This window comes from Bradyrhizobium sp. SZCCHNS1022, assembly GCF_032484835.1.
Taxonomy (GTDB): Bacteria; Pseudomonadota; Alphaproteobacteria; order Rhizobiales; family Xanthobacteraceae; genus Bradyrhizobium.
On record NZ_JAUETT010000001.1, the window covers coordinates 2004555 to 2119897 of the forward strand.

Genomic DNA, 115343 nt, shown 5'->3' on the forward strand with positions numbered 1-115343 from the left:
ACGTGCTCGTAGAGCGGGACCGGCAGCCCTCCCGGACTGACCTCCGGCACCTCTGCCGCTTTGCTGACCACCGCCTGCCTCATTCCTGCAATTGACAATGCCATCGGCTGAACTCTATTTCTATATAGAATATAGTTTTGAGCCGATCCAGATGGTCTGTGCCTTGACATCCGATGGCCGAGCTTCGCCAACTCTGGCCGATGCTTTTGCCGTCATTGAAGAATCTGCTTCGGCGGCGGTCGATGATCTGGCCCGGATGGTCGCCGTCGATACGTCGTTTCCACCCGGCAGCGGCTATGACGCCTTCGCTGAGCTGATGCAGTCGCTGGTCGCGCCGCTCGGTCTCGATTCTGAGCGGGTGGTCGTGCCCGAGCAGCTCTGGCGCGCGCCGGGAGCGCCCGTGCATGGCACGCGAACCAATCTGATCGCGCGTCGCCGCTCCGGCAAACCGGTACTGGGGCTCTATTTCCATGTCGACACCGTGCCGGCCGCGCCGGGCTGGGGCAGCGACCCGTTTTGCCTGACCCGCGATGGCGATCGGCTGATCGGCCTTGGCGCAGCCGACATGAAAGGCACGATCGCGGCAGTGTTGTTGGCGTTGCGGGCGGCAGCCGCGACGAAGCTGCCGCTGGCCTACGATCCGATGCTGCTGTTGTGTACCGACGAGGAGGCCGGGCTTTATCCTGGGGTGCGCTATCTGGCCGAGCAGGGCCTGCTCGAAGGCCACATCCTCAATTTCAACGGCAGTGCCGCGCCGCGCATCTGGGCCGGCTGCTTTGGCCTGTTCACGCTTTTGGTACGCATTCACGGCAAGGCGGCGCATGCCGGCGAGCAGCGCAGCAATGGCGCCAATGCGATCGAGGCGGCGCTGCCGCTGCTCAATACGCTCAGCGCGCTGAAGCCGGCGATCGCGCGGCGTGTGTCGAGCCTGCCGCCGCCACCGCAGGCGAGCGGGCCGCTGACGGCGCAGCTCGATATTGTCGCGGCCCATGGCGGTCAGTGCGGCGGGCAGATTCCGTCGCTGTTCGAGATCCTGCTGTGCCGACGCTATGCGCCCGAGGAGGATTTCGTCGCCGCGCGTGCCGAGATCGAGACCGCGATCGCGCAGGCCACCGAAGGCCTCGACGTCGAAATTGTTCTGACCGGCCATCTGATGCCGACGTCCGATCCGACCGGGCCGCACTGGCCGCGCTGGCAGAGCGCGCTCTCGGCCGGCTTTGGCTATGCGGCAGAGGATTTCGCCACATGGGGCGCGTCGGGCTGCTCGGATTTCGGCTGGGTCCAGCGGACCGGCATGCAGGAGGTGCTGCTGACCGGTCTCGGCCGACCGACCAGCCGCATTCACGCGCCTGGGGAATCCACCACCGTGTCCGACATCGTGGCGCTGGCCAAATCGGTGCTGGCCTATCTCTGCGCTGAATTTCGTCCCGATCTTTCTCCCGAAGCCGTGAATCATCCTTGAGGACACGCAACATGCCGTCCCTGTCCCGTCGTCATTTTCTCGCAGGAACCGCGCTCACATTCGCCGCCTTGCCGCATGTCGCGGGCGCCGCCGAGGCGCCGGCGCGCGGCGGCGTCCTGCGCATCTCCGTCGATCAGGGCGTGGCCGTGATCCATCCGCTGCTGACGCGGGTGAATCCGGAATATCTCGTCACCGAGTTGCTGTACTCGAACCTCACCCGGCTGAAGCCCGACATGACGGTGGAGCCGGATCTTGCGTTGTCCTGGCACGCCGATGCCGGTCTGTTCGAATGGACCTTCAAACTGCGGCCCAACGTCACCTTCCACGACGGCACTGCGCTGACGGCCGACGATGTCGTCGCCACCTTCAAGGCGATTCTCGATCCCAAGACGGCCTCGCCGGGGCGCACCAATGTCGGCCCGATCAAGGAGATCGCAGCCCTCGATCCGCTCACGGTCAAGTTCACGCTTTCGAGCGCCTTTGCCGACCTGCCGGTTGCGCTCGCCTACACTAACGCGCGCATCGTGCCAGCGAAGGCCATCGCCGGCGACCTCGGCAGCCTTGCCACCAAGCCGAACGGCACCGGCCCGTTCAAGCTCGTCTCATACGAGCCAGACCGCAAGATCGTCGTCGAACGCAATGCCAGCTACTACGATCCCGCGCGGCCTTATCTCGACCGGGTCGAGATCCTGGTTTACCCGGATCGCACGGCGGAAGCATCGGCGCTGATCTCGGGCGACACCGATCTGATGCTGTCGACGACGCCCGGCGAATATGAGCGCCTTGCCAAAGCGGCGGGCGTCAAGGCGCTGCGCACGCCGTCCGGCCAGTTTCTCAACGTCAACATGGGCTGCGACCAGAAGCCGTTCAACGACGTCCGCGTACGCCAGGCGCTGGCGCTGACCGTCGATCGCGAGGCGATGGCGGGTTTCGTCGCAGGCGGCTACGGCACAGCGGGCAACGACACGCCGTTGAGCCCGGCCTATCGCTTCTACAAGGACATTCCGCTGAAGAAGCCGGACATCGCCAAGGCCAAGAAGCTTTTGGCCGATGCCGGCTATCCCGGTGGCCTCGACCTGACGCTGGTGGCCTCCGACAAACCGGAGACGCGAACGCAGCTCGGTGTCGCGATCCGCGAGATGGCCGCGCCTGCGGGATTCCGTATCAACGTCCAGACCATGCCGCATGCCACCTATCTCGACCAGGTCTGGAAGAAGGGCAACTTCTATGTCGGCTTCTACAACATGCAGCCGACGGCAGATGCGATCTTCAAGCTGCTCTACACCTCGGACGCGGCCTGGAACGAGACGCGCTGGAACAACCCCCGCTTCGACGAGGTCGTCAACGCGGCGCGCGCCGAAACCGCCGAAGCCAATCGCAGAGCGCTTTATGATCGGGCCCAGGCGATGATGAACGATGAGGTCCCGTCGGTGATCCCGGTGTTCTTCGACATCCTCGCAGCGCAGCGGTCCTATGTTTCCGGCTATGTGCTGCATCCGCGCGGCTCCGTGTTCCTGCTGGACAAGGTCTCGCTCGGGGCCGGTGCGCCGAAGCGCGCCTGACATCGGGACGTCCAATGTCGTTTGCCTGGCTGCTGCGGCGGCTGCTCCTGATGGCCTACACGGTCGTCATCGTCTGCGTGCTGGTGTTTGCCATCACCCAGGCGCTGCCGGCCGATGCGGCTCAGACCCTGCTCGGCGAGAACGCCTCACCGGAGGCTCTCGCCGCGGTTCGTGCCAGGCTCGGTCTCAATGACCCCGTCTGGCTGCAATTCGTTCATTGGGCGGCGCACGCTGCTCTGGGCGATTTCGGCGTCTCGATGCGCACCGGTTTGCCGGTCGCGCCGGAGATGCTGACCGCGCTGTTGCGCTCGCTGCTGCTTGCGCTCTGCGCGATCTTGGTCACCCTCGTTATTGCGGTGCCGCTCGGTATTTTCGCCGCTATCAGACAGGGCCGGCTGGCCGATACGATCACCAGCCTTGCTGCTTATGTCGGTGTCTCGCTGCCGGAGTTCGTCACGGCCACGATCCTCACGCTGGTGTTCACGGACAAGCTGCCCTGGCTGCCAGCCACCGGCTACGTGTCGCCGTTGGAGGACACGGCTGCGGCGATCGCCCATCTGGCGCTGCCCGTGCTCACCGTCTCGGTCATCCTGGTCGCTCACGTCATGCGGATGATGCGGTCCGAGACGCTCGACGTGCTGCAGTCCGACTACATCCGCGCCGCGCGGCTCAAGGGATTGCCGGAGCGGACCGTGCTGACGCGGCATGCGCTGCGCAACGCGCTGTTGCCGGTCATCACCATCATCGCGCTGGATGTCGGCTATCTCCTGGGCGGCATCATCGTCATCGAGGAAATCTTCGCCATTCCCGGCATCGGGCGCGCGCTGATGATCGCGATCACGACGCGCGACCTGCCGTCGATCCAGGCCGGCGCCATGATCATGGCCGTGACCTACGCGATCACCAACACGGCGGCCGACGTCGTCTATGCTCTGATCGACAGGCGCATCCGCTATGACTGAGTTGCTGCGCCGCCTGTTGCACAAGCCGCAAGGCGCGATCGGTGTCGCGCTGCTGGTGATGCTGACCTTGGCCTGCCTTTTCGGCCCGTGGATCGCGCCTTACGCGCCGGAGAAGATGGATTTCCTCGGCCGCTTCCGCGCGCCGGGCTGGCAGAACTGGCTCGGCGCCGACCAGTTCGGCCGCGATGTGCTGAGCCGCCTGCTGTTCGGCGCCCGCTCGACGCTTCCGATGGCGCTCGCGGCCACCCTGATCGGCAGTGTCGCCGGCGCGGTGATCGGCACCGCATCGGCCTATCTCGGCGGCAAGGCGGACGAGATCATCATGCGGACCAATGATGCGATCATGGCGATTCCCGGCCTTCTGATGGCGCTGCTGCTGGTCAGCACGCTCGGCAATGGTGCCGGCAACGCGGTGATCGCCATCGCAGCGGCGTTCGCACCGGGCATGGCGCGGGTGACGCGCGCGGTGGCGCTGGCCGTGCGCAATCAGGACTATGTCAAGGCGGCCAGCTCGCGGGGCGAGGGCGCGAGCTGGATCGTCTTCCGCGAGATGCTGCCCAACGTCATGGCGCCGATCGTGATCGAGTCCACCATCCGGGTCTCGTTCGCCGTGATGCTGTTCGCGACCTTGAGCTTCCTCGGTCTCGGCGCCCAGCCGCCCGCTTCCGAATGGGGACTGATGGTGGCGGATGCGCGTCAATACATGCATCAGGCGCCCTGGGTGCTGATCGCGCCCTCGGCTGCGATCGCACTCGCGGCGATCGCCTTCAATCTGGTCGGCGACGGGCTGCGCGATGCGCTCAATCCGAGGGCCGAGCGATGACGGCACGCCCTGCACTTGCGGTCGCGAACTACGCGCTGGACTATATCACCGCCGCTGGCCCCGTGCAGGTGCTCCGCGATGTCTCGCTCGAGATCGCGCCGGGTGAAGTGCTCGGCCTTGTCGGCGAATCCGGCTCGGGCAAGAGTTCGCTCGCTTGGGCCTTGATGCGTCATCTGCCGGCCAACGCCCGTGAGGTGGCTGGCTCGCTGACGCTCGGTGACATCGATTTGCAGCGTTTGACGGCCAAGCAGTTGACGCATGTTCGCGGCCGCAGGCTCGGCATGGTGTTCCAGGATCCGTCCACTGCGCTGAACCCAACGCTGACGGTCGGACGCCAAGTCACGGAAGCGCTGATCCGGCATCGCGGCTTGCGGGCGCGCGAGGCCGAGGCGCTCGCCATTGAGCTGCTCGGTCATGTCGAACTGCGCAATCCCGCGGCGATCATGCAGCGCTACCCGCACGAGATCTCGGGTGGCGAGAAGCAGCGCGTCATCATCGCCACGGCTTTCGGCTGCAGGCCGGACGTCATCCTGTTCGACGAGCCGACCACTGCGCTCGACGTCATCACCGGCGCCCGTATCCTCGACCTGTTTGCGCGGCTGCGTGCCGAGACCAAGGTCGCCGCGCTCTATATCTCGCATGATCTCGCGATGATGACGCGCGTCGCCGACCGCGTCGCGGTGATCAAACACGGTCGCGTGGTCGAGCAGGGGCGGGCGTCCGAGATTTTCCGCTTCCCCCGGCAGGCCGATACGCGTGCCTTGGTCGCGGCGGTGCCGCGACCCGAACGCCGTCTGGTGCACGACAGTCCGGAGCAACGTGTTCTTCTCGCCGCAAACCGCATCGGCGTGCACTATGGCCGCGGCGGACTGTTTCGGGCCGCGCCGCCGCCAGCGACGCATGCCGTCGACCTTTCGATCCGGGCTGGCGAAATCCTCGGCCTGGTCGGCGAGTCCGGTTCGGGCAAGTCGTCCATTGCGCGCGCGCTCACCGGCCTGGCGCGCTTTTCCGGTGAGATCGCATTCGCCAACCGCACGCTGCATGGCGGCCGCGACATGAACGCGGCGTATCGGCGTGACGTTCAGATCATATTCCAGCATCCGGATTCCTCGCTCAATCCGCGTCACCGGATCGGCGAGATCCTGTCGCGCCCGCTCAAGCTCTATGGCGGCGATGCGGCGGAGGTTCCCCGGCTGCTCGAGCAGGTCAAGCTGCCCCGGTCCTATGCCTCGCGCTGGCCGCATCAGCTCTCCGGCGGTGAGAAGCAGCGGGTGGCGATCGCGCGCGCCTTTGCAGCGCGTCCAAAGCTCGTGATCTGCGACGAGATCACCGCGCCCCTCGATGTTTCGGTGCAGGCCCAGATCATCGAGCTGCTGCTCACGCTACGCGCCGAGACCGGCGCAGCCTATCTCTTCATCACCCACGACCTCAACCTGATCAGGCAGATCGCGCACCGGATTGCCGTGATGCGGCACGGCCATTTGGTCGATTGTCTGCCTGTCGAGGACTTCGATACGGACCACGTTCATCCGTATACCCGCGAGCTGATGGCTGCCTCGCCGGCACCGGTCGGCTGATTTGCAAGGATTTGACTTCATGGACCACAACGCGCTTTTCGCTCGGATCGACGTCGCGGGCTCTCTGGAGCTGCTGTCGCGCATGGTTCAGCACAAGAGCTACTCCAAGACCGAAGGCGAGAAGCAGCTCGCGGCCTTCATGGCGGAGCGCATGCGCGAGATCGGTCTGGATTCCGAGCTCGCGCCGTTCGGCAACGAGGGCCGGGTCAACGCGGTCGGTCGCTGGAAGGGCTCCGGCGGTGGCAAGAGCCTGTTGTTCAACGGCCATGTCGACACCAACCCGGTAACGGAGGGGTGGACCGTCGATCCCTGGGCCGGCAAGGTCGACGACGACTTCATCTACGGCATCGGCGTCTCCAACATGAAGGCTGGCGATGCCGCCTATTTCTGCGCGGTCAAGACGCTGATCGATGCCGGCGTGAAGCTGAAGGGGGACGTCATCCTCACCTATGTGGTCGGCGAGCTGCAGGGCGGCGTCGGGACCTATTCGCTGCTCGAACAGGGGCTGCGCGCCGACTACTTCGTCAATTCCGAGCCGACCGACCTGAAGGCGATGACCATGCACGCGGCCGCGTTCATGTTCATCATCGAGCTCACGGGCAATACCCGCCATCTTTCCAAGCGCGAAGAGGCCGTCGATGCGATCGCGGCGGCTTGCGATCTCATTCCGCGTCTCAACGCGATGAAATTTTCCGGTGCGCGCTCGCCTGCGCACGAAGGGATCAATCGCGTTCATGTCGGTGTCGTCCACGGCGCCCTCGGCCGCGAGCTGCACGAATGGCGCACGCCGCAGGTCGCCGATTTTGTCCGCATCAAGGGCTCGGGACGCTATGCGCCGGGCCAGACCGAAGCCGGCGCCATCGCCGACATGCGCCGGGAACTCGATGCGCTGCAGGCGCGCTTTCCCGGCCTGAAGGCCGAGATCATGTCGGAGGACCGCGCCGGCGTACCGACCATGCCGCCTTTCGAGGTGGCTCCTGAAAGTCCGATCGTCCTTGCGATCAACCAGGCTTACCGCGCAGTGCGTGGCGAGCAGCAACCGACCGGACCGGTCGCACCGAGCTGCTTCTACGGGACGGATGCCGGCCATCTCTATACCTACGGCGGCATGGAGGGTATCGTGTGCGGACCGGGCGGCCGCTACAACACCATGCCGGACGAGCGGGTCGATATCGCAGATTTCCTGGATATGATCCGAATCTATATGCTGACGATCCTCGAAATCTGCAGCTGACGAAATTTGTCGCCGGGACCGGGCGGACAAAGCGCGCGATTCGTGACAAGATGGCTTCATTGTTTCGAACCGAATTGCTGGAACGCCATGGTCGTGTTCAATTCGAGCCGCATATCGAATGGGGTTCGGGCCGCTATGATGGCGGCGCTCGGCCTCGTCCTGATCTGCCCGGCAGCGAACGCTTGGGCCGCGGATAACGACGACGGCAGCGATACAAAGCCAGCTGCGCCGACGATGTATCTGGACCTCAGGACCTATTATTCGCAGCTGCCTGCTGGGACTCTGGCGTTCGGCTTCGGTCATCCCTCCTTGTTCAGCGCAGTGCAGACGCTTGGCGGGCCCAACGGCGCGGCATTGTCGGCCGGATTGCCGGCGGCGAAGTCCCTGAACGTCGATGTTCCATTTACGGTCGACGTCACCGACCACATCTCGCTCTACGCCGGTGTGTCCGGCAGCTCCACGCAATTCGCGGGAAGCGGCTGGTCCTCATTTGACATCACGAGCTGGAATGTCGGGTTCCAGGCCGACGTCTACGAGCAGAATGGTGGGACGTTTCCGACCGTAACTCTGCAATCGACAATCACCCAATCGATACCGAACGGCCCCCTGGCCGCAACGTCCTTCAACAATATTGTCGAGTTCGACTATGCCCTGGACAAGGACGAGACACGCGGTCTGCTCGCAGGCGTCCAGTACACGCGCGTCGAAATGGCCACCGCAGCGGTAAGGATCAACCCAAATACGATCGGCTATGTCGGCGGCTATTATCAATGGCCCAACAACTGGAAGTTCACGGGCCGCGTGGGCGTGCAGTCGTTCGACGGCGCCCAGCTTCTGAGCCTCACGCCGGTCCGGCCATTCACGCAGCCCATCGTGCGGCTCGATCTGGACCGTATGGATGACAACGACAACCGGCTGTTTGGCGTGACCGCCGAGATCATGTGGGTACCGAAACCGGCATTCCAGCTCACGCTCAGAACGCCGCTCTACGCGGTGCGGAACTAGCTCGGTCGCAGCCTCTTTCGTCGCACGCTATCGCTTCAGCTGCTTGATCAGGGCTTCAAGTTCGCTGTTGCCGGGCATCAAGCGCGAGAGCTGGGCTGCATAGTTCAGGGCAGATGCCGTATCGCCGCTTTCGCGGCTCAGTGCGAGCGCCGCAGCAAGGATGTCGCGATCATTGGGATGACTTTGCAAACCATTCCTCAAGACGGCAAGAGCCTCGTCGCGGCGGCCGGAGGAATTTAGCCCCACGGCATAGACATAGGCGTAGCGTGCCTGGCCGGGGTCGAGCGAGGCTGCTTGACGCAGCTCGTCGAGCGCCGCCTCGTTGCGCTTCAGGCGGACGAGCGTCAAGCCGAGCGCGTGGTGAAGCGAGGCGTCTTGCGCCGATGTGGAGAGAGCCTCGCGCAGGACCCGCTCGCCGTCACCGTCACGTCCGAGCTGCCGATACAGGTCGGCCAGATTGATGGCGGCGGCTGCAAACGAGGGATCGAGCTTCAGCGCAGCCTGGTACTCGGCTTCGGCGTCAGCGGCTCTCGCTTGGCGGACGAAGAAGTTGCCGAGTGCCGTTCGGGCGTCCGGACGGTCGGCGTTGAGATTCTGCGCCGCAACGAATTCGGCTGCGGCTTGTGCAAACTTGTCGCGCTCGGCGACAGGCTGACGTGCGGCGGGAACCGATGCGAGAAGCTCGGCGGCACGGATGCGCACGCCACGGATCGGGTCGGTCAATTGCGCGGAGGCGAGCGCCCAGAGCCGATCGGCCGGCACTCCTTCCAGCCCGTCGAGCGCCCCCAGCCTGACCAGTGGATCCGGGTCTGAGAGGCCGCGGCGGATCAGGTCGAGGTCCGGCGTGGGAAGCTCGGCCAGAGCGCTGGCGCGGACGATGCCAGGCAGTTCGCCTGCGCCAGCAACAGTCGCAAGCAGGGCTTGCGCATCAGCGGCTTCGGTCCAGGCGGCATGAAATGCCGATGCATAGCTCTGATAGCCGTGTCGCTCCGGCCCGAACCAGCTCTCGATCTGTTGTGCTGCCCAGGCCGCCGACTTGTCGCGGTGGCAGTCGTTGCAGGCATTGGGTGCGCCTGTCTGCATGGAGAGATCGGGGCGGGGAATCCGGAAGCCATGGTCATGGCGTCGGTCGACGACCATGTAGCGGCGTTCCGGCATGTGGCAGGAGGGGCAGCCCGGCGCCGGCGAGACATCGGCATGGTGCCGGTGCGCGGCCGTTTCATATGTCGCGGCAGCATGACACTGCGCACAGATGCCATCGCCGGGTGCCTTCAGGGCCGCACTGTGCGGGTCGTGGCAGTCGCTGCAGGTCACGCCCTTGGCGAACATCCTGCTCTGCTTGAACGGGGCGTAATTGTAGGTCTCCTCGTCGTCGCGCATCTGGCCGTCGGGATGGAAGCGCTGCTGATCGAGGAGCGAGACTCGATGGGTCTCCGAGAGTGGGCGTCCCGGAATCCAGTCTTCCGAAAGCTGGCCGCGGCGCGCGTGGCAGCGCCCGCAGGTTTCGACCTCCTTGCGCAAGGCCGGCGCCGGCGCGCTGCGGATCGGCCTCAACGTTCCGGCCTCGGTCGACCAGGTGATGCCCGTTCGTTCGTCGAATTTCACCAGCAAGCCGGGGTCGGAGCCGCGCGACGCCGGCTTCTGGCGAGCCCATTCGACGTGGCGCGAACCGGCACCGTGGCAGGCTTCGCAGCCTACACTGATCTCGGCGAAGGTCGTTGCGAACCGACCCTTGGCCGCGTCATAGTTCTTGTGAACGTCGGTCGAGTGGCACTCGGCGCACATGAAGTTCCAGTTCTGGTTCAGTTTGGTCCAGTGCAGGGGATCTTTGTTGGTGACCGCTGCATCCGGATACAGGTGAAACCAGCGCTGTCCGCCTTGATCCTTCGGCCGTGTATCCCAAGCAATGGACAGGGCCTGAATACGGCCATCGGCGAATTCGATCAGGTATTGTTGCAATGGCTCCACGCCGAACGCGTATTTGATTTCGAACGTCCCGAGTTTGCCGTCCGGGCCGTCGGTCTCGACAATGAATTTTTCTCCCTCGCGGAAGAAGCGGGAGCGCGTGCCGGCATATTCGAACGTTGCGTCATTGAAATCGCCGCGCACCGACCGTCCGGTCGCGTGATCCATCGCGTGCCGGTGTTGCGAGGTCTGCCAGAGCTTCGTCTCGGCTTGATGGCACCCAGCGCAGGCCTGGCTGCCGACAAAGCTCAACTCCGCGGTTTGATGCGGCGCAGGCGGGAGGTCGGACTTCGTGAGCCAGTAGAGTGCGCCGCCTATGACCAGGGCGAGAAGAAGCAGGCTCGGGCCAATCCCCAGCCAGAGAATGCGTTTGCTGGCGACCGCTTCGGGCTGTTGCGACGCGCCAGACAGCACCTGCGGTCGCGTATCGGCGTCGGTCCTTTTTCGTTTACGGTTCCTTCGAGAGCCCTTGGCCACGTCTCTTTACCGATCCGTGCGTCGTCTATCCGTTTGGATTACACGCCAAGATCGTCTGCGTGAAGCACGAGTCTCGCTTCCGTCGCGAAGGTCTTTCCGAGCAGAAGGGCTGGACCCGAGCCGGAACATCGGCAACGCACCTATTGAAGCTGCTGAACCTTCGCAGCCATGTCGGGGGCACGGCTCACCTGATAACTCGCATTGCTGCATTTGAGCACCCAAACCGCATGATCGGGTTTGGAGAGATTCGTATCTTGTGTGGCGCTCAGCGGCTTCTCGCAGACAAAGCCCTGCGCTCGGATTTGTGCGGCGAGCATGTTTTGCACGGTCTCGTCGGCGGTTTGCGCGGAAGCGCCGCCGGGAGCCAGCAGGTCGGCCAGCATCATGGTTGAGATGCACATTGCGTGACGACTTATCATGAAGCCCTCCAATTGCGGAATCGAGAGGATGTGTTGGTCCGATTCCGAAGTCGCGCCAGAGGGTGCCCTTCGTGGAAAGCACCCTCCATCCGTCGGGATCTATTTCGTCGGGGCTGCCGGATGGGACGGCGGCGACACGCCGGGAGCCGCCCGTTCCACATCGCGAGTCGAGATCGCCTTCATCCAGGCCGTCATCGACTCTTCCGACACCGGCCCCTCGCCGAGATCCACCGTGATCTTCTCAAGCTTGCCCGAGAAGACGAACGGGGTCTGATAGTCCTTGTCGTCGACGGCGGTGCCGGTATCCATTCCGACGTCGAAGGTCTCGTCCCAGGCGAAGGTGAAGGGCGTCGTGTGGGGAAGCGTGATGCGCGCGGCTTCCTGACCGTCCACGGACATCACGCCCGTGCCGCCATGTCCGAACGGGACTTCCCCCTTCTGCTCCAGTGCAAAGTCGAAAACGATCGTATGTCGGCCCGGCTTCAACGCCTCTCGTGCTTGCCACTTGGGCCGTTCGACGTTCAGGAGGTTCATGGTGAAGGTCGGCCTGCCGTCCTTCAGGTAGAATCCCCATCCGCCGAACCGGCCGCCCTGCAGGAGCGCCGAGCGGGTTGGCGAGCACAATGCGGTGGTGTGGAAGCTGGTGTAACGCAGGCCGTCCGCTGCGACCCGGTCAAGCGTCGGAGTTGGGATCACGCCGCCAAACGTCGAAGGCGCTCCGAAGCCGACGTCGTCGGTCAGAATGAGGAGGACGTTCGGCGCATTGACTGGAGGCATGATCTGCGGCGGCCAAGCGGGTGTACTATCAACCGCATTAGGCTGGATCGCTCCCGAAAACTGCGGCGTGGGTGCCGGCAATTGCAGGCCCGGCAATGTCATCACGGTGCTTGGCGCTCCCGGAGTGCCACGTATCTGCTGCGCCTCACTCGATGCGGACATCGATAGCGCGCCAACAAACAATGCGCATGCGGCAACTAAATGTCGACGACAATGCACTGCAATGCCTCCTCGAAAACGGCCAATCCTCACTTTGTTTCCGCTCTCTGAACTTGACGCAGATCAACCGATCTTAGGTGCGCCCTGCTGCCGGACCGGCCGCTTTAAGTCGGGATCACTGTGCCAGCGCCTATGCAGACGTCGAAATCTAATCAGGAGAAACGCGCGGCAGCCAGGTGCAAGGCATTGCCTTTCGGTCTCTCAATTCATTGAATCTACTATAGATTGTAAGATTGGGTCGACGTAATGCTGTCATCGGCGGAGCTGATCAGCAAGATAGATCGCTCTAACAGTTTTGATCTGCATCAACGCTTGGCATCCGCTCGCGTGGCTCGTTTCGTACATTTTAGCGAACGGAGAGATGCATGAAGATTGTTCTGATTTCAGCTGCCATGCTTGCAGGCCAATCGTTGATAGCGGTGTCCGATCGCGTTCCCGAACTGAAAGTCGAAGCGCTTTGCCAGGCGACCTCCGACACGGACAAGGCGATGGGATTGGCGTTGGCGCAGAGTGTCTCCGATTGCATGCGCGATGAGACAGCGGCGCGGCAGCAGCTCGAGGTTGCATGGTCGGCGACCAAACCGGCCGTCCGCAATGAATGCGAAAGTGAGGCCATGTCGGACGGGACTCAAAGCTATGTCGATCTGCTCACCTGCATTCAGATGACGGACACGGCAAGCGCGATGACGTCGGCGGCGCCACTCAGGGGCGCCAGCAAGAATCGAAACAAGCGATAGTGAATCAAATTATCGATGGAGCAAATCTATGAGCATCAAGCGTTTCGCACTCGTCGCCGGCATCATTGCCGCGACCGTGATTCCGGCTTCTGGCGCGTCGGCCCAGTCGATCAATCTCACCGGCATCTTCAGGTGCATTCAGATGTGCCGCGGCGGCTTGCCGGCCTACGTCACCCAGAATGGCCCCGAGCTCAACATTCTGACCGAGGCGGGGGTGCCTTCGCGCGCGTGGCCGGACTGGTATTCGCCGGCCAACCGGATCTGGATCGATGCCTTCAACGAGAGCGCGGTCTACTCGCCGGATGGCATGCTGATCCAGTTCGATAACGGGACCATCTGGCAACGGGAGCTTCCGCCGGTCGTGCCGCCCGTCCGTCGGCGACGGTAGGGCTGCACTCGTTGGAAAGACCTGCCGCGTAGCGCGGGGACGAAGATCGCGGGCCAGGCGGCGTTCGGCTAGTCGCGCGATCACCCGTGATTCAGTGGTGGGCCCGGCAGGACTCGAACCTGCAACCAGACCGTTATGAGCGGGAGGACAACGGTCGGCGTGGTTGAATTTGCTGAGCCTTCGATTGAGATCGACTGCGTTTGGGGGCGCGGCGCTTGGATCCGCCGCACGCAGTTAGAAAGCTCGGGCAGTGCGGGCCGGCTGCGCCGCCGGTAGCGCGTCAAGCCGCAGGTCCTTTCGAATCCCGGCGTCCACCAGGGCGGCGGGAGCAAATCGGTGGAGCAACCGCAGGCGGTTTGCGAGTTTGCCGGCCGCGTATCGGATTTTTGGGTGCGCCGCGCTGGCCGCCTTCAGGACGGTGTCGGCAACGACGCCGGGCTGTTCGGCGGTTGCCATCACCTCGTGCATTCTCTTGGTCACGCCCTCGCGTGCCTCGCGATACGCATCGAGCTTGGCATCCGGCTCCATGAAGTTCGCGTCAAACGGCGTCTTCGTGTACGCGGGTTCGATGACCGAGACCCGGATGCCTTTCGTGCGCAGCTCATGGTCGAGCGATTCCGAATAGCCTTCCACTGCGTGCTTGGTTGCGGCATAGAGCGCGCCATAAGGCATCGGCAGAAAGCCGAGCACGGAGCCGATATTGATGATGCGGCCCTTCCCCTGGCGTCGCATGTGAGGCACGACGGCGCGCGTCATCCGGATCAGTCCGAAAAAGTTCGTCTCGAAAATCGATCGGGCCTGACTGATCGAGCTCTCCTCCGCCCCAGCAGGGGCAACACCGAATCCGGCGTTGTTCACGAGCAGATCAATGCGGCCATCGCGCCGTATCACTTCGGCAACTGCGGCTTCGACGGACTCATCGCTGGTTACATCAAGCGACAGCATCTCGAACGATTGCTTGTTTGCCCGGGCTGCCCGTCTGCTCGTGCCGTAGACCTTGTAGCCGCCTTTCGCGAGCCGCTCCGCCGTGGCTTGGCCGATGCCTGACGAAGCGCCGGTAACGAGCGCTATCTTTGTTTGGGTGCTGTTCATAAGAGTCTCCTGACGGCAGGGGGCCGATTCTGAACCAGTTTGATTGCGATCGTAATTATTGATATAGATGACGGTCGCCACTATATTTGTCAAGTCCCGAGACTGAGGACCAGCGAACATGCGCGTTTCAAAAGAACAGGCAGCCAAGAACCGCGAGCGCATTCTCAATGCCGCCTCCCGCCTCATGCGAGAGCGCGGCATCTCCGGCGTCGGTGTCGACGCGCTGGCGGAGGCGGCCGGGATGACCCATGGCAGCCTGTACAGTCAGTTCGGTTCCAAGGAACGGCTCGTCGAAGAAGCGGTGGCCCACGCAATCGCCACCAACGGGCAGGACGTGCCCAAGGTCTTTGCGCTCGGCGACTACGTTTCAGAATATCTCTCGGCGGCGCATCGCGACGAGCCGGGAAGCGGCTGCCCATTAGCAGCGCTGTGTTGTGAAATGCCGCGTCAAAGTGGTGGCGTGAGAGAGCGCTTCACGGCCGGAGTGCGGGGCGTGGTCGCGCTCCTGAGCGGCCGAATGGAGTCCCAGCTGAAGCCACGGCAGCGCGAGGAAAAAGCGCTGGCGACTCTGGCCTCGCTGGTCGGAGCGCTCGTGCTCGCCCGGGCCGTGAACGATCCCAAGCTATCGGACGACATTCTTCGCGCAACCAGGAGCCGCTTGAGCGACTGACTGTCATCGTGGCGCGACAATTTGGTGGGCGTTGAAGTAGAGCAATGAACGACAAAACCAGGTGTTTCTGGTGCGGTATTCAACTGCGAGAAGACGAGACCCGATAAGCTCTTGGTTCATTGGTGGGCCCGGCAGGACTCGAACCTGCAACCAGACCGTTATGAGCGGCCGGCTCTAACCATTGAGCTACAGGCCCCGCGGCGCTGGCGCTACCCACAACGACATCTGTGGTATCGAACCGGCACGGCTGGTTCGACCAATGCCGGTGGGAGGCCGGGCGACGGTGCGGGCCCCGTTTACCGCGTGGCGTCCGATCCGGCAATGCCGCCTGCCGGATCTCTCGCCGAACCCTGATGATGCCGGCGAAGCTCGCGGAATGGCGGGTAGGGGGTAACGAACAGGAAAAATTCCCATTCGCTACTCGCCAATCGCTATTCGCGCCGCTTCACCAGCGGACAGGCCGGATCGGGCGGGCCGAAGGCGTCCTCGCCGGAAATCGTCGCCAGGATCTTGTAATAGTCCCACGGATATTTGCTTTCCTCCGGCGACTTGACCTGCGCCAGCACGAGATCGTGCACCATCAGATTGTCGGCGCGCAGCTTGCCGTGGCGGGCGAAGAAATCCTCCACAGGCGTCTCGCGCATCTTCGCCGCGACGACAAGCGGATCGTCGCTGCCTGCGGCCTTGATGGCGTTCAGGTAATGCGTCACGGCGGAATAGACGCCGGCCTGCCACATCGTCGGCATCCGGTTCATCTTGGCGAAATAGCGCTTCGACCATTCGCGGGTCTTGTCGTCCATGTCCCAGTAGAACGAGGTGGTCAGGAGCAGGCCCTGTGCCGCCTGCAGGCCGAGCGAGTGGATGTCGGTGATCAGCGCCAGCAAGGCCGCCATCTGCTGGCCGCCCTTGAGCACGCCGAATTCGGCCGCCGTCTTGATCTCGTTGATGTTGTTCGGCGGCCCGGCGGCGATGCCGATGATCTTCGCCTTGGAGGCCTGGGCCTGCAGGACGAAGGAGGAGAGATCAGGCGTCGCGAAGGGGGGGCGTACCGCGCCGACCACCTTGCCGCCATTGGCGGTCACGACGCTGGAGGCATCTCGCTCCAGCGAATGGCCGAAGGCATAATCGTCGGTGATGAAGAACCAGCTGTCGCCGCCGCGCTTCACCACCTCTTTCGCCGTCCCGGTCGCGAGCGCGCGGGTGTCGAACACCCATTGCATGGCGTAAGGCGAGCAGAACTTGCCATGGAAATCGGCCGCGCCGGTCGAATGCGTGATGAACAGCCGGTGCTTCTCGTTGGCGATGGTCTGCACCGCGAGGCCGACCGCCGAGACCGGCACGTCGACGATCAGGTCGACCTGTTCGGTGTCATACCAGCGCCGCGCGATCGCAGCGCCGATATCCGGCTTGTCCTGATGGTCGCCGACGATGACGCTGATCGGCTTGTCCAGCACTTTGCCGCCGAAATCGTCGACCGCCATCTGCGCGGCCGTCACCGAGCCCTGGCCGGTCGGCGTCGATGCCGGGCCGTTCATGTCCGAGAGCACGCCGATCTTGACGACGCCGTCTGAAATCTCGGCGCGGGCTGTGGGCGCAACGCAAAGCAGGGCCGCGCCCATGATCGCGGCCTTGGTCGCGCGTTTGGCGTCGATAAAAGGCAATCCGTCCTCCCCCGATATCTCCGGCTCTCTCGGCCGGTCGCCCTTTGTGCAATCAACCGGCGGTTCCAGTCAATCAGGCGGCAAAACGGATCTGCCCGGCGGGAGAGGTATCATAGCCGGTCAGTTCGGCGGCGCGCTGCTGCGTGCGCTTGTCGGCGAGGAAGCGGATCAGGGCCTGCATCGCGGGGCGGAAATAGCTGCGCTGCCGCGTCAGGAGGTCGAAATTTTCCCAGGTGAGCGGCACGAAATCGAGCCCGGCCGCCTTGGCCGCCGCGCGCGTGGCGATGCCGCAATCGGCACTGCCGTTGCGGATTGCGGCAGCCAGATCTGGTCCGGTCAAGCAGGCGGGCTCGCGGCGCTTCAAATCTCTCAATCTGGCGCCGGTGCGTGCGAGCAGGCTTTCCAGCAGAAGCTGCGCACCCGCGCCGGGCTGCCGCACGGCAACCAGCGCGCCAGAGGCCAGCACGTCGGCCAGGCTCAAGAGATGCCGCGGATTGCCGAGCGGCACCAACAGTCCCTGTTCCCGCCTGACAACCCCGACCAGCACGGCGTCGTAAAGGCCCGGCATCGCCTGCACCGCCGCGACGTTGGCGTCGCTCTGCTCAGGTCCGCTGCCGTGAAAGTGAAGCGCGGTGGCGATCACCTCGCCGCGCTGCAACCGCTCGACGCCGCGCAGCGTGCCTTCTGTCAGCGAGGCCAGAGCCGAGCCGGATTCGCGCAGGCACCATTCGAGCAGATCGTCCTGACTGCCGCCGACGATCGGCGGCGGGTCGGCTGCCGGCATGCCGGGCGGCCGTGCCATGCCTGCCAGCACCCACAGATCTAGCTCATGCCGCGGGAATAGCCACTTACCGGTGACCTTGCTGCAGGGAATCGCTCCCGAGGTCACGAGCTCATAGAGCTTGCGCTCGCCCAACCGAAGGTAGTCGGCCGCTTCGCTGGTAGTGAGGAATTCCATCCTGCATCTATATGCATATTTTGGGTCCTGCTCAATTGTTTGACAGCACCGGGAAATTATGCCGAACAGGGCAGGCGGAGCGGCAGATGGTAGATCACGGCAGCGCTTGGGAGTTGATCGCGAGCGGCGATGCGACCTTGTTCGCAATCGTCCGCTTGTCGCTGATCGTCAGCCTCGCCGCAGTTGCGCTCTCGACCCTGATCGGGTTGCCGCTCGGCGCCTGGCTGGCGCTGGCCCGTTTTCCGGGCCGCGAAGCGATCGTGGTCGGACTGAATGCGATGATGGGGCTGCCGCCGGTCGTGGTCGGGCTTGCGATCTATTTGTTGCTGTCGCGCTCGGGCCCGCTTGGCGAACTTGGCATCCTGTTTACGCCGAGCGCGATGGTGATTGCGCAGACCGTGCTGATCGTGCCGATCCTTGCGGCATTGACACGTCAGACCATCGCCGATCTTTGGGTCGAATATCGTGATGAGCTCGCGGCGATGGCGGTCGGCCCGGTCGGGCGGCTGACGACCGTCTTATGGGATGCGCGCTTCAGTCTGCTCACGGCGCTGCTGGCGGGCTTCGGCCGCGCGGCGGCCGAGGTCGGCGCGGTGATGATCGTCGGCGGCAATATCGATGGCTTCACCCGCACCATGACGACGGCAGTGGCCTTGGAGACCTCCAAGGGCGACCTGCCGCTCGCGATGGGGCTCGGGCTCATTCTTCTCGCCATCGTGGCGGCGATCAACGCCGCTGCCTGGGCCATGCGCGCCTGGTCGGAACGGCAGGCAGGTTAGAGATGCGCGCGCCCCTTAGCGACCTGCCGCTGCTGCTTGAGGATGTCTCGCTGCGCGCCGGGCGCACGCCTCTCCTCGAGGGTGTGAGCCTCAGGATCACGCAAGGACCGCCGACCATGATCGTCGGCCCCAATGGCTCGGGCAAGACCAGCCTGTTGCGGCTGTGCATGGGCCTGGCGCGCGCGAGCGAAGGCCGTATGACCTGGGGCGGCCGGGAGGAGAGCGCGCCGGCGCGGCGCGCCTTCGTGTTCCAGCGTCCGGTGATGCTGCGGCGAAGTGCTGCGGCCAATGTGGATTACGCGCTGGCGCATGCGGGTGTGGCGCGTGCCGAGCGCCCCGCGCGCATTGCGGAACTGCTCGATCGCGTCGGCTTGTCCGAGCTTTCGGAGCGTCCGGCGCGAAGATTGTCCGGCGGTGAGCAGCAGCGTCTGGCGCTGGCGCGTGCGCTGGCGCGCGAGCCTGAGATCCTGTTCTTGGACGAGCCGACCGCGAGCCTCGACCCTGCCGCGACCCGCGCGGTGGAAGACATCGTACTGAGGGCGGCGCAATCGGGCATCAAGGTCGTGATGAGTACGCACGATCTCGGCCAGGTGCGCAGGCTTGCCGGCGACGTGATCTTTCTGGTGCGCGGCGCGCTGCGCGAACGCAGCCTCGTGATCGATTTCCTCGACAATCCGGCAACGCCGGACGCTGCGGCGTTCATCCGCGGCGATCTCGTGCTCTGAACGCTCACAACGACAAGCTCACAATAACAAGAAGGACATCGTGATGCGCGCTCGCCTCGGCTCCTTGCTCGTCATCGGCTTCGTCGCGGCGGTCGCGGCGCTTGCGCCTGCGCGCGCCGCGGACCACTCGATCGTGGTCGCCTCGACGACATCGACGCAGGATTCCGGCCTGTTCGGCTATCTGCTGCCGCTGTTCAAGGCCAAGACCGGCATCGACGTGAAGGTGGTCGCGCAAGGCACGGGCCAGGCGCTCGATACTGCGCGGCGCGGCGATGCCGACGTCGTGTTCGTCCACGCCAAGGCGCAGGAGGAGAAATTCCTGGCCGAAGGCTACGGCGTGAAGCGTTATGACGTCATGTACAATGATTTCGTGCTGATCGGTCCGAGCAGCGACCCGGCGCATGTCAAGGGCAACGACATCCTCGCCGCGTTCAAGGCGATCGCCGCCAAGGCTGCGCCCTTCGTCTCGCGCGGCGACCGCTCCGGTACCCATCAGGCCGAGCTTGCGCTGTGGAAGGACGCCGGCATCGACATAACAGCGCAAAAAGGGCCCTGGTATCGCGAGATCGGGCAGGGCATGGGAGCGGCGCTGAACACCGCAAGTGCGATGAACGCCTATGTGCTCTCGGACCGCGGCACCTGGATTTCATTCAAGAACCGCGGCGATCTTGCCATCCTGGTCCAAGGCGACACGCATCTGTTTAACCAGTACGGCGTGATGCTGGTGAACCCGGAGAAATTTCCCCATGTGAAGAAGGCGGACGGCCAGGCCTTCGTCGACTGGCTGATCTCCCCGGAAGGTCAGGCCGCGATCGCCAACTACAAGATCGACGGCCAGCAGCTGTTCTTCCCGAATGCGAAGCCCTGATCGGTGTTTGGCAGCGGTTGCCGCAAGCTCTGTACTCACCAGTCCGCCTTGCGAGGGACATATTTAACAAAAGCGCGATAGCGGGCGTACGTTTCTGCCGCTTAGATTCCAAGATGGCTCTCCGGATCGTCGCAGGTTGAGAGCGTGGCTCTCCCCTAGGGGGGAATAGTGCATACATTTTCAAAAGAATTGCTCTCGGAAGATATCGATGAGGCGGTGCACGAAATAGACGAATTGCTTGAGCGTTATGGCGACCGGCTTTGCCACGACGAACGGAGGTTCATTGAACGCTATCTCAAGCTGGAAATGTACGCTGGAGTTGTAATTCGGCTCAGAGAATGCCACGCGGCAAATTTCGTCGCCATCTTTGAGCGGAAATGGCGGCTCATACTTCGGCCGGCTGATGGGATTCCCGTTCACTGGCTGCATCACGTAAAATGTAATGTGGCTGACGTTAAGCAGCCCGGGAATTATTTGCCGATGTTTGTCGGTAATGTCGAGATGTTCCAGCTGCCAGAGAACGTGGCCCTTGCCTCCTCGGTACGGCTGCACTCGGCGAATAAGTTTTTCGACGGGCGCTCCCACCCGATTGAAGAACCTGGTACGCCTTTCATTGGACAGGCCTGACTCATCCCAGGCGATTGGGAAATAGGTGTCACGCAGCACATCATCGCCGACTGTAGGATCGACTCGTTTAATGAGGGCGACCGCAAGACAGTCCAGCGCGCTCCGAAGGTTGTGAACAACATCTCCGATGTACCCGCTTAAATTGGCTGGGATATCTTCCAAGATGCGAACGCGGTAGATTTTTATCGTGGGTTCCGACTCCTCATCAGCAACGAAATCTTGCGTATATCTATGCTGGAACGCCTCCATCGCCTTTATGAGGTCGTTAAGGTGTTTGTTGGCTCGATCGATCTTTATCCAACAACTGAGCAGTGGATCATTGTTCATGAGCAAGTCAGATGATTTGGAGGGCACAAAGGCTTTGAAGGGAGCGCTCGTGCGGATTGAAGCCGCACGAGTAAATGGAGGCGCAAAAGAAAAAGTCTAAGGTCACTTTTGTAAAGTATATAGTTTCCCTTGCGGGGCGGGGGTGGGGGCCACAACGGCAGCGTCGCTTGGGGCACCCCCTCCCCAACCCTCTCAGCGCGAGCGAGGCTAGTCGCGGCCCCCAAGGGGGGAGGGACCACACCTTCGCCGCGGTCGCAGTTTTCCTTCCGCAACGCCGCTACGCCTTCGCCGCCTTGCGTTCGGCATGCGCGGCTTCCCACACCTCGTGCGCGGCGTCCGCATTGAGGCAGGCGATGCCGACGCCGACGATCAGGTCGGGCCAGATCGAGTGCCACAGAAAGGCGCTGATCAGCCCTGCGGCGATGATCGCGAGGTTGGCAAACGCGTCGTTGCGCGCCGACAGGAACGCCGCTCTCGTCAGGCTGCCATGGTGATGCCGGACCCGCGCGAGCATGATCGCGCAGGAGAGATTCACGATGAGCGCACCTAAGCCGGTGATGGTCAGTGGCAGCGGCTCGGGGACGGCGGGCGTGAAGAACTTCTCGCCCGCGGTCCACAGCCCGGCGAGTGCCGGCACCAGCAGGACGACCGCGAGCACCATGCCGAGCCACGCGCGGGCCGGCGCGCTCCAGCGCAGCGCAAACAGGATGAGGAGATTGACCGAAGCATCTTCGAGGAAGTCGACGCTGTCGGCGAACAGCGACACCGATCCGATCGCGAGCGCCACCGCGAATTCGATGCCGAAATAGCCGAGATTGAGCAGCGCAACGGCGATCACCGCGCGCCGCACCGCGGTCGTTCGCGGATCGTCAGTGATGTCGTCAACCGCCATTGGATGCCGCCAGTCGCTCAGCTTCCGCCAGATCCTCGGCGGTGTTGGCATTGAAGAAGGGATCGAGCGGTGTCGTCGGCCAGGTCACGGTCGCGAGCCTATAGCGCGCGGTGAAGCGGTCGATCTTCCTGATGTCCTCGACCACCAGCGCGTGACGCAGCTGATCGCGCAAGGATACTTTCCACAGCCCGATCACCGGATGCGACTGGCCGTCCGATGCCGCCACGGCGAGCTCGGTGCCGTCGGCGCATACCGCGGCGTGCAGCCGCGTCACCAGATCCCGCGGCAGGAATGGGCAGTCGCCGGCTGCGCTCAGCATCCATGGTGCGGACGGCAGGTTGGCTGCGACCCAGTCCAGCCCGGCGAGGATTCCTGCCAACGGTCCGGGAAAGTCGGTGACGCTGTCCGCCACGACCGGCAGGCCGAACGCTGCAAAGCGGGCGGGATCGCCATTGGCATTGAGGATCAGGCGGCTGCATTGCGGCGCAAGCCGCGCGATCACGCGCTCCAGGATGGTGCGGCCGGCGATGACGCGCATCGGCTTGTCGCCGCCGCCCATCCGCCGCGCCAGCCCGCCGGCCAGCACCACGCCCGGAATGTCCATCGCGGTCATGGATTCAGTCATCGCCGCCTTCGCCCTTGCGCCGGTGTTTGGCCGATTCTTCTTCGACATAGGCCAGATCCTGGTCGTAGACGATCCGCTCCGCGCCCGAAAGCGCGATGAAGCGTTTGCCCCTGGTACGACCGACCAGGGTCAGCCCGACCTGGCGCGCGAGGTCGACGCCCCACGCCGTGAATCCGGAGCGCGACACCAGGATTGGAATGCCCATCCGCACCGTCTTGATCACCATCTCGGAGGTCAGCCGGCCCGTGGTGTAGAGGATCTTGTCGGCGGGATCGACGCCGTGGCGGAAGAGCCAGCCTGCGATCTTGTCCACGGCGTTGTGACGTCCGACATCCTCGGTGTAGCAGATCGGCGTGCCTTGCTCGCACAGCACGCAGCCATGGATCGCGCCGGCCTCGAGATAGAGCGAAGGCATCGTGTTGATGGTCTGCGTCATCTGATAGAGCCACGAGGTACGCAGCTCGGCCTTGGGCAGCACGATGCTCTCGATCGCCTCCATCAGGTCGCCGAAGGCGGTGCCTTGCGCGCAGCCGGACGTCTGCGTGCGCTTCTTCAGCTTCGCTTCGAAATTGGTGTGATGTTCGGTGCGCACGACCACGACCTGCAGATCGTCGTCATACTCGACCTCGGTGACGACGTCGTCGTATTTCAGCATGTTCTGATTGAGCAGATAGCCGAGCGCCAGATAGTCCGGATAATCGCCGATGGTCATCATCGTGACGATCTCCTGGGCGTTCAGGTAGAGCGTCAGCGGCCGCTCCACCGGCACCTTGATTTCGACCCGCGCGCCGGTCTGGTCGATGCCGCTGACGCGCTCGGTCAGCCGCGGATCGCTTGGGTCAGGCAGGATGCGCGGGGCGGGGGATCTTTCGAGTTTCACCATAGTCTCAGCTTAGCATGACAAGGCGATCCCGCCGATATAATGATGGCTCCGGGCGCGAAGCAGCGCTTGCTCGTCATTGCGAGGAGCGCCAGCGCCGAAGCAATCCAGATCTTCTCCGCGGAACCATTCTGGATTGCTTCGGCGCTGATGCGCCTCGCAATGACGGGAAGCTTCGGAGCGAACCGGTTGCGGAGTAGACAAGACATGAACGTGATTGGCCTCGCCGGCTGGAGTGGTGCCGGCAAGACCACCCTGCTGACCCGCGCGATTCCGTATCTGAAAGCGCAGGGCCTGCGCGTGTCCGTGATCAAGCATGCCCACCACAGATTCGATGTCGACGTGCCCGGCAAGGATTCCTGGCGGCATCGGGAGGCAGGGGCGGAGGAGGTCCTGGTGTCTTCAGCCGCGCGCTGGGCCTTGATGCATGAGTTGCGCGGTGACGCGGAGCCCGCGCTCGCCGACCTGCTGGCCAAATTGTCCCCGGTCGATCTCGTGGTGGTCGAGGGCTACAAGGCCGATCCGCATCGCAAGATCGAGGTGCATCGCGCAGCCAACGACAAACCGCTGCTGTTCCCGAACGACCCCGCCATCATCGGGATCGCCAGCGATGCCGCGATCAAAACGTCGCTGCCGACCGTCCATCTCGACGACATCCCGGCGATTGCAGCATTGATGTTGCAGGCGGCAATGCCGGTCGCCGACATCATTGCGATGGCCCGACATTAAGAGGCAGAGACATCATGGCGCAGCTCTCCGACGATTGTTTTGCCTTCGGCGGCCCCTTGATGTCGATCGACGATGCCGTCGGCATCATCACAGCGAGAGTGAGCGCGGTCTCGGAAACCGAGACCGTGCCGCTGATCGCGGCCGATGGGCGCATCCTTGCCGGCGATGTGGCGGCGCCATTGCCGCTGCCGCCATTCACGAATTCGGCCGTTGACGGTTACGCGGTGCGCGCGGCCGATCTGCCGGTCGGACGTGAGGCGACATTCGCAGTCGCGGGGCGCGTCGCCGCCGGCAGCGCGGCAGCAGCTCCTATTGTGGGCGCGCACGCCGTGCGCATTTTCACCGGTGCGCCCATGCCTGACGGCGCGGACACCGTGTTCATGCAGGAGGATGTGGGCCTCGCCGACGACGGCCGCGTCAGGCTGCCTGCCGGGCTGAAGCCGGGCGCCAATGTGCGTCCCGCAGGCGAGGACATCGCGGCCGGCGCCGTCGCACTCAAAGCAGGCCTGCGCCTGAACCCGCAACATCTGGCGGTGGCCGCCGCCTTTGGCCTGCCGGCGCTGACCGTGCGGCGCCGCATCCGGGTGGCGGTGTTTTCCACCGGCGATGAACTGGCCTCACCCGGCGCTTCGCGCGGGCCGGCGCAGCTCTACGATTCCAACCGCTTCATGCTGATGGCGATGTTGAAACGCCTCGGCTGCGAGGTGTCCGACCTCGGCATCTTCAGCGATGAGCGGGCGCCGCTCGCAACGTCCCTGCGCGACGTCGCTGCCCGGCACGATCTGCTTCTGACCACCGGCGGCGTCTCGACCGGCGAGGAGGATCACGTCAAAGCTGCGGTCGAGAGTGTCGGCTCGCTGGTGCTGTGGCGGATGGCGATCAAGCCGGGACGTCCGGTCGCGATGGGCATCATCTCGGGTACTCCGTTCATCGGCCTGCCCGGCAATCCGGTGGCGAGTTTTGTCACCTTCGTCCACGTGGTCCGGCCGACCGTGCTGGCCCTTGCCGGCGGCCTGCCGGAGGTGCTCATGCCGATGCCGGTGCGCGCCGCCTTCAGCTACAAGAAGAAGGCCGGCCGCCGCGAATATGTTCGCGTGACCTTGCGCAAGGCGGCGGATGGCTCGTTCGAGGCGACCAAGTTCCCACGCGAGGGCGCTGGCCTCCTCTCGTCCCTGATCGAGACTGACGGGCTGGCAGAACTCGGCGAGGAGATCATCAAGGTCGAGCCCGGCCAGAGCGTCGGCTTCCTCTCTTATGCCGAACTGATTTGAAGGCGCGTGCTCAGCCATGCGCAATTTGGGCCACGGCCTTTTCGGCCGTCGGTTGACGCTGCGGTCTTGCTTCGCCATGGTCCGCCGATGACAACGACGATGCTCGATCTCAAGGGCTTGAAGTGCCCGCTGCCGGCGCTGAAGACCCGCAAGGCGCTGAAGCCCCTCAAGCCTGGTGACCGCCTCGAAGTGCATTGCACCGATCCCTTGTCGGTGATCGATATCCCGAATCTGATTCGTGAGACCGGCGACAAGGTCGAAATCGCCGAGCGCAGCGAGCGGCAGATCGTGTTCCTGATCGAGAAATGCGATCGTGCGCAGGTTGGCTGATCGCATCTTTGTTACCCGGGCGGGCTGGGTTTCGCCCTGCTCCTGACATCCTGGCGGCGTCAAACTCGCACTGTGCCAGCGTGGTAGAGCCGCTCGAGATTGGGATAGCGCGACACGTAGAATCAAACTACCAACGTCTGGCCCGCGGTTCCATTTGAGATTCGGATGATTTGATCGAGAACTCGAATGACTCGCGTCATTCGGTCGCACCTTTGCCTGCAGCTGTTAGTGGCGAACTAATGATTTGCACGCGCTGCAACGTAACAATGAGCAATGTTTGTTGCTGCGCCGCGACGAATCTACGTTGTTTGTTTCGATATCAGCTTTTGCGACTCGACATCTTCCGCGGCTTCTGCACCAATCACGGTTTCTCCGCAGAGGTTGCGGAGGATCAGTCATGCCCGTTGTGAATCGAGGCGGAAGCAAACCCCGACACAATGATGGCAGGCGGCATAAGAGGTCGGCAGGGGTGTTATGCGTGTCGAAGCCGACCTTGGGGCCTTGTGCATCGCGACATGTCGTGGTGCATCCATTACGGACGGCCGCGACTGACCGCGTTGATTCAAATCAAGGGGACTGAAGATGGGACTTAGCCTTGGGACGGGCGCAAGTAGGGGAGGTTTGAATGGCTAGCGTTGAGAGTGCTGGAACCATGGTCGAGGAAAGCCCGGGAATTTTTGACCGCGAGCATACCGTCGCCAAGGCCGGCTTTAATCGGTGGCTGGTGCCGCCTGCGGCGCTATGCATCCATTTGTGCATAGGCATGGCCTACGGTTTTTCCGTGTTCTGGCTACCGCTGTCGCGGTCGATCGGCATCACCCAGACCAAAGCCTGCCCGGACATGTCGCTGGTCGAGGAGCTGTTCACCACGACCTGCGACTGGAAGGTCGCGAGCCTGGGGTGGATGTTCACGCTGTTCTTCGTGCTGCTCGGCGTCTCCGCTGCGATCTGGGGCGGCTGGCTCGAGCGCGCGGGTCCGCGAAAAGCGGGTGCGGTTGCAGCATGCTGCTGGGGTGGTGGCCTGCTGATCGCTGCGTTCGGGATCTATATTCACCAGCTCTGGATCATGTGGCTCGGCGCCGGCGTGATCGGCGGCGTCGGGCTTGGCCTCGGCTACATCTCGCCGGTTTCGACGCTGGTGAAGTGGTTCCCGGACCGGCGCGGCATGGCGACCGGCATGGCCATCATGGGTTTCGGCGGTGGCGCCATGATCGGTGCGCCGTTGGCGAACCTGCTGATGAACTACTTCAAGACTCCGACCTCGGTCGGCGTCTGGGAGACCTTCGTCGCGATGGGCGTGATCTACTTCATCTTCATGATGATCGGCGCCTTCGCCTATCGCGTGGCTCCGGCCGGTTGGCAGCCTGATGGCTGGACACCGCCGACGACCAAGAAGGCGATGATCTCCGAGCACCATGTCCATCTGCGGGATGCTCACAAGACGCCGCAGTTCTGGCTGGTCTGGTGGGTGCTGTGTCTCAACGTGTCCGCCGGCATCGGCGTGATCGGCATGGCCTCGCCGATGCTGCAGGAGATCTTCGCCGGCAAGCTGATCGGCCTGCCCGACGTCAGCTTCAACCAGCTCGACGCTGCGCAGAAGGCAACGATCGCGGGGATCGCGGCCGGCTTTGCCGGTCTGCTGTCACTGTTCAACATCGGCGGCCGTTTCTTCTGGGCGTCGCTGTCCGATCACATCGGCCGCAAGAACACCTACTATTGCTTCTTCCTGATCGGCATCGTGCTCTACGCGCTGGCGCCGACCTTTGCGGCAATGGGCTCTAAACTGCTGTTCGTGGGAGCGTTCGCCGTCATCCTGTCGATGTATGGCGGTGGTTTCTCGACGGTGCCGGCCTATCTCGCCGACCTGTTCGGAACCCAATTCGTGGGTGCCATTCACGGCCGGCTGCTGACGGCGTGGGCGACGGCCGGCATCATCGGCCCTGTCGTGGTGAACTACATCCGCGAGTTCCAGCTGGCTGCCGGCGTGCCGCGCGACCAGCTCTATAACTCGACGATGTACATTCTCTGCGCCATGCTGCTCGCCGGCCTGATCTGCAATTTCCTGATCAAGCCGGTCGATCACAAGTGGAACATGAGCCCGGAGGAAGTCGCCCGGTATCAGGCCGAGACCGCCAAGACCGAAGCTGGAATCCAGCACGGCTCGTTCGGCATCGGCAAGGGCGGCCTCGACGCCAAGGCCGGCCTGTTCTGGCTCTTCGTCGGTATCCCGTTGTTGTGGGGTGTCTGGAAGACCTTGGAAAGCGCGGTCAAGATTTTCTGATCGCCTTGCGTTATTGATTGCGGGACGCGCCAGCCCGGCGCGTCCCGCATTTTTTTTGCGCCATTGTTGATGAATGATTTTAGGGGATCGAAATGTCTCGGCTTTGGATTTGTTGTCTTGCCAGCGGTGCTGGTCGCCAATCCGCTTTCGACCGGCTTTGCCCAGACGGCGCCGGCTGCTGCGGCCGCCTCCGATGGCGCGAAGCCGTCGCGCGTGAAGCCGTCGCGCGTGAAGCTGTCGATGCAGAGGCTGAAGGAGATGAAGGCCAAGTGGAGCGCGAACAGGCCGAAGCTGAAGGCCTGCCGGAAGCAGGTCAAGGCAAAGGGTCTCCTGGGCGACGAACGCTGGTTCTATATCGAGGATTGCACGAGCAAGGGCTGAGGCTCGGCCCGCATCAGCCGCGGGCGGAAATGGGTTCCCTCGTTTCCGCTCATGGAGCGATGACCTCGTAAATTGCGAGTTGCACTTGCCTCTGGCATGCCAGGGATTAGAGTGGCCTAAAGATTTCAGGGAATGAAGCGCTAATGGCTCACGATGTGCATCAAGTTCGTGCCTTCGACCATCCAGGAGAGGGCCGCCGGCGAGCCAAGGCCACGCCGAAAGGCCGGCAGGTCGATCCCACCGCCGCGCATGAGATCGTGGAGTTGCTCTGCGAACGCCCGCGCCGGCGCGATCTTCTGATCGAGCACCTGCACCTGATCCAGGACACGTATCGTCAGATTTCGGCGGCGCATCTGGCCGCCCTCGCCGACGAGATGAAGCTGTCCTTTGCCGAAGTGTTCGAGACCGCGACCTTCTATGCGCATTTCGACGTGGTGAAGGAAGGCGAGCCGAACCTGCCGCCGCTCACGGTCCGAGTTTGCGATTCCTTGAGCTGCGCCATGATGGGCGGCGAGCAGCTGCTGGCCGATCTCCAGGCCCAGGCCGGTCCCGGTATCCGCGTCGTGCGCGCACCCTGCGTTGGCCTGTGCGACTGCGCGCCGGTGGCCGAGGTCGGGCATCATTTCGTGCACCAGGCCACGCCGGCCGAGGTGCTGGCGACCGCCGCCCGCGACGATAGTCACCCGCATATCCCCGACTATATCGACTACGGAGCCTATGTCGCTGGCGGCGGCTACAAGTTGCTGAACGACCTGCGCGCCGGCCGCGTCAGCCGCGATGACATCCTGAAGGTGCTGGATGATGCCAGCCTGCGTGGGCTCGGCGGTGCTGGCTTCCCGACGGGGCGCAAATGGCGCGCGGTGCTCGGCGAGCCTGGACCGCGGCTGATGGCGGTCAATGGCGACGAGGGCGAGCCGGGCACCTTCAAGGACCGGCACTATCTCAACAGCGATCCGCACCGCTTCCTCGAAGGCACCCTGATCGGCGCCCATATCGTCGAGGCGGGCGAGGTCTACATCTACATCCGCGACGAGTATCCGGCGGCACGCGAGATCCTCGCGCGGGAGATTGCCAAGCTGCCGCCGGGCGGCCCGGTGCTGCATCTGCGCCGCGGCGCCGGCGCCTATATCTGCGGCGAGGAATCCTCGCTGCTGGAGAGCATCGAGGGCAAGCGCGGCCTGCCGCGGCACAAGCCGCCTTACCCGTTCCAGGTCGGCCTGTTCGGCCTGCCGACCCTGATCAACAATATCGAGACCTTGTGGTGGGTGCGCGACCTCGTCGAGAAGGGCGCGGGCTGGTGGACCAGCCATGGCCGCAACGGCCGCAAGGGACTGCGCAGCTATTCGGTCTCGGGGCGCGTCAAGAATCCCGGCGTCAAGCTGGCGCCGGCCGGCATCACCGTGCGCGAGCTGATCGATGAGTTCTGCGGCGGCATGGCCGACGGCCACAGCTTCTACGCCTATCTGCCGGGCGGCGCCTCCGGCGGCATCCTCCCCGCATCGATGGACGACATCCCGCTCGATTTCGGCACGCTGGAGAAATATGGCTGCTTCATCGGTTCGGCCGCGGTGATCATCCTGTCGCAGCACGACAGCGTGCGGGCAGCCGCGCTGAACCTGATGAAGTTCTTCGAGGATGAGAGCTGCGGCCAGTGCACGCCGTGCCGGGTCGGCACCCAGAAGGCGGCGCTATTGATGCAACAGCCGGTCTGGAACCGGGCTCTGCTCGACGAATTGAGCCAGGCGATGCGCGATGCTTCGATTTGCGGGCTCGGCCAGGCCGCCTCGAACCCGCTGACCTCGGTGATCAAATACTTCCCCGACGAATTCAAGGACGCAGCCGAATGACCGCGATTCTGTTCGAGCTCGATGGCGTCAACGTCGAAGCCAAACCTGGCGAGACGATCTGGCAGGTCGCGCAGCGTCAGGGCAAGGAGATCCCGCATCTCTGCTACTCGCCGGCGCCGGATTATCGCCCGGACGGCAATTGCCGCGCCTGCATGGTGGAGATCGAAGGCGAGCGCGTGCTCGCCGCCTCCTGCAAGCGCACGCCGACCGTCGGCATGAAGGTGAAGACGGCAAGCAGCCGTGCCGTTGCCGCGCAGAAGATGGTGATGGAGCTCTTGGTCGCCGACCAGCCGGCGCGCGAGACCTCGCACGATCCGGATTCCAAGTTCTGGCATTGGGCGGAAAAGACCGGCGTCACCGAGAGCCGCTTCCCCTCCGTGGAGCGGTGGCAGGCCGACCCGAGCCATCCGGCGATGCGCGTCAATCTCGATGCCTGCATCCAGTGCGGCTTGTGCGTGCGCGCCTGCCGCGAAGTGCAGGTCAACGACGTCATCGGCATGGCCTATCGCAATGCCGACGCCAAGATCGTGTTCGATTTCGACGATCCGATGGGCGAATCCACCTGCGTCGCCTGCGGCGAATGCGTGCAGGCCTGCCCGACCGGCGCGCTGATGCCGGCCGTGATGCTGGACGACAAGCAGACCCGCGTCACCTATGCCGATCGCAAGGTCGATTCGCTGTGCCCGTTCTGCGGTGTCGGCTGCCAGGTCACCTATCAGGTCAAGGACGAGAAGGTGATCTATGCGGAAGGGCGCGACGGTCCGGCCAATCACAACCGGCTCTGCGTCAAGGGCCGCTTCGGTTTCGACTACATCCACCATCCGCACCGGCTGACCAAGCCCTTGGTGCGGCTGCCGAACGCCAAGAAGGACGCCAACGACCAGGTCGATCCGGCCAATCCGTTCACGCATTTCCGCGAGGCGAGCTGGGACGAAGCGCTCGATATCGCCGCCAAGGGTCTCGTCAAGATCCGCGACGAGAGGGGAGCAAAGGCGCTGGCCGGCTTCGGCTCGGCCAAGGGCTCCAATGAGGAAGCCTATCTGTTCCAGAAGCTCGTGCGCACGGGTTTCGGCTCCAACAATGTCGACCACTGCACGCGGCTCTGCCATGCCTCCTCGGTCGCCGCGCTGTTCGAAGGTCTGAGCTCCGGCGCAGTGTCGGCGCCGTTTGCGGCCGCCGCCGATGCCGAGGTGATCTGGGTGATCGGCGCGAACCCGACCGTGAACCATCCGGTCGCCGCGACCTATATCAAGAACGCGGCCAAGCGCGGCGCCAAGCTCTACGTCATGGATCCGCGGCGGCAGGTGCTGTCGCGCCATGCCACCAAGCATCTCGCCTTCAAGCCGGGCAGCGACGTCGCGATGCTGAATGCGATGATCAACACCATCATCACGGAGGGCCTGACCGACGAGCAGTACATCGCGGGCTACACCGAAGGCTATGACGAGCTGAAGGCGAAAATCCAGGAGTTCACCCCCGAGCGCATGGCTCCGGTCTGCGGCATTCCCGCGGAAACGCTGCGCGAGGTCGCACGGGCCTACGCCACTGCCAAATCCTCGATCATCTTCTGGGGCATGGGCATCAGCCAGCATGTCCACGGCACCGACAATGCGCGCTGCTTGATCGCGCTGGCGCTGATCACCGGCCAGGTCGGCCGTCCCGGTACCGGTCTGCATCCGCTGCGCGGGCAGAACAACGTGCAGGGCGCATCGGACGCTGGCCTGATCCCGATGTTCTTTCCGGACTATCAGCCAGTCGGCCGCGCCGACCTGCGCGGCGCCTTCGAAAAGCTATGGGGACAGGAGCTCGACCCCGTGCGCGGGCTCACCGTGGTCGAGATCATGAACGCGATCCACGCCGGCGAAATCCATGGCATGTATATCGAGGGCGAAAATCCGGCGATGTCGGATCCCGACCTGCAGCACGCCCGCGAGGCGCTGGCGAAGCTCGACCATCTCGTGGTGCAGGACCTGTTCGTCACTGAGACTGCTTTCCATGCCGATGTGATCCTGCCGGCATCTGCCTTCGCGGAGAAATCCGGCTCCTTCACCAACACTGATCGCCGCGTGCAGCTGGCGCGCGAGGTGATCAAGCCGCCGGGTGATGCCCGTCAGGATCTCTGGATCATCCAGGAGATCGGCAAGCGGATGGGTCTGCCGTGGAACTATTCCGGACCCGGTGAGGTGTTCGCCGAGATGGCCGAGCTGATGCCGTCGTTGAAGAACATCACCTGGGAGCGGCTGGTGCGCGAGGGCGCGGTGACCTATCCGGCCGACGATCCGAACAAGCCCGGCAACGAGATCATCTTCACCACCGGCTTCCCGACCGAAAGCGGCCGCGGCAAGATCGTGCCGGCGCACATCATCCCGCCGGACGAGGTGCCCGACGACGAGTACCCGATGGTGCTGTCGACCGGGCGCGTGCTCGAGCATTGGCACACCGGATCGATGACGCGCCGCTCCAACGTGCTCGACCAGATCGAGCCGGAGGCGGTCGCCTTCATGTCGCCGAAGGACATGCGGCGCCTGCAGGTGGTGCCGGGCGATTTCATCCGGCTGGAGACCCGCCGCGGCGCGGTCGAGGTCAAGGTGCGCTCCGACCGCGACGTGCCCGAGAACATGGTGTTCATGCCGTTCTGCTATGCGGAAGCCGCCGCCAATCTCCTCACCAATCCCGCGCTCGATCCGTTCGGCAAGATCCCGGAGTTCAAGTTCTGCGCGGTCCGCGTCGCGCGCGCCGAGCTGCGCAACGCGGCCGCGGAGTAGCCCGCCGGGCGCGCGCAGGCAGCGCTTATGAGTTTCCTATGAGGGACGGCCGGACGCCGTCTCGCATTCCTACGCCGATCATGTCCATCGTTCCTCTCTGCTGGCACGTCGTTATGCGCCGGCGTCAGGAGACTGGCCATGACTTCGATCGATCTGCACCGCGGTACCGCGCGCGGCTTCGGCAAGGGCAGTGCGGCGCCGCTCGCTCGTACCATCAGCCGGATTCGCGCCGCCTTCAGAACGATCCATGCGGCGATTGCCGCGGCGAAGATCCGGCGGCTGCGCAACGAGCTGATGTTGCGCGGCAGCCCTGCCGGCGCGCCCTCGATTGTCCCTGATCCGATCCGGCAGCCTCAGGTGCCGCTGATCCTCTCTGACAAATGGGATTTCTGAAGTGATCGATGCGCCCGGGATATCCGGGCGCATCGCAATTCTGGTTTAAGCCTGCGCGCGGATATTGCAGGCAGGCGCGTCGGCGATCTCCTGAGAGAGAAGCAAGGCGTTCGCCTTGGCCACGGTGGTCTTGGCCTCCTCATCCAACGCGACCAGCGGCAGCCGCACATCCGGGCGCATCAGGTCTTGCAGGCTCAAAGCATATTTGAGCGCCGCGGGCGTATCGCTTGCAAGAGCTTCGACCATCGGCAGCATCTGCCGATACAGCCGTCGTGCCGCGCGCCAGCGCGCCCGCTGACCATACGCAAGCATCGCGGCGCATTGATGTGGCGCAATGTTCATGACCTGGGAGATGCAGCCGTCGCCGCCTGCGGCGATGAACGGCAGGGCCGTTGCATCATCGCCGGATAGGAGCCGGAAGCCGGCCGGGAGCAGCGAACGCAGCCGCGCCGTACGCATGATATCCCCGGTGCCGTCTCGCAGGCCGACGAACTGGCTGGACTGCGCGAGCCGGGCCAGCGTGTCGTCGGACAGCCCGCGCGCGGTTCGCGCGGGACAGTCGTGCAGGATGATCGGCAGTGCTGTGGCTGCGGCCACGGCGCGGAAATGCGCGTCAAGTCCTTCCTGCATGGGCCTGTTGTAGTAAGGCACCACCGAGAGGATTGCGTCCGCGCCTGCGGCGGCGGCCTGCTTTGTGTTTTCCACCGCAAGGCCGGTGGAGTTCGAGCCGGCGCCGGCGATGACATGGACGCGCTTGCGCGAGGCCTCGACGGCCGTGCGGATGATCGCGTCGCGTTCGGCGGGAGTGAGTGTCGCGGCTTCGCCGACGATATCGCACACCACGATCGCGAGGGCGCCGGCCTCGATCTGCCGCTCGCAAAGCCTGCCGAGAGCCGCGAGGTCGACCGTACCCTCGGCATCGAACGGCGTCGGGATGTCTGGAATATAGCCTGCCAGCCATCTGGCCGGATGGCCGCCCCAACGATAGCTGGTGACTTGCGACGTCATGCGACGGGCCGTTTGCCGGCGCCGAACAGCATTCCGATCGGCGCGAGCCGGCCTTGCGTGTCGAGTTCGATCGTGCGGTGCAATTCGACGATGGTCTCGGGATGATGGCCGTTCTCGAACAGCGCATATTTCATGGCCTCGGCGCGGCTGACGAACAGGCCGCCATAGAGGCCGTTCTGCTCCTGGGCGACCCATTGGCCGCTCCTGTTCCTGCCAATGAAGACGAGGGCGGCAGCGGATTGATTGTGCGAGGGAGGTTCGACGAATTTCACGGAAATGGTCCTTTCAGCTGCGGCGCGCGAATCCCTTGCGAGATCCGTGGCTGTGGTCGTTCAAATATCGAAGGGGGTGGATAGGAATTCGAGACGGCGCGACGGTCGACGTCATAAGCGTCGCGTATAGGGCGCGCCTCAGGAGGCCGTCAGCTGGTTCAATTCCATGACGCCGCAATAGAGTGCGGTATAGGCAACCATCTCATCCCAATGGTTCAGCCCGGCGGTGAAGACGCGCTCGCGCCGCATCGTGCCAAGCACGGCGCAGAGGATGATCGTCATCCACAGCAGCGCAGCGAGGCTGCGGCCGAAGCTGATCGTGCCGAACGCGGCGAAGACCAGCAGGATGGAGGTTCGTACGACGAAGCGAAGCACGACCCGTAGCGGCGAAAGCTCGGTCGATGTGTCTGCAGTTGGCACCACTGCTTTCCCCGGGGTCGCTAAGCGAAGTTGTCACAGCAGAAGGGCATCGTCGCAGCGCCTGCGTCGGCAGGTGGCACATGCGGGGCGCTCCTCGGCTCGCTGGATCCGCGGGCCTCCAAACAGGCCTCGAGAACCGCCAGCGCGAGGTCGGCATGCCGGCCCTCGACCGAACGGTCGAGCCAGTCGGGCAGCTCGCGCATGCGCGACAATGCGCAATGCCACTCGCCGGCGTCGTAGGCGATCCGGCGCAGCTGCCATTGCGGCAATTCCAGCGCGATCAGCTCGAGGGCGGCGTCGATCCGGGCGCCCGACCTCATCAGGTCTTCGATCCGCGCTCTGCGATGGTCACGCTCCAGGGCAGGCGACTCGCGCCTCGAGCTGCCGAGGATGTCGTCCATCAGGGCCGATGTCGTCGCGGCGACATCATGTCCGGCAAGTTCCTGATATCTGCTCGCAAGCGACATGACGTCGTCCCGAAGGTCATATTGCTGCAGCCCGCTTCGGACTGCGCCCGGCAGCATGGCAAGATCGCCGTAGGAAAACGAGATGATCGCCGGGCGCCGGATATAAATGCCGCATAGGCAGAGGAGGGCAGAGGTGATCCGTTCCCACGCGTTGTTCGCAGCGAAGGCGAGAGGTCTGCGGCGGTCGGCCCTTATGGTTTCGTGTGACTTGCGGCGCTTGTGCTTTAGGTCCCACACGCGCCAAAAAGCCGGTTTCTGCGGTGTTTCCAAGCCGATCTTCCGGTTCAGCTCTCCCAGTATAAATCTTGTTTCGTTTTTTCGGAAATGTGCTATGCTTGTTTCGTCCTGTTTCGTCGGAGGGGCGTACGCGTCGTCACGAACGTGAGGCGGGATGCGGTGGACGTGGTTGCTTGCGATGAGACGAGCGCAAGGATCGCGGACGTGAAGTCGTGTCGTCCTGGCGCCCCGGTGCTGGCGCCAAGTTGGCGGCGATGCTCAGTGCATCGTGCCGATGACGGGGGCAAGAAAGCCGGTCCCCGGGGAGAACTCGTATAAGCGTTAAAACCATCGCGCAGGGAATGCCGGTTGATCGGCGGAACCTGTGGTGACTGCCGCCTGCTATTTTCTTTGCAGGCGGGCCATGGGTGAGGCCTTCACCCGGCATTCCCTGCTCCCTCTGAATCAAGGGGGGATCATCTCAAAACCTCGGACGCCTGGCGCCGCGAGAAGGTGAGCGTGTGGCTGCACGCGGTACCGAGGTCAGCCAAGCGCCGACCGTCTTTATGAGATTCCTATAAGTTTGCCGCGGGCACCGTCTCGAAAACCTATGTCTCCAATGGCACTTCCGGGCGACGGATCCGGGCGTAGCAGAAGCGACCCGCGATTGATCCATCGCAACGCTGCTCGTCCGGATCAGGGCAGCTTTGTGCGCTGCCTATTCCGCGCACGACCTGGAGCAAACCATGCTTGACATTCTGATGCTGGCGCTTGCCGCCGGCCTGTTCGCACTGGCGATCGGCTACACCTACGCCTGCGAGCGGCTTTAGAGGAGGCGAGCCATGATGTTCGACTATTCGCTTGCGGCCGCCGTCTCGCTCGGCCTTCTCGTTTACCTCACTTACGCGCTGCTGCGGCCCGAGCGGTTCTGACCGCTTACGACCTGCGCAATCAAGGGCACCTTCCATGACCGCTATCGGCTGGATTCAAATCCTCCTTTACTGCGCGATCGTCATCGCGCTCACAAAACCGCTCGGCTGGTACATGACCCGCGTGTTCTCGGGCGAGCGCACCTTTCTCTCGCCGGTGCTGCGCCCGGTCGAGTCCGCGATCTACTGGATCAGCGGCGTCGATGAGCGGCGCGAGCAGCACTGGCTGACCTACACAGTCGCAATGCTGCTGTTCCACGTCGGCGGCTTCCTGATCATCTACGGCGTGATGCGGCTGCAGGCCGTCCTGCCGTTCAATCCCGCGGGGCAGTCGGCGGTCGCCGAGGATCTGTCGTTCAACACCGCAATCAGCTTCCTCACCAACACCAACTGGCAGAACTACGGCGGCGAGAGCACGGTTTCCTATCTCGTGCAGATGCTGGGCCTGACCCATCAGAACTTTTTGTCGGCGGCGACGGGTATCGTCTTGGCGATTGCGCTGATCCGCGGCTTTTCGCGGGCCTCCGCCCGCACGGTCGGCAATTTCTGGGTCGACGTGACGCGCTGCACTCTCTACGTGCTGCTGCCGATCTGTGTCGTCTACACACTGTTCCTGGTCTGGCAGGGCATGCCGCAGACACTCGGCGACTATGTCGAGGCGACCACCCTCGAGGGCACCAAGCAGACCATCGCGGTCGGCCCGGTCGCCTCCCAGGTCGCGATCAAGATGCTCGGCACCAATGGCGGCGGTTTCTTCAATGCCAATGCGGCGCATCCGTTCGAAAACCCGACTGCACTATCGAACTTCGTGCAGATGATCTCGATCTTCGTGCTCGGTGCGGCGCTGACCAACGTGTTCGGCCGCATGGTCGGCAACCAGCGCCAGGGCTGGGCCATCCTCGCCGTCATGGGCGTGCTGTTCGTCGCCGGCGTGTTCGTGACCTATTGGGCCGAGGCCAACGGCACCACCACGCTCGATGCGCTGGGACTGACCGGCGGCAACATGGAAGGCAAGGAAGTCCGCTTCGGCATCGTTGCGTCCTCGCTGTTCGCCGTCATCACCACGGCGGCATCCTGCGGTGCAGTCAATGCGATGCATGACAGCTTCACCGCGCTCGGCGGCATGATCCCGCTGATCAACATGCAGCTCGGCGAGATCATCGTCGGCGGCGTCGGCGCTGGGCTCTACGGCATGCTGCTGTTCGTGGTGCTCGCGATCTTCGTGGCGGGCCTGATGGTCGGTCGCACGCCGGAATATGTCGGTAAGAAGATCGAGGCGCGCGAAGTGAAGATGGCGATGCTGGCGATCCTGGTTCTGCCCTTGATGTATCTCGGCTGGTCCGCGGTCGCCGTGGTGCTGCCGTCAGCCGTCGCATCGATGGCCAATGCCGGCCCGCACGGCTTTACTGAAGTGCTCTATGCCTACACGTCGGCGACCGCCAACAACGGTTCCGCTTTCGCCGGTCTGACAGGCAACACCTTCTTCTACAACCTGACGCTTGCCAGTGCGATGTTCGTCGGCCGCTTCTTCATGATCATCCCGGCAATGGCGATTGCCGGCTCGCTGGCGGGCAAGAAGTCGATCCCGCCCTCGGCAGGGACGTTCCCGACCACCGGCGGCCTGTTCGTCGGCCTCGTCGTCGGCGTCATTCTGATCATCGGCGGCCTGACCTTCTTCCCGGCGCTGGCGCTCGGGCCGATCGTCGAGCATCTCGCGATGAACGCCGGCACCTTATTCTGATCGGGCTCTTTTCGGAGTGACTTCCATGGAAGCTGTTCACAAGACCAACAAGCGGATGCCGGTCGCCACGATGCTGGATCCGAAAATCGTGACGCCGGCGTTCGCTGCAGCGTTCGCCAAGCTCGATCCCCGGCTCATGATCAAGAACCCCGTGATGTTCGTGGTCGAGGTCGTGGCTGCGCTGACCACCGTGATCTTCCTGCGCGATCTCGTCACCGGAGGAGCCAATCTCGGCTTCACCTTCCAGATCATCCTCTGGCTCTGGTTCACGGTGCTGTTCGCCAATTTTGCGGAAGCCGTGGCCGAGGGCCGCGGCAAGGCGCAGGCGGACTCGCTGCGCAAGACGCGCTCAGAGAGCCAGGCCAAGCTCTTGACCGGCATCGACCGTACCTATCGGCTGGTACCGGGCACCAGCCTCAAGGTCGGCGACATCGTGCTGGTCGAAGCCGGCGATACCATTCCGTCGGACGGCGAGGTGATCGAAGGCGTTGCCTCCGTGAACGAGGCCGCCATCACCGGCGAGTCGGCTCCCGTGATCCGCGAATCCGGCGGCGATCGCTCGGCCGTGACCGGCGGCACGCAGGTGCTGTCCGACTGGATCCGGGTCAAGATCACGGCGGCGCAAGGTTCGACCTTCATCGACCGCATGATCCGGCTGGTCGAGGGCGCAGAGCGGCAGAAGACGCCGAACGAGATCGCGCTGAACATCCTGCTGGCAGGGCTGACCATCATCTTCGTGTTCGCCACCGTGACGATCCCGAGCTACGCCGCCTATGCGGGCGGCTCGATCTCGGTGGTGGTGCTGGTCGCGTTGTTCGTCACCCTGATCCCCACCACCATCGGTGCGCTGTTGTCGGCGATCGGCATCGCCGGCATGGATCGCCTGGTCCGCTTCAACGTGCTGGCCATGTCGGGCCGCGCGGTGGAAGCCGCCGGTGACGTCGATACGCTCCTGCTCGACAAGACCGGAACGATCACGCTCGGCAACCGCCAGGCGACCGCCTTCCGTCCGGTGCGCGGGGTCGGCGAGCAGGAACTGGCGGACGCCGCTCAGCTCGCCTCGCTGGCCGATGAGACGCCGGAGGGCCGCTCCATCGTGGTATTGGCCAAGGAGAAATATGGCATCCGTGGCCGCGACATGGCCGAGCTCGGCGCCACCTTCGTGCCGTTCACGGCGCAGACCCGCATGAGCGGCGTCGATGCCGGCGGCTCCTCGGTCCGCAAGGGCGCGGTCGATGCGATCCTGAACTATATCGGCGGCGGAGCGACCCAGCTCGCCTCCGGCAATACGGTCCGGGCGATTCAGCCGACGCCCAATTCGGACGTGGCGCGCGAGGTGCAGGCGATCGCCGACGAGATCGCCAAGACCGGCGGTACGCCGCTGGCGGTGGCCAAGGATGGCCGACTGCTCGGGGTCGTGCAGCTGAAGGATATCGTCAAGGGCGGTATTCGCGAACGCTTCGCCGAGCTTCGTCGGATGGGCATTCGCACCATCATGATCACCGGCGACAACCCGATGACGGCTGCCGCCATTGCGGCCGAGGCCGGCGTCGACGACTTCCTGGCGCAGGCGACGCCCGAGGACAAGTTGAAGCTGATCCGCGACGAGCAGGCCAAGGGCAAGCTGGTCGCGATGTGCGGCGACGGCACCAACGACGCACCCGCACTGGCGCAGGCCGATGTCGGCGTTGCCATGAACACCGGCACGCAGGCCGCGCGCGAGGCCGGCAACATGGTCGACCTCGATTCCAATCCGACCAAGCTGATCGAGGTGGTCGAGATCGGCAAGCAGCTTCTGATGACGCGCGGCGCACTGACGACGTTTTCGATCGCCAACGACGTCGCCAAGTATTTCGCGATCATCCCGGCGATGTTCCTGGCGTTCTACCCGCAGCTCGACGTGCTCAATGTCATGCATCTGGCGAGCCCGCAGAGTGCGATCCTGTCAGCGATCATCTTCAACGCGCTGATCATCATCGCGCTGATCCCGCTGGCCCTGAAGGGCGTCGCCTACCGCGCCATCGGCGCCGGCGCGCTGCTCGGCCGCAACCTGATGATCTACGGGTTAGGCGGCATCATCATTCCCTTCATCGGCATCAAGGCGATCGACCTGATCGTGACCGCCTTGCACTTAGCCTAAGCGACAACCGTGATGGCGAGCGAAGCTATCAATACGTCCACCGTCGTTCCGGGGCGCCTCGAAGAGGCGAGCCCGGAATCTCGAGATTCCGGGTTCGATGCTGCGCATCGCCCCGGAATGACGAAGCAGGTGGTCTGGATTGCTTCGTCGCTTCGCGCCTCGCAATGACGGAAACAAATAGGAGACACGACAATGCTCAGAGAAATCCGTCCCGCCATTTTCGTTCTGCTGGCGCTGACCTTGATCACCGGGCTGATCTATCCGCTCGCCATGACCGGCATCGCCGGCGCGGTCTTCCCGGCCCAGGCGGGCGGCAGCCTGATGATGCGCAACGGTCAGGTGGTCGGCTCAGCCCTGATCGGGCAGGAGTTCAAGGACGACAAATATTTCCACGGCCGTCCGTCGGCGACGACGGCGCCCGACCCGAACGACTCGACCAAGACAGTGCCGGCGCCCTACAACGCGGCCAATTCGGGCGGCTCCAATCTCGGGCCGACCAGCAAGGCGCTGGCCGATCGCATCAAGGACGATGTCGAGAAGCTGAAGGCGGAGAACCCGTCGCAAGCCGTGCCCGTCGATCTCGTCACGACCTCGGCGAGCGGGTTGGACCCGGACGTCTCGCCGGGCGCCGCGCTCTTCCAGGTGCCGCGGGTGGCGAAGGCGCGCAACCTGCCCGAGGACAAGGTCCGCGCATTGGTTGTCCTGAACACGCAGGGCCGCTTCCTCGGCCTGCTCGGCGAGCCCCGTGTCAACGTGCTGGCGCTCAACCTGGCTCTCGATACCGCAGCGGCCAAATGACTGGGCTGAACCGTAGGAGCCGCAAGGCGTCGGGCTTGGCGTGACGGGGCGCTCATCTATAATGCGTCATGGCCAGTCAACGCCGCGATCCTGATCAACGTCCCTCGCCGGACGCGCTGCTTGAAGCCGCCCGGCGGGAGGACAGTCCTGCCGGGCGCCTCAAGATTTTTGTCGGCGCGGCGCCCGGCGTCGGCAAGACCTACGAGATGCTCTCCAGCGCGCAGGCCAAGCTGAGGGCCGGCGTCGATGTGGTCATCGGTTTCGTCGAGACTCACGGCCGCGCCGAGACCGAGGCCCTGGTCCAAGGGCTGGAGGTGATCCCGCGTAAGCGTATCGCCTACAAGGATCAGGTCCTGGAGGAGATGGACCTCGATGCGGTGATCGCACGGCGCCCGCAGCTCGCGCTGGTCGACGAACTCGCCCACACCAACGTGCCCGGCAGCCGGCATCCCAAGCGCTACCTCGATGTCGAGGAGCTGCTGTCGCATGGCATCGACGTCTATACCGCGGTCAATATCCAGCATATCGAAAGCCTCAACGACGTCGTCGCACAAATCACGCATGTGCGGGTACGAGAGACCGTTCCTGATTCCGTCTTGGACCGCGCCGATGCGATCGAGCTGATCGATCTCACGCCCGATGACCTGATCCAGCGGCTGAAGGAGGGTAAGGTTTATGTCCCCAGGCAGGCCGAGCGCGCGCTGGAGCATTATTTCTCGCCGGGTAATCTCACGGCGCTGCGCGAACTCGCGCTGCGCCGGACCGCCGAGCGGGTCGACGAGCAGCTGCTCACCCATATGCAGGCAAACGCGATCGCCGGCCCGTGGGCCGCTGGCGAGCGCATTCTGGTCTGCGTCAGCGAGGATCCCCGTGCGGCCGGGCTGGTCCGCTATACCAAGCGTCTCGCCGACCGCGTGCATGCGCCGTGGACCGCGATCACGATCGAAACCCGGCGCACCCTGCAGCTCTCCGATGCAGAGCGCGACCGGCTGGCCGATACGCTCCGCCTTGCTGAATCGCTCGGAGCTGAGGCGCTGGCCATTCCTGCCGGCGGGCGCCATATCGCTGACGATCTCATCAGCTTCGCCCAAGCCAACAATGTCACTCAGATCGTCATCGGCAAGTCCAGTCGCTCGCGCCTGTTCGAGATCATAAGAGGCTCGGTGGTGCACGATCTGGTTCGGCGGGCTGGCAACATCAGCGTTCATGTGATCGCGGGCGACGCGCTGCCGAGCAATGCGAGCACATCGGTGCAGACGCGCGCTCGCAGCGAGCCGTTTCAGCCGCGGCCCTATCTGATGGCGGCGCTGATCACGGCGATCGGTCTTGGCGTCGCGGAGCTGATCCAGCCCGGCTTCGGCGTCGAGAATGTCGATCTGGTGTTCCTGACCGCGGTGGTCGGCGTCGCCGCGCGCTACGGCCGATGGCCGTCGCTGCTGGCGAGCGTGCTCGCCTCGCTCTGCTACAATTTCTTCTTCCTGCCGCCGATCTACACCTTCACGATCACCGACCCGACCAATATCGCGGCGTTCTTCTTCTTCATGCTGATCGCCATCCTGGTGTCCAATCTGGCCTCGCGGGTGCGCGTGCAGGCGGATTCCGCGATCGGCCGCATCCGCACCACCGAGCAGCTCTATGCCTTCAGCCGCAAGCTCGCGGGCACCGCGACGCTCGACGACGTGCTGTGGGCGACCGCCTACCAGGCAGCGCTGATGTTGAAGGTGCGCGTGGTGCTGCTGTTGCCGCAGGACGGCAAGCTGACGGTGATGGCGGGCTACCCGCCGGAGGACCAGCTCGACGACGCCGACCTTGCGGCGGCGAGCTGGGCCTGGAGCAACGATCGCGCGGCAGGCCGTGGCTCGGACACGTTGCCCGGCGCCAAGCGGTTGTTTCTGCCGATGCGCACCGGCCGCGGATCGATCGGTGTCATCGGTATCGATGACGACCGGACCGGGCCATTGTTGACGCCGGATCAGCGGCGCCTGCTCAATGCGCTGGTGGACCAGGGGGCGCTCGCGATCGAGCGGGTGCTCCTGGTCGAGGACATGGACAAGGTCAAGCGCACGATGGAACAGGACCGGCTGCGCTCGGCGCTGCTGACCTCGATCTCGCACGATCTGAAGACGCCGCTGGCCTCGGTGCTCGGCGCCGCCTCGACCATGCGCGACCTTGCGGCGCGGTTGACCGACAAGGAGAAACTGGACCTGCTCGCGACTGTGATCGATGAGTCCGAGCGTCTCAACCGCTTCATCGCCAATCTGCTCGACATGACCAAGCTGGAATCCGGCGCGATCATACCCAATACCGCGCCGCATGATCTCGGCGAGATCGTCGGCAGCGCGCTCCGCCGCGCCAGCAAGATCCTGGCCCACCACAAGGTCTCGTTGGAGCTTGCCGCCGATCTGCCGATGCTCGAGCTGGATGCCGTGCTGTTCGAACAGGTCTTGTTCAATCTGTTGGATAACGCCGCCAAATATTCCCCGTCGGACACGCTGATTGCCATTCGCTCGCGCCGGGACGAGCAATGGGTGGTGCTCGACATCTGCGACGAAGGCGAGGGGATTCCGCCGGGCGAGGTCGAGCATGTCTTCGACAAATTCTATCGTGTGCAGAAGGGCGATCAGGTCCGCCCAGGCACGGGGCTCGGGCTCGCCATTTCGCGGGGGTTCATCGAGGCCATGCATGGCCGGATCTCGGCCGGCAATCGCCCAGATCGCAGCGGCGCGATGCTGACGATCCGATTACCCATCCCGGCGCTGCTCAAATCGTTGGATACCGCGGCATGACGGGTGCGCCGACCAAAGTCCTCGTGATCGACGACGAGCCGCCGATCCGCAAGCTGCTCCGGATGGGGCTGAGCACCCAGGGGTATGAGATCCTGGAGGCGCCGAACGGCAGAAGCGCATTGGAGCTGCTCGCGCAGCATCCCGCGCTGATCATCCTCGATCTCGGCCTGCCCGATATCGACGGCCACGAGCTGCTGCGAACGATCCGGAGCCGCAACGACAGCGTGCCGATCGTGGTGCTGTCGAGCCGCGGCGACGAGGCGGGCAAGGTGCAGGCGCTCGACCTCGGCGCTGATGATTATGTGACAAAGCCGTTCGGCATGGATGAGCTGCTCGCCCGTCTGCGCGCCGCGCTGAGGCATCAGCTGCAGGTCAAGGGCGAGCGTCCGGTGTTTCGCACCGGCGATCTCTCGGTCGACCTGGTGCGCCGCATCGTCAAGGTCGGTGAGCGCGAGATCAAACTGTCGCCAAAGGAGTACGACCTGCTGCGTGTTCTGGTCCAGCACGCCGGCAAGGTGCTCACCCATCGTTTCCTCTTGAAGGAGCTGTGGGACGAGCTGACCGATGCGCAATACTTGCGCGTCTATGTGCGGCAGCTGCGGCAGAAGATCGAGGCCGACCCGGAGCGCCCTCATTATGTGCTCACCGAAACCGGAATCGGCTATCGGCTGCGCGCGCCGGATCAGGACCACGTATGACAGCTCGACAGAGCTTATCGGGAACCTTCTGCAGGCATCGTGATTGCTTTGGTGCCACAGGAGATTATTTTCATGGCACGCACAGCACGAAAATATTCCAAGGGAGCATCCGCCAAAGTCGGGCGCGCGATGAAGAAGCGCAAGGCCGGCACGTTGAGAAGCGGCCGTTCGGGACGCAAGGTGAAGAGCCGCAAGCAGGCGATCGCCATCGGTTTGTCCGAAGCGCGGCGCGAAGGCAAGAAGGTACCGAAGAAGAAGACCGCCAGAGCGTCATCAAAGAAGTCCAGCAAGAAGACTACCAAGAAGCGAGGCTCGAAGCGCTGAGAGCGAAATCCTCTCGGCCGTCATTGGGCGGACCGATAGCTGCGAAGCAATCCAGTTGCTATCGCGACCCAACTGGATTGCTTCGCTTCGGGGAATAGCGACTTCGGGAGAGCGATCCACAGGCGTCTTACCCCGCCCGCCGCTGCCGCGCGGTCGAACGATGCGATTTCTTCGCGGAGCGACGCTGCGTGCGCGGTCGTCGGGCCGGCGCGCGCGAAGGCTTGGCTGCGTGCTTGCCTTTCAGGCTTCGTTTCAACGCATCCATCAGGTTGATCACGTTGCTCGGCCGCTCCTCGGGCGCGGGCAGCTTGATCGGCTTGCCGGCGGCCTTGCGCTTCACCAGGGCCTTCAGCGCGGTCTCGTAGTCGTCCTTGAATGTCGACGGATCGAAATGCGCGGCCTTGGTCTGGAGGATATGGCCGGCGAGCTCGACCATATCCTTGCTGATCCTCGGGCTTTTGATGTCATCGAAAAACTCACCCTCGTCGCGCAGCTCGTAAGGAAAGCGCAAAGTGGTACCGAGCATGCCTTTGCCGAGCGGCTCGATCGCGATGACGTGCTCGCGGTTGGTCAGGACGATCCGCGCCAGCGCCACGCGATCCTGGTCCTTCATGGCGTCGCGGATTACCGCGAAGGCGTCGAGCGCGGCCTTGCCGTCGGGTGCGATATAATAGGGGTGGTTGAGGTACCGCTGGTCGATCTCGCGCCTGGGCACGAAGCTGTCGATGTCGATGGTGTGGTTGCTCTCGATCTGGACGGCCTCGAGCTCCTCCGGCTCGACCTCGACATACCGTCCTTTCGAGAGCTCATATCCGCGGCCCTTCTGCTCACCCTCGACGATGTCACCGGTCTCGGCATCGATCATCTGCTGCTTGAGGCGGTTGCCAGTCTCGCGGTTGATCAGGTGAAAGCGGGTCTTCTCGGTCGATGTCGCGGCGGGATAGAGGACAATCGGGCAGCTCACCAGCGACAGCTTGAGTGTCCCTTTCCAATAGGCGCGAGGGGCCATGATGTCTCTCCCGGGAAGGCTCGGCGCGGATCGGGAACCCCAACTGATCTCAGGGGTTTTGGTTCCGGGCGGCGGCCGCGACGTGTTAGGCTCGCGCGCCTCTCGTCGAGTAGGATCAAAAGCCGTGGCGCTGAGAAAGCTATCTGCCTATCGTAAGAAGCGGGATTTCGACAAGACCGCCGAGCCTTCGGGCGACGTCAAAGTCACGCCTGCCGGACGGTTGCGCTTCGTGATCCAGAAGCACGATGCGACGCGCCTGCATTACGATCTGCGTCTGGAATATGGTGGCGTGTTCAAATCCTGGGCGGTCACCAAGGGTCCGTCGCTCGACCCGCACGACAAGCGGCTGGCGGTGGAGGTCGAGGATCATCCGCTCGATTACGGCGACTTCGAAGGCATGATTCCGGAAGGTGAATATGGCGGTGGCACCGTGATGTTATGGGATCGTGGCTATTGGGAAAGCGACGATCCCGAGCGTGGCTTCAAGAACGGCGATTTGAAGTTCACGTTGAGCGGCAAGAAGCTGCACGGCAGCTGGGTGCTGGTGCGCATGCGCCACGATCGTACCGGTAGCAAGCGGACCAATTGGCTTCTGATCAAGCATCGCGACGAATTCGCGCGCGAAGGCGAGGCCAACGACATCCTGGCACAGGACAGATCGGTCGCCTCGGGTCGCACGATGGCGCAGATTGCGGCCGGCAAGGGCAGGGCGCCGAAGCCGTTCATGCTGGCGAAGGCGAAGTCGGCGAGCGCAGACGCGGTCTGGCACTCCAATTACGAGGAGATGCAGGAGCGCCCGCGGAAGGCGACTGCGAACAAGCCTGCCGCGAAGAGCGTCGAGCCTAAGAAGGTCGCGGTGATGCCGGACTTCGTTGCGCCGGAGCTTTGCACCTCGGTGGAGCAGCCGCCGGCAGGAGCGGATTGGGGGCATGAAATCAAGTTTGACGGCTATCGGGTCCAGATCAGGGTTGAAAGCGGCGAGGTGACGCTGAAGACTCGCAAGGGCTTGGACTGGACCCCGAAGTTCGGTGCGATTGCGGATCAGGCAACGAAACTTCCGGACGTGCTCATCGATGGCGAGGTCGTGGCCCTGGATGCGGAAGGGAATCCGAATTTCTCTGCCTTGCAGGCCGCCCTCTCGGAAGGGAGGACCGACCAGCTGATCTATTTTGCGTTCGACCTGCTATTTGCTGAGGGGCTGGATCTCCGCCGACTGCCGCTGCGCGAGCGTAAGGCGCGTCTGCAGAAGCTGCTGAAGGCAAATATCAAGGGCAAGAACCCGCCCATCCGTTATGTCGAGCATTTCGAGAGCGACGGTGAGACGGTGCTGGAGTCCGCGCGCAAGCTGAAGCTGGAGGGTATCGTTTCGAAGCGGCTTGATGCGCCCTATCATTCCGGTCGCAGCGAGAGCTGGACCAAGGCGAAGACGCGGCCGGGCCATGAGGTCGTGATCGGCGGTTGGAAGACGACGAACGGCAAATTCCGCTCGCTGATGGTCGGCGTCAACAAGGATGATCATCTCGCTTACGTCGGCGTCGTGGGGACCGGCTTCGGCCAGGACAAGGTCAAGCAGATCATGCCGGCGTTGAAAGCGGCGGCGTCCGACAAGAACCCGTTCAGCGGCGAGAATGCCCCGCGCAAGTCGCGCGATATGCATTGGCTGAAGCCGGAGCTGGTCGCTGAGATCGAGTTCGCCGGATGGACCGATGGTGGCAACGTGCGGCAGGCGTCGTTCAAAGGGCTGCGTCAGGACAAGCCCGCGAAGGAGGTCGTAGCCGAAGAGCCGGTCATGACAAAGGTCAGGAAGCCGGTCGCGCGCGCGGCGGCGACCGTCGCCAGCGCCGGCAGCGCCGTGTTCGAGACGCCATCTCGGTCGAAGCGCGGCGCCGAAGTGATGGGCGTGGTGATTTCGAACCCCGACAAGGCGCTGTGGCCGGACGACGGCGATGGCGAGCCGGTCAGCAAGCTCGACCTCGCGCGCTATTTCGAGAGCGTCGGCGAGTGGATGATTGGCCACCTCAAAGGCCGGCCATGCTCCATCGTGCGTGCTCCCGACGGCATCCACGGCGAGATATTCTTCCAGCGTCATGGCATGCAGGGCACATCGGAGCTGCTTGAGCTTGCGAAGGTCTCTGGTGACCGCAAGCCGTACCTCGAGATCGATCGCATCGAGGGATTGGCTGCGGTGGCGCAGGTTGCCGCGGTCGAACTGCATCCCTGGAATTGCGCGCCTTACGCCTATGACGTACCAGGTCGGCTCGTATTCGATCTCGATCCCGCGCCGAATGTCCCGTTCGATGAAGTGATCGCGGCGGCAAAGGAGATGCGGCAGCGGCTCAAGAGCTTGGGGCTTGAAAGCTTCTGCAAGACGACCGGCGGCAAGGGCCTGCACGTGGTGACGCCCTTGCAATATGGCGCGCGTGACAAGGTGACGTGGCCGGAAGCGAAGAAGTTCGCACAAGGCGTTTGCCAGTGGATGGCGAATGACAACCCGGAGCAGTTTCTGCTCAACATGTCCAAGCGTCTACGCAAGGGTAAGATCTTCCTTGACTACCTGCGCAATGACCGGATGTCGACGGCGGTAGCCGTCCTGTCGCCGCGCGCGCGTGAGGGCGCCACTGTCTCGATGCCGCTGACCTGGACTCAGGTGAAGGACGGGCTTGATCCCAAGCGTTACACCATCCGCACGGTGCCAGCGCTGCTTGCCAAGACGACGGCCTGGGCGGGCTATGACGAGGCTGCAGGCGCCATCAAGGCGGCAATCAAGCAGCTCGCGAAGAAGCTATGAGTTGGCGAAGGCACTGCCTCGAATACGGCTCTTGCTATCATTGAGGGGGGCTGAAAGGAGGGGGCATGGTGTCACCACGCCCGCCTCGCTCGATCATCGAAAATGCTGTCGGCTCAGATGCGTCCGAGCAGGACCAGGATCAGCACGATGATGACGATCAGGCCCAAGCCGCCGCCGCCATAATAGCCGGTGCCATAGAACGGTCCGCCGCCAATGCCCGAGAAGCCGCCGAGCAACGCAATCACGAGAATGATCAGGATGATGGTTCCGATTGTCATGACGTATCCCTCCTCCGCCCGGCAGCGGGGCGGCCATTTGCTCTGCCTTCGCCGAGGAAACTGGTCGGAACTTCGAAAGTTCCGGAACCGGAGCCAGGAAAATCACTCTGTGTCTTTGCGGTCGCGCCCGGCGTAACTACATCTGATCGATTGGGCAGGAAGGAGATTTCGATGTCAGCGCCGCTTGTCATCTCAATTCCGCACCGTCTCGGCAAAGATGAGGCAGTACGTCGCCTGCAGAATGGACTGACGCGCGCTGCGGCAAGTGTGCCTGTCCTGAAGGTCGATGAGGAACGCTGGGAGGGCGACCAGATGTTCTTTCGTGTCCGTGCGCTTGGGCAGGCTGCGTCAGGCCGCATCGACGTGGCGGACGAATACGTCCGTGTGGAGCTCGTCCTACCCTGGCTATTGCAGCGCTTTGCTGAAGCGGCGCAAGCCGCCATTCGCAACCGCGGGCAGTTGCTCCTCTCGAAGAAGAGCTAGCCAGATGAGGCGTCGGCTCGCGCGGGCATTTGTTTCTGCGCTGGGTGCGCTGCACCCTCGACGCGCGCGTTCACGACGGCGATCGGCAAATGGTTGAACAGCGATGAGACCGGAAGCTCGCTCGTACGCTCTCGGCCTGCAATCCTATAGCCCTCGATGCGCACCGTCGCATCGAATGCCTCCGCACGGGGCCAGACGCGGCCGCCGTCGGTCAGCGGTGCAAAGGTACGGGGAACGACCGTGATGGCGGCATCGCGGCCGCGGCGACGTGCGAATGCGATGATGTGGTCGCGATGCGGCCCGCTGACCGCAAGCGGTTCGTAGTTGCCCTCCGTGAACACGGCTGCAAATTCAGTTCGCAGCTTGAGCAACTGTCTTGTCCAGGCCAATTTGATCCGGCCATCCGGCCAGTTTTGCACCAAGTCCACCCAATCCGGGTTCTCGACGTCGCGCAATGCGGCCGCGCGCGCCGCAAAATCGACCGGCCGCCGGTTGTCGGGGTCGACCATCGACAGATCCCAGAACTCGGTGCCCTGGTAGAAGTCGGGGACGCCCGGCATGGTCACCTTCAGCGTAACCTGGCTCAACGAGTTGAGCGCCCCCAGCAGCGCAAGACGTTTGGCCAGAGTATGCAGCGATTGCAGGAATTCCGGCGATCGCCCGCGGTCTAGCATGCGTTCGATGAAGAGGTGCAAGCCCTTCTCGTAAGCCTCGTTGGGATTGAGCCAGGACGTCTCCTGCTTACCCTCGCGCGCAGCCTTCAGTGCATAGGCCTGGAGCCGCTCCGGCAATGCATCGTCATGCCCGTGGGCAGGCCATATGGCGACCAAGGTCTGGTACAACATATATTCGAAGGTGGCCGAGGGCGCGCGGATATCGCCTTCCGTCACGACATTCGGCGCATTCAATAGCTTCCAGCGCGCAACCGCGGAGGTCCACTCGTTGGGAAGTTCGGTCAGCGCCATCAGCCGCGCGCGGGCGTCTTCGCCGCGCTTGGTATCGTGCGTTGCCGTTGCTGTCATGCCATGCGGCCAACCCTTAGCACGCTGGCGCATGAGCTCGTGAAAATCCGCAATCGACAGACCTGTCGCCGCCGCATCGCCGCCGACTTCATTCAATGCCAGGAGACGATGGAAGCGGTAGAAGCTGGTGTCTTCCAGCGACTTCGCCATCATCGGACCCGTGAACTGCTGCACCTTCAGGGCAAAGCGCCGCACGCGTGGAACGCTATGTGAGGTGCGACGGTCGCGCTTGATGAGGTCCATGGTGAGCGCGTCACGCAGGAAGTCGAAGATGGAGCCATCTGATGCAAACCACTCGGCCCGCGCGCGCTCGATCGTGCGATCGATCATGGCCCGATCGGCCGCCGTCGGGCTCGCGGCGGTCAAATAAGTGCGGTAGACGGGAAAGTGCAGTACATAGAGCTCGAGCGCCTGACGCAGACTGTCTTCCGAATAGTCCCGGGTCGAGTAGTGACCGTTGGCGATGCGCGCGAGCAGCCGTGTCAGCACGATGAACTCGCTCGTCAGCAGCGTTTCGAGCACGCGCCGCTTGGCTTCCTTCAACACCGGCTCGAGCCGAGGCGAAGTGCTGCTGATCTGGCGCCAGATCTCGTCGAGCGGCTCCAGGCCCTTGCGATCGATCAGCACCTGGGTGATCACATTCATCCACTCGTAGCCGGTAGTGCCGTGCACGCCGACGAAGCGCGGCAGCTTCTCTTGCTCGCAGACGATCTTCTCGACGACGATGTAGAGTGGCTGCACGGCCGGGCTGCGCGCGTCGCGGATGAGCCGGCGCAGTCGCTGAAAATATTGTGCGGGGTCGCGCAGGCCGTCGATATGATCGAGACGAAGGCCATGCAACTGACCTTCGGCCATCAGCTTCTTCACCAGACGGTGGATCGCTTCGAAAGTGCGGGCGTCCTCCACCCGCAGGCCGGCCAGCGTGTTGACGTCGAAGAAGCGCCGATAATTGATGTCGCTGGATGCGAGCCGCCAATGGCCGAGCTTGTAATGCTGCCGCTCCAGGAGGTGGTGCAGAGCCAGCGTCTGCGCCGGACGATCGGGGCCGGCGCGATAGGCCTCAAGCCCTTTCACGATGATCTCGGCCCCGCCGGATATATCCTTCAGGGCCGCCTTGAAGGTCGGTGCTTCCTTTCGGTTCGGATGGCGGAGGCCGTGATAGCGCGAGGCGAGCTCCAGGATTCGCTGGCCGGCGTCGCTCTGTTCGGCACCAGCCTCCTTGACGATCACCCGCAGGATCTCGGCGTAGCGCTCCGGTGCGATCGGCAGGCGATGCTCGAAATACCAGCAGGAGAAGCTGCCTTCCTCGGGATCGTAGTGCAGCTCGATCTCGCCACGTTCGAGCGCCTCGCCGTAGAACGAGCCGATGATCGGCAGCAGCACGCCGCCGCGGGCACGATAAGGCAACTGATCCCAATCGATATCGAAAGAGACGGCATGCGGCGATGCCTGGCCCCATTCGAGCACGTCGAGCCACCAGGGATTGTCGTCATAATGCACGCCGACATGGTTCGGCACGAAGTCGAGGATGAGCCCGAGATCGTTCTGCTTCAGCGCGGCGCCCAGCCGCGCAAAGCCTTCTTCGCCACCCAGCTCCGGATTGAGTTTGGTGTGATCGGTGATGTCGTAGCCATGCGTCGAGCCTTTGCGCGCCTTCATGAAGGGCGAGGCATAGAGATGGCTGATGCCAAGCGCCTTCAGATAGGGGACGACGCGCGCAGCCTCATCGAAGTTGAAATCCGCGGTGAGCTGCAGGCGATAGGTGGCAAGGGGAATGGCCGGAGGCATGCTATCCTCCGATGCTCCAGTACACCGACCAGGGTGGCAGGCGATCCGCGGGTGGTCCGCCCCAGATCAGCGTGCCCGGTAAAGGCGATGAAGGGCCAGCGATCTCCTTGTCTGAAACATTGGCGAGCAGGCGCAATTTGGTACCGTCGCCCATGACCCAGTAAGCAGTCAGGAGTCCTTCGTCGCTGACATGGGCCTCGCCGAAATGCGCGCCGGGAAGCCTTGGCGCGATCTCCTTGTGGCGCAGCGTCAGCAGCCCGCGGACCAGCGCCAGGCGTTCCTTGCCCGGGCTTGCATTGCAGGCGTCCCAATCGATGACGGCTGATTTGAACGTTTCGATATCGAGCGGGTCCGGCACCTCGTCGCCATATTTGGCGTAGGCCCACTCGTACTCGGTGCGGCGTCCCTTGCGCACGGCGTGCGCGAGGTCGCCCTTGAAGTCGCAGAAGAACGGGAAGGTTCGCGTTGACCCCCATTCCTCGCCCATGAACAGCATCGGCACTGTCGGCGCCAGCAGCGTCACTGCGAGCGCGGCGGCAATGCCCTCCGGCTTTGCCAAGGCTTCGAGCCGGTCGCCGAATACGCGGTTGCCGATTTGGTCGTGGTTTTGCAGAAAGTTGACGAAGGCGCCGGGTGCGAGGTGACCGCTCGGCTCGCCGCGGGGCTCACCACCCCAGAACGCGGCGCGCTCGCCCTGGTAGACGAAGCCGGAGCCGAGGGCGCGCGCGAGACCGTCGCGCGGAGAGTCCTGATAGTCGCCATAATAGCCGGCGCTTTCGCCGGTCAGCATCACATGCCAGACGTGGTGATAGTCGTCGTTCCATTGCGCCCGAAACTTGCCGCGCGGCGGCTCCTCGTTCGAATCCAGCATGCTGGCGCGATTGTCGCCATTTTCCAGCACCAAATGGATGTGCCGTCCGCTCTGCTCGGCGAATTCGCCGACCGCCGCGCTGAGTTCGTGCAGCATCGGCACCTCGCCTGGCGGCGTCAGGATATGGTTGATGGCATCGAACCTGAGCCCATCGAAGCGGTAGTCGGACAGCCAGTGCAGCGCGTTCTCGATCGCATAGGCGCGCACCTCGGGCCGGCCATAATCGATCGCCGCACCCCAGGGGGTATGCGCATCGGTGAAGAAGGTCGGCGCGTAGCGGCCGAGATAATTCCCTTCCGGGCCGAAATGGTTGTAGACGACGTCCACGAACACCATCAGCCCGCGCAGATGCGCTTCGTCAATCAGGGTGCGCAGATCGTCGGGACGGCCATAGCTGCTGTCGGGCGCATAAAGCAGCACGCCGTCATAGCCCCAGTTGCGGCAGCCTGCGAAGTCCGCCAGCGGCATCAGCTCGAGCGCCGTGATGCCGGTCTCGACCAGGTGGTCGAGCTTGTCGATCATGGCGCGGTAGGTGCCGTCAGGTGTGAAAGCGCCGACATGGCTTTCCAGAAACACCGCGTCCTGCCACGGGCGGCCGCGCCAGTCCTTGGCGCGCCAAGGAAAGCTGGCGTGATCGATCACCTCGCTCGGGCCGGAAACGTCCTCTGGCTGGAAGTCCGAGCCGGGGTCCGGCACATCGAGATCGTCATCGATCCGGAACTTGTAGCGCGCGCCGGCGCCGAGGCCCGTCACGTGGAGGACATACCACCCGTCTTCAGTGCGCTGCATCGGCCGCAGCGTGTCGAGCACAAGATCCACGCGCTTGGCGCCAGGAGCCCAGAGGCGGAATGAGACGCCGTCCTTGGTCAGGTGAGGACCAAACTGACGGGGCCTCATGACAGGCCCGCAAAAGCCAGAACCGAGCGGGGTGGTGCCTCGAGCTCGGTGCCGGAAGCGAAGTCAACCGGCATCTGCTTGACTTCCGCGGTATTGAGCACCTGTTGCCACGTCTTGTATTCGGCGAGCTTAGGCAATTTGAATCCGATCTGTTCGGGGGCAGCGTTCAGAACGATAAAGATCGGAGCTTGCTCCGGTTCCACCGGACCGAGCACATAGGCGAGAAATCGACCGTCAGGAAATGTCCAGTCCGCCTGCGTCATTTCCTCCGCGGAGGGAGTGAGCCACAGCACGCCGAAGCTGTCATCCGGGCGCCGGCCATCGAGCCATCGGCGTGCGCGGATCTGGCCGAATCGACGCCGCAGCTCGGTCAGATGGCCGATGAAGTCGATGAGATCGTCGCCCTCGCCGCCCATCCCGCTCCAATCGACCCAGCCGACCTCGTTGTCCTGACAGTAGGCGTTGTTATTGCCATTCTGCGAATTGCCGACCTCATCGCCTGCGAGCAGAAGCGGCAGGCCTTGCGCGAGGAACAGACAGGCGAGCTGGTTCTTGCGCAACTGCCGGCGCAATGCGTTGATCGCGGGATCGTCAGTCGGGCCCTCGACACCGCAATTGTTGCTATGGTTGTCGTTGGAGCCGTCGCGATTGTCTTCGCCGTTGGCTTCGTTGTGTTTGGAATTGTAGCTGAAGAGGTCGGCCAGGGTGAAGCCGTCATGGACGGTGACGTGATTGACGCTGGCGCGCTGGGTGCGACCGTCGTGATTGAAGAGGTCGGAGGAGCCGGTCATCCGGCTCGACACCTCTCCGATCAGGCTGCCTTGGCCGCTCCAGTAGCGGCGCATCGCGCTACGATAACGATCGTTCCATTCCGACCATTGCGAGGGAAACGCGCCGACCTGATAGCCGCCGAGACCGACGTCCCAGGGTTCGGCGACGAGCTTCACGCCGGACAGGACGGGGTCCTGACGGACCGCAGTGAGGAAGCCGCTGGAGCGGTCGTAGCCGCGTGACCCGCGTGCCAGCGTGGTTGCAAGATCGAAGCGGAAACCGTCGACGTGGCAGACTTCGACCCAATAGCGCAGCGAGTCCATCACCATCTGCAGTACGCGCGGATGGGTCAGGTTGACCGATGAGCCGCAGCCGGTGAAGTCGTCATAGTAGCGCGGATTGTCCGGCTTCAGCCAATAATAGGAGGCGTTGTCGATCCCGCGATAGCAAAGTGTCGGGCCGAGGTGATTGCCCTCGGCCGTATGATTGTAGACGACGTCCAGCATCACTTCGATGCCGGCATCGTGGAGCCTCGCCACCATCGTTCTGAACGAATCGAGCGGATTGTCCTGCGCATAGCGCGGCTCAGGGGCGAAATAGGAGATCGTGTTGTAGCCCCAATAGTTCACGAGCTTCTTCTCGACCAGCATGCGGTCGTCGATGAAGGCGTGAGCCGGCAACAGCTCGATGGTCGTGACGCCGAGCCGTTTGAGGTGTTTGACCATGGCCGGCGACGACAACCCGCCATAGGTGCCGCGCAGGTTCGGCGGCACATCCTCGCGCTTGATGGTCAGCCCTTTGACATGGGCCTCGTAGATGATCGTGTCTTCCCATGGAATCGAGGGGCGCATCTCGCGCCGCCCCCAATTGAAGGTCTCGTCGACGACGACGGCCTTCGGCATGCCGCGTGCATTGTCGCGCCGGTCGAAGGAGAGATCCTCCCGCGGGCTTCCGGCGCGATAGGCGAAATGGGCATCGCTCCAGACCAGGCGGCCGGCGAGCCGCTTGGCATAGGGATCGAGCAGCAGCTTGTGCGGATTGAACCGGTGGCCGCGCTCGGGCTCATAAGGGCCATAGACCCGATAGCCGTAGAGCTGTCCCGGCGACACGTCGTTGAGATAGCCGTGCCAGACATCCTCGGTCCGTTCCGGCAGCTCGATGCGCTCGATTTCGCGCCGGCCCTGGCTGTCGAACAGGCAGAGTTCGACCTTTTCTGCGTTGGCTGAAAACAATGCAAAATTGGTCCCTCGCCCGTCCCAGCTTGCACCGAGACGGGTGGGAGTTCCGGCCAACAGCCGCATCGAGTCAGCCTTCCGGGACGAGAAATACCGCTGCCAGGGGAGGGAGGATGAGGTTGAGCTCGTTTTGACCTTCAGAGGCATGGACCTCGCCGACATTCCCGACATTGCTGCCGCCGTAATGAACGGAATCCGAATTGAAAACTTCCCGCCATATGCCACCGAAGGGCACGCGGACTTTGTAGTTATAATACACGTTCGGCGAGAAATTCACGACGACGACGCAGCGCGCGCGCGGGTCGCGCCCCTTGCGCAGCCAGGCGAACACGTTGCGGTCGGCATCGTCGGTGATGAGCCATTCGAAACCGTCCGGCTCGCAATCGCGCTCGTACAGCGCAGGCTGATTGCGGTAGAGCCGGTTGAGGTCTCGGATCAGCGCTTGGATGCCGGCATATTTCGGTTGGCTGAGGAGATGCCAGTCGAGCGACTGATCGTGGTTCCATTCGCGCTCCTGGGCGAGCTCGCATCCCATGAACAGGAGCTTTTTGCCGGGATGGCCGAACATGAAGCTGTAATAGGTGCGCAGGTTGGCAAAGCGCTGCCAGTCGTCGCCCGGCATCCGGCCCAGGATCGAGCGCTTGCCGTGCACGACCTCGTCGTGCGAGAGCGGCAGGATGAAATTCTCGGAAAATGCGTAATGCAGGCCGAACAGGATTTCGCCGTGGTGATATTTGCGGTGGATCGGATCCTTGCTGATGTAGCGCAAGGTGTCGTGCATCCAGCCCATGTTCCACTTGTAGCCGAAGCCGAGGCCGCCGAGCTCGACCGGGCGTGACACTTGCGGCCAGGCCGTGGATTCCTCCGCCGCGGTGGTGGCTTGGGGGAAATGATGAAACACTTCGGTGTTCACGCGACGAAGAAACTCGATGGCCTCGAGATTTTCCCGTCCGCCATATTTGTTCGGGATCCAGCCGCCCGAGGGACGGCTATAGTCGAGATAGAGCATCGATGCGACGGCATCGACGCGCAGCCCGTCGATCGCATAGCGCTCAAGCCAGAACAGCGCGTTCGAGCGCAGGAAGTTCGCAACTTCGGTGCGGCCATAATTGTAGATCAGGGTGCCCCAATCGAGATGGCGGCCCTGCATCGGGTTGGCGTGCTCATAAAGCGCGGTGCCGTCGAAATGGCCGAGCCCATGTGGATCGTCGGGGAAATGGCCGGGGACCCAGTCGAGCCAGACGCCGAGCCCCTCACGATGACAGGCATCGACGAGAGCGCAGAAGTCCTCCGGGCTGCCGAACCGGCTGGTCGGCGCGAACAGGCCTGTCGGCTGGTAGCCCCAGGAGCCGTCGAACGGGTGCTCGCTGACTGGCAAGAACTCGATATGGGTGAAGCCCATGTCGCGGGCATAGCTCGGCAATTGCTCGGCGAGCTCGCGATAGCTCAGCCACTGATCCCCCGCCTTGCGTCGCCAGGAGCCGAGATGCACTTCGTAGATCGAGATCGGCCTGTCCAGCGCGTTGATGCCGGATGGCGCCGGTTGCGGGTGCGGCAGCCTGGTCTCGTCGATCACGATCGAAGCCGTCTTCGGGCGCAGTTCGGCCGCGAAAGCCATCGGGTCCGACTTGAGCGGCAGGTGCTCGCCATGCGGGCCGATGATGTCGAATTTGTATTTGTCGCCGGTCTTGGCGTGCGGAATAAACAGCTCCCAGTAGCCATTGCCCCGCACCCGCATCGGATGCCGCCGCGCATTCCAGAAGTTGAAATCTCCGACCACGCTGACCCGCCGTGCGTTCGGCGCGAGCACGACGAAACCGACGCCGTCGACGCCCTCCAGCACCATCGGATGTGCGCCGAGCTTGTCGTAGAACCGCTGGTGCGTGCCCTCGCCGAGCAGATGCAGGTCGAAATCGCTCAAGATCGGCGGGAAGCGATAGGGATCATCGAGGTCGACCACGTGCTCGCCGAAATGCGCCCGCAGGCGGTAGCGTTGCGGGCCGCCTGCGATCGCCCCGGCGAACAGGCCGGATTCGTGGATACGCGCCAGCGGCGCGACCTCACCGTGTTCGCCGACCACGTCAACGCGCGACGCTTCGGGCAGCAGCGCGCGGACGACCGTCTTATCCTCAACTAGGTGTTGGCCGAGATAGCGAAACGGGTCGGCATGCCGACCCTCAATGATCGCAAACGCCTCGGGGGAAAGATGGGTCATGAGGACTCGCTGGCTGACAGAGACATAACGCGAAGCAGGTTACTGAAAGCAATACGCAGCCGATCTGGCCGGTGAGCCAGATCATAATCGAGTTCTGCGACAGCCCTTTCCAGCATGAAAAAGCGCAACATTGCCTCGGCCGCGTGTGGATCGGCCGGCCAGAGGCGTTGATTCGCCTTGATCTCGCGGTATCCGGCCAGAAAGGCGGCGACAGCGTGATCACGCCAAGCCATCAGCGCTGTACCGAGCCGGCCATGATCGTCGGAAGCGGTGGCCAGGGCGCGCTCGAGCGCTGCCCGCGCCGAGCAATCGATCGACCGGACGAAGCCGGCAACGTCGCGCGCCGGCGGCGTCTTGCGACGGCGCTCGGCGAGCGGCAGCTCTTCGTCGCCGTCGAAGTCGACAATGAAGATGTCGTCCTTCACGATCAGGACCTGTCTCAGATCGAAGTCGCCATGACCGCGAATCTTGAGACCATCAATGTCCTGGGGCCGCAGCGCACCGAGCTGCTCGGAGAGATCTGACTGTCTTGCGAGCACCTGATCGACCAGGGCGCGGTCGGCGTCCTTGAAGCGGTCACGGCGCTCACTCAAGGTCGCGAACACCCGGTCGGCTTGGGCGCGGATGCCGTCGACCCAATGCTCGATATCATCGGGGCGGATCGATTCGGGCGCGAAATCAGGGAGGTCTGCGCGCGATGCGAGCACGGCGTGCAGTTCGCCGACGCGACGGCCGGCCTGCATCATATAGCGCAGGTAAGGCGGCTGTTCCTGGCTCGAGCGCGGGTCGTCGTTCGTCGCCCGGATGCGCTGTTCGTCGATGAAACGATCGAGGTAAGCCGCGCTCACGGTCCAGCCGTCGCCCTGATTCTCGATAAAGCCGTGTACGATCCCGACCGCCTGATGTTCGTCCTCGTGGATCAGCTCGACGCTGCCGAGCAGCGGCGGGACATTGGGGAAGGGGGCGATCTCGGTGAGGAAGCGGCCGATCTCGATCTCGGGATGTGGGCCGGCCTCGAGCTGGCGGTAGATCTTGATGAAGAACGCGCTGTCGACCACGGCCTTGCTGCTGCAGCGATCGGTCTCGATGACTTTGATCTGGTCCGTTTCGCGGATCGGCTTGTGGGGAAATCTGCTGGTCGGGCGGAATTCCAGCCGCAGACCGTTCTCTTCCACCGTCAGCGACTGCCGCAGATTGCGCAGCAGCAGCGCCAGGAAGATTGGGCTGGTCGGGACATCAAGCAAGGTGCCTTCGCGCGCGCCCTGGCGGACGGCGGCAAAGGCTTGCGGATTGTAACGCTCCCGGTCGAAGCGCACCCATTCGATCTGCATCGGCAGCAGATAGCGAAGCGACTGCGGCCGTTCCGCGGCTTTGAAAAAGATCAGCCAGGGCCGATTGTCGCCGATATCGCAGAATGGAATCGCGGCGGTGAGCGTCGGATGAATCTCCTCTGCCTGGTGGACGGGGTACCAGCGGGTCCGTGCCAGGAAGCCCGGTAGAACGTCGCGCTCGAAGACGCTGCGGGTGCGCGCGAGCGACACCCAGGTGGAGCCGAGCGGCACCACCAGCGTTTCGAATTCCGGCACCACGCGCTGGACGACCGGCTCGGACTTGTCGCGCTCCTTCAGTTGGAACCAGTAGAAGCCGTAAGGCCCCAGCGTGATCATATAGGGCAGCTCGCCGATCGCGGGAAAGCGCGAGCGGCCCAGCATCTCGATCGGGATGCGGTCCTTGAATGCGGAGAGATCGAGCTCGGTCGCCTGCGCCGAGCGTGAGAGGTTGGCGACGCAAAGGATCACCTCATCCTTATATTGCCGGACATAGGCGAGCACCGCCCGGTTGGCCGGCCGGATGAAGCTCATGGCGCCGCGGCCAAAGGCGAGCGTGCTCTTGCGCACCGAGATCAGCTTCTTGGTGGCATTCAACAGCGAGGACAGGCTACGCGACTGCGCCTCGACATTGACCGCCTCATAGCCATAGACCGGGTCCATGATCATCGGCGCGTAGAGCCGGGCAGGGTCGGCGCGCGAGAAGCCACCATTGCGGTCCGGCGTCCACTGCATCGGCGTGCGTACACCGTTGCGGTCGCCGAGATAGATGTTGTCGCCCATGCCGATCTCGTCGCCGTAATAGATGATCGGCGTGCCCGGGAACGACAGCAGGAGCGAGTTCATCAGCTCGATCTTGCGCCGATCATTATCCATCAAGGGGGCGAGCCGGCGGCGGATGCCGACATTGATCCGCGCCCGCGGATCGTTGGCATAGGTCGACCACAGATAATCGCGCTCGACATCGGTAACCATTTCCAGCGTCAGCTCGTCATGGTTGCGCAGGAACAGCGCCCATTGGCAGTTCGTCGGAATGTCCGGGGTCTGGCGCAGGATGTCGGTGATCGGAAAACGGTCTTCCTGGGCGATCGCCATATAGATGCGCGGCATAAGCGGGAAATGATAGGCCATGTGGCATTCGTCGCCCTGGCCGAAATATTCCTGCACATCCTCCGGCCACTGATTGGCTTCGGCGAGCAAGAGCTTGCCTTGCGCGTAATTGTCGAGCTCGGTCCGGAGCCGCTTGATGACGGCATGCGTCTCGGGAAGGTTCTCGTTGTTGGTGCCATCACGCTCGCAGAGATAGGGAATGGCGTCCAGCCGGAAGCCGTCGACGCCGGCGTCCAGCCATCGCTTCATCACCTGGATGATGGCGTTGACCACGCGCGGATTGTCGAAATTGAGATCCGGCTGGTGCGAGAAGAAACGATGCCAGTAGAACTGGCCGGCTTCATGGTCCCAGGTCCAGTTCGACTTCTCGGTGTCCGTAAAAATAATCCGCGTGCCCAGATATTTCTGGTCGGTATCGCTCCAGACATACCAGTTGCGGGCACTCGAGCCCGGCGCGCTTCGGCGGGCGCGCTTGAACCAGTGGTGCTGGTCCGAGGTGTGGTTGACGACGAGCTCGGTGATCACCCGCAAGCCCCGGCGCTTCGCCTCCTGGATGAAGCGCTTGAAATCCTTCATCGTCCCGAAATCGGGATTGACGCTGCCGTAATCGGAGATGTCGTAGCCGTCATCGCGGCCGGGGGAGGGATAGAACGGCAACAGCCAGAGTGCCGTCACGCCGAGGTCCTGCAGATAATCGAGCTTCTCGGTCAGCCCGACGAAGTCGCCGATGCCGTCATTGTTGCTGTCGGCGAAGGCCTTCACGTGCAGTTGGTAGATGATGGCATCCTTGTACCAGAGGCCGTCGCCTTCCAGGTCGGGGGCGAGATCGGTCGCATCCAGGGACGACAAAAGGTTCATGAGACCCTCACGCTTCTCAGCTGCGGACGAAGTGGCGGACAGAGAGAAAGGTGGGTTCGATCCGCCGGATGCGGCTCTCCCGACAAGAGGGCAAAATAGGGGAAAATCGGTCGGGAATGGAGCCGCTCCCGACGGTTTGAGAGAATTTGTTCACGGTGATGCCATTGACAAGAAACTGACGTCCCGTTTCGTTGCCGAAACGAGACGCCGACCCTATACAAAGCCGCTCGTCCGGCCTTGGTTCCCTGCGGAACCCAAGGCCGGGCGGTGCGTTAGGCGAGACTATCCTCTTGTGGTCCCACAACAATTCCGTGACGTCTGACCCCGTTGCGGGGAAACTGCGTGCCGAATGGATCTCTTCAGCCAAGCCCAAAGCCTCGGAATCCTGACCGAATTTTTCGATGGTCAGGGGCGCCGCCATGTCACCGATGAAGCAGCGCTGAAGATCATCATCGAAGCCTTTCCCCAACCGACGCCGCGCCGGCTGCTCGACGGCACCGTGGTGATTCGTACCGGTCAGCCGGCGCGCAGTCGGCTCGGCGAGGCCGCCAAGCTGCCGGTCAGCTGGACCATCAGAAGCGGAGACGAGCCGATTGCGGTCGGCAAGGCCGACGAGCCGATGATCGAGTGGCCGGACGATCTTCCTGTCGGCTCCTATCGGCTGCAACTCATCGATGCGTCATTGTGCCGTGAGGAGCTACCGCTGATCGTGGCACCGCAGAAGGCATTCGGTGGCGACTTCGACCGCGGCTGGCTGCTTGCCGTGCAGCTTTACAGCATTCGCTCCGGCCGCAATTGGGGCATGGGCGATTTCACCGATCTTGCCGGCCTGGTCGAGCTTGGCGCGCAGCTCGGGGCCGATGGGGTCGGGCTCAATCCGCTGCATGCGCTGTTCGACGACCGGCCCGGGGACTTCAGTCCTTATGCGCCGAACAGCCGGCTGTTTCTCAATGCACTTTACATCGATGTCGAGAAGGCGCCGGGTTTCCAGGGCGGGATCGATCGTGCCGGGCTGAAGGCCGTCAGGCAGACCGAGCATGTGGATTATAAGAACGTTGCGGCCTTGAAGTGGCCGGCCTTGCGCGCAGCTTTCGCCGCCTTTCGTCGTGGCGGTGCGGCCGCGGATGCGGCTGAGTTCGCAGCCTATCGCGCTGAACGCGGCGAGCTCCTCGAACGGTTCTGCTGCTTCGAGGTGCTGCGTCACCGGTTCAATCAGCCCTGGTGGGAGTGGCCGCAGGAATGGCGGCAGCCAGATGCGGCCCGATGCCGTAAGCTGCTGCAAGGCCCTGAGCGCGACGAAGCCGACTTCGTGGCCTATGTGCAATGGCTTGCTGAGCGCCAATTGCGCGCCTGTAAGGAGCTCGCCGGCCGGCTCGGCATGAAGGTCGGGCTCTATCTCGACGTGGCCGTGGGCGTGCAGGCCGACGGTTTCGATGCCTGGAACGAGCAGGAGGCGATCTCGCGAACCTTATCGGTCGGCGCGCCGCCCGACCCGTTGAACACGCTCGGACAGAACTGGGGCCTTGCCGGTTTCAATGCGCCGGGTCTCGAGCTCAGGTCGTTCGAGCCGTTCAGGGAGATGATCCGCGCCTCGATGCGCCACGCCGGCGCGATCCGGCTCGATCACGTCCTCGGATTGAAGCGGCTCTATCTCGTGCCGCATGGCTTTCCGGCGCGGCAAGGCGCCTATGTGCAGATGCCGTTCGATGCGCTGCTTGCGGCCACTGCACTGGAAAGCGACGCCAACGCATGCGTGGTCATCGGGGAAGACCTCGGCACGGTGCCGCAAGGTTTTCGCGAGCAGATGGTCGACTGGGGCGTTTGGTCCTATAAGGTCCTGATCTTCGAGCGCGAAGACAACGGCCATTTCCGTGACGTCGATTATTACCCGCCGAATGCACTGGTGACGCTGAACACACACGATCTCTCGACCTACGCCGGCTGGCGCTCGTTCGGCGACCTCAAGACCAAGCGGTCGCTGGGAATCGATCCCGGCGAGACCGACGAGCAACGCTGGCGTGCGCTCGGCATGCTGGACGAGGTGCTGGGGCACAACGCGATCCACAAGAACGATGTCTATTCGGCCATCGGCTTCCTGTCCCGTACGCGCTCCCGCCTGCTGGCCATCTCGCTGGAGGATCTGCTCGGCGTGGTCGATCAGCCCAATATTCCCGGCACCATCGATGAGCATCCGAACTGGCGCCAGAAAATTCCAGTTGCATTGGAAGACATCACCAACGCTGTGGACTGCACCGCGTTGACGACGGCAACCGCCGAGCGGATCAGTGCGGCGGCGATGAAGTAACCGAACAGAGCGGGGCACTCTGACATGGTGGGCGTTTGCATCAGAGGGTGGAATGTCCTGCAGAATCGAAGACTATGCCCTGATTGGCGATTGTGAGACCGCTGCGCTCGTCAGCCGCAATGGATCGATCGACTGGCTGTGCTGGCCAGCTTTCGATTCGGATGCCTGCTTTGCAGCTCTGCTGGGCGATCACAATAACGGTCGCTGGCTGATCGCGCCCAAGGATGAGGTCAAGAGCTGCTCCCGGCGCTATCGCGGCGACACCCTCATCCTGGAAACGCGGTTCGAGACGGATGAAGGCGTGGTCGAACTGATCGACTTCATGCCTCCGCGCGGCCACGCCTCGGACATCGTCCGAATGGTTCGGGGCGTCAGCGGCACTGTGACGATGCGGATGGATATGATCATTCGCTTCGGCTTCGGCGTCGATATTCCCTGGGTCAGGCGCTCGGAGGACCGTACCGCGCTGCTCGCGATCTGCGGGCAGGACATGGCGGTGTTGCGCACCCCGGTCGAAACCCGCGGTGAAAACATGACAACGGTCGCCGACTTCACGGTCAAGACGGGCGAGACCGTGCCCTTCGTGCTGACCTATACGCCATCGCACCTGCCGCCGGCGCGCCCGATCGATCCTGATTGCGCCCTCGCCGACACCGAAAAGTTCTGGCACAGCTGGTCCAGCCACTGCAGCTATCGGGGCCACTGCCGCGAGCTCGTGCTGCGCTCGCTCATCACGCTCAAGGCGCTGACCTATGCGCCGACCGGCGGCATCGTGGCGGCGCCGACCACGTCGCTGCCGGAGAAGCTCGGCGGCAAGAGGAACTGGGACTACCGGTTCTGCTGGCTGCGCGATGCGACTTTCACCCTGCTGGCGCTGATGAACTCCGGCTATACCGAAGAGGCGGTGGCGTGGCACAATTGGCTGTTGCGCGCCGCAGCCGGAGCTCCGGCTCATATGCAGATCATGTACGGCATCATGGGACAACGGCGGCTGACCGAATGGATTGCGGAGTGGCTCTCGGGCTATGAAGGGTCGCAGCCGGTGCGGATCGGCAATGCCGCGCATGCGCAGCTGCAGATCGATGTCTTCGGAGAACTGATCGACGCCTTCCATCAGGCGCGCATGGCCAAGCTCAAGCTCTATGATGGCACCTGGGCGCTGGAATGCGCCGTGCTGGATCATCTCACGGATGTGTGGGACGAGCCCGATCACGGCATCTGGGAAATCCGCGGGGATGGCCGCCACTACGTTTTCTCCAAGGTGATGGCCTGGGTGGCGTTCGATCGCGCGATCAAGAGCGCGGAGAAGTTCGATCTCGACGCGCCGCTCGATCGCTGGTGCCGCCTGCGCGAGACGATCCACGAGGATGTGTGCGCGAAAGGCTTCGATTCCGCGCTGAACACCTTTGTCGAGTCCTACGGTTCGAAACTGCTCGACGCGAGCCTGTTGTTGCTGCCGGCGGTTGGCTTCCTGCCGTGTTCGGACGCGCGCATTCGCGGCACCGTCGAAGCGGTCGAGCGTCATCTGATGCGAGACGGTTTCGTGCTGCGCCACGACCCCCGCGAGCTGCGGGCCGATGAGCAGGAGCCGATCGAAGGCGCGTTTCTGGCCTGCACGCTGTGGCTCGCCGACGCACATGTTCTTGCGGGCAACGCCGCGAAGGCCGAAGCCCTGTTCACGCGTGTGGTCGAGATCGCCAACGATGTCGGGCTGCTCGCCGAGGAGTACGACACCCGCGCGCGGCGTCAGACCGGGAACTTCCCGCAGGCCTTGACGCACATCGCGCTTATCAATACTGCGCACAATCTGAGCGCTGCGAAAGCCATGAGCAAGAAGCCGGCCATACAGCGGTCGGAGTCCTGATAGTTAAAACACAGCGGCCCCGCGTCTTAACGCTTGGCGTTCTCGCCCAAGATCATCTCGATCGCGTTGGCAAAGCCCTCATCCTCGTTCGAGGTGGTGATACGGCTGGCATAGCCCTTCACGTCGTCGCTGGCATTGCCCATCGCAATCGATAACCCGCTCACCTTGAACATCGCGACGTCGTTGTGCATGTCGCCGATGGTCGCGACGGATTCCAGCGGAATCCCGAGCCGCTCGGCGGTCGCGGTGACGAAGGTGCCTTTGTCGCGGCCGGGCGGGGTGATGTCGAGATAATAGCTTTGCGAGCGCACGGCGAGCGCCTCGGCGCCGAGGGCCTCGCGCATCGCCCCCTCGCAGCGGACCAGGAGTTCGAAATCTCGGCTCGAGCCCACGATCTTGCAGGCGTCGGAGACGTAAGGCGAGAAGTCGTCGATGACGGTCGGATCGGCCCGGATCGCGCGCTTCTCGTTCGGCACGTAGTCGCCATCCGGCTTGCGCGTCAGCCAGGCATCGTTGGTGAACAGCCAGGTATCGACGCCGAACTGATGGAACAGATCGAGACTGCGCTCCGCGGCCGATCGCGGGATCAGGCTCTGCTCGATCGGATCCATGTTGGGGCTGACGATCGAACTGCCGTTGAAAGGACCGACCGGAAGGCTGATCTGCAGCGGCTCGACCAGGAAGCGCATGCCGATCGCGGGCCGGCTTGAGGTGATGGTGAAGGCGATGCCTGCCTCGTGCAGGCGCTGAGCTGCGCTCCGCGCGCGATCGGTCAGGACCTTGTCTTTGGTCAGCAGGGTGCCGTCGACGTCCGAGACGACGAGCGCAATACGGGACATCAGGAACTCCTGTTTGGCTGATAGCCTGGATCGATGTCGAGCTGCTGCAAGATGCGATCCACGATCACCTCGACCGGTGCGTCGACGGAGACCGTGACGGGATGCTCTTGATCGGCAGGTGGTTCCAAGGTCGCGAATTGGCTGGCAAGGAGACCGGGCGGCATGAAATGCCCCTTGCGATGACCTATCCGGTCCGCGATGAGCGCCTCGCTGCCCTTGAGGTAGACCATGCGGATGTCGTCGCGGCCATGCACGAGGATGTCGCGATAGGCCTTCTTGAGCGCCGAGCAGGCAATGATGACGTGCTCGCCGGCGGCGCGGCAGCGCTCGATTTCGGCCGCGATCGCCTGCAGCCAAGGCCACCGATCCGCGTCGGTCAGGGGATGGCCAGCGCTCATCTTGGCGACGTTGGCGGCGGGGTGAAAACGATCGCCGTCTTCGTAGCGCCAGCCGAGCCGGGCACTCAGTGCTTCGCCGATCGTGCTTTTTCCTGAGCCCGACACGCCCATGATCACCAGTGCGGAAGGCAGGTCAGACGTCAGGTTGTTCACTCAAGTTCTCCGGCCAGGCCGCCGCATCGATCAGGAAGATGGTCTCCTGATCCGAACGGGCGTGATTGGCCGGCAGATTCTCGCCCGAAAGCACGCGCGTCAAGATCGAACGCTTGTCCGCGCCCGCCACCTCGAACAGCATTTTGCGGCAGGCGTTCAGGGCGGGGAAGGTCAGGGTCACCCGAGGTACCAACGGTGCGACGTTGGCCTTTCCGACGCCAACGACCCAGCGATCGCGCACCTCGGTGGCCGGAAAGCCGGGGAAGAGTGAGGCGACATGCCCATCCGGCCCGATGCCGAGCAGCACCAGGTCGAACAGTGGTCGCGCCGGATCGAGGGCATCTGCACCGTAAAATTCCTGCAGCGTGCGCTGATAGGCGCGGGCGCTCTCATGCACATCCCCTGCTCCCGTCGGAATAGGGTGGATATTCGCAGCCGGTGCGCAGGCGTCCAGGAACGCCTGCCGCGCCATTGTCATGTTGTGGAGTGCATCGCCGGGCGCGACGAAGCGCTCGTCCCCTATGAACCAGTGGACGCGATCCCATGGCAGGCGGCGACGGAAGGGCTCGGCCCCCAGCAACTGATACAACTGTTTCGGGCTGGAGCCGCCGGTGAGGCAGATTGCGACACGGCCTGGATTGGCATCGATCTGCGCCAACAAGTGCTCGGCGGCCGCCCTCGCCATCGCTTCCTTGTCGGCGAGACGAACCAGCTGGCGTCCTGAACCCGACATCGTCAATCGAGCTTTCGCCAGCTGCGGCCGTCGCGCGTCAGCAGCTCGGCGGCGGTGGCCGGGCCGTCGCTGCCGGCTGCATAGGTCTGCAGGCCGTGATGGCCGGCCTTCTTCCACGCCTCGATGAATGGCTGCACAGCCCTCCAGCCAGCTTCCACACTGTCGGCGCGCTGGAACAGGATATTGTCACCAATCATGCAGTCATAGATCAGCGTTTCGTAACCGGTTGCGGGCTCGGCCTGGAAATAGTCCTTGTAGTTGAACTTCATCTGCACGCCGTCGGTGCGGACCGACGGCCCCGGCACCTTGGTGTTGAACTGCAGGGTGATACCCTGGGCAGGCTCGATGCCGATGACGAGATAGTTCTCGGCAAGCGTCTCGACCGGCGTGCAGCTGAACATCGCGAACGGCGCCTGGCGGAACTTGATCGCAACTTCCGTGCGCTTCAGGCCGAGCGCTTTGCCCGTCCGCAAGTAGAACGGCACGCCGGCCCAGCGCCAATTGTCGATCGTGAGCTTCAGCGCGGCATAGGTCTCGGTCGTGCTTTCCGGATCGACCTCCCGGGTGCTGCGATAGTCGGGAAGCCTGGTGTCGCCGATGTGACCGCTGGTATATTGGCCTCGGACCGAGTTTTGCAGCGCCTCGGCTTCGGTCTGGATCTGGATCGCGGACAGCACCTCCGCCTTCTCCGAGCGCACGGTATGCGCATCGAACCGCGCCGGAGGCTCCATGGCGACCAGCGACAACAGTTGGAAAAGATGGTTCGGGACCATGTCGCGCAGCGCGCCGGTCGCATCATAGAAGCTGCCGCGGGTGCCGACGCCAAGCTTCTCTTCGACCGTGATCTGGATGTGGTCGATGTGGTGGCGGTTCCAGATCGGCTCGAACATGCCATTGGCAAAGCGCAGCACCAGGATGTTCTGCACCGTCTCCTTGCCGAGGTAGTGATCGATCCGGTAGATCTGGTGCTCGGTCACGAGCTTCAGGAGCTCGTCGTTGAGTGCCTTGGCGGAGGCGAGGTCGGTGCCGAAAGGTTTCTCCACCACGAGCCGCCGCCACGCGCCGCCTTCCTCACGCAGCAGGCCGACGCGGCCGAGCTGGCGGGCAATCGGCGCAAACGCGCTGGGTGGCGTCGCCAGATAAAACAGACGGTTGCCGCCGGTCTCGCGATTGGCTTCCAGCTTCTCCAGCCGTGACTTCAACGCATCGAAACTGTCGGGCTCCGATGGATCGGCCTCGATCGCGGTGACGCATTGGAGCAGCCGCTTCGCGATCTCGTCCTCGATCGGCCGGGTCGCGAATTTGCGCAAACCCTCCATCAGGTCGTCGCGCAGCTTCTCGCTCGGCATACCTTTGCGGGTGATGCCGACGATGCAGAAGCGATCCGGCAGCAGATTGGCGGCGGCGAGATTATAGAGCGAAGGGATCACGAGGCGATGGGTGAGATCCCCGGTCACGCCGAAGATCACGAAGGCGCAGGAGTCCGGCTTCTGATACTCATATGATCCGTTCGCCATCGCTCATGCCTTTGGCTTGACCATCTCGGGGGCCGCTTGGCGCGCCGGATCAGCATGCTGCTCGGGCTCCTTGTGGCCACCGAACCCTTCCCGCATTGCGGATAGAATTTTTTCTGCGAAGGTGTGTTCCTGTCGGGAGCGGAAGCGGGCGAACAGCGCTGCGGTCAACACTTCGGCCGGCACGGCCTCGTCGATCGCGGCGTTCACTGTCCAGCGGCCTTCGCCGGAATCTTCCACAAAGCCCGAATATGTCTCGAGGCTGGGCTGCCTTGCGAGCGCGATCGCGGTGAGATCGAGCAGCCAGGATGGGATGACGCTGCCCCTGCGCCAGACCTCCGCGATATCGGCAAGATCGAAATCGAAGCGGTGATCGGCCGGCAGCACCTCGCTGCTGGCATTCTTGAGGATGTCGAACCCCTCGGCATAGGCCTGCATCAGGCCATATTCGATGCCGTTATGGATCATCTTGACGAAGTGGCCAGCACCGATCGGACCGGCATGGAGATATCCCTGCTCGACGCGTCGGTCACGCTTGTCACGGCCGGGCGTACGCGGGATCTCGCCGACGCCCGGAGCAAGCGCGGCGAAAATCGGATCGAGCCGGTCCACCACGGCCTTCTCGCCGCCGATCATCATGCAATAACCGCGCTCCAGGCCCCAGACGCCGCCGGACGTGCCGACGTCGACATAATGCAGGCCGCGCTCCTTCAGAGCCTTGCCGCGGCGAACGTCATCCTGCCAGAAGCTGTTGCCGCCGTCGATGATGACGTCGTCGGGCTCCGTCAGCTTGGTGAGTTGCTCGATGGTCGCCTCAGTGATCTTGCCCGCCGGCAGCATGACCCAAACGGTACGAGGCTTGTCGAGCTTGGCAACGAACTCGTCCAAACCACCGGTACCGATCGATCCGTCCGCGGCGAGCGCCGCGACCGCTTTCGGGTCGCGGTCATAAACGACGGTAGAGTGTCCTGCGCGCATCAGGCGGCGGACGATGTTGCCGCCCATCCGCCCAAGGCCAATCATGCCGAGCTGCATCACTTGCTTCCTTGTACTTAACTCAGCGCGTCCGTGATCGCGGCATCCAGCATCTTCAGGCCGGACTTCAAATCGCCTTTCAGATGTACGCGGAGCGCACGGCGGCCGCGCTCGGTCAGCACGTCGAAATCGCCACGCGCCTGCGCCGCCTTGACCACGCCGAAGCTCGCCTTCCAGCCGGGGATCGGCAAGTCCTTGGCGTCGTCAGCGGTGATCTGCAGGAACACACCGCTGTCGGGGCCGCCCTTGTAGGCTTGGCCGGTCGAATGCAGGAAGCGCGGGCCGAACTCGGCGCAGGTGGCGACATGTTTGGCATCGCGCAACTTGAGTCGCATGGCCTGCAGCGCGTCGATGTTGCCTTCGTTGCGCTGGATATAACCGAGCAGGGCGACATAGTCCCGTTCGCCGGCGCGCGCGAGATGTGCCTTGAGCCAGGAGGCCAGGCTGCCGTCGGCGCCATGCCCGCGCAGCGCCTCCGCATTGTGCGCGTCGGTGTAGAGCTCGCAGCCCTTGGCCGACATCACAGGCTCTTCCTCCGGCAGCGCACCGGTCTTCTCGAACGCGGCAGTGAGCTCCCGCGTCTTGATCTTTGCGGATTCGACGTCCGGCTGATCGAACGGGTTGATCCCCAGCACGGCGCCGGCGACCGCGGTCGCCATCTCGAAGCGGAAGAACTCCTGGCCGATGTGGTCGATCGATTTCACCACGATCCGCGCCAGCGGATGGCCGGCTTGTTCCAGCGCGGCCAACTTCTCCTCATGGGCGGCGTCCTGTTCGCCCTCGGTGCGGATGTCGATGAAGAAGCGGTCGTCGCCGTAAAGCGCGAGCTCCCCGGGCGGCTCCCCGTCGATCGGAATCAGGCCCTTGCCCTCCTTGCCCGTCGATTCCGCAATCAGCTGCTCCGCCCAGGCGCCGAAATCGGCAAGCTTCGGCGATGCGAAGATCGTCACCTTGTCGCGGCCCTCGAGACCCGCGAGGCCCATGGCGAGCCCAAGCTGCACGCCCGGATTCTCGTGCGGTGGCACATCGGCCCCGCAGGAGCGCACCATCGACAGCGCGTGCGTGATCAGCTTCTTGACGTCGATTCCGGCTGTCGCCGCCGGCACCAGACCGAAGGGGGAAAGCACGGAGTAGCGGCCCCCGATGCTCGGTTCGCCATAGAAGATGCGCGCGAAGCCTTGGTGCTTGGCCGCCTTTTCCAACGACGAGCCGGGGTCGGTGACCGCGATGAAGCGGTGGCCGGCCTTGGCCGCGCCGATCGCCTCGGACACCCGCGCAAAGAAGTAATCCTTCATTGCATTCGGCTCGGTGGTGCCGCCCGATTTCGAGGAGACGATGAACAGGGTTTTCGAAATATCGATCGCCTTCTCCATCGCGCGTACCTGCGCCGGATCGGTCGAATCGAGCACATGCAGCTTGGGGAAGCCGGCCTTGCGCGGGAAAGTCTCGGCGAACACCTCGGGCCCCAGGCTCGAGCCGCCCATGCCGAGCACCACGGCGTCGGAGAATTTCTGTCCTTTCACGCGCCGCGAATAATCCTCGTAATCGGCGAGATCGGCTTTTGCCGGGCTGGTCAGCCAGCCCAGCCATTTATGCTCGTCGTGGCCGGTCCAGATCGCGGAGTCCCTCGACCAGAGGCGGCGGATCTTGGCGTCCGCCCGCCACTCCTCGGTGGTTTTCTCGATCTTCTTGCCGAGGTCGGCCGCCGTTGCGACCGTCTGTTCGCCAAGCTCAACGCCGAGGACTTTGGCCCGCTTGTGCGCGACCGCGCCATAGAGCTTGTCGGCGGCATCGGCGAACTGCTTGACCCCATCGATGACCAGATCGGCCGTGATCTGGTCGAGCGAGATACCGGACCGCTCCAGCTCCTCGAGCGCGGCCTGCGCGTCTTCGACATTCTCCTCGAGGCTGTCGCGTACTTTGCCGTGATCACGGAAGGCGTCGAGGGTCGCCGGCGGGACCGTGTTCACGGTGTTCGGCCCGATCAGCTCCTCGACGTAAAGGACGTCGCTGTAATCCTTGTTCTTGGTGCCGGTGGAGGCCCAGAGCAACCGCTGCGGTTTGGCGCCCTTGGCGGCAAGTCGCTCCCAGCGCTCCCCGGCAAATAGCTGCTTGTAGTCCTGATAGGCCATCTTGGCGTTGGCGATGGCGATACGCCCCTTCAGGTCGGCCAGCCGCTCTTTCTCGGTCGGATCGTTGGCCTGAGCGATCTTCTGGTCCAGCTGCTTGTCAACCATGGTGTCGATGCGGCTGACGAAGAACGACGCCACGCTGGCGACGTGGGACGGATCGCCGCCGTCGGCAACGTAGGCCTCGAGGCCCGCCAGATAGGCTTCGGCGACCTGGCGATACACCGCCTGCGAGAACAGGAGCGTGATGTTGACGCTGATGCCCTTCGAGATCAGGTGCTGGATCGCCGGCAGGCCGGCATCGGTGGCCGGCACCTTGATCATCAGATTCCTGCGATCGACCGCTTTCCAGAGGTGTTTCGCCTCGGCGATCGTGCCCTTCGTGTCCATCGCCAGATAGGGCGAGACCTCGAGACTGACGAAGCCGTCGTTGCCGTCGAAGCGATCGTAGACCGGGTCCAGCACGTCGGCGGCATGCCGGATATCTTCGATGGCCAGCGCCTCGAACAGGTCTGCGACCGAGCGGTCGCCGCTCTTCAGCGCCTTGCCGATCGGCGCGTCATATTCGTCCGAGCTGCCGATCGCTTTTTCGAAGATCGACGGGTTGGACGTCACCCCTTTGACGCCGTCCTGGTCGATCAGCCGCTTCAGGTCGCCTTTCGCAATGAAGCCGCGGGCGAGGAAATCGAGCCAGACTGCCTGGCCGTGCTGTTCGAGTGTTTTGACGGGATTCATGGTGCCTATCTATGTGCGCTGGCTTGCTTTTTTGGGTTCCGGGGCGGGCAGGATACCGGCCCGGGCGGGCCCCTGACGACTATGCGCTACCACCCCGGATAACGCCATTCATATCGGATTGATCCCTGTGAAAACCCGGCGGATGCGAGCCGCCCGCCCCCCGCGGCTCGGCGCGTCGGGGCCTGCAGATAGCCTTTCGCCGCAGTTCGGCGATTCGGAGCTCGCTGCCTTTCTCCGCTTTCCATGAATCCGGATCGCGGATCTGCCAAGGTGATGTTGTGCGCTTTCATCGTATTGCCACATGCCGCGCGTTCGAGGCCGCCGCTTGAGATCTGGCCAATGCGGCGGTTGACGTTGTGGCCCCCCGTCGGATGCGACGATGGCGAGCAACGCAGAGCCGTGCACCACCAGTACAATGGTCGGTCGCTGCTGGCGTCCGAGGCCACGAAAATGCCGCCAATGGCGGACAGCACGCTGAGCAAAACAACAAATTAAATTGCTTCGAAGCATTCTTGCTCTCCTTGCAAAGCCAACAACATCATCACATGTTTTGATTCGAGATGGTGTTGTTTGTGTCTGAGAGTCGCAAGCTCCTTACGACCAGTGAGGACGTCTGTGCGATCACTGATATCGGTGCTGACGAGAGGAAGGATCTTGTCGTCGTTGCCGCAGCCATCCCTACCGACGGGATGGGCGTAGCTGATTGCGCCCTGCGCATCTTCGGCCAACATGTGATCGCACGAGCGGCTCGAACTAAACTCGGCGGGATAGCCGCAGCAACGCCACGAACATTCACGACGGCGCCGGCTCTCGGCTTGCTGATCATCGTGTTCGCGCGAACGCAGCCTGGAGAGCAGATCCGGCTCCCGGCCACGAGCTTGGTGCAGGCAAGCGCGATCTCCAGCTTCGATCTGATCTTCCTCAATACGACTCCTCGATGTCTCGGCATCATGGGCTGCAGGGACCGCGCGAGATTCGTTCCAAATATTCGTCGCTTCAGGGAAGATCTGCGTTCAGCCGCGGTTCACGTGCGACAGGAGACTGATGCCGTCGCGCAAGGGCGGCGAGGTTTGCCCGGCTTCACAATGTCTTGTGCGGCGCAAGGCGACGAGCGTGCCGGGGTTTTGCGGATGTTGCGAAGCAGAGACAATGGGTTACAAATGACCGCTACGGCTCGATTTTGCCGAACTATTGAGCGAACTGCTTGTTGATAGGGCAGTTGCTGCTTGCGCTTTGCGTTGCGGAAGAGGGTCAAGAGGGTGCCCAATAGGGGCTGGCGCGCTTCACTCTGAGTCGGTGTCGAGATCAGGAGGAACGTAGTCTGATCTCGCCTCGTTGCAGCAGTGCAGCGGAACCTACGTGGAGAGGGATCATGTACAACGATTCGTTGTTCAACGCGTTCGCGAGGTCGTTCGAGGCGAGAAGCCAGACCGACATGTCGATGGCGGAATATCTTGAATCGTGTCGAACCGACCCGATGCGATATGCGAATGCCGCTGAACGACTACTAGCTGCGATCGGTGAGCCTCAGATGATCGACACGGCCAAGGACCCACGCCTTGGCCGTATCTTTTTGAACCGGACTATACGGATGTATCCGGCGTTTTCCGGCTTCTACGGGATGGAAGATACGATCGAGCGTATCGTTGGATTCTTCCGCCACGCCGCGCAGGGCTTGGAAGAGCGCAAGCAGATCCTCTATCTGCTCGGACCGGTCGGCGGCGGCAAATCGTCGCTCGCCGAGCGCCTGAAGCAGTTGATGGAGGTGCATCCGATCTACGTGCTCAAGGCCGGCGATGAGTTGAGTCCGGTGTTCGAGTCGCCGCTCGGGCTGTTCGACCCCGATGCCCTCGGGCCGATGCTGGAAGAGAAGTACGGCATTCCGCGCCGCCGGCTCACCGGCTTGATGAGCCCGTGGTGCTACAAGCGGCTCGAAGCGTTCGGCGGCGACATCTCGCAATTCCGCGTGGCCAAGTTGCAGCCGTCGCGGTTGCGCCAGATTGGCATTGCCAAGACCGAGCCGGGCGACGAGAACAACCAGGACATCTCCTCGCTGGTCGGCAAGGTCGATATCCGCAAGCTCGAGACTTACGCGCAGAACGATCCCGACGCCTACAGCTATTCCGGCGGGCTTAACCGCGCCAACCAGGGCGTGCTTGAATTCGTCGAGATGTTCAAGGCGCCGATCAAGATGTTGCATCCGCTGCTGACCGCGACGCAGGAAGGCAATTACATCGGGACCGAGAATATCGGTGCGATCCCGTTCAACGGCATCATTCTCGCCCATTCCAATGAGGCGGAGTGGCAGAGCTTCAAGACCAACAAGAACAACGAAGCCTTCATCGACCGCATCTGCGTGATCAAGGTGCCGTACTGCCTGCGTGTCACCGAGGAGCGCAAGATCTACGAAAAGCTGATCCAGAGCTCCGAACTCGCCACCGCGCCTTGCGCGCCGGCGACGCTGGATACGCTGGCCCGCTTCTCGGTGATGTCACGCCTGCGCAAGCACGAGAACTCGACGCTCTACGCCAAGATGCGGGTCTATGACGGCGAAAGCCTGAAGGAGTCGGATCCCAAGGCGCGCAGCGTCCAGGAATATCGCGATGCCGCCGGCGTCGACGAGGGCATGGACGGCGTCTCCACCCGCTTTGCCTTCAAGGTTCTGGCTGCGACCTACAATCACGACACCGCGGAAATCTCGGCGGATGCCGTGCACCTGATGTATGTGCTGGAGCAGTCGATCCGCCGCGAGCAACTGCCGGAAGAAGTCGAGAAGCGCTACCTCGAATTCATCAAGGCCGACCTCGTCCCGCGTTACGCCGAGTTCATCGGTCACGAGATCCAGAAGGCCTATCTGGAATCCTACTCCGATTACGGCCAGAACCTGTTCGACCGCTATGTCGATTACGCGGACGCGTGGATCGAGGATCAGGATTTCAAGGATCCCGATACGGGCCAGCTGCTCAATCGCGAGCTGTTGAACCAGGAGCTGACCAAGATCGAGAAGCCGGCTGGGATTGCGAATCCGAAAGACTTCCGCAACGAGGTTGTCAAGTTCTCTTTGCGCTCGCGGGCCCAGAACGGCGGCAAAAATCCCGGCTGGACCTCCTACGAAAAGATCCGCGAAGTCATCGAAAAGCGGATATTCTCGCAAGTCGAGGATCTTCTCCCGGTCATCTCGTTCGGGACCAAGAAGGACGGCGAGACCGAGAAGAAGCACGCCGACTTCGTCGCGCGCATGGTCGAGCGCGGCTACACCGAGCGGCAGGTGCGCCGCCTGGTCGAGTGGTACATGCGCGTGAAGCAGGCCGGCTGAGACGGAGGCGTATGAAACGTGGTCATGCACATCATTGATCGGCGCCTGAATCCCGGCGGCAAGAGTCTGGAGAACCGTCAGCGATTTTTGCGCAGGGCCAAGGCGCTGGTCCAGGGCGCGGTCAAGAAGACGTCGCAGGACCGCGACATCAAAGACGTGTTGGAGGGCGGGGAGGTGAGCATCCCGCTCGACGGCATGGACGAGCCGCGCTTTCGCCGCGAAGGCGGCACCCGTGACATGGTGCTGCCGGGCAACAAGAAGTTCGTCGAAGGCGACATCCTGCCGCGGTCCGGCGAGGGCAGCGGTCGGAAATCGGCGCCGGGACAGGGCGACAGCGAGGACGCGTTCCGCTTCGTGCTCACCAAGGAAGAGTTCGTCAATCTCTTCCTCGACGATCTCGAACTTCCCGATCTCGCCAAGCGCAAATTCGCCGAGGCCGAGAGCGAGGGCCTGCAGCGCGCCGGCTATGCGACCTCCGGCTCGCCCGCCAACATCTCGATCAGCCGTACCGTCACCCGCGCGCTCGCGCGCCGCGTCGCGCTCAGGCGGCCGCGGCCGGAGGAGATTGCAGAGCTGGAGGCCGAACTGGCGGAGGAGACGGATGAAGAGCGCCGCGTAGCGCTGGCGGCCAAGATCGAGGCCTTGAAGGCCAAGGCCAAGCGCATCCCATTCATCGATCCGATCGATATCCGCTACCGCAGATTCGAGACGGTGCCGAAGCCGATTGCGCAGGCCGTCATGTTCTGTCTGATGGACGTCTCGGGCTCGATGTCCGAGCACATGAAGGACCTCGCCAAGCGGTTCTACATGCTGCTCTACGTGTTTCTGACGCGGCGCTATCGCCACGTCGAGATCGTCTTCATCCGCCACACCGATCGTGCCGAGGAGGTTGACGAGCAGACCTTTTTCTATGGTCCGGCCTCGGGCGGCACGCTGGTGTCGAGCGCGCTGCAATGTATGCACGAGATCGTCCGGTCGCGCTTCAGCCCGTCAGACTGGAACATCTACGCGGCGCAGGCCTCCGACGGCGACAATGCGACCTCGGATTCCGAGAACGTCGCGCGCATCCTGACCAGCAACATCCTGCCGGTGTCGCAATTCTTTGCCTATCTGGAGGTCGGCGAGTCCGGCACCTATTCGTTCGAAATGCCGGACTCGGCATTGTGGTCGCTCTATGAGCGGCTGCGCGCGGGGGGCGAGCCGCTGTCGATGCGCAAGGTGCGCGACCGCAGCGAGATCTTTCCGGTCTTCCACGACCTGTTTCAGCGCCGCAAGACCCAGGAAAGGGCCGCCTCATGAGCGAGCTTCTGTTCGAAGGCGCGGACTGGAATTTTGCGACCTTGCAGCGCATCCACGATGTCTGCGAGGGCATCGCACGTGGCGAGCTCGGGCTGGACACCTATCCCAACCAGATCGAGGTGATCACCGCCGAGCAGATGCTCGACGCCTATTCCTCGGTCGGCATGCCGCTGTTCTACAAGCACTGGTCGTTCGGCAAGCACTTCGCGTTCCACGAAGCCTCTTACCGCAAGGGGCTGATGGGGCTCGCTTATGAGATCGTGATCAACTCCTCGCCCTGTATCTCCTACCTGATGGAGGAGAACACGGCGACGATGCAGACGCTGGTCATCGCGCATGCGGCCTTCGGTCACAACCACTTCTTCAAGAACAATTATCTGTTCAAGCAGTGGACCGACGCCGACGGCATCCTCGACTATCTCGAATTCGCCCGCGGCTATGTCGCGCAATGCGAGGAGCGGCATGGCCGGCTCGCGGTGGAACACACGCTGGATGCCGCGCATGCGCTGATGTCGCATGGCGTCGATCGCTATCCCGGCAAGAAGAAGCTCGATCTGCGGGACGAGGAGAAGCGGGCCGGCAAGCGCAGGCTTTATGAAGAGGCTGCCTTCAACGATCTGTGGCGCACGGTGCCGAGCGGACCGGCCAAGACCAAGGCCGTCCTCAATGTCGAGCGACGCCGCGCGCTGCTCGGCTTGCCGCAGGAGAACCTGCTCTACTTCCTGGAAAAGACCGCGCCGCGCCTCGCCCCGTGGCAGCGTGAGCTCCTGCGGATCGTGCGCCATATCGCGCAGTACTTCTATCCGCAGGGCCAGACCAAGGTCATGAACGAGGGCACAGCGACCTACGTGCATTATCGGATCATGAGCCGGCTGCACCAGGACGGGCGCCTGACCGACGGCAACTTCCTGGAGTTCCTGCAGTCGCACACCAATGTGGTGTTTCAGCCGGAGTTTGACGATCCGCGCTTCTCCGGCTTCAATCCTTACGCGCTCGGCTTTGCGATGATGCAGGATATCGCGCGCATCGTGACCCAGCCGACCGACGAGGATCGCGAATGGTTCCCGGAGATCGCCGGCACTGGGGACGCGATGGCCGTGCTGCGCGATGTCTGGGCCAACTATCGCGACGAGAGCTTCGTCAGCCAGTTCATGAGCCCGCATCTGATGCGGCAGTTGCGCCTCTTCCACCTGCACGACGATCCGGCCGAGCGCGCCGGCATCCGGGTCGATGCCATTCACGACGAGCGCGGCTATCGCCGCATCCGCCGCGAATTATCCAAGCAGTATGACGTCGGATATATCGATCCCAATATCGAGGTGATCGATGTCGACCTCGCCGGCGACCGCCGGCTGATGCTGCGTCACACCGTCGTCAAGGGCGCGCAGCTTAACGAGACGGATACCAAGCGCGTCCTGCAGCATCTCGCCGACCTCTGGACTTACGACGTCTCGCTCACGGAAGTCGATGCAGCGACCGACAAGGTGCTGAAGGAGTATGTGCTCAATCCGCGGATACAACCGGCGGCCGCCTGACGCGGCCGCCGCTCCGTGATGCCTGCTAGATTCTCTCGTCGCAACCTCGCTATTTTTCGGGTTATGATGCGACGAGAAGGGCCGGGAAGCTTCTCGCCGGCCTCGGGGCCATATCCGAACCTTTGGCAGGGACTGTGTGAGTGAGCCGGATGATGGTGCGGCCTTGTCTGGGCCGCGGGATCGTTTCATTCCCTTGCGGAAGTCGGACATTCTGGACGGGGTCATCGCCCATTTTGGCTTGAATGACGATCGGGCGAGGCAGCTCCGGCAGTTCGCTCAGATGCTCGGTGCCATCCTCCACCACCAATATTTCACCGAGCTCGACCGGCTGCGACAGACCTATTTCTATTTCGATCCGGAGTTGAGGCCACCCGGGCATCTCTCTGCCGAGTCGCTCGAATCCGCCTATCGCGATCTGCGCGAGGAATTTGTCCGCGTTCTCACCGAGGCCAACTTCGTCGAGATCGGTCACGAGGAGATCCTGCGCGCGTTCGCCGAGCACGCGCTGGTGCGGGTCAAGGTCAAGGTGCCGCTCGGGGATTATCGGGATGTCCGAATGTTCCGCCGCGGGTACCACCGGGAAACGGTATCCATCCCGTCCCTGTTCGGCTTGCGCCGCCGCTCGGTCGAGGTCGAAGTCTATGACGACGTGGTGCTGATGGTCGCGACCAGGCCGGACATCGCAGGCGCGGAGCCGCGTCTATCGCTGCTGAGCGCCCGCCGTAGCACGACGAAGGCTCGCGGTGGCGCCGTGCTGTTCAAATATTTCCGCCACATCCCGCGCTGGGACCTGGAGGCGCTGTTTCCGAACGTGCGCGTCGTGATGGGGATCCGCGACCAGCTGACCCTCGGCGTGCCGGCGCTGGTCGGCGGCGTGCCGATCCTGCTCAAGCTCGCCTCGACCCTGACCGTTTTATTCGTTGTCGCCGGCTTCTATCTCGGCCTCAGTGGCAAGCTGCACGACAATGACGCCGAGCAGGCGCTGGCCGCGATCAGTGGTCTGTTCGCGCTGGGCGCATTCGTTCTGCGGCAATGGAGCAATTTCCATCGCCAGTCGCTGATCCATCAGAAGCAGCTTACCGACAACATCTATTACCGCAACGTCAACAACAATTCCGGGATTTTCAACTATCTGATCGGCGAGGCTGAGGAGCAGGACTGGAAAGAAGCACTGCTCGCTTATTGCAGCTTGCTCGCGCCGCCCGCATCGCTGAGCCGCGACGAAGTGAAGTTGCGCGCCGAGGATTTTGTGATGCAGCGGTTCGGCCTGCAGATCACATTTGGTGTTGACGACGCGTTGGCTCGGCTAACGAGCCTTGGCCTGCTCCGCAAGGACGGCAACCATCTCGCCGTGCTGCCGCTGGCGGATGCGCTCACAGGGCTCGAGCGCAACTGGGTCGCCCTTCTACGCACCTGATCCCAACTCCGGTTGGGGACGGATTTGATTGTCCTCTGGCCGCATGGACCTGCCGACCGACGAGGCGGGTGCGGGCCGGGCGATTGTGTCCGCTGGTCGCAATTGGATTTCGTGCGTAACCGTTTTCCTGGCGTCGGCAGCTCAATTGTAGCGCTGCGGCGACAATGTCCTTCACCGGATCGACACGGGAAAATGGGCGCGAGCCGCTCTTCCGTGCCGATATTCACGGCAGGAGGAGACCCCCATGAAAGTTCTGATCGCTTCGACGCCCGCGACCGGTCATCTCAATCCTTTGCTTTCGATCACCCACGACCTCCTCGAGGACGGGCATGAGGTGACGATTCTGACAGGAAGCAGGCTGCGTCAGCGGGTCGAGGCGAGTGGAGCGAGGTTCAGGGCGCTTCCGGACGGTGCCGATATCGATCCGAGCGATGTTCATGCGATTGCGCCCGAGCTGAAGACCATGGAGCCTGGTCCGGAATGGCTGCGGCTGTGTCTACAACGGGTCTTCGTGGAAACTATTCCGGCGCAATACGAGGGCTTGCAGCAGGCGTTGCGCGACGGCCAACCCGACGTCATCGTCGGTGACGACATGGTCTTCGGCGTGCTGCCGATGCTGCTCGGCCCGCGTGCGAACCGGCCTCCTGTCGTGCTCTGTGGAACGTCGATCCTGCATTCGACGCGAGATGACGGCGCGCCGCATTTTCTCGGGCTGCCACATGCCACCACGCAGGCCGAGCGCAAACGCTATGCTGAGATCGCCAGGGATTACGATCGTGCCGTCAACGAGCCAGTCGGCCGTCGGTTGAACGAGATTCTGGCGGAGCTCGGCGGCCGTCCGCTGGACATGGTGATGTTCGATTCCGTTTCCGTACTTGCCGATGCCTATCTCCAGCTGACGGTACCGGGCTTCGAATTCCCCCGCAAACTGCCTCCGACGGTCCATTTCGTGGGCCGGCCGCCGATCGTCCCAAATCAGGCGCCGCTGCCGCCGTGGGCGGATGATCTCGGCGGTTCGCGCAAGGTCGTCCTGGTCACGCAGGGAACAGTCGCCAATCACGATTTCGGGCTTCTGGTAGCACCGACGCTCGCGGCGCTTGCCGACGAAAAGGATCTGCTGGTCATGGTGACCACCGGCGGCCGTCCGACGGACACCATTCCAGGAGCGATTCCCGCCAACGCTCGCGTATCCCGCTTTCTGCCGTTCGAATGGGCGCTGGCGAAGGCGGACGTGTTCGTCACCAACGGCGGCTATGGCAGCGTCAACCAGGCTTTGAGCTACGGGCTGCCGATCGTCAGCGCGGGTCTGACCGAAGACAAGGCGGACGTGAACATGCGTGTCGCCTGGTCCGGCGTCGGCATCGATCTCGCCACCAATCAGCCCACCCCGCAAGCGGTACGCGAGGCGGTCAGGGCGGTGCTCGATCGGCCGAACTATCGCGCCCGGGCCAGGAGGATGGCGCGTGAATTCGCCAAGCTCGACACGCGCTCAGAGGTGCTTCGTATCATCAATCAGGTCGTCAATGCGCAGAGGACGCCCGATGTCGGGGCAAGGCTGTCGGCCGGATAGCCGGCAGCTACGGTCGATCAGCGCAGGCTGGCGTTGATCTTGTCCAGGACCGCCGAGCCCGGACAGAGATCCGCAGCTTCCATCCGGTTCAGCGGCCGCTCAACCGTATTGAGATGGCTGTGCAGATCCTCTGCGTCCGGATCGACATAGAGCAGGCCGGTAACGATCTGGCCTTGGGCGGCGTGCTTCTGCAGGAAAGTCATGGCCCCAAGCCGGTCATGCGGATCGTAGTCCGCGTCGATCTTGCGTAGCGCCAGCCTGCTGCCGTCATGCTGCTCGACGATCTGCACCGTGCCGGGCGCGTAGTCGACCGTGATCGGATCTCGCCCGGTGAACACGTCGAGCCGGTTTACGGCGTCGTTGTGCTCGCGCACGTAGTCGTAGCTCTTGGTCGAGCCCGCGTGATTGTTGAAGGCGATACAGGGGCTGACGACGTCGATGAAGGCCGCGCCTTTGTGCTGGATCGCGCCGGCAATGATCGGCACCAGCTGCTTCTTGTCGCCGGAGAAGGAACGGGCGACATAGGTCGCGCCCAGCTGCAGCGCGATCCCGACCAGGTCGATGGCATTGTCGGTGTTGGTCACGCCCTTCTTCGATTTCGAACCGCGGTCAGCGGTTGCCGAGAACTGGCCCTTGGTGAGGCCGTAGACGCCGTTGTTCTCGACGATATAGGTCATGTTGACGCCACGCCGGATCGCGTGCGCGAACTGGCCGAAGCCGATCGAGGCGGAATCGCCGTCGCCGGAGACGCCAAGATAGATCAGCTCGCGATTGGCGAGATTGGCGCCGGTCAGCACCGACGGCATGCGGCCATGGACCGAATTGAATCCGTGCGAATTGCCGAGGAAATAGTCCGGCGTTTTCGACGAACAGCCGATGCCGGAGATCTTCGCGACCCGGTGCGGTTCGATCGACAGCTCGAAACAGGCTTCGATGATCGAGGCAGTGATCGAATCATGACCGCAGCCGGCGCACAGCGTCGAGATCTTGCCCTCGTAGTCGCGGTGGGTGAAGCCGAGCGCGTTGGTCTTGATGCCGGGATGATGGAATTTCGGCTTGGCAATGTAGGTCATGAGAGCACCTCGCATCCCAGGCTCGTCATGGCCGGGCTTGTCCCGGCCATCCGTGTCTGGGCCAGGAAAAAGAAAGACGTGGATGCCCGGCACAAGGCCGGGCATGACGGCGGAGAGCTCTTGGCCAAAGTCATGACACGGCCTTGCGCAGCGGTGTGACTTTGAGGTGATCCTGGTGATCGCCGATGCTATCTGCAATGAAGCGCGCCGTGATCGGGGTGCCATCATAGTGCAGGATCGGGATCAGCCGGACCGGATCGATGCCGTTCTCGTTGACGATCAACTGGCGTAGTTGGGCGTCACGGTTCTGCTCGACCACATAGACGAAGTCGTGTTCGGCGAGGAAGCTCGCTACGCTCGAATGGAACGGGAAGGCGCGGATGCGCAGGCGATCAAGCAGATGGCCGCGCGCTTCCAGGATCTCGATCGCCTCGTCCATCGCCGGCGCCGTCGAGCCGAAATAGATGACGCCGTATTTGGTGGGCTTCGCCGCATTGGCCTGCAGCGGCCGCGGCACGAGGTCCCGCGCGGTCTCGAACTTGCGCAGCAGCCGCTGCACATTGTCGGCGTAGACGGCGCCTTCCTCCGAATAGCGTGCGTAAGGATCGCGCGAGGTGCCGCGGGTGAAGTAGGAGCCCTTGGTCGGGTGGGTGCCGGGATCGGTGCGATAAGGGATGCCGTCGCCGTCGACATCGAGATAGCGGCCGAAGTCGCGGCCTTCCTCGAGCATCTCCGCGGTCATGATCTTGCCGCGGTCATACTGCCGCGCATCGTCCCATTTCAGCGGCCGGCACAGCCGCTGATTCATGCCGATGTCGAGGTCGAGCATCAGGAAGATCACGGTCTGCATCCGCTCGGCGAGATCGAAGGCTGTCGCCGCGAATTCGAACGCTTCGGCGGGATCCTCGGGGAAGAGCAGCACATGCTTGGTGTCGCCATGCGACGCATAGGCGCAGGCGATGATGTCGCATTGCTGGGTGCGGGTCGGCATCCCCGTTGATGGCCCGGCGCGCTGCACGTTCATGATGACGGCTGGAATCTCGGCGAAGTAGGACAGGCCGATGAATTCCGTCATCAGCGAGATGCCGGGACCGGAGGTCGTGGTGAAGGCTCGCGCGCCGTTCCAGGACGCGCCGATCACCATGCCGATCGAAGCCAGCTCGTCCTCTGCTTGCACGATCGCATATTTGGCCTGTCCGGTCTCCGGATCGTGCCGCAGCTTCTTGCAATGGTTGGTGAAGGCTTCCGCCAGCGACGAGGACGGCGTGATCGGATACCAGGCGCAGACGGTGGCGCCGCCATAGACCGCGCCGAGCGCAGCGGCATTGTTGCCCTCGATGAAGATGCGGTCGCCGACCTTGTCGGCCTTCCTGATCTTCAGTCCGATCGGACATTTCAGGTTCTGCAGCGCCCAGTCGCGCCCGAGATGCAGCGCATGCACGTTCGAGGAGAGCAGCTTCTCCTTGCCCTTGTATTGCTCGCCGATCAGCTGCTCGACGAGCTTCGGGTCCATGTCGAGCAGCGCGCAGAGCGCGCCGAGATAGATGATGTTCTTGAACAGCTGGCGTTGTCGCGGGTCGCTATAGGTCGAATTGGTGATTGCCGTCAGCGGCACGCCGATCACCGTAATGTCGTCGCGGAATTTGCTCGACGGCATCGGCTTGGTCGAGTCGTAGAACAGATAGCCGCCGGGCACGATGCCGGCGACATCCTTGTCCCAGGTCTGCGGGTTCATCGCGACCATCAGGTCGGTGCCGCCCCCGCGGGCGCCGAGATGACCGGCCTCCGTGACGCGCACCTCGTACCAGGTCGGCAGGCCCTGGATGTTGGAGGGGAAGATGTTGCGCGGGCTGACCGGCACGCCATGGCGCAGCACGGCACGCGCGAACAGCTCGTTGGCGCTCGCCGAGCCCGAGCCGTTGATGTTGGCGAAGCGGACGACGAAGTCGTTTACGCGGCTGAGCGGCGCTTGCTGGGGCATGCGTGACCTGCGTGAGTCATCTCGAGGAAATATTTCTGCATGTCCCACGCACCGGTGGGGCAGCGCTCGGCGCACAGGCCGCAATGGAGGCAGACGTCCTCGTCCTTCACCATCACGCGGCCGGTCTTCAGATCACCCGACACATAGAGGCTCTGGTCCGGATGCAGCGACGGCGCCTTCAGCCGCTGCCGCAGATCGGCCTCGTCGCCATTCTGGGTGAAGGTGATGCAATCCATCGGACAGATGTCGACGCAGGCGTCGCACTCGATGCAGAGCGTGTTCGAGAACACCGTCTGCACGTCGCAATTCAGGCAACGGTGCGCCTCGCCGAGCGCGAGCTTGACGTCATAGCCGAGTTCGACCTCGGCGCGGATGTCCTTGAGCGCCACCACTTTGTCGCGATGCGGCACCTGGTAGCGCTTCTCGGGCGAGACGTCGTTGTCGTAGCTCCAATCGTGAATGCCCATCTTCTGCGAGGTGACGTGCACCTCGGGCAGCGGCCGCTCGCTGATATCCTCGCCGGACAGCAGGCGATGGATCGACAGCGCCGCCTCATGGCCGTGCGCCACCGCCCAGATGATGTTCTTCGGACCGAATGCGGCGTCGCCGCCGAAGAACACTTTCGGATTGGTCGAGACGAACGTATTGGGATCGACCACCGGCATGTGCCATTTGTCGAAGGCGACGCCGCAGTCCGGCTCGATCCAGGGGAACGCATTCTCCTGACCGACCGCGACCAGCACGTCGTCGCATTCGAAGGTCTGGTCCGGCTCGCCTGACGGCACCAGGTTGCGGCGGCCCTCGGCATCATATTCGGCGCGGACCTTCTGGAAGGTCACCCCGGTGAGCCTGCCGTTGTCGTGGTTGAACGCGACCGGCACCAGATAGTTGAGGATCGGGATGTCCTCGTGCATCGCGTCTTCCTTCTCCCAGGGAGACGCCTTCATCTCCTCGAAGGCGGAGCGCACGATCACCTTGACGTCTTCGCCGCCGAGCCGACGCGCGGTGCGGCAGCAATCCATCGCGGTGTTGCCGCCGCCGAGCACGATCACCCGGCGGCCGATCTTGTCGGTGTGGCCGAATGAGACGTTGGCGAGCCACTCGATACCGATGTGGATATTGGCCGCAGCTTCCTTCCGGCCAGGAATGTTGAGCTCGCGACCGCGCGGCGCGCCGGAGCCGATGAAAACAGCGTCATATTTGTCCGCGAGCAGCTGCTTCAGGCTGTCGATGCGGTGGCCGCCCTTGAACTCGACGCCGAGGTTCAGGACGTAGTCCGTCTCTTCGTCGACCACGCTGTCGGGCAGACGGAACTTCGGAATCTGGGAGCGCATCATGCCGCCGGGCTTCGGGTCGGCATCGAATACGGTGCAGTGATAGCCGAGCGGGGCGAGATCGCGCGCCACGGTGAGTGAGGCCGGGCCGCCGCCGACCAGCGCGATCCGCTTGCCGTTCTTTGCGACCGGCCGCGGCATCCGCTGCGTCACATCGTCTTTGAAGTCGGCCGCGACGCGTTTCAAGCGGCAGATCGCCACCGGGCTCTCTTCGACGCGGCCGCGCCGACAGGCCGGCTCGCACGGACGATCGCAGGTGCGGCCGAGAATGCCCGGGAACACGTTCGATTTCCAGTTGATCATGTAGGCGTCGCTATAGCGACCCTCGGCGATCAGGCGGATATATTCCGGGACGGGAGTATGAGCGGGGCAAGCCCATTGGCAGTCGACTACTTTATGAAAGTAGTCGGGAGCCGAAATATCAGTCGGTTTCATTCCCACCTCGCCCGCGCGCATAAACGGACGCGCGGCCTTCCTGACGTGAGGATGACTAGCCATTCGGCATCATCGGATCGGAGGCGGTTACCTGCTCTTCCGGATCACACCCTGGCTGCCGTCCTTCTGTTTTTGAAATGGTTCAATATCGTTGTCCTATTAGACTAGAGCCATTCCAAGGCGGGCACAAAGGCAAATTTGTGCAACCGATGCGCTGCAGCGCGCGTGCTGCACTGCGGCGTATCTATGCTGTTGAATGCCATCACCCCGCCGAAGCCAAGCATGCGCCGCGGCGAGGGGACGTCATTGATCCATCACAAGGCGCCATCAGCTCTGCGTGATGTCGGTCCGGCTTAGATCCCACATCAGACGGTAGATGCCGACCGACATCTGGGTTGCCAGTGGTCCGTCGATCGCAGCAAAGCGCGTCGTCATCAGCGTGGCGATGGCGTGGCTTTCGGTGCCGTCGATCAGGACAAACCAATCCGCGCCGCGATCGGTTGCGGGCAGCTCGGCGCTCGGTCCGGACAGGGCTGCGTCGCCTTCGAGCAGATGCATCGAGATGATGCTGTCGAGATCGTCAGGATCGAGCTCGACCTGCAACGCAGCACGCAGTGCCGCGTCTTGTCCCGGTTTCGGTCGCAGGCGGATGATGCCGAGGATGGCGCCGCGGCCGGTGCCCTTCGAGATCGTGATGCGGGCGACTGACCGGATCATGTTCTTGAACCGCGCCATCGTCGTCTTCGACCAGTCGGTCGGTGCATTGAGCCGAGCGCGATAGGCTTCGCTGCTCAGCACGTCGATGGTTTCGGTGGAGTAGAGGCAGAGATATTTCGGGCTCGCCTGCTCGGCGACATAGCGCCTGGCCTCGATGAAGCCCGGGATCGCCACGCGCTCCTCCAGATGCTCGCGGTCGTACCAGCGGTTGAAATCGGCTTCGTCAGCCGCATCGATGTTCATCGATGTCAGCAGCATGCCTTTTCCGGCGATGGGCATTGGGAGGTGTCCTTACTGCAGTTCGTTCCTCGTCGTGAGGAGCGCCTTCGCAGACGCGTCTCAACCATCGGGGCCGGATGCATTTGGAGGGCCTCATCCTTCGAGACGCCATGCTCCGCATCGCTCCTCAGGACGAGGTGATGGCGACGTGTTTAAGGCGCAGCCGTGCGAGACGCCATATCGGCGATCGATTTCATGACCGCATCGCGGATGCCGGGATCATAAAGATTGTGACCTGCGGCTTCGATGACACGGATTTCGGCCTCGTGCCACAGGTCGGCGAGCGCCGCGGAGGTCGCGGGCGGGCAGAGCAGGTCGTAGCGGCCCTGCACGACGATGCCGGGGATGCCGGTGAGCCTGCCGGCTTCGCGCAGCAATTGGTCCGGCGCCATGAAACAGTCGTTCTGGAAGTAATGCGCCTCCATGAAGGCTGTCGCCGGCAGCGGACCGGTCGCGCGCAGCGTCGCTTGATCGAGCCTGAAGCGGGCGGGTCTCACTTCCGAAAGCGCACGCTCGGTGTCATGCCAGGAGCGTGCAGCGGGCGCATGGACGGCCGGATCTGGATCGAGGATACGCCGCCAATAGGCCGCGCAGGGCGCACCGCGTTCGGCTTCGGGAAGCACTTCGAGGAAGTCGCGATGCAGGGCCGGGTAGAACCGGGCCAGTGTCTCGCCGAACGCGGTTTCCACCTCGGCCCTTGTGCCCAGAAACGTCGCCCGCAGCACCAGTCCCGCGACGCGGCTCGGATGCGCCTGCGCGTAGGCCAGCGCCAAGGTTGCGCCCCAGGACCCGCCGGCCACGATCCACCGCGAGAAACCGAACTTCTCGCGGATCAACTCCATGTCTGCGATCAGATCGGGCAGGGTGTTGTTGTCGCGGCTGCGGGCCGGCCGGCTGCGCCCGGCGCCGCGCTGATCGAACAGCACGGCATGGAAACGCTCGGGATCGAACAGGCGGCGGTGATCGGGCTGGCAGCCGGAACCGGGGCCGCCATGCAGATACACCGCCGGAATGCCGCCGACGCGGCCGACGCTTTCGACATAGATCTCGTGGCCGCCGGAGACCTGCAGCCATTCCGAAGTCAGCGGTGCGAAGGGATCAGCGCGGCGCGCCGAAGCTTTGCCGGCCTCGGCGTCAGGCATTGTCGTTGTGCTCGGCCGGATCGCCTTCCCAGCTGCCGCCGGCAAAATTGCGGTAGAGGAAGCGGTCCTGGCCGGAAGCCGCGTCGCGCTCGGCCTGCTTGAAAATGCTCTCGTGCAGCGGCGACAAGGTGCAGGCCGGGTCGGTGTTGCCGGCGTCCCCGGTGAGCGCAAAGGCCTGGCAGCGGCAGCCGCCGAAATCGATCTCGCGGAATTCGCAACTCTTGCACGGCTCCTTCATCCAGCCGGTGCCGCGATAGCGATTGAAGGCCTCCGAATTCTGCCAGATCCAGGCGATCGAATGGTTCGAGCGCACGGATTCGAACTCGAGTCCGGTAATGCTCTCGGCGGCGTGGCAGGGCAGGATCTTGCCGGAAGGCGAGATGTTGAAGAACTGGCGGCCCCACCCGCCCATGCATTTCTTCGGCCGCAGCGCGTAGTAGTCCGGCACCACGTAGTCGATCGTGAGGACGCCCTTCAGCCGTTCGCGCGCTTCGGCAACCAGGCGATCGGTTTCTTCGAGTTGCGCGTAGGTCGGCATCAGGCTGGCGCGGTTCTTCAAGGCCCAGCCGTAATACTGCACATTGGCGACTTCCAGCCGGTCGGCATCGAGATTGATCGCCATCTGGATCATGTCGGGCAGCTGGTGCAGGTTCTGCCGGTGCATCACCGCGTTGACGGTGAGCGGGAGGTCGAGCTCGCGCGTCCAGCGCGCGACTTCGAGCTTCTTGGCGTGGCCGCCTTTGTAGCCACCAACGCGATCGGCAAGAGGAGCCTCCGAGGCCTGGAAGCTGATCTGAACGTGGCAGAGCCCGGCGTCGGCCAGCGCCTGCAGCCGCTCGCGCGTCAGCAGCACCGCAGAGGTGATCAGATTGGTGTAGAGCCCGACATCGTTGGCATGCTGCACCAGTTCGACCAGGTCCTTGCGCGCGGTCGGCTCGCCGCCGGAGAAATGTATCTGCAGCACGCCGATCTCGGCGAGCTCGGACAGCACCTTCTTCCATTCAGCCGTGGTGAGCTCGCTTGCGCCGCGGTCGAGCTCCAGCGGGTTGGAGCAATAGGGGCATTGCAGCGGGCAACGGTGAGTCAGTTCGGCCAGCACCGCAAGCGGAATGCCATAGGTCTCCGCGACCGAGCGGCGCTGTTCCAGCACGGTCAACCCGTCATTGCTGTCGGTCCGCGGATGCACGTCTGTCAGTTCGGTCATAGCGTCTTCTCCCGAACCTCGGTCAAAAATCCCTTGTCAGCCAAATCCTGCAGCATGGCGACCACATCGGTGGCGATCATGTCGCGCGGTGCGGCGTATTTTTCCGCAAGCTCGTTCACGATCGCTGCGACGTCGCGTGCGCCGTCGCAGAGCTTGAGCACCTCGACCGCGATCTCGTCCGGCGCCAGCACCCGTTCCGGCGCCAGGATCACCCACACCTGCCGCGTCTCGTCGTATCTCAGCTTGGTGTGACGCGGCAGCACCACGCGGCTTACTTCGGTGACTTGGATGTTGCGTGGTGCTGCCATGGCGTCTCAGCCCTCTTTCGGCACGAAGGCGCCGGGCGGAATATGGCCGTCGACATAGGCGTGATAGAGCGCGTCGAGCTGCACCCAGAGCACGTTGGTCTTGAATATCAGCGCGTTGCAGACCGCGGCGCGCTGCTCGGGCGTGGTCGCGTGCTCCTTCACGTAATGCAGCGCAAAGTTGGCGTCGCGTGGCGCCTGCGTCAGCCGGCGCTTGAAATAGCTCATCGTGTCGTGGTTGACGAAATTGTAGTGCTCGAGCATGCCGGCGATGCGCTCCTCGTGGATGCTGGGCGCGAACAGTTCGGTGAGCGAGGAGGCGATCGCTTCGAGCGGCGACCGGTCGCGACAGAAATGTACATAGGCCTCGACCGCAAAACGCGTCGCGGGCAGGATGCCTTCGGTCGACTCGACGTAAGCGGTGTCGAGCCCGAGGCCTTCCGTCAGCTTGATCCAGCGTTCGATCCCGCCCTCGCTGCCGACGTCGCCGTCATGATCCTCGATCCGGTGCCGCCATTCCAGCCGGGTAGCGCGATCGCGGAAGCGCGAGATCACCACTGCATCCTTGATCGGGATCGTGCTCTGATAGTAGTAGCGGTTCAGCGCCCAGGCCTGCACCTGGCCCTTGTTGAGCTTGCCGCCATGCAAGAGCTTATGGAACGGATGCAGGTTGTGATAGCGGGTCGCGCCGATATGGCGGAGCGCGGCCTCCAATTCGCCGGCGCTGTTCAGCCTCACATTGTTGCCGATCGACAGCGCGGTCATTTCACTCAAATTCACATCACTCACAGCAAGATCTCCATCCCTTGAGCGGGGATTTCCCATCCCTCGCGTTCCAATGTCTGCCGCTCGAGTGAGGCGTGGAGCCACGCCGGATTTGAGTTGTTGATGTGCAGGAAAAGCTTCCTGCCGATCCCGATGTCCGCCAGCGACTTGATTGCGCCGCTTTCTCCGGACATCGCGATATGCCCCATGCTCTGCCCGGTCTTGTTGCCAAGACCGGCTTGGATCATTTCGTCGTCCCGCCATACCGTGCCGTCGAAGAACACCAGCGGCGCGCCCTTCAGCCGCTGCCTCAGGGCATCGTCCACGTCGGCGCAGGCGGCGATGACATAGAAATATTGGCCGCTGGCCTTGTCCGCAATCTTCAGGCCCAGCGTGTCGCCGGTCGATGCGCTGCCCCCCGGATGCTCCTTCCCGCGCAGATACCAGGCGCTGGTACCCGATACCGCAAAGGGCAGGATTTCGAGCCCGGATGGGGTGCCGTCCGGCAATTGCGGGGCGAAGGCGGCATCAACCTCGATCGGTACCCGCCGGACGTTCTCTTCCTTCAACACATCGAAGATGCTGTTCGATTTCAGGATCGCAAGCACCTTGGGATGCCCATAGATCGTGAAGGGCGAACTCTCGCGCATCGACAGCAGGCCGGTGACCGCATCGATCTCGCCATTGGTCAGGATCACGCCGGCGATCGGGCTGTGGCGGAGCGCGCCCGGCTTGGGATGAAGCTGCGGTGTATCGGTAACCTGTTGGCGCAGGTCTGGTGACGCATTGACCAGGAACCAATGCTCGCCGTCGGCGCTCACCGCGATCGAGGCCTGGCTATTCCGGATCTCAGGATGATCAGTCCTGGCGGCCTGGCATACCGCACAGCCGCAATTCCATTGCGGCACTCCGCCGCCGGCAGCGGCGCCCAGGACGACGACGCGCAGCATAATCCGTCTCCTGGAAGTCAAACGAGGGACTTCAATGCGGGGCTTCGGATAATGGCTTCAGGCGCATCCGCAAGCCGTAACCGGCGGGACGGGGCGAAGCGGCGAAGAAGCCGAGGGTGAACGCCCGATCCCGTGCCTTGGGTTTCGCCAATGCGCTGACCTTCGGCGTCCACCCTCACGGTGTTGACGTCACACTCGCAAATTATTTGCGAGCGGCGCAGGCATACATGTTGATTTCCATGCCGACCGGCACTTCAACGATCTTGGGGGCTTTCCAGGCCATTGTCCTCTCCTTTTCGATCGGGACGATTTTCGTCCTCAACGATAAACTACCGCGCCATGAAAAGTTCGCCAGTGGAATCTTTTTCGTTTGAACCGGTCGGCCTATTTATTGCAGTGCGACGTGGCAGAGGAGAACGAGTGGCAATGTCGGGAAAGCAGGGCTGTCAATACAACGAATTCGTGATCGATCGCTTCGCAACCGCGTCCGGTTCTCCTCCTAGGCTGCGGGGAACCGCCCGGATAAGGCAGTTGTGAGTTCTTGGAGCTTTCTATCTCAACGCGCGACCCGATTGGAATCTGTCCATGCCCCGATATTTCTTCAACACCCGGATTGGCGACGAGCTGGTCTCCGATACCGATGGTGAGCTGCTGCGCAATCCCGACCGCGCCTGGGAAGTCGCGCGCGACATGATCCGGGAGCTGCTGCGCACGGAAGGCGCCAACGCGGCGCTCCTCTCGGCCGTCATCGAGGTGACGGACGAGGAAGGCGACATCGTCCTGGAATTTCCGTTCTCGGAGGCGATCTTCGACGTGCCCGCCCGATCGATGACGCGGCACTGAGGCTGTGGCCCCTTGCCGACCCGTCGCTCAGACCGAATGCCGCGGCTGGATGATCTCTCCGCGCGTGGTTGCGATCCCCATCTCGAAGCTGTCGGCGATGCGTCGGGCGCGCAGAATGAAGATCTCGGCGATCTCGGGCGAGAACAGCTCGCGCGCCGTGGCTTCGAACAGTTTGAGCCAGCGGTCGAAATGCGCGCCCTGCAGGGACAGCAGCAGGTGTGGGCGCATGGGGGCGCCGCTGTAGCGGCCGGTCTTCAAGAGCATCGATGACCAGAAATCGGCGATCTTGCCGATATGCTCGTCCCAGTCCTGTACCGTCGTATTGAAGATCGGGCCGATCAGTTCATCCTGCCGGGCGCGACCATAGAAGGTCTCGACCAGGAGCCGGATGGATCCCTCATCAAGTTCCGGATGTTGAACGGCGAGCGGGTGGCGGGAGGGGGTGGTCGTGGGCTTGGCGGTCATGGCGCTGTATATAAGCAGCCACAACGTGCATTGAAATGGCCAATCGGTGCCTCAGTCGGCCGTTGGTTCCCTGATTCCGCCGCCGTTTACGGCAGGCTGACGAACTCCACCCAGTTCGGCTTCTTGCCTACGGAATAGGACTTCAACCTGCGCAAGGCTCCGCTGGTCTGATCGATACCGTAGACAGTCATGCCGTTGGAGACCTCGCCGACGGCTGCAAGATAACGGCCGCTCGGATCGATGTTGAAGCCGCGCGGCTGGGTCTCGGTCGGAACGCTGCCGATCGTGGTGAGATGGCCGGTCGAGGCGTCGACCTTGAAGGCCGCCAACGTGTTCGAGGTCCGCTCCGAGGCATAGAGAAAGCGGCCGTCCGCGGTCACGTGCAGATCCGCCGCCCAGGGTTTTCCTGAGAAGCCCGGCGGCAGCACGGAGGTGCGCTGCTCCTCGCGCCAGGTGCCTTTGTCGGCATCGTAGGCATAGACCGCGAGATCGGCGTTCAGCTCGTGCAAGAGATAGATGAACTTGCCGTTCGGGTGAAAGATGAAGTGGCGTGGCCCTGATTTTTCCGGCGTTTTGATCGTCCCCGCCGCGTTGGGCGTCAGCGCCCCGGAGCTCGCGTCGAAGGTGAAGCTGAGCACCTGGTCGGAGCCGAGATTGGTCACGAACACGAAGCGGTTGTCGGGCGCAGGCAGGAATGCGTGCGCGTTCAGCCCGGTCGGAATCACCTGTGCAGGCGCGGCAACGACGCTGTTCGCCTGCACCGGGTTGACCGCGACTTTGTTGCCGCCATAAGAGGCGCTGAACAGGAACCTGCCGGACCGGTCGAAGGCGATATTGGCCATGCTGTCGGCCAGCGGGCCGTTACCCAGATGGCTCAGGTGCCCGCTTATGGGATCGATCGCGAAGCTCACGGCCAGGAAGGGCTTGGAGCGGATGCCTGCGATCAGCGTGCGACGATCGGGGCTGATCGCCAGCGGCGTCGATGAGCCGGGCGTTTCGATAGCAGGGAAGGCCGCGGTTTGGACCGGCGTCATCTCTCCCGTACCGGAATCGAGCCGGAATACGCTGATATCGTTGCTGTCGGCATTGCCGATATAGGCGAACGTTTCGGCGCTGGACATACGCGGCGCCAGTGCGGTCGCGAGCGCGGCGATCATCAACGTCGTTGCTACGACGGTGCCCGATCCGAGCATGTTGTTCCCCCCCGTAATTTAGTTGCGGATTCTTAGTCTCGATTGTCGGTGCTGGCCAAGATCGATGTCGTATGAATCAATTCAGAATTAGCATTGGTCGGGAGGGAGGCCGGACGGGCGGGCGCCCATCTCTTCCACGCATGGCCGTGTGCCGGGACGGGCAGGGCACGGCGCTGGTTCCTCCGCCGCTCCGGCGCTAAAAGCGGACCACATCACGGAGTTGCCCATGACCGACCTCTGGCGCCTTTCGGCCGCTGACCTCGCCGCCCTCATCAAGTCCAAGCAGGTTTCCGCCAAGGAAGCGGCCACGTCGGCGCTGGCGCGTCTCGGCGCGGTCAATCCGAAGGTCAACGCGGTGATCGACCATCGTCCCGAGCAGGTGCTGCGACAGGCCGAGAGCATCGACGCGGCGCTTTCGCGCGGCGAAGATCCGGGCCCCTTGGCCGGCGTGCCGGTCACGATCAAGGTCAATGTCGATCAGGCCGGCTTCGCCACCACCAATGGGTTGAAGCTGCAGAAGGACGCGATCGCCAAGAGCAACAATCCGGTGGTGGAGAACCTGGTCAAGGCGGGGGCCGTGCTGCTCGGCCGGACCAATACGCCGGCGGTGTCCTACCGCTGGTTCACAAGCAACCTCGTCCACGGCGACACCAAGAATCCGCGTGATCCGGCGATCACGCCGGGCGGCTCCTCGGGCGGTGCGGGATCGGCGACAGCCGCGGGCATCGGCCATATCGGCCACGGCACCGACATTGCCGGCTCCGTCCGTTACCCGGCCTATGCCTGCGGCATTCATGGCCTGCGTCCGACCGTCGGGCGCATTCCCGCGTTCAACGCCTCCCTTCCGGAACGCCCGATCGGACCGCAGATCAGTGCCGTCTCCGGCCCCCTGGCGCGTACCATCAAGGACGTCCGGCTTGCCTTGGCAGCCATGTCCGCGCGCGATGTGCGCGATCCCTGGTGGATGCCGGTGCCGCTGGAAGGTCCGCCGATGCCGAAGCGCGTGGCGCTCTGCGTCAATCCGGATGGGCTCAATCCGGTGCCGGAGGTGCAGGCCGCGGTGCGCGATGCGGGCCAGCGGCTGGAGCGGGCGGGTTGGACGGTGGAGGAGATCAAGGACACCCCGCCGATGCAGGAGGCCGCGATTCTGCAGACAAAGCTCTGGCTCGGTGACGGCTATGAGGCGCAACTCGCTCTCGCCGAGAAGGAAGGCGATCCCGGCGCGCTGGCCTGCCTGCGCGGCAACCGTGCAAAGGTGTTTCCGTTCGACTCCACCGAGCTTTCCAGGGCGCTGACCCGCCGGGCGACGCTGACCCGCGAGTGGCTGCTGTTCCTCGAACAACATCCGGTGCTGTTGATGCCGGTCTCGGGTGAACTGCCGTTCGCAGATCAGCTCGATCGCAAGGACGAAGAATCGTTCCAGCGAGTCTGGCACGCACAGCTGACCCAGATCGCGATCCCGTTTTTCGGCGTTCCGGCCCTGACGGTCTCGACCGGCCTGGTCGGGCGCCTCCCGGTCGGCGTGCAGCTCGTGTCGCAGCGCTTCCGGGAGGATTTGTGCCTTGCCGCCGGCGAGGCGATCGAGGCTGGCGGAACCCCACCCATGCCGATCGATCCCGTGGGCTAGCTGATGCCGAGCATCTACGATTTCACCGCGGCGTCGCTCAGTGGTGAAGAGGTGCCGCTGAAGCGCTTCGAGGGGCAGGTGTTGCTGGTCGTGAACACCGCGAGCGCCTGCGGCTTCACGCCGCAATATCGCGGCCTCGAAGCACTTTACCGGGAGTATGCGAGCCGGGGCTTTGCCGTGCTGGGATTTCCCTGTAACCAGTTCGGCGCCCAGGAGCCGGGCACCGCAGAGGAGATTGGCGCGTTTTGCGCGGGCAAGTACGACGTGACGTTTCCGCTGTTTGCGAAGGTCGCCGTCAACGGCGCGGCCGCGCATCCGCTGTTCAAGTTCCTGAAACGTGAGAAGAGCGGGCTATTGGGTTCGGCGATCAAATGGAATTTCACCAAATTCCTGGTCGACCGGTCGGGGCAGGTGGTGGGTCGCTATGCGCCGACCACCAAGCCTGAGGCATTGAAGAAAGAGATCGAGGCGCTGTTGTGAGCGAAACGAAGACCACTGCGAACGAACTGCCGGACCGTTTGTCGGTCGATCCGAAGAGCCCGTACTACAATGCGGAGGTTCTGGCCCGCGACGTCGGCATCCGCTTCAAGGGCGTCGAGAAGACCAATGTCGAGGAATATTGCGTGAGCGAGGGCTGGGTCCGCGTGACCGCGGGCAATGCCAAGGATCGTCACGGCAATCCGCTCACCATCAAGGTGCACGGGCCGGTCGAGCCGTATTTCAGGGATCTGAGCTCGTCCTGACGCGCTCAGGCGGCATTGCGAGCGACCCGGTCCGCGCGAAGCGCGGCCGGATGACAAGCTCGGCGGCGCAATCCAGGAACCACACGAGACATCTGGATTGCCTCGTCGCCGATGCTCCCTGCAACGGCGTCATCGCATGGAGCCCTTCGGAAGACCTGCCTCTTCCCGTCCATCGGCTAGGCGGGCCACTGCCGCGCCGATGCTGCGACCGCTTACGACAGCCGCATGTCCAGAAGCCTGCGACCTTCCGTCTTGATCAGCTTCTTCACCGCGCTGGAGGCGACCACCTCGCCTTCATTGGCGTAGGCCTCGTGGTTCTTCTCGATATCGTCGAGGCGGTAGAGATAGTTGACCATGATGCCGGCGGATTCGCGCAAACCCTTGGCCGAGAGATCGCCGAGCCAGTTGATGCGCTCCAACCGCGCGCCGTTGCCGAGATGGAAGCGCGCGACGGAGTCGATCAGCTTGCCCTTGGGCGTGCGCGCTTTCAGGAAATAATAGGCGGCGATCGGCTCCAGCACCGTGCGCAATTGCGCAGCGATCTCGGGATCCTCGAACCATTTGGGCTCGTCCAGCAGCTTGAGCACCGCACGGTCTTCATCGCTGACCTCGGTGGTCTGCTTCAGCCAGCCCATGAAGCCCGGCACCGGCGACAGCGTCACGAACGTGTCGAGCTTCGGCAGCTCGCGCCGGAGCTCTTCGACCACCTGCTTGATCAGGAAGTTGCCGAAGGAAATGCCGCCGAGCCCGCGCTGGGTATTGGAAATCGAGTAGAACACTGCGGTGCGCGCGCGATCGATCGGGACCGGCTGACGATCGACCGCGAGCAGCGGCGAGATTGCGCCGGGTATCGTTTCGGTCAGCGCCACCTCGACGAAAATCAAGGGCGCATCCGGCAGTGCCGGATGGAAAAAGGCGTAGCAACGGCGATCGGCCGGGTCGATGCGGCGGCGCAGATCGTCCCAGTCATGAATTTCGTGCACGGCCTCGTAGCGGATGATCTGTTCCAGGATGTTGGCAGGTGTCGACCAATCGATCCGGCGTAACACGAGAAACCCCCTGTTAAACCAAGAGCTCAAGAGATGGACGATATCCCGATCGAGCGCCACGAGCTCGGGGGTGGCCTTCGTCAAGCCGAGCAGATCGGTCCGCATCGCGACCAGTTCGCCGGTCCCGCCCGGCGCACGGTTGAGCCGGCGGATCAATTCCTGCCGCCGCGGCTCGGAGGCGAAATGCAACTCGCTGGCGTCCTCGTCGGTCGGATGCGCGCGCCAGTTCTCGATGGCCTTGGTGAGCTTGGCCTTGTCAGGTCCGAATTCATGCACCAGCGCCGTGAAGAACGCCTTGCGTCCATCGGCATCGAGATCATGGTAGCCGTCGAGCACGTCGCGGGCCATCGCGGTGCCGGATGCTTCGCCGGCCCCCGATAGCAGGGCCTGGCAGAGCTCGGCCAGGCTCTCTGCATCGTGTTTTTCGGCTGGCGATCCGCCGCGGCGAAGAAACGTGCGGCCACGCTCGGAGATTGTGGTGAGCAGGTCGGTGAAAAAAGCGTTGGCCATCTGATCTCGTCGAATCCCCCGCGGAGAAGGTCGATCTTACATGGATTTATGGCAAAGCTTGTCACAATCAAGTATAAGAATTGGTCAAAGTCGTCGGACGAAATCTGTCGGCGACTTGCCGGTCACTTGCCGGAAGGCGTGTGAAAAGGCCGGCATGCTGGCATAGCCGAGATCGGACGCCAGCGCCTTGATCGAGAGATGACGCTCGGTCGACAGCCGTTCGATGGCGGTGGCGATCCGCGCCCGTCGGCACCAGGCTTTGAAGCTCAGCTTGGTCTCTGCGGCAAACAGCCGCGACAGCGTGCGTGCGGATGTGCCGACCTTGCGTGCAAGCGTCTCGATTTCATGCGTCATCGCCGGCGTGGCCAGCACGATGTCGGCGGCGCGCCGGCAGCGCGGCTCCTGCGGAAGCGGAATGAAGGTCGCGGAATCCTCGGTGCGGCGCAATTCCAGCATCGCCAGCCGGACCAGCAGGTCGGCGCGTTCGCGGTCTTTCCGGTCTTCGAACAGCGCCAGGATCGCATGATGCAACAGCGGCGACACCAGCACCACGAATTCCTTGCTGAGCCGCGGCTTGCGCATATGGCCCTGCAGCAAATCGCCGTCGAAGAAGATCGTCCGCATTTCGCTATCGGACAACATGTCGATCGCATGTGCGTGGTGCGCGGGCACCCAGACCGCGCGGTCGGGGGGCACCAGCCAGCGGCCTTTCGGTGTCGTGACCTGCATCGTGCCGCTCGCGGCATAGACCAGCTGTGCCTCGCGGTGCATATGCGGCGCGAGCCGCATGCCTTTCTTGTAGCTGCGGGCGACCAGGTGAACCCCGGCCTGCACGGCGCGGCGGTCGGCGACAAGAGGGCGGATTGGCGTTTCGACGATGGTCATTGGCGGCATCCCGTCAGGGCAAGCGACTATAATCGATTTCAAGACAACATGAGCGCCAGCCCCATGAACCATCCGAGCCGGGTGATCGGCTTTGTCAATGCCGGTCACTTCATCGATCACTATGCGATGCTGATTTTTGCCGCCGCGGTCGTCATCATGGGCCCGGCCCTCGACATGAGCTATGCGGAACTATTGCCTTACGCCACGCCTGGCTTCATCGCCTTCGGCGCCGGATCGCTGCTGACGGGCTGGCTCGGCGACCGCTGGAGCCGCCGTCATATGATGCTCATCTTCTATCTCGGCATCGGCGCGTCCATGGTCGCGGTCGGGCTGGTCCGGACGCCGGTGCAGCTCGGCACAGCCTTGCTCGCCATCGGCCTGTTCGCCTCGATCTACCATCCGGTCGGCACCGCGATGATCGTCTCCTATGCGGAGAGACTGGGGCGCGAGATGGGGATCAACGGCGTGTGGGGCAATCTCGGCGTGGCCTCGTCGGCGCTGGTGACGGGCGTGATCGGCGAATATCTCGGCTGGCGCTTTGCGTTCATCGTTCCGGGCGTTCTCACGATGCTGATCGGCGTCGCCTTCGCATGCGCCGTGACGCATGAGGACCGTCGCGGCGCGCGGCAGGCGGCGGCGCAGGCGCGGGTCGCGCGCGAGCACATGTGGCGGGTCGTCGTCGCGCTGCTGATGGTCGTCATCGCGATCTCGACCACCTTCAATGCGGTCACGGTGGCGCTGCCGAAGCTGTTCGCCGAGCGGCTCGCCGGCCTGACGCAGAGCCCGGCGCTGCTGGGCCTGATCGCGGCCGGGGTCTATGTGTTCGGCGCGATGACCCAATACACGATCGGGCGGCTGCTGGACCGGCATGCGCTGAAGGCGGTGGCGCTGCCGCTGTCGGTCGTGCTGGCGCCGCTGCTTTATCTCGCCGCCGATTTCACCGATCTGGCCTTGATCCTGGTCTCGGTCGGCATCGTGATGGGCGCGTTCGGCCAGGTTACGGTCAATGACGCCATGGTCGGCAAGTACACATCGGAAGAATGGCGCTCGCGCGCTTATGCGGTGCGCTATTTCGTCGGCTTCACCGCCGCGGGCGCCTCGGTCGGTCTGGTCGCCTGGCTCCATGAGCATGGCGGCTTTTCGACCATGCTGCACGCCTTCGCCGGCCTCTGCCTGTTCGCGGTCGCAGCGGCGCTGATCCTGCCGCCTGAGATCAGGGTGCCCGCGCCCACGAATTGAGAACGTCGCCTTCGGCTCCTCGCAATGACGGAGAATTACGGCAGTGTCTGCGCGCTTGCGACATCCACCGGCGCCTTGCGCTCTGCCAGCCAGTTCTCGAACCGTTGCACCACGACGAAGAACGCCGGCACGAACAGCACGGCGAGGCAGGTCGAGGCCAGCATGCCGGAGAACACAGTGATGCCGATCGACTTGCGGGCGCTCGCGCCGGCGCCGGTTGCGAACACCAGCGGCGCCACGCCGAGGATGAATGCGAACGACGTCATCAGGATCGGGCGGAAACGGGCGCGGGCCGCCTCGATCGCCGATTCCAGCAGCGGCTTGCCGTCGCGGCCATGTAGTTCGAGGCCGACCTCGACGATCAGGATCGCGTTCTTGGCCGACAGCGCGATGAGCAGGATCAGCCCGATCTGGACATAGAGATTGTTGTCGATCTTGAGCGCCGAGAGCACCGCCATCGGGCCGAGCAGCGACAGCGGTACGGCCAATATCACCGAGATCGGCGCGTACCAGCTTTCATATTGGCCGGCGAGCACGAGATAGACGAGCAGCAGCGCAAGACCGAAGGTCAGGTAGATCTGGTTCGAGACCGCCTTCTCCTGATAGGACATCGCGGTCCACTCGTAACCGGCGCCCGGCGGCAAGGTCCGGTCCGCGACCTGCTCCATCAGTGTCAGCGATTGTCCGGAGCTGTAGCCCTGCGCCGGCAGGCCGACGATGGTGGCGGAGGGATAGAGATTGTACAGGCTGATCAGCGAGGGGCCGACGCTCGGACGGATCGTGGCAACGGTGCCGAGCGGGATCATGTCGCCGGCCTGGTTGCGCACCATCAGGTTCTCGATCTCGCGCGTGGTCAGCCGGGCGCTGGCGTCGGCCTGCACATAGACCTGGAACACGCGGCCGAATTTGTTGAACTGATTGACGAAAGAGGAGCCGAGATAGGACGAGAGCGCCGAGAACACGGCATCGGTGGTGACGTGCAAGGTCTGCGTCTTGATGCGGTCGATCTCGATATCGAATTGCGGCACCATGGCGCGGAACGGCGATTGCACGTGCTGCAGCGCGCTTTGGCTCTCGGCGTTGGTGACCATGGCGGAGGTCAAGGCTTGCAGCTTGGCATAATCGTTGTTGCCGTCGCGCAGCTCGACCTGCATGGAAAAGCCCGCGGCATTGCCGATGCCTTGAATCGGTGGCGGCGGCAGCACCGAGACTTGCGCCTCCATTACCGCCGCCATCTTGTCGTTCAGCCCATAGACCAGTGAACGCAGGTCTTCGCCCTTGCCGCGGGCGTCCCAATCCTTCAAGACGATATAGGCGACGCCGGCATTGGCCAGGCTTGCGCTATTGTCCAACGCGGATATGCCGGCGATGGTGGTGACCTGGGCGACGCCGGGCGTCTGGCCCGCGATCTCGCTCACCTTCTCCAGCGCCTTCTGTGTCCGGTCCAGCGCGGCGCCGTCGGGCAATTGGACGGCGGCGATCAGGTAGCCCTGGTCCTCGATCGGGAGAAAGCCGGTCGGGACGCGCGACAGGCCATAACCGCCGATCGCGATCAGGAGCAGCGCTGCGATCACCGACATGTTGCTGTGTGCGACCAGCCAGCCGATCAGCGATTCATAGCGCCGCTCCAGCCGCGCGTAGACGTTGTTGAAGGCGCGGTAGAAGACATTGCGCTGCTCCGGCGGCACCGGCGGGCGCAGCCAAAGCGCGCATTGCGTCGGCTTCAAGGTCGCAGCATTGATGGCGGAGAGCAGCGCGGTCGCGGCGATCACCAGGGCAAACTGCGCGTAGATCCGTCCCGTCAGTCCCGGCAGGAATGCGGCCGGCAGGAACACCGAGATCAGCACCAGGGTGATGCCGACGATCGGGGCGAACAGCTGGTCCATGGCGCGGATCGCCGCGTCATGGCCGTTCATGCCGCGCTCGATGTTGTGGGCGGCGCCTTCGACCACCACGATGGCGTCGTCGACCACGATGCCGATCGCGAGCACGATCGCAAACAGGGTCGACATGTTGATGGTGAAGCCGAGCGCCGCCATCGCGGCGAACGCGCCGATGATGGTGACCGGAACCGTCGTGGTCGGCACCAGCATCGCGCGCCAGTCCTGCAGGAACACCAGGATGACGATCAGCACCAGCACGCCGGCCTCGATCAAGGTCTTGTAGACCTCGTGGACGGAGGCGCTGACGAATTTCGTCGTGTCGAACGGCGTCTCGTATTTGACCCCCGGCGGGAAGGCTCTTGCGAGTTCCGCCATCTTCTTCTCGACGGTCTGCTCGACCTCGAGCGCATTGGCCCCGGGAGATTGGAAGATGCCGATGCCGGCGGCCGGTTGCCGGTTGAGCGAAAAGATCTGGCTGTAAGTCTGTGCGCCGAGCTCGACCGAGCCGACGTCGCGCACGCGCGTCACGTCGCCATTGTCGCCGGTCTTGACGATGATGTCTTCGAATTGCCTGACATCGTCGAGTCGGCCGGCGACGTTGAGGGTGTACTGAAAGGCCTGGCCCGGCGGAGTCGGCGGTGCGCCGATCTGGCCGGCCGCGACCTGCTGGCTTTGCTGCTGAATGGCCTGGATCACGTCCTGCGGCACCAGCCCGCGCACCTGCAGTTTGCTCGGATCGAGCCAGATGCGCATCGAATACTGGCCGGACCCGAACACCGTGACGTTGCCGACGCCGGGCAGCCGCGCCAGTTCGTCCTTCAGATTGATGGCGGCATAGTTGCTCAGGTACAGGCTGTCATATTTGGCGTCCGGCGAAGTCAAGGTGACGAACAACAGAATCGAGGTCGACCGCTTCTGCACGGTGACGCCCTGGTTCTGCACCGCCGGCGGCAATTGCGACAGCGCGCTGGAGACGCGGTTCTGCACCAGCACTTGCGCGAAGTTGAGATCGGTGCCGATCTTGAAGGTCACTGTCAGCGTGTAGGTGCCGTCGGCGGCGCTGTAGGACTGCATATAGAGCATGTCCTCGACGCCGTTGACCTGCTGCTCGATCGGCAACGCGACCGTGTCGATCACGGTCTTGGCGCTGGCGCCGGGATAGCGCGTTGTGACCTGCACGGTCGGCGGCACCACATCGGGGTATTGCGCGACCGCGAGGTTGAACAGCGCGACCGCGCCGATCAGCATCATCAGGATCGCGATGACGTTGGAGAGGACCGGGCGTTCGATGAAGAATTTGGAGATCATCGCCGCTCCTATTTGCCGGCGGAGGCCTGCTGTTCGATCGTCTTGACTTGTGGGTCGACTTTCTGGCCCGGAATTGCCCGCAGCAGCCCGGCGATGACCACGCGATCGTCGGGCTTCAGTCCGCTTTCGATCACGCGCAACTCCCCTTCGCGCGCTCCGACCGTCACAGTGCGCTGCTCGACCGTATTGTCGCCGTTGACGATGAGAACATAGCGGCCACTTTGGTCGCTGCCGAGCGCGGTGTCCGGAACGAGAAGCGCATTCGGCACGCGCTCCAGCGGAACGCGGATGCGGACGAAATAGCCGGGCAGCAGCACGCGGTTCGGGTTCGGGACGATGCCGCGGACGGCGAGTGTACCGGTGGCCTGATTGATCGTCGGCGCAGCGTAGTCGAGCTTGCCTTGGTGCGGATAACCGTCCTCCGTCTGCAGCCCGATCTCGATCGGAATTTGTTTGAAGTCGGACTCCGTCAACCCGCGCTGCCGCGCGTCAGCCCGGATCCGCAACACGTCCTGCTCGTTGACATTGAAGTTCACGTAAATCGGGTCGAGCGCGACGATGGTCGCAAGCTGTGTCGGCGAGGCAACGCCGACAAGTTCGCCCACCGAGACCAGATGCGCGCTGACCACGCCGTCGAACGGCGCGGTCACCTTGGTATAGTCGTAGTTGACTTGGGCGATTCGTGTGTTGGCCTCGGCTTGCGCCAGATTGGCCTTGGCGTTGTCGCGCGCCGCGGTGGAGCTATCGAGCGTTGCCTGTGACACGGCCTGCCGGGCGACGAGCTCGGACTGGCGTCTGTAGTCCGCTTCGGCCTGCTTCAGCGAGGCCTGCGCGCCGGCCTCGGCGGCTTGGGCCTGGTCGAGCTTGAACTTGTAGGTCTCGGGCTCGATGGTGAACAGCGTCGTGCCTTCCTTCACCGCGTCGCCGTCCTTGTAGTCGATCGACTGCAGGAAGCCTTGGACCCGCGCCACCAGATCGACGCTCTTCACGGGCGCGGTATTGCCGGTCGCGTCGAGGTAGCGCGTGACCGCGCGTTGCACCGGCTGTGCGACGTCCACCTTGGGCGGAGGCGGTGGCTGGAACGAATTCTGTTCGCACCCGGCCAGCAGCGTTGCTGTGAGCGCAATCGACATGATGCTCGGCAGATGTTGCCGAGCAGACCTTGGCTGGGAATGCGATGACAAGTGCGTCGACATCATCTCCGGAAAACCATTTGAACAGGCTTTGAGACCACGCGCACCAAAAAAAGGCATCGGATAGAGTCTATCCGTTGTGTTTCCTACCAACAATCCACCTGGAGCGAAACACGAAAGCCGATATGTCACCGGAAAGTTGCATGACCGCGCGGATATGTCGCCGGATCGTCAACTGATTGGGAGGCCGGCCGATGGTCGATCCAGCGCTTGAACGCTGCCCGCCGCTCTCGACCGTCGTCGTGATTGCGCTCGCCGCACCGGTCCTTTTCCGCATAGGCGCGCACGCGATGTCGTGTCGCGCCACCGGCCGAGCCGGAGGCGAAGCCGGTGCCTGGCTCGGTCGCTGAAAGCAAGCCAGCCGCGGGCAGGGGGCGGGCGGTGCTGCGGCACCTGCATCTCCATCTGCAGCCCATCGGCGGTACCAGTTGTTCCTGCCGCGGGGGCATCGGACCGGTGGCTATTCCGGCAACGCCGAGGTTCCTGCTGCGGCTGGGTCCGCTCGATGAGCGAGTGATTATCAATGCTGCATGTGCCGGCCGAAGCTCTCTCTCGGCCGTCCTTCCCGACGTTCGCCTCCGGCGAGTGCCTCGGGACGAGGGCTTGCTTTGCGGCAAAAGGACAGACCCTCATGGTGAGGGGCGCCGCCTGCGGCGCGCCGCGAACCATGAGGCCGGTCCGGTTTGGGCCATATGCGATAGCCCTGCCTCGGGCGGCGGCACCGTCGCAGCACCTACAAAACGGCGAAATCTGCCTCGCGTGTCGCAGTCGTCTGCGTCGCCGCATTTGATCAAAATTCTGCATCGATTGATTTGATTTCGCGATGACAACGATGCAGATTTTACGCGTTGCCTTTGCCTTTACGTTGCCGAAGTAATTTGTATTTAACGAGCCCCTCGCCATGGTGGACGCTGTTTCCACCCGTGCAAATTGATGGGAGAGGCCATGTTGTTGAAGTGGCGCGGCCTATGCGCTGCAGTCTTTGCGTTTACCGCCGCGGCGGCGGTAACGAACAGCGCACATGCTGCGAACTTGAAGGACGAGATCGCCCCGGGCGGCAAGCTGCGCGTCGCGATCGCGATCAGTCCGGCCGGAGGCGCCTTCTGGTGCACGAAGGCGGAGAATGGTTACGCGGGCGTTCCGGTCGATCTCGGCAAGGCCATGGCTGCACAGCTTGGCGTGCCGGTCGAATATGTCGAATACCACAATTCCGGCGAGATCGCCGATGCGGCCTCCAAGGGCGGCTGGAGTGTCGCCTTCCTGCCCAAGGATCCGGAGCGCGAGGGCAAGTTGTCGTTTGGCCCGATCTATGAGGTCGGCGATGCGACCTACATCGTCCGGGCGGGCTCGACTGCGACGAATTTTGCAACGCTCGACCAGGGCGGCACCGAGGTTGCGGCGATCGAGGACACGACCACGCTGCGCGGCGCGAAGGCGCATCTGAAGAAGGCGACGGTAACGCCCTTCAAGACCTATGACGAGGTCTACAGCCTGCTCGCCGCCGGCGAGATCGACGCCTTCGCATTGTCGCGCGATCAGCTCAACGAAATGGCGAAGAAGCTGCCGGGCACGAAAGTGCTCGACGAGACCTTCAAGAAGACGTTCACCGCGGTCGCGGTGCCGCCCAGCCATCCGCAGGCGCTTGCCTTCGTCACCAAGTTCATGACCGACGCCAAGTCGAACGGCGTGTTGCGCAAGGCCTATGATGACAACGGCCTCAAGGACACGCCGCTACGCACGCAGTGATCAGTTCGCGGCGGGCGCGATGGGATCGAGCCCGCTGTCGACGATCGTCGTGCGGGCGGCCGGGGAGGCCAGAAACCTGATCAGCGCCTTTCCGGCCTCGGGCTCCTTCGACGATGTGGCGATGCCGGCCGAGAAGATCGTGATCTTCTGCAACTCGTCCGGCAACGGTCCGACGATATCGATGCCGGCGACCGGCTTCAATTCGCTGATCTGCTGAAAGCCGAGTTCGGCCTCGCCATGGGCGACGATCTCGCCGACCGGGGTCGCCGGGATCATTCGCGCTTTGTCTTTCATCTGGTCCTTGATGCCGAGCTTGTCGAACATCTCGGTCGAGACGTAAACGCCGCTGGCGCTGTCGGAGTAGGCGACCGATTTCGTCGCCAGCAAGGCGCGCTTCACCGCGTCAGCGGTTGAAATGTCAGGGTGCGGCGTACCGGATTTCACCGCGATGCCGATCGGAGATTTCACCAGATCGACGCGGCTGTCGGCCGCGACCTTGCCCTTTGTGATGAGGTCGCCCAGCGCATAGCCGACCATGATGAGGACGTCGGCCGGCTCGCCGCGCTCGAGTCGCATCGGGATCGCATTCACGGTCGTGCCCATCGAGGGCCCGTAGGCGACCACGACCTTGTTGCCGGTGGTCCGCTCGAACTCCGGCGCCAGCTTCTTGAACGCCGCGGTCAGCCCGCCGGAGATCATCACGTGAACATCGGCGGCGCTCGCGCCGGTGCTGACCGCAAGGGCGGTGGCGACACCGAGCGCAAGAATGCGGACGCGTGCGGAAATTGTCATATGGAATCCTCCCCAGACGAGCGTTGCGCGCAGTTCGTTGGCTGCGCCGCGCAGCTTGCTTATCCCGCTTCTCAGACGAGGACCAGAGGGGGAGTTGAACGACAGATTTTGCGATGCGTCCCAGGGGCGCGCGCCATTTGGTGGCATCCGCCGCTGTCGGATCGCGGCACGCAGGCTGGCGTCAGGTGCCGACCTGGTAGTCAGGGGCGGAGGCCAGGAAGCCGGCATAGGCGTCGGCATCCGGCGGGGCGAACTTCTCGGCCAGCGGACTGCGGCGTCGTTTCGCGGCACCGATGTCGGCCAGCAGCTCGTCGAAATGTTTGAAGTGATAGGGGGCGACGCAGAGCCCGCCATAGACGCCCGCCGCCGGCCGCTCGACACGCTTGAAGTGCAGCATCATCTCGATGTTGTCGCGCATCTGGCGGTCGGTGGGCTGGTGCGCGAGCTGTCCGTCGGCGTAACGCACCAGCCAGTTGGCCGCCATGTCGGCACATAGCACGGTGCAGAAGCTCGAGTTGAAACCGACGAAGCCGAGCTCGGGCAGGTCCGGATTGGCGATCAACCGATACAGCCGATATTGCCCGTCCGCGTCGACCAGCCTGGCGCGATCGGCCTCGGAGAGGAACGGCACGCCCAGTCTGTAGCCGATCGCGAGCACGGCAATGTCAGCCTTGACCCGCTCGCCGCCGCTGGTCACGATCGTGTTCGGCTCGTAGTGATCGAAGGTGCCGCGGATGGCCTTGATCCGGCCGTCGGCCACCATCGGGAAGAAGTCCGGAGTTGCGATCGGGACTGAGCAGTTGACCCCGACCTCGATCGGCTCTTTGGGGACCATCTTGCATTTCTCAAGCTGTAGCTGCGCCTTGAGCAGCGCCTCCAAGCCGCGCCAATTGGCCCAGACGAAAGGCTTGGCGATGGCGTGGGCGAGGCGGGCGAGCGGACCGATGTTCCAACTCGCGAACATCTGCTCCTGCGCGCGAATGTAGAGGATCCGCTTGAAGTTGATCAGGCCGCCGATGAAATACGGAATGCGCCAGACCGGCTCACGATAGACCAGCGTCACCTCGCGCGCGCCGGACTTCACGGCGTTCACCGCGATGTCGGTTGCCGACTTGGAGCCGCCGAGCACCACGACGCTTCTGCCCTTGGCCAGGGCTGCATCGTTGTATTTCGACGAGTGGATGATCTCGCCGCCGGCCGCCGTGAAGCTGTCCTCGCCCGGCAGGTTCAAGCTTTGCGGCTCGTTGAACTGGCCGATGCAGATCGCGACGAAGTCGAAATCTTCGCGGCTGGTCCCGCCATCCTTTGCTGCGAGATCGAGCGTCCAGCCCGGCTTGCCGTCGGCGCGGCGGTTCATCGCCACCACCGCCGTGTTCAGGCGCAGCATGCGGTCGAGGCCGTGGTCTCGCGCATAGCCGGTGAGGTAGGCGTGGACCTGCGGACCCTTTGGCCATTCCGGGTACGACTCCGGCATCGGCTTGTCGGTGTAGCGATAGAGCTCTTTCGGGCTCTGGGTCTGAACGTCGGGATAGGATCGGGCCGGCTCCCAGACGCCGCCGAGATCGCCGCTCTTCTCGATGATCGTGACCTTGTGACCTCGTTTCGAAAACGCCTTCGCAGCCGCGAGGCCCGAGACGCCGGCACCGATTACGCACACGTTCTTCCGAATGATCATGGCAGGTTACCTCATCGAATGATTGGCGGGGCGTGCGGGCGAGCCGCATCGAATGCAGGTGGCACGAAGCTCGCCGCTTGCCTCCTCCGCGTCGAGAGCAGTTTGGTTACGCCTGCAATCGGCCGCATGCGCGATCGACGCGCCGCGTCATAGGCCAGACGCCAAGATCGCAGCGCGTCGTTAGACCTAATCGTTGGCCTCGGGCGGCAGGAAGTCGACCTCATGCTCGGCCGAGATCCTGACGACCTCGGCCGGATCGGTGAGGTCATGCAGTTTATTGAACAGCGCTTCGAGCTTCTGCATCGGCGACACCCAGAACAGCGCCCGCGCCGGCTTGTCGGACTTGTTGAAATAGCCGTGTGGAATGCCGCGCGGCATCCGGACCAGATCGCCGGCGTGAGCCTTGACCCAGACACCGTCGAGCTTGAGGTCGAGGACGCCTTCCTGAACCAGGATGAACTCGTCCTGAGTGGGGTGGATGTGGACGGGTACGAACTGGCCGGGCTCGCTGTTGGTCTCGAACGCAAAGGCGGAGTCGGTGATGGCCTTCGGAAAATAGAGCTGGCCGAGGATGTTCCAACTCTTGCCGCCATAGCCGGTGCCGGCCGCGGTGATGCCTTTCTCGAGTGGTGTCATGGCTCGTCTCTCTCATGGACCTTGCGAAAGGATCGGGCGGCCGGCACGCACTGTCTATCCGGAAAACGAATCCCTCGACCGGATCAGCTAATTATTATAGGCTTAAAATGATCTCGTGATGGCGATGACGGCAATGTTGTCTGTAGCAGCGGGCATTGATTGCACTCCTGGTGGCTCCGCAACGATGCGGCTTGCCGAGTTTCGCCGCGTTGCAACAACCTCTGTCGACGAGGCGGCCGAACAAATAGGTCGCATCTTCTGTCCACATCGGCTGCAACCGGCCGTCCGGACCGCCCAGCATTTCTGCGCTGTGCACAATTGCGCGCCATTTGACGGCTTCTCGATCAACTACGTGGCCTATGGCAGCGTGGTGACCATCGATCCCGGCTACCTCGAGCGCTTCTTCCTGATCCAGCTTCCCCTGTCCGGAACGGCGCGCATCCACGCAGGGTCGCGCGAGGTGGCGAGCTGTCCCGGTCTTGCCGCCTCGCTGCTGTCGCCGACGGTGCCGACGCGGATGCTCTGGGAGGATTGCGAGCAATTGATCCTGCTCGTGGATCGTCGCGTTCTCGAGCAGCGTGCCGCAGCGTTGTCTGGCAAGGCGGTGCAGCCGGTCGTGTTCGACCCGTCTATCGATGTGTCGAAGGGCGCCGGATCGATGCTGGCGGCGCGGATGCATGAGCTCGCCGGGCTGGCCGAGCGGATCGGCCCCGATCGCGAGCTGTCCGCCGTGGCGGCCGCGGATCGGCGGGAGGCGCTGCTCGAACTCCTGCTCATTCACCGCAGTCACGATCTGTCGGATGCCATCCGCAGGTTTTCCGGCCGATCGGAGGCGCTGCCCCGCGGCTTGCAAAGGGCGCGGGACTTTCTGCACGCGCATGCCGCGGAACCGTTGGATCTTGTGCGACTGGCGGAGATAGCTGGTATCGGCATCCGCGCGCTGCAATGCGGCTTCCGCCGCCATTTCGGCAGTTCGATCTCGGAGATGCTGCAGGATCTCAGGCTGGCGCAGCTGAATGCGCGATTGATGAATGCGCCCCCGGAGGCACATATCATCGATATCGCCTTCGATCTCGGCTTCAGCCATCTCGGGCGGATGGCCGGTGCTTACAAGGCGAAGTTCGGCGAGACGCCATCGGCGACGCGGCGGCGTGCCTGTGGTCCTGCGATGCCGAGCCGCGCCTTCACGAATTGACGTGAACGAAATCGCGCAGCAGCGGATAGATCTCGTTGTTCCACTTCCTGCCGCTGAAGACGCCGTAATGGCCGACGCCGGCCTGCATGTGATGCACGCGGCGATAGTTGCGCACGCCGGTGCAGAGCTCCTGCGCGGCCAGGGTCTGACCGATCGAGCAGATGTCGTCGCGCTCGCCTTCCACCGTCATCAGGCCCATCCGGCGCACGGCGGCCGGATTCACCGGGCGGCCGCGATAGGTCAGCTTGCCCTGCGGCAACAGATGCTCCTGGAAGACGTCGCGCACGGTCTCGATGTAGAACTCCGCGGGCAGGTCCATCACGGCGAAATATTCGTCATAGAAAGTCTTGATCACCTCGGCCTTCTCGGTCTCGCCTTTGGCGAGATGGTTGGCGAGGTCGATGTGCTGCTTGAGGTGCCGCTCGAGGTTCATCGACACGAAGGCGGTCAGCTGCACGAAGCCGGGATAGACCTTGCGGAAGGCGCCCTTGCACTGCAGCGGCACGTAATGGATCAGATTGTCCTCGAACCATTTGATCGGCTTGCTCTTGGCGAACTCGTTGACCTTGGTCGGCTGGATGCGGGTGTCGATCGGGCCGGCCATCAAAGTGAGCGTTGCCGGGCGCGAGGGATGGTCGTCCTCGCACATGATCGCGGTGGCGGCGAGCGCGGGCACTGAGGGCTGACAGATCGCGACCATATGCGGCCGCGGCCCGAGCTGGCCCAGGAAGGTGATCAGGTGCTCGGTGTAGTCGTCCAGGCCGAAGCGGCCATGCGCCTGCGGAATGTTCCGTGGATTGTGCCAGTCGGTGATGTAGACGTCGTGGTCCTGCAGCAGCGTCTTGACCGTGCCGCGGAGCAGCGTGGCGAAATGGCCGGACATCGGCGCCACCAGCAAGATGCGGGGCTGTTCAGGCGCGCCCTCCTTCTTGAAACGCAGCAGCGAGCCGAACGGCGTCCTGAACGTCACCTCTTCACTGACCGGCCATTCGCGGTTGCCCACCATGACACTGTCGATCCCGTAGGCCGGCCGCGAATAGGTCAGGGCGGAGCGCGAAATCAGCTCCAGCGCCGCAGCAAGGCGCCGCCAGGCGCGATGCGAAAGCCCGGGTGGGATCAGGTTGAGCGCGCGCAGCGCCGCCGTCGCTCCCTGGCGCCAGGGCTCGGTCAGGTCCATGTGGTTCTGAAAAGCTTGGTACAGCAGCGCCATGCTCGGGTCCGTCACTCCAATTGCTCGCATGCAATATCGGAGCCAAGGCTGACGCGCGCCGCCTCGAGAACTGGCATGTCGCTTGCTGCGTGAAACGTCGGCGCATCAGGCCATGTCCGGCGCTCATCGCCGCCCCGTCGCGATGGGCGATCGGCCTGAGCCGGAGACGAGAGGGAGGTAAACGGCATGGCCAAGGCGACGTTGACGATCAGCAGCAAGAATTATTCGTCGTGGTCGCTGCGCGGCTGGCTGCTTGCCAGGTTTGCGGGGCTGGAGTTCGAGGAAATCATCGTGGCACCCGACGACCCGGCGGCGCGCGCGGAAATCCTGCTGCTCTCGTCCTCGATCCTGGTGCCGTGCCTGCGCCACGAGGGCGCGACCGTCTGGGATACGCTGGCGATTGCCGAATACCTCAACGAGACTTTCCCGCAGGCCGGCCTGCTGCCGGCGGATCGCATCCAGCGCGCGCATTGCCGCTCGATATCGGGCGAGATCCATTCCGGCTTCACCACCTTGCGCGCCTCGCTCCCGGTTAATCTGAAAGCGCATCTCCCGGGCTTCAAGATCTGGAGCCGGGCCCAGGCCGATATCGACCGCGTCTGCACGATCTGGCGTGAATGCCTGGAGGCTTCGGGCGGGCCGTTCCTGTTCGGCGAGCGCTGCATGGCGGACGCGATGTACGCCCCGGTCGTGACCCGCTTCATAACCTACGATGTCAAGCTGGAGCCGCGGCTTCGGGCCTATGCCGATGTGATCATGGCGATGCCGGAGATGCGGGAATGGGTCGAGGCGGCCAAGGCCGAGCCCGCAGAGATCGAGGAGCTCGAGGTGGAATACTGACGCGAGTTGCACTCATCTTGCTGCCAGCACGGTCGCTTCGAAATATTCCCTGATGCGGAATCCTATCGCGATGCCGGCCCCTCAACCGATCGCAGGAATTAACAACTGCGGGCCGCCGCAAGCCATTCCCGGAACTGTCATGCGCTGCATGTTGTAAGTCCTTCCAGGCTCAGCACCAGAGCTGGCCGTGAACAGATCTTGTACCGTGCCTCGCGGCTGATTCGGGCGCGATTCGTTCCAGTCGCGTTCCGGAGGTTAACAGCCCGCATCCGAGCGTTACGTTTCGAGACAGGCTGCGCATTCTAATCTGTCGCTTTTACTGCGATCGGCATGCCTGGCTCTTTGCGGATTGATCGCGGGCCGCTACACCGGCGGCCGGGGGAGGAGCCATCATGGATCTGACGACATGGGCCTGGCTCGCGCTGGCCGCCTACGGCATGCACATTCTCGAAGAATACACCTTCGATTGGCGCAATTGGGCGCGCGCCGTCATGAAGCTTCCGGTGGAGTGGAGCGATTTCTACGTCACCAATGCGCTGGTGATCGTGCTCGGCGCGGTGCAGGCCATCGTGGCCCACGCGCTGCCGTTGGCGCCGCTTGCTTATGCCGCGCTGATGATCATCAACGCCATCTTCTTTCATATTCTGCCGTTCGTGCGGAGCGGCGGGCGCTTCTCGCCGGGACTTGCGACGGCTGTCGTGCTGTTCCTGCCCACGGCTCTTGCGGTCTGGCGTCGGGCGGCGATCGACGGAGTGCTTGACGGCGGGACGGCCGTGTCAGCAATTGCGATTGGCGCGCTGCTGATGGCCTATCCCGTCGTGATGCTCAATTTGCGTTCAAAACCATATTTCCGGCAAGACCATTCCTAAGCAGCGCTCAGGTGGCGCGGTACGATCAATAGGATGTTGCGCGAGCTGCCGCGAAAGCAGCGCCGCCGCGCTCGGAGCGCCCGTTGCGCGATTGAAAGCCCACGCGCGGAAAGCGCCAGGCGACGACGGTCGCTTCCAGCATGCCGCCGGATTCCTGATTGTGCCACTTGCCATCGACATAGAGACATGGAAACGGCAGTTGGTAGGTGCCGCTGTGATCTTCGCAGAGCACCTCGACCGCTTGTCCCGGCGGCG

At 63.5% G+C, this 115343-nt stretch carries 96 protein-coding genes, 1 tRNA gene and 1 pseudogene (2 of these 98 cut by a window edge); 48 read left to right on the forward strand and 50 right to left on the reverse strand.

Translation table 11 applies throughout. From position 1 onward, the window contains the following. Window positions 1-71: the 5' portion of a GntR family transcriptional regulator gene (locus QX071_RS09115; protein ID WP_315701150.1), read on the reverse strand. It extends 691 nt beyond the left edge of the window; 71 of the gene's 762 nt are visible here — the first part of the coding sequence; it begins with the start codon at window positions 69-71; its stop codon lies off the left edge, out of view. A gap of 80 nt (window positions 72-151) precedes the next feature. On the opposite strand from QX071_RS09115, the gene QX071_RS09120 reads away from it, so the two are divergent. From QX071_RS09120 to QX071_RS09150, 7 genes are all read left to right on the forward strand, one after another. Then, window positions 152-1462, forward strand: coding sequence for a M20 family metallopeptidase (locus QX071_RS09120; RefSeq protein ID WP_315703089.1), 1311 nt, complete (start codon window positions 152-154; stop codon window positions 1460-1462). 11 nt (window positions 1463-1473) lie between these two features. Beyond that, the gene (locus QX071_RS09125) at window positions 1474-3024 is read left to right on the forward strand and encodes an ABC transporter substrate-binding protein (protein WP_315701149.1); all 1551 of its coding nucleotides are present in this window, start codon (window positions 1474-1476) and stop codon (window positions 3022-3024) included. 14 nt (window positions 3025-3038) lie between these two features. Further along, entirely contained in the window at window positions 3039-3986 is a 948-nt protein-coding gene (locus QX071_RS09130) for an ABC transporter permease (protein ID WP_315701148.1), read from the forward strand. Further along, complete coding sequence (locus tag QX071_RS09135) at window positions 3979-4809, forward strand: ABC transporter permease (protein ID WP_315701147.1); 831 nt, start codon at window positions 3979-3981, stop codon at window positions 4807-4809. The genes QX071_RS09130 and QX071_RS09135 overlap by 8 nt, the downstream gene beginning before the upstream one ends. Next, window positions 4806-6386 carry an ABC transporter ATP-binding protein gene (nikE, locus tag QX071_RS09140; protein WP_315701146.1) on the forward strand — a complete coding sequence of 527 codons (1581 nt, stop codon included), beginning with the start codon at window positions 4806-4808 and terminating at the stop codon, window positions 6384-6386. The genes QX071_RS09135 and nikE overlap by 4 nt, the downstream gene beginning before the upstream one ends. Window positions 6387-6405: 19 nt before the next feature. Further along, window positions 6406-7620 carry a M20 family metallopeptidase gene (locus tag QX071_RS09145; protein ID WP_315701145.1) on the forward strand — a complete coding sequence of 405 codons (1215 nt, stop codon included), beginning with the start codon at window positions 6406-6408 and terminating at the stop codon, window positions 7618-7620. Between the two features lie 135 nt (window positions 7621-7755). Then, window positions 7756-8625, forward strand: coding sequence for a hypothetical protein (locus QX071_RS09150; protein ID WP_315728526.1), 870 nt, complete (start codon window positions 7756-7758; stop codon window positions 8623-8625). A gap of 27 nt (window positions 8626-8652) precedes the next feature. Here QX071_RS09150 and QX071_RS09155 read toward each other — a convergent pair whose 3' ends face one another. The 3 genes and pseudogenes from QX071_RS09155 to QX071_RS09165 all read right to left on the reverse strand — a co-directional run. Next, a complete protein-coding gene (locus tag QX071_RS09155) occupies window positions 8653-10758 on the reverse strand; it encodes a cytochrome c3 family protein (RefSeq protein ID WP_315703088.1) in 2106 nt (701 codons plus the stop codon). Between the two features lie 449 nt (window positions 10759-11207). Then, a complete protein-coding gene (locus tag QX071_RS09160; RefSeq protein WP_315701143.1) occupies window positions 11208-11453 on the reverse strand; it encodes a hypothetical protein in 246 nt (81 codons plus the stop codon). A gap of 597 nt (window positions 11454-12050) precedes the next feature. Next, window positions 12051-12425: pseudogene (locus QX071_RS09165) on the reverse strand (sulfatase-like hydrolase/transferase); the annotation flags it as partial. Between the two features lie 422 nt (window positions 12426-12847). On the opposite strand from QX071_RS09165, the gene QX071_RS09170 reads away from it, so the two are divergent. After that, window positions 12848-13219 (forward strand): hypothetical protein, encoded by a 372-nt coding sequence (locus tag QX071_RS09170; RefSeq protein ID WP_315701142.1) that lies wholly within the window; start codon window positions 12848-12850, stop codon window positions 13217-13219. Window positions 13220-13247: 28 nt separating this feature from the next. Then, window positions 13248-13607, forward strand: coding sequence for a hypothetical protein (locus tag QX071_RS09175; protein ID WP_315701141.1), 360 nt, complete (start codon window positions 13248-13250; stop codon window positions 13605-13607). Window positions 13608-13841: 234 nt separating this feature from the next. Here QX071_RS09175 and QX071_RS09180 read toward each other — a convergent pair whose 3' ends face one another. Beyond that, complete coding sequence (locus QX071_RS09180) at window positions 13842-14699, reverse strand: oxidoreductase (RefSeq protein ID WP_315701140.1); 858 nt, start codon at window positions 14697-14699, stop codon at window positions 13842-13844. A gap of 118 nt (window positions 14700-14817) precedes the next feature. Here QX071_RS09180 and QX071_RS09185 point away from each other — a divergent pair, with 118 nt between their 5' ends. After that, entirely contained in the window at window positions 14818-15369 is a 552-nt protein-coding gene (locus QX071_RS09185) for a TetR/AcrR family transcriptional regulator (protein ID WP_315701139.1), read from the forward strand. A 120-nt stretch (window positions 15370-15489) separates the two neighbouring features. Here QX071_RS09185 and QX071_RS09190 read toward each other — a convergent pair. From QX071_RS09190 to QX071_RS09200, 3 genes are all read right to left on the reverse strand, one after another. Beyond that, window positions 15490-15565: transfer RNA gene (locus QX071_RS09190), tRNA-Ile, on the reverse strand. A gap of 235 nt (window positions 15566-15800) precedes the next feature. Continuing rightward, the gene (locus QX071_RS09195) at window positions 15801-16988 is read right to left on the reverse strand and encodes an ABC transporter substrate-binding protein (protein ID WP_315703087.1); all 1188 of its coding nucleotides are present in this window, start codon (window positions 16986-16988) and stop codon (window positions 15801-15803) included. A gap of 115 nt (window positions 16989-17103) precedes the next feature. Further along, window positions 17104-17988: a helix-turn-helix transcriptional regulator gene (locus QX071_RS09200; protein WP_315701138.1), complete on the reverse strand. Its 885-nt coding sequence runs from the start codon at window positions 17986-17988 to the stop codon at window positions 17104-17106. Window positions 17989-18074: 86 nt separating this feature from the next. Between QX071_RS09200 and QX071_RS09205 the strand changes: the two genes are divergently transcribed. The 3 genes from QX071_RS09205 to QX071_RS09215 are packed head-to-tail and all read left to right on the forward strand — an operon-like array spanning window position 18075 to window position 20360. After that, entirely contained in the window at window positions 18075-18767 is a 693-nt protein-coding gene (locus QX071_RS09205) for an ABC transporter permease (protein ID WP_315701137.1), read from the forward strand. A gap of 2 nt (window positions 18768-18769) precedes the next feature. Next, window positions 18770-19492, forward strand: coding sequence for an energy-coupling factor ABC transporter ATP-binding protein (locus tag QX071_RS09210; RefSeq protein ID WP_315701136.1), 723 nt, complete (start codon window positions 18770-18772; stop codon window positions 19490-19492). A 43-nt stretch (window positions 19493-19535) separates the two neighbouring features. Beyond that, a complete protein-coding gene (locus QX071_RS09215; RefSeq protein WP_315701135.1) occupies window positions 19536-20360 on the forward strand; it encodes a substrate-binding domain-containing protein in 825 nt (274 codons plus the stop codon). Window positions 20361-20540: 180 nt separating this feature from the next. Here QX071_RS09215 and QX071_RS09220 read toward each other — a convergent pair whose 3' ends face one another. From QX071_RS09220 to QX071_RS09235, 4 genes are all read right to left on the reverse strand, one after another. Then, window positions 20541-21314, reverse strand: coding sequence for a hypothetical protein (locus QX071_RS09220; RefSeq protein WP_315701134.1), 774 nt, complete (start codon window positions 21312-21314; stop codon window positions 20541-20543). 277 nt (window positions 21315-21591) lie between these two features. Further along, on the reverse strand, window positions 21592-22206 hold the full coding sequence (locus QX071_RS09225; protein ID WP_315701133.1) for a cation transporter: 615 nt from the start codon (window positions 22204-22206) through the stop codon (window positions 21592-21594). Further along, on the reverse strand, window positions 22196-22831 hold the full coding sequence (gene mobA, locus QX071_RS09230; protein ID WP_315701132.1) for a molybdenum cofactor guanylyltransferase MobA: 636 nt from the start codon (window positions 22829-22831) through the stop codon (window positions 22196-22198). Before mobA ends, QX071_RS09225 begins: the two co-directional genes overlap by 11 nt. Further along, window positions 22824-23714 (reverse strand): formate dehydrogenase accessory sulfurtransferase FdhD, encoded by an 891-nt coding sequence (locus QX071_RS09235; RefSeq protein ID WP_315701131.1) that lies wholly within the window; start codon window positions 23712-23714, stop codon window positions 22824-22826. The genes mobA and QX071_RS09235 overlap by 8 nt, the downstream gene beginning before the upstream one ends. A gap of 204 nt (window positions 23715-23918) precedes the next feature. On the opposite strand from QX071_RS09235, the gene mobB reads away from it, so the two are divergent. From mobB to QX071_RS09275, 8 genes are all read left to right on the forward strand, one after another. Next, the gene (mobB, locus tag QX071_RS09240) at window positions 23919-24440 is read left to right on the forward strand and encodes a molybdopterin-guanine dinucleotide biosynthesis protein B (RefSeq protein ID WP_315701130.1); all 522 of its coding nucleotides are present in this window, start codon (window positions 23919-23921) and stop codon (window positions 24438-24440) included. A gap of 14 nt (window positions 24441-24454) precedes the next feature. After that, window positions 24455-25711, forward strand: a complete 1257-nt coding sequence (glp, locus tag QX071_RS09245; protein ID WP_315701129.1) for a gephyrin-like molybdotransferase Glp — start codon at window positions 24455-24457, stop codon at window positions 25709-25711. 87 nt (window positions 25712-25798) lie between these two features. After that, window positions 25799-26041, forward strand: a complete 243-nt coding sequence (locus QX071_RS09250) for a sulfurtransferase TusA family protein (RefSeq protein ID WP_315701128.1) — start codon at window positions 25799-25801, stop codon at window positions 26039-26041. A gap of 625 nt (window positions 26042-26666) precedes the next feature. Continuing rightward, the gene (locus tag QX071_RS09255; protein ID WP_315701127.1) at window positions 26667-28322 is read left to right on the forward strand and encodes an OFA family MFS transporter; all 1656 of its coding nucleotides are present in this window, start codon (window positions 26667-26669) and stop codon (window positions 28320-28322) included. Between the two features lie 126 nt (window positions 28323-28448). Beyond that, entirely contained in the window at window positions 28449-28703 is a 255-nt protein-coding gene (locus tag QX071_RS09260) for a hypothetical protein (RefSeq protein WP_409998044.1), read from the forward strand. A gap of 143 nt (window positions 28704-28846) precedes the next feature. Beyond that, window positions 28847-30550: an NADH-ubiquinone oxidoreductase-F iron-sulfur binding region domain-containing protein gene (locus QX071_RS09265; RefSeq protein ID WP_315701125.1), complete on the forward strand. Its 1704-nt coding sequence runs from the start codon at window positions 28847-28849 to the stop codon at window positions 30548-30550. Continuing rightward, on the forward strand, window positions 30547-33315 hold the full coding sequence (gene fdhF, locus QX071_RS09270; RefSeq protein WP_315701124.1) for a formate dehydrogenase subunit alpha: 2769 nt from the start codon (window positions 30547-30549) through the stop codon (window positions 33313-33315). The genes QX071_RS09265 and fdhF overlap by 4 nt, the downstream gene beginning before the upstream one ends. 138 nt (window positions 33316-33453) lie before the next feature. Further along, complete coding sequence (locus QX071_RS09275) at window positions 33454-33708, forward strand: hypothetical protein (protein ID WP_315701123.1); 255 nt, start codon at window positions 33454-33456, stop codon at window positions 33706-33708. A gap of 45 nt (window positions 33709-33753) precedes the next feature. Here the strand turns inward: QX071_RS09275 and dapA are convergent, their stop codons facing one another. The 4 genes from dapA to QX071_RS09295 form a co-directional block, all read right to left on the reverse strand. Further along, the gene (dapA, locus tag QX071_RS09280) at window positions 33754-34716 is read right to left on the reverse strand and encodes a 4-hydroxy-tetrahydrodipicolinate synthase (RefSeq protein ID WP_315701122.1); all 963 of its coding nucleotides are present in this window, start codon (window positions 34714-34716) and stop codon (window positions 33754-33756) included. After that, window positions 34713-34988 (reverse strand): hypothetical protein, encoded by a 276-nt coding sequence (locus tag QX071_RS09285; RefSeq protein WP_315701121.1) that lies wholly within the window; start codon window positions 34986-34988, stop codon window positions 34713-34715. Before QX071_RS09285 ends, dapA begins: the two co-directional genes overlap by 4 nt. Window positions 34989-35126: 138 nt before the next feature. Beyond that, entirely contained in the window at window positions 35127-35411 is a 285-nt protein-coding gene (locus QX071_RS09290) for a hypothetical protein (RefSeq protein WP_315701120.1), read from the reverse strand. A gap of 17 nt (window positions 35412-35428) precedes the next feature. Next, window positions 35429-35809 (reverse strand): hypothetical protein, encoded by a 381-nt coding sequence (locus QX071_RS09295; protein ID WP_315701119.1) that lies wholly within the window; start codon window positions 35807-35809, stop codon window positions 35429-35431. A 989-nt stretch (window positions 35810-36798) separates the two neighbouring features. On the opposite strand from QX071_RS09295, the gene QX071_RS09300 reads away from it, so the two are divergent. The 8 genes from QX071_RS09300 to QX071_RS09335 all read left to right on the forward strand — a co-directional run bounded on the left by QX071_RS09300 (window position 36799) and on the right by QX071_RS09335 (window position 45507). Further along, window positions 36799-36921, forward strand: a complete 123-nt coding sequence (locus QX071_RS09300) for a hypothetical protein (RefSeq protein ID WP_315701118.1) — start codon at window positions 36799-36801, stop codon at window positions 36919-36921. Between the two features lie 12 nt (window positions 36922-36933). Beyond that, window positions 36934-37023: a K(+)-transporting ATPase subunit F gene (locus QX071_RS09305; protein WP_315701117.1), complete on the forward strand. Its 90-nt coding sequence runs from the start codon at window positions 36934-36936 to the stop codon at window positions 37021-37023. A gap of 34 nt (window positions 37024-37057) precedes the next feature. After that, complete coding sequence (gene kdpA, locus QX071_RS09310; protein ID WP_315701116.1) at window positions 37058-38761, forward strand: potassium-transporting ATPase subunit KdpA; 1704 nt, start codon at window positions 37058-37060, stop codon at window positions 38759-38761. Between the two features lie 25 nt (window positions 38762-38786). Then, window positions 38787-40901 (forward strand): potassium-transporting ATPase subunit KdpB, encoded by a 2115-nt coding sequence (gene kdpB / locus QX071_RS09315; protein ID WP_315701114.1) that lies wholly within the window; start codon window positions 38787-38789, stop codon window positions 40899-40901. A 192-nt stretch (window positions 40902-41093) separates the two neighbouring features. Continuing rightward, window positions 41094-41699 carry a K(+)-transporting ATPase subunit C gene (locus tag QX071_RS09320; protein ID WP_315701113.1) on the forward strand — a complete coding sequence of 202 codons (606 nt, stop codon included), beginning with the start codon at window positions 41094-41096 and terminating at the stop codon, window positions 41697-41699. A gap of 68 nt (window positions 41700-41767) precedes the next feature. Beyond that, window positions 41768-44485 carry a sensor histidine kinase KdpD gene (locus QX071_RS09325; RefSeq protein WP_315701112.1) on the forward strand — a complete coding sequence of 906 codons (2718 nt, stop codon included), beginning with the start codon at window positions 41768-41770 and terminating at the stop codon, window positions 44483-44485. Then, window positions 44482-45183 (forward strand): response regulator transcription factor, encoded by a 702-nt coding sequence (locus QX071_RS09330; RefSeq protein ID WP_315701111.1) that lies wholly within the window; start codon window positions 44482-44484, stop codon window positions 45181-45183. Before QX071_RS09325 ends, QX071_RS09330 begins: the two co-directional genes overlap by 4 nt. Window positions 45184-45255: 72 nt before the next feature. Next, window positions 45256-45507, forward strand: a complete 252-nt coding sequence (locus tag QX071_RS09335) for a DUF6496 domain-containing protein (protein ID WP_315701110.1) — start codon at window positions 45256-45258, stop codon at window positions 45505-45507. Window positions 45508-45634: 127 nt separating this feature from the next. Here QX071_RS09335 and QX071_RS09340 read toward each other — a convergent pair whose 3' ends face one another. Further along, complete coding sequence (locus tag QX071_RS09340) at window positions 45635-46516, reverse strand: Ku protein (protein ID WP_315701109.1); 882 nt, start codon at window positions 46514-46516, stop codon at window positions 45635-45637. A 124-nt stretch (window positions 46517-46640) separates the two neighbouring features. On the opposite strand from QX071_RS09340, the gene ligD reads away from it, so the two are divergent. Beyond that, window positions 46641-49304 carry a DNA ligase D gene (gene ligD, locus QX071_RS09345; protein ID WP_315701108.1) on the forward strand — a complete coding sequence of 888 codons (2664 nt, stop codon included), beginning with the start codon at window positions 46641-46643 and terminating at the stop codon, window positions 49302-49304. Between the two features lie 113 nt (window positions 49305-49417). On the opposite strand, the gene QX071_RS09350 is transcribed toward ligD, so the two are convergent. Then, a complete protein-coding gene (locus QX071_RS09350) occupies window positions 49418-49582 on the reverse strand; it encodes a DUF3309 family protein (protein ID WP_315701107.1) in 165 nt (54 codons plus the stop codon). 171 nt (window positions 49583-49753) lie between these two features. On the opposite strand from QX071_RS09350, the gene QX071_RS09355 reads away from it, so the two are divergent. Then, window positions 49754-50065, forward strand: a complete 312-nt coding sequence (locus tag QX071_RS09355; protein ID WP_315701106.1) for a polyhydroxyalkanoic acid system family protein — start codon at window positions 49754-49756, stop codon at window positions 50063-50065. Here QX071_RS09355 and treY read toward each other — a convergent pair. The 5 genes from treY to treS are packed head-to-tail and all read right to left on the reverse strand — an operon-like array spanning window position 50062 to window position 62160. Beyond that, complete coding sequence (gene treY, locus QX071_RS09360) at window positions 50062-52875, reverse strand: malto-oligosyltrehalose synthase (protein WP_315701105.1); 2814 nt, start codon at window positions 52873-52875, stop codon at window positions 50062-50064. The two genes, QX071_RS09355 and treY, sit on opposite strands and share 4 nt — an antisense overlap. Before the next feature lies 1 nt (window position 52876). Next, complete coding sequence (gene treZ, locus QX071_RS09365) at window positions 52877-54643, reverse strand: malto-oligosyltrehalose trehalohydrolase (RefSeq protein WP_315701104.1); 1767 nt, start codon at window positions 54641-54643, stop codon at window positions 52877-52879. Continuing rightward, window positions 54640-56715, reverse strand: coding sequence for a glycogen debranching protein GlgX (gene glgX / locus QX071_RS09370; protein WP_315701103.1), 2076 nt, complete (start codon window positions 56713-56715; stop codon window positions 54640-54642). The genes treZ and glgX overlap by 4 nt, the downstream gene beginning before the upstream one ends. 4 nt (window positions 56716-56719) lie before the next feature. After that, on the reverse strand, window positions 56720-58864 hold the full coding sequence (gene glgB, locus QX071_RS09375; RefSeq protein WP_315701102.1) for a 1,4-alpha-glucan branching protein GlgB: 2145 nt from the start codon (window positions 58862-58864) through the stop codon (window positions 56720-56722). Then, the gene (gene treS / locus QX071_RS09380) at window positions 58861-62160 is read right to left on the reverse strand and encodes a maltose alpha-D-glucosyltransferase (RefSeq protein ID WP_315701101.1); all 3300 of its coding nucleotides are present in this window, start codon (window positions 62158-62160) and stop codon (window positions 58861-58863) included. Before treS ends, glgB begins: the two co-directional genes overlap by 4 nt. Window positions 62161-62509: 349 nt before the next feature. On the opposite strand from treS, the gene malQ reads away from it, so the two are divergent. Continuing rightward, complete coding sequence (gene malQ, locus QX071_RS09385) at window positions 62510-64465, forward strand: 4-alpha-glucanotransferase (protein WP_315701100.1); 1956 nt, start codon at window positions 62510-62512, stop codon at window positions 64463-64465. Window positions 64466-64517: 52 nt separating this feature from the next. Further along, complete coding sequence (locus QX071_RS09390; RefSeq protein ID WP_315701099.1) at window positions 64518-66329, forward strand: glycoside hydrolase family 15 protein; 1812 nt, start codon at window positions 64518-64520, stop codon at window positions 66327-66329. 26 nt (window positions 66330-66355) lie between these two features. Here the strand turns inward: QX071_RS09390 and QX071_RS09395 are convergent, their stop codons facing one another. The 6 genes from QX071_RS09395 to QX071_RS09420 form a co-directional block, all read right to left on the reverse strand. Then, complete coding sequence (locus QX071_RS09395; RefSeq protein WP_315701098.1) at window positions 66356-67168, reverse strand: HAD family hydrolase; 813 nt, start codon at window positions 67166-67168, stop codon at window positions 66356-66358. Next, a complete protein-coding gene (locus QX071_RS09400) occupies window positions 67168-67719 on the reverse strand; it encodes a gluconokinase (protein WP_315701097.1) in 552 nt (183 codons plus the stop codon). The genes QX071_RS09395 and QX071_RS09400 overlap by 1 nt, the downstream gene beginning before the upstream one ends. Then, window positions 67700-68377, reverse strand: a complete 678-nt coding sequence (gene pgl, locus QX071_RS09405; RefSeq protein WP_315701096.1) for a 6-phosphogluconolactonase — start codon at window positions 68375-68377, stop codon at window positions 67700-67702. Before pgl ends, QX071_RS09400 begins: the two co-directional genes overlap by 20 nt. Before the next feature lie 77 nt (window positions 68378-68454). Further along, entirely contained in the window at window positions 68455-69969 is a 1515-nt protein-coding gene (gene zwf / locus QX071_RS09410) for a glucose-6-phosphate dehydrogenase (RefSeq protein ID WP_315701095.1), read from the reverse strand. Window positions 69970-69972: 3 nt separating this feature from the next. Further along, window positions 69973-71001 carry a phosphogluconate dehydrogenase (NAD(+)-dependent, decarboxylating) gene (gene gnd / locus QX071_RS09415; protein WP_315701094.1) on the reverse strand — a complete coding sequence of 343 codons (1029 nt, stop codon included), beginning with the start codon at window positions 70999-71001 and terminating at the stop codon, window positions 69973-69975. A 17-nt stretch (window positions 71002-71018) separates the two neighbouring features. Beyond that, window positions 71019-73865, reverse strand: coding sequence for a bifunctional transaldolase/phosoglucose isomerase (locus tag QX071_RS09420; RefSeq protein ID WP_315701093.1), 2847 nt, complete (start codon window positions 73863-73865; stop codon window positions 71019-71021). Window positions 73866-74425: 560 nt separating this feature from the next. On the opposite strand from QX071_RS09420, the gene QX071_RS09425 reads away from it, so the two are divergent. From QX071_RS09425 to QX071_RS09450, 6 genes are all read left to right on the forward strand, one after another. Further along, entirely contained in the window at window positions 74426-75076 is a 651-nt protein-coding gene (locus tag QX071_RS09425) for a hypothetical protein (protein WP_315701092.1), read from the forward strand. A gap of 161 nt (window positions 75077-75237) precedes the next feature. Then, window positions 75238-77181, forward strand: a complete 1944-nt coding sequence (locus QX071_RS09430) for a PrkA family serine protein kinase (protein WP_315701091.1) — start codon at window positions 75238-75240, stop codon at window positions 77179-77181. Window positions 77182-77205: 24 nt separating this feature from the next. Beyond that, the gene (locus QX071_RS09435) at window positions 77206-78480 is read left to right on the forward strand and encodes a YeaH/YhbH family protein (RefSeq protein WP_315701090.1); all 1275 of its coding nucleotides are present in this window, start codon (window positions 77206-77208) and stop codon (window positions 78478-78480) included. After that, window positions 78477-80015, forward strand: a complete 1539-nt coding sequence (locus tag QX071_RS09440; protein WP_315701089.1) for a SpoVR family protein — start codon at window positions 78477-78479, stop codon at window positions 80013-80015. The genes QX071_RS09435 and QX071_RS09440 overlap by 4 nt, the downstream gene beginning before the upstream one ends. A 280-nt stretch (window positions 80016-80295) precedes the next feature. Then, on the forward strand, window positions 80296-81432 hold the full coding sequence (locus tag QX071_RS09445; RefSeq protein ID WP_315701088.1) for a TMEM143 family protein: 1137 nt from the start codon (window positions 80296-80298) through the stop codon (window positions 81430-81432). Between the two features lie 244 nt (window positions 81433-81676). Further along, complete coding sequence (locus tag QX071_RS09450; RefSeq protein WP_315701087.1) at window positions 81677-83002, forward strand: glycosyltransferase; 1326 nt, start codon at window positions 81677-81679, stop codon at window positions 83000-83002. 17 nt (window positions 83003-83019) lie between these two features. Here QX071_RS09450 and QX071_RS09455 read toward each other — a convergent pair whose 3' ends face one another. The 10 genes from QX071_RS09455 to pqqA all read right to left on the reverse strand — a co-directional run bounded on the left by QX071_RS09455 (window position 83020) and on the right by pqqA (window position 93470). Beyond that, window positions 83020-84075 carry a 2-oxoacid:ferredoxin oxidoreductase subunit beta gene (locus tag QX071_RS09455; RefSeq protein ID WP_315701086.1) on the reverse strand — a complete coding sequence of 352 codons (1056 nt, stop codon included), beginning with the start codon at window positions 84073-84075 and terminating at the stop codon, window positions 83020-83022. 130 nt (window positions 84076-84205) lie between these two features. Further along, window positions 84206-86056 (reverse strand): 2-oxoacid:acceptor oxidoreductase subunit alpha, encoded by a 1851-nt coding sequence (locus QX071_RS09460; RefSeq protein ID WP_315701085.1) that lies wholly within the window; start codon window positions 86054-86056, stop codon window positions 84206-84208. Beyond that, window positions 86026-87825, reverse strand: a complete 1800-nt coding sequence (locus tag QX071_RS09465) for an FAD-dependent oxidoreductase (RefSeq protein ID WP_315701084.1) — start codon at window positions 87823-87825, stop codon at window positions 86026-86028. The genes QX071_RS09460 and QX071_RS09465 overlap by 31 nt, the downstream gene beginning before the upstream one ends. Before the next feature lie 327 nt (window positions 87826-88152). Then, window positions 88153-88821 (reverse strand): DUF4286 family protein, encoded by a 669-nt coding sequence (locus QX071_RS09470; RefSeq protein ID WP_315701083.1) that lies wholly within the window; start codon window positions 88819-88821, stop codon window positions 88153-88155. Between the two features lie 152 nt (window positions 88822-88973). Continuing rightward, window positions 88974-89963 carry a prolyl aminopeptidase gene (gene pip / locus QX071_RS09475; protein ID WP_315701082.1) on the reverse strand — a complete coding sequence of 330 codons (990 nt, stop codon included), beginning with the start codon at window positions 89961-89963 and terminating at the stop codon, window positions 88974-88976. Continuing rightward, a complete protein-coding gene (pqqE, locus tag QX071_RS09480; RefSeq protein ID WP_315701081.1) occupies window positions 89956-91167 on the reverse strand; it encodes a pyrroloquinoline quinone biosynthesis protein PqqE in 1212 nt (403 codons plus the stop codon). The genes pip and pqqE overlap by 8 nt, the downstream gene beginning before the upstream one ends. After that, window positions 91164-91475, reverse strand: a complete 312-nt coding sequence (pqqD, locus tag QX071_RS09485; protein ID WP_315701080.1) for a pyrroloquinoline quinone biosynthesis peptide chaperone PqqD — start codon at window positions 91473-91475, stop codon at window positions 91164-91166. Before pqqD ends, pqqE begins: the two co-directional genes overlap by 4 nt. Before the next feature lie 6 nt (window positions 91476-91481). Then, window positions 91482-92237 (reverse strand): pyrroloquinoline-quinone synthase PqqC, encoded by a 756-nt coding sequence (pqqC, locus tag QX071_RS09490; protein WP_409997789.1) that lies wholly within the window; start codon window positions 92235-92237, stop codon window positions 91482-91484. A gap of 20 nt (window positions 92238-92257) precedes the next feature. Next, complete coding sequence (gene pqqB / locus QX071_RS09495; RefSeq protein WP_315701078.1) at window positions 92258-93187, reverse strand: pyrroloquinoline quinone biosynthesis protein PqqB; 930 nt, start codon at window positions 93185-93187, stop codon at window positions 92258-92260. 202 nt (window positions 93188-93389) lie between these two features. Further along, the gene (pqqA, locus tag QX071_RS09500) at window positions 93390-93470 is read right to left on the reverse strand and encodes a pyrroloquinoline quinone precursor peptide PqqA (protein ID WP_012029362.1); all 81 of its coding nucleotides are present in this window, start codon (window positions 93468-93470) and stop codon (window positions 93390-93392) included. A 302-nt stretch (window positions 93471-93772) separates the two neighbouring features. On the opposite strand from pqqA, the gene QX071_RS09505 reads away from it, so the two are divergent. After that, entirely contained in the window at window positions 93773-94030 is a 258-nt protein-coding gene (locus QX071_RS09505; RefSeq protein ID WP_315701077.1) for a DUF6894 family protein, read from the forward strand. Window positions 94031-94057: 27 nt separating this feature from the next. Here the strand turns inward: QX071_RS09505 and QX071_RS09510 are convergent, their stop codons facing one another. After that, window positions 94058-94495 (reverse strand): group III truncated hemoglobin, encoded by a 438-nt coding sequence (locus tag QX071_RS09510; protein ID WP_315701076.1) that lies wholly within the window; start codon window positions 94493-94495, stop codon window positions 94058-94060. A gap of 86 nt (window positions 94496-94581) precedes the next feature. Next, window positions 94582-95688: a lactonase family protein gene (locus tag QX071_RS09515; protein WP_315701075.1), complete on the reverse strand. Its 1107-nt coding sequence runs from the start codon at window positions 95686-95688 to the stop codon at window positions 94582-94584. 226 nt (window positions 95689-95914) lie between these two features. On the opposite strand from QX071_RS09515, the gene QX071_RS09520 reads away from it, so the two are divergent. The 3 genes from QX071_RS09520 to QX071_RS09530 are packed head-to-tail and all read left to right on the forward strand — an operon-like array spanning window position 95915 to window position 98058. Next, a complete protein-coding gene (locus QX071_RS09520) occupies window positions 95915-97315 on the forward strand; it encodes an amidase family protein (RefSeq protein ID WP_315701074.1) in 1401 nt (466 codons plus the stop codon). Between the two features lie 3 nt (window positions 97316-97318). Further along, a complete protein-coding gene (locus QX071_RS09525; protein ID WP_315701073.1) occupies window positions 97319-97795 on the forward strand; it encodes a glutathione peroxidase in 477 nt (158 codons plus the stop codon). Then, window positions 97792-98058: a DUF3297 family protein gene (locus QX071_RS09530; RefSeq protein ID WP_315701072.1), complete on the forward strand. Its 267-nt coding sequence runs from the start codon at window positions 97792-97794 to the stop codon at window positions 98056-98058. The genes QX071_RS09525 and QX071_RS09530 overlap by 4 nt, the downstream gene beginning before the upstream one ends. A gap of 212 nt (window positions 98059-98270) precedes the next feature. Here QX071_RS09530 and QX071_RS09535 read toward each other — a convergent pair whose 3' ends face one another. Both QX071_RS09535 and QX071_RS09540 read right to left on the reverse strand, forming a co-directional pair. Then, entirely contained in the window at window positions 98271-99617 is a 1347-nt protein-coding gene (locus QX071_RS09535) for a malonyl-CoA decarboxylase (RefSeq protein ID WP_315701071.1), read from the reverse strand. 84 nt (window positions 99618-99701) lie between these two features. Further along, window positions 99702-100502 (reverse strand): helix-turn-helix transcriptional regulator, encoded by an 801-nt coding sequence (locus QX071_RS09540; RefSeq protein ID WP_315701070.1) that lies wholly within the window; start codon window positions 100500-100502, stop codon window positions 99702-99704. A gap of 63 nt (window positions 100503-100565) precedes the next feature. On the opposite strand from QX071_RS09540, the gene QX071_RS09545 reads away from it, so the two are divergent. Further along, a complete protein-coding gene (locus QX071_RS09545) occupies window positions 100566-101741 on the forward strand; it encodes an MFS transporter (protein WP_315701069.1) in 1176 nt (391 codons plus the stop codon). Window positions 101742-101776: 35 nt separating this feature from the next. Here the strand turns inward: QX071_RS09545 and QX071_RS09550 are convergent, their stop codons facing one another. Next, a complete protein-coding gene (locus tag QX071_RS09550; RefSeq protein WP_315701068.1) occupies window positions 101777-104932 on the reverse strand; it encodes a multidrug efflux RND transporter permease subunit in 3156 nt (1051 codons plus the stop codon). Between the two features lie 8 nt (window positions 104933-104940). Further along, complete coding sequence (locus tag QX071_RS09555; RefSeq protein ID WP_315701067.1) at window positions 104941-106065, reverse strand: efflux RND transporter periplasmic adaptor subunit; 1125 nt, start codon at window positions 106063-106065, stop codon at window positions 104941-104943. A 1005-nt stretch (window positions 106066-107070) separates the two neighbouring features. Here QX071_RS09555 and QX071_RS09560 point away from each other — a divergent pair. Beyond that, on the forward strand, window positions 107071-107871 hold the full coding sequence (locus tag QX071_RS09560) for a transporter substrate-binding domain-containing protein (RefSeq protein WP_315701066.1): 801 nt from the start codon (window positions 107071-107073) through the stop codon (window positions 107869-107871). Here the strand turns inward: QX071_RS09560 and QX071_RS09565 are convergent, their stop codons facing one another. From QX071_RS09565 to QX071_RS09575, 3 genes are all read right to left on the reverse strand, one after another. After that, window positions 107872-108663, reverse strand: coding sequence for a substrate-binding domain-containing protein (locus tag QX071_RS09565; protein ID WP_315701065.1), 792 nt, complete (start codon window positions 108661-108663; stop codon window positions 107872-107874). It lies immediately after the preceding gene. Between the two features lie 181 nt (window positions 108664-108844). Continuing rightward, window positions 108845-110338: an NAD(P)/FAD-dependent oxidoreductase gene (locus QX071_RS09570; protein WP_315701064.1), complete on the reverse strand. Its 1494-nt coding sequence runs from the start codon at window positions 110336-110338 to the stop codon at window positions 108845-108847. A gap of 186 nt (window positions 110339-110524) precedes the next feature. After that, entirely contained in the window at window positions 110525-110974 is a 450-nt protein-coding gene (locus tag QX071_RS09575; protein ID WP_315701063.1) for a cupin domain-containing protein, read from the reverse strand. A gap of 184 nt (window positions 110975-111158) precedes the next feature. Here QX071_RS09575 and QX071_RS09580 point away from each other — a divergent pair, with 184 nt between their 5' ends. Beyond that, on the forward strand, window positions 111159-112169 hold the full coding sequence (locus QX071_RS09580) for an AraC family transcriptional regulator (RefSeq protein ID WP_315701062.1): 1011 nt from the start codon (window positions 111159-111161) through the stop codon (window positions 112167-112169). On the opposite strand, the gene QX071_RS09585 is transcribed toward QX071_RS09580, so the two are convergent. Continuing rightward, window positions 112159-113379 carry a polyhydroxyalkanoate depolymerase gene (locus tag QX071_RS09585; protein WP_315703086.1) on the reverse strand — a complete coding sequence of 407 codons (1221 nt, stop codon included), beginning with the start codon at window positions 113377-113379 and terminating at the stop codon, window positions 112159-112161. The genes QX071_RS09580 and QX071_RS09585 overlap by 11 nt on opposite strands. 186 nt (window positions 113380-113565) lie before the next feature. Here QX071_RS09585 and QX071_RS09590 point away from each other — a divergent pair, with 186 nt between their 5' ends. Beyond that, a complete protein-coding gene (locus QX071_RS09590) occupies window positions 113566-114219 on the forward strand; it encodes a glutathione S-transferase family protein (RefSeq protein ID WP_315701061.1) in 654 nt (217 codons plus the stop codon). A 392-nt stretch (window positions 114220-114611) separates the two neighbouring features. Next, entirely contained in the window at window positions 114612-115088 is a 477-nt protein-coding gene (locus tag QX071_RS09595) for an HXXEE domain-containing protein (protein ID WP_315701060.1), read from the forward strand. Between the two features lie 25 nt (window positions 115089-115113). Here the strand turns inward: QX071_RS09595 and QX071_RS09600 are convergent, their stop codons facing one another. Next, a protein-coding gene (locus tag QX071_RS09600; RefSeq protein WP_315701059.1) for a hypothetical protein crosses the window boundary here: on the reverse strand, window positions 115114-115343 show its 3' portion. It continues 49 nt past the right edge of the window; only the last 230 of its 279 coding nucleotides appear in the window; the start codon falls outside the window, past its right edge; its stop codon occupies window positions 115114-115116.

What these genes read in the sequence shown, in the direction of transcription:
- QX071_RS09150 (WP_315728526.1), top strand. Translation starts at nt 7,756, where the DNA reads ATGATGGCGGCGCTCGGCCTCGTCCTGATCTGCCCGGCAGCGAACGCT.
- QX071_RS09535 (WP_315701071.1), bottom strand. Translation starts at nt 99,617, where the DNA reads ATGGCCAACGCTTTTTTCACCGACCTGCTCACCACAATCTCCGAGCGT.
- QX071_RS09130 (WP_315701148.1), top strand. Translation starts at nt 3,039, where the DNA reads ATGTCGTTTGCCTGGCTGCTGCGGCGGCTGCTCCTGATGGCCTACACG.
- QX071_RS09420 (WP_315701093.1), bottom strand. Translation starts at nt 73,865, where the DNA reads ATGAATCCCGTCAAAACACTCGAACAGCACGGCCAGGCAGTCTGGCTC.
- QX071_RS09555 (WP_315701067.1), bottom strand. Translation starts at nt 106,065, where the DNA reads ATGTCGATTGCGCTCACAGCAACGCTGCTGGCCGGGTGCGAACAGAAT.
- QX071_RS09350 (WP_315701107.1), bottom strand. Translation starts at nt 49,582, where the DNA reads ATGACAATCGGAACCATCATCCTGATCATTCTCGTGATTGCGTTGCTC.
- QX071_RS09390 (WP_315701099.1), top strand. Translation starts at nt 64,518, where the DNA reads ATGTCCTGCAGAATCGAAGACTATGCCCTGATTGGCGATTGTGAGACC.
- pqqA (WP_012029362.1), bottom strand. Translation starts at nt 93,470, where the DNA reads ATGGCCTGGAAAGCCCCCAAGATCGTTGAAGTGCCGGTCGGCATGGAA.
- QX071_RS09455 (WP_315701086.1), bottom strand. Translation starts at nt 84,075, where the DNA reads ATGACCTACATTGCCAAGCCGAAATTCCATCATCCCGGCATCAAGACC.
- QX071_RS09305 (WP_315701117.1), top strand. Translation starts at nt 36,934, where the DNA reads ATGATGTTCGACTATTCGCTTGCGGCCGCCGTCTCGCTCGGCCTTCTC.
- QX071_RS09540 (WP_315701070.1), bottom strand. Translation starts at nt 100,502, where the DNA reads ATGACCATCGTCGAAACGCCAATCCGCCCTCTTGTCGCCGACCGCCGC.
- QX071_RS09225 (WP_315701133.1), bottom strand. Translation starts at nt 22,206, where the DNA reads ATGGCGGTTGACGACATCACTGACGATCCGCGAACGACCGCGGTGCGG.
- glp (WP_315701129.1), top strand. Translation starts at nt 24,455, where the DNA reads ATGGCGCAGCTCTCCGACGATTGTTTTGCCTTCGGCGGCCCCTTGATG.
- QX071_RS09355 (WP_315701106.1), top strand. Translation starts at nt 49,754, where the DNA reads ATGTCAGCGCCGCTTGTCATCTCAATTCCGCACCGTCTCGGCAAAGAT.
- nikE (WP_315701146.1), top strand. Translation starts at nt 4,806, where the DNA reads ATGACGGCACGCCCTGCACTTGCGGTCGCGAACTACGCGCTGGACTAT.
- QX071_RS09520 (WP_315701074.1), top strand. Translation starts at nt 95,915, where the DNA reads ATGACCGACCTCTGGCGCCTTTCGGCCGCTGACCTCGCCGCCCTCATC.
- QX071_RS09550 (WP_315701068.1), bottom strand. Translation starts at nt 104,932, where the DNA reads ATGATCTCCAAATTCTTCATCGAACGCCCGGTCCTCTCCAACGTCATC.
- kdpB (WP_315701114.1), top strand. Translation starts at nt 38,787, where the DNA reads ATGGAAGCTGTTCACAAGACCAACAAGCGGATGCCGGTCGCCACGATG.
- QX071_RS09170 (WP_315701142.1), top strand. Translation starts at nt 12,848, where the DNA reads ATGAAGATTGTTCTGATTTCAGCTGCCATGCTTGCAGGCCAATCGTTG.
- QX071_RS09560 (WP_315701066.1), top strand. Translation starts at nt 107,071, where the DNA reads ATGTTGTTGAAGTGGCGCGGCCTATGCGCTGCAGTCTTTGCGTTTACC.
- mobB (WP_315701130.1), top strand. Translation starts at nt 23,919, where the DNA reads ATGAACGTGATTGGCCTCGCCGGCTGGAGTGGTGCCGGCAAGACCACC.
- gnd (WP_315701094.1), bottom strand. Translation starts at nt 71,001, where the DNA reads ATGCAGCTCGGCATGATTGGCCTTGGGCGGATGGGCGGCAACATCGTC.
- QX071_RS09595 (WP_315701060.1), top strand. Translation starts at nt 114,612, where the DNA reads ATGGATCTGACGACATGGGCCTGGCTCGCGCTGGCCGCCTACGGCATG.
- QX071_RS09470 (WP_315701083.1), bottom strand. Translation starts at nt 88,821, where the DNA reads ATGCCCATCGCCGGAAAAGGCATGCTGCTGACATCGATGAACATCGAT.
- QX071_RS09255 (WP_315701127.1), top strand. Translation starts at nt 26,667, where the DNA reads ATGGCTAGCGTTGAGAGTGCTGGAACCATGGTCGAGGAAAGCCCGGGA.
- QX071_RS09235 (WP_315701131.1), bottom strand. Translation starts at nt 23,714, where the DNA reads ATGGTGAAACTCGAAAGATCCCCCGCCCCGCGCATCCTGCCTGACCCA.
- QX071_RS09200 (WP_315701138.1), bottom strand. Translation starts at nt 17,988, where the DNA reads ATGGAATTCCTCACTACCAGCGAAGCGGCCGACTACCTTCGGTTGGGC.
- QX071_RS09205 (WP_315701137.1), top strand. Translation starts at nt 18,075, where the DNA reads ATGGTAGATCACGGCAGCGCTTGGGAGTTGATCGCGAGCGGCGATGCG.
- QX071_RS09180 (WP_315701140.1), bottom strand. Translation starts at nt 14,699, where the DNA reads ATGAACAGCACCCAAACAAAGATAGCGCTCGTTACCGGCGCTTCGTCA.
- treS (WP_315701101.1), bottom strand. Translation starts at nt 62,160, where the DNA reads ATGAACCTTTTGTCGTCCCTGGATGCGACCGATCTCGCCCCCGACCTG.
- QX071_RS09160 (WP_315701143.1), bottom strand. Translation starts at nt 11,453, where the DNA reads ATGATGCTGGCCGACCTGCTGGCTCCCGGCGGCGCTTCCGCGCAAACC.
- QX071_RS09565 (WP_315701065.1), bottom strand. Translation starts at nt 108,663, where the DNA reads ATGACAATTTCCGCACGCGTCCGCATTCTTGCGCTCGGTGTCGCCACC.
- treZ (WP_315701104.1), bottom strand. Translation starts at nt 54,643, where the DNA reads ATGAGGCCCCGTCAGTTTGGTCCTCACCTGACCAAGGACGGCGTCTCA.
- QX071_RS09580 (WP_315701062.1), top strand. Translation starts at nt 111,159, where the DNA reads ATGCGGCTTGCCGAGTTTCGCCGCGTTGCAACAACCTCTGTCGACGAG.
- QX071_RS09325 (WP_315701112.1), top strand. Translation starts at nt 41,768, where the DNA reads ATGGCCAGTCAACGCCGCGATCCTGATCAACGTCCCTCGCCGGACGCG.
- QX071_RS09250 (WP_315701128.1), top strand. Translation starts at nt 25,799, where the DNA reads ATGACAACGACGATGCTCGATCTCAAGGGCTTGAAGTGCCCGCTGCCG.
- fdhF (WP_315701124.1), top strand. Translation starts at nt 30,547, where the DNA reads ATGACCGCGATTCTGTTCGAGCTCGATGGCGTCAACGTCGAAGCCAAA.
- QX071_RS09175 (WP_315701141.1), top strand. Translation starts at nt 13,248, where the DNA reads ATGAGCATCAAGCGTTTCGCACTCGTCGCCGGCATCATTGCCGCGACC.
- pqqD (WP_315701080.1), bottom strand. Translation starts at nt 91,475, where the DNA reads ATGGCAGCACCACGCAACATCCAAGTCACCGAAGTAAGCCGCGTGGTG.
- QX071_RS09575 (WP_315701063.1), bottom strand. Translation starts at nt 110,974, where the DNA reads ATGACACCACTCGAGAAAGGCATCACCGCGGCCGGCACCGGCTATGGC.
- QX071_RS09120 (WP_315703089.1), top strand. Translation starts at nt 152, where the DNA reads ATGGTCTGTGCCTTGACATCCGATGGCCGAGCTTCGCCAACTCTGGCC.
- QX071_RS09185 (WP_315701139.1), top strand. Translation starts at nt 14,818, where the DNA reads ATGCGCGTTTCAAAAGAACAGGCAGCCAAGAACCGCGAGCGCATTCTC.
- QX071_RS09210 (WP_315701136.1), top strand. Translation starts at nt 18,770, where the DNA reads ATGCGCGCGCCCCTTAGCGACCTGCCGCTGCTGCTTGAGGATGTCTCG.
- pqqC (WP_409997789.1), bottom strand. Translation starts at nt 92,237, where the DNA reads ATGACCGCGCTGTCGATCGGCAACAATGTGAGGCTGAACAGCGCCGGC.
- QX071_RS09335 (WP_315701110.1), top strand. Translation starts at nt 45,256, where the DNA reads ATGGCACGCACAGCACGAAAATATTCCAAGGGAGCATCCGCCAAAGTC.
- QX071_RS09195 (WP_315703087.1), bottom strand. Translation starts at nt 16,988, where the DNA reads ATGGGCGCGGCCCTGCTTTGCGTTGCGCCCACAGCCCGCGCCGAGATT.
- QX071_RS09220 (WP_315701134.1), bottom strand. Translation starts at nt 21,314, where the DNA reads ATGAACAATGATCCACTGCTCAGTTGTTGGATAAAGATCGATCGAGCC.
- malQ (WP_315701100.1), top strand. Translation starts at nt 62,510, where the DNA reads ATGGATCTCTTCAGCCAAGCCCAAAGCCTCGGAATCCTGACCGAATTT.
- pqqB (WP_315701078.1), bottom strand. Translation starts at nt 93,187, where the DNA reads ATGCTGCGCGTCGTCGTCCTGGGCGCCGCTGCCGGCGGCGGAGTGCCG.
- QX071_RS09215 (WP_315701135.1), top strand. Translation starts at nt 19,536, where the DNA reads ATGCGCGCTCGCCTCGGCTCCTTGCTCGTCATCGGCTTCGTCGCGGCG.
- QX071_RS09450 (WP_315701087.1), top strand. Translation starts at nt 81,677, where the DNA reads ATGAAAGTTCTGATCGCTTCGACGCCCGCGACCGGTCATCTCAATCCT.
- zwf (WP_315701095.1), bottom strand. Translation starts at nt 69,969, where the DNA reads ATGGCGAACGGATCATATGAGTATCAGAAGCCGGACTCCTGCGCCTTC.
- QX071_RS09430 (WP_315701091.1), top strand. Translation starts at nt 75,238, where the DNA reads ATGTACAACGATTCGTTGTTCAACGCGTTCGCGAGGTCGTTCGAGGCG.
- QX071_RS09425 (WP_315701092.1), top strand. Translation starts at nt 74,426, where the DNA reads ATGGTGTTGTTTGTGTCTGAGAGTCGCAAGCTCCTTACGACCAGTGAG.
- QX071_RS09320 (WP_315701113.1), top strand. Translation starts at nt 41,094, where the DNA reads ATGCTCAGAGAAATCCGTCCCGCCATTTTCGTTCTGCTGGCGCTGACC.
- QX071_RS09295 (WP_315701119.1), bottom strand. Translation starts at nt 35,809, where the DNA reads ATGGACGACATCCTCGGCAGCTCGAGGCGCGAGTCGCCTGCCCTGGAG.
- treY (WP_315701105.1), bottom strand. Translation starts at nt 52,875, where the DNA reads ATGCCTCCGGCCATTCCCCTTGCCACCTATCGCCTGCAGCTCACCGCG.
- pqqE (WP_315701081.1), bottom strand. Translation starts at nt 91,167, where the DNA reads ATGACCGAACTGACAGACGTGCATCCGCGGACCGACAGCAATGACGGG.
- glgB (WP_315701102.1), bottom strand. Translation starts at nt 58,864, where the DNA reads ATGACCCATCTTTCCCCCGAGGCGTTTGCGATCATTGAGGGTCGGCAT.
- QX071_RS09155 (WP_315703088.1), bottom strand. Translation starts at nt 10,758, where the DNA reads ATGGATCACGCGACCGGACGGTCGGTGCGCGGCGATTTCAATGACGCA.
- QX071_RS09145 (WP_315701145.1), top strand. Translation starts at nt 6,406, where the DNA reads ATGGACCACAACGCGCTTTTCGCTCGGATCGACGTCGCGGGCTCTCTG.
- QX071_RS09590 (WP_315701061.1), top strand. Translation starts at nt 113,566, where the DNA reads ATGGCCAAGGCGACGTTGACGATCAGCAGCAAGAATTATTCGTCGTGG.
- QX071_RS09525 (WP_315701073.1), top strand. Translation starts at nt 97,319, where the DNA reads ATGCCGAGCATCTACGATTTCACCGCGGCGTCGCTCAGTGGTGAAGAG.
- QX071_RS09445 (WP_315701088.1), top strand. Translation starts at nt 80,296, where the DNA reads ATGCTCGGTGCCATCCTCCACCACCAATATTTCACCGAGCTCGACCGG.
- pip (WP_315701082.1), bottom strand. Translation starts at nt 89,963, where the DNA reads ATGCCTGACGCCGAGGCCGGCAAAGCTTCGGCGCGCCGCGCTGATCCC.
- QX071_RS09465 (WP_315701084.1), bottom strand. Translation starts at nt 87,825, where the DNA reads ATGAAACCGACTGATATTTCGGCTCCCGACTACTTTCATAAAGTAGTC.
- dapA (WP_315701122.1), bottom strand. Translation starts at nt 34,716, where the DNA reads ATGACGTCGCAAGTCACCAGCTATCGTTGGGGCGGCCATCCGGCCAGA.
- QX071_RS09125 (WP_315701149.1), top strand. Translation starts at nt 1,474, where the DNA reads ATGCCGTCCCTGTCCCGTCGTCATTTTCTCGCAGGAACCGCGCTCACA.
- QX071_RS09340 (WP_315701109.1), bottom strand. Translation starts at nt 46,516, where the DNA reads ATGGCCCCTCGCGCCTATTGGAAAGGGACACTCAAGCTGTCGCTGGTG.
- QX071_RS09275 (WP_315701123.1), top strand. Translation starts at nt 33,454, where the DNA reads ATGACTTCGATCGATCTGCACCGCGGTACCGCGCGCGGCTTCGGCAAG.
- QX071_RS09505 (WP_315701077.1), top strand. Translation starts at nt 93,773, where the DNA reads ATGCCCCGATATTTCTTCAACACCCGGATTGGCGACGAGCTGGTCTCC.
- QX071_RS09440 (WP_315701089.1), top strand. Translation starts at nt 78,477, where the DNA reads ATGAGCGAGCTTCTGTTCGAAGGCGCGGACTGGAATTTTGCGACCTTG.
- QX071_RS09515 (WP_315701075.1), bottom strand. Translation starts at nt 95,688, where the DNA reads ATGCTCGGATCGGGCACCGTCGTAGCAACGACGTTGATGATCGCCGCG.
- QX071_RS09395 (WP_315701098.1), bottom strand. Translation starts at nt 67,168, where the DNA reads ATGTCCCGTATTGCGCTCGTCGTCTCGGACGTCGACGGCACCCTGCTG.
- QX071_RS09135 (WP_315701147.1), top strand. Translation starts at nt 3,979, where the DNA reads ATGACTGAGTTGCTGCGCCGCCTGTTGCACAAGCCGCAAGGCGCGATC.
- QX071_RS09545 (WP_315701069.1), top strand. Translation starts at nt 100,566, where the DNA reads ATGAACCATCCGAGCCGGGTGATCGGCTTTGTCAATGCCGGTCACTTC.
- kdpA (WP_315701116.1), top strand. Translation starts at nt 37,058, where the DNA reads ATGACCGCTATCGGCTGGATTCAAATCCTCCTTTACTGCGCGATCGTC.
- QX071_RS09435 (WP_315701090.1), top strand. Translation starts at nt 77,206, where the DNA reads ATGCACATCATTGATCGGCGCCTGAATCCCGGCGGCAAGAGTCTGGAG.
- QX071_RS09265 (WP_315701125.1), top strand. Translation starts at nt 28,847, where the DNA reads ATGGCTCACGATGTGCATCAAGTTCGTGCCTTCGACCATCCAGGAGAG.
- glgX (WP_315701103.1), bottom strand. Translation starts at nt 56,715, where the DNA reads ATGCGGCTGTTGGCCGGAACTCCCACCCGTCTCGGTGCAAGCTGGGAC.
- mobA (WP_315701132.1), bottom strand. Translation starts at nt 22,831, where the DNA reads ATGACTGAATCCATGACCGCGATGGACATTCCGGGCGTGGTGCTGGCC.
- QX071_RS09460 (WP_315701085.1), bottom strand. Translation starts at nt 86,056, where the DNA reads ATGCCCCAGCAAGCGCCGCTCAGCCGCGTAAACGACTTCGTCGTCCGC.
- QX071_RS09570 (WP_315701064.1), bottom strand. Translation starts at nt 110,338, where the DNA reads ATGATCATTCGGAAGAACGTGTGCGTAATCGGTGCCGGCGTCTCGGGC.
- QX071_RS09330 (WP_315701111.1), top strand. Translation starts at nt 44,482, where the DNA reads ATGACGGGTGCGCCGACCAAAGTCCTCGTGATCGACGACGAGCCGCCG.
- QX071_RS09510 (WP_315701076.1), bottom strand. Translation starts at nt 94,495, where the DNA reads ATGACCGCCAAGCCCACGACCACCCCCTCCCGCCACCCGCTCGCCGTT.
- QX071_RS09585 (WP_315703086.1), bottom strand. Translation starts at nt 113,379, where the DNA reads ATGGCGCTGCTGTACCAAGCTTTTCAGAACCACATGGACCTGACCGAG.